This window comes from Prauserella isguenensis, from assembly GCF_014191605.1.
Taxonomy (GTDB): domain Bacteria; phylum Actinomycetota; class Actinomycetes; order Mycobacteriales; family Pseudonocardiaceae; genus Prauserella; species Prauserella isguenensis.
In genome coordinates this window covers 1-104,439 of record NZ_JACHWU010000010.1, presented here as the reverse complement: position 1 = coordinate 104,439, position 104,439 = coordinate 1, and the positions used below count along the sequence as shown (strand labels likewise).

The following is a 104,439-nucleotide window of genomic DNA, read 5'->3' as shown; positions in this document are numbered from 1 at the left end:
AAACTCGCCGTCCGCTACGAAGCCACCCTGCACATCGCCGCCATCAACATCTGGCTCGCCGACCTCACCAAGATCAATTCCTAAACAGCACCTAGCCGCCCGTCGGGCGGCCGCCCCGGAAGCGACGACGGGTCGGTGCCCCCGCGGAGGCGGGCACCGACCCGGGTGGGAAATCGTTCCGTGTCAGGAGTCGAGGTCGACGGACTGGAACGTTTCGTAGTGGTCCGGCGTGTAGTAGAACTCGCCGCCGTCACCGGCGATCACGCGGTCGGAGTAGCCGACGTGGAACAGCTGGTAATAGCCGTCCTCGCAGTCGGGCAGGACGCCCTCGCGGTTCTCGTAGGTCTCGCCGGTCCGGCCGCTTCGGGCCTCCTCGATGGTCGTCCGTGCGTCCGCGGGCAACGACGACAGGCCGACGGTGTCCAGGCCTGCCGCCTCACCGCAGCCGGGCTCCGGTTCCGGTTCCGGGTCGGGAGCCGGCGTGGAACCGTCGCCGAAGAGCTCGCCCGCCCACTCGGGGTGGTCGATGAACGGGTTCCGGTTGTTCTGGAACTGTTCGTAGATGACGTCGTTGCGCGTGCGCTCCACGTCGCTCACCGGGTCGGCGGCGTGCCAGTCGAGCAGCACCGAACTCCGGCCCATCAGCGGCTGTGACCCGTTGTCCACCTGATCGTTGAGCTCGAGGTCGGGGGCACCGCCCTCGCCCTCGTAGCGCACCGCCATGTAGAAGATCATGCGGGCGACGTCGCCCTTGACCTCGTCACGCGGCTCGTACGAGTCGTCGTCGGTGAAGTTGCCGGGTGCACCGTCGACCTCGCTGCCGCCGTTGTCGAAGTCCTTGTTGCCACGGGTGCTGTTGACCTGCACGTCCGTCGGGCGCAGGTGATGCGCGTCGGCGCCCGGGCCGGACGTGCCGAAATCGCCGTGCGACTTGGCCCAGACGTGTTCCCGGTTCCAGTCGCCGCTGCCACCACCGTTGGCGTCCTTGCTCCGTGACTCGCCGCTGTAGAGCAGAACGACGTTGTTCGGGTTGTTCGGGTCTTCGTCGCTCGCCTTGAGGGCGTCCCATATGTCGTCGTACGACAGCTGCGTGCTGTCGCTGATGATGTCGTTGAGCGCACTCTTCAGCTCGTCGCCGGTCAGGCCTTGGGCGGCGTCGTAGTAACCGGCGGGCACGTCCGCCGTCGCCGGAACCGGTGCGAGCATGCCCGCGGTGACGGCGAAAGCCGACAGGGCTCCCACCGCCCATCGGGTGGTACGTGTCCGCATCGCGGGACCTCGATTCTGCAGTCGTCACACAGGGCGACGCTCACTTTCACACGAAAGAGCAAAATGAAATAACCGACGAACGTCTGTGGGTCGATGAACAGGTCGTTACGGGAATGCGATATGCGACCGTCGCTCGGGTTGAATGGGCCGAAAGGTCCGCGCGCGCTGGTCCGTTCAGCGGTAGGTGGCGGCCACGGGAGAGTGTCGCGGGTGGGGGAATTGTCCGTTCCGATCCGGAAGTAGTCGGTGCGAACACTCGGGGGAATTTTCGCCGGCGGGGTTCTTTCATCTCTTTTCCGGGTGTCGCCGGGCGTCCGCGATCTCTATTCTGGCGCGGCCGAAACGGGCGAAAGGGACTCTTTTCGGCGGGTGTTCGGACGAGATGGGAGTCGTCGGATGAAGATGCGGAAGGTGGCGGCCACCGCGGGCGCGGCGGTGGCCGCGCTCGGGTTGTCCGCAGCGGTGCCCGCGCAGGTGGCCGCCGTCGAATCGGCGTCGGTGCAGCAGCAGGCGACGCCGGCGTGGCTGGCCGCGCAGGCGGGCGAGGTGACGCTGAATGTCGATTACCAGGTGCAGGAGACCTCCTACTGGTGCGGGCCTGCCGCGACGCGGATCGCGTTGTCGGCGAAAGGTGTGTACCGGAGTCAGGCCGACCTGGCGGCCGAGCTCGGTACTCACACCGGTGGTACGGACCACATCAGTCAGGTCACGTCCGTGATGAACAACCACGTCGGCGGTTATCGAACCACGGAGATGCCCAACGATCCGCCGACGCAGGCGCAGAAGGGCCGGCTGTGGGACGACGTCGTCACCAATATCAATGCCGGTGACGCGATCGTGGCGAACATCGTGGCGCCTCCGGGGAATCAGCCTCCGGGGTATCCGCCGGACCAGACGATCTATCACTACTTCACCGTGGTCGGCTACGACGACTACAACGGAACCGTGCAGATCGCCGATCCCGCGTCGTTCGGCGGATATCAGATGTACTGGCTCACGTTCGACCAGTTCGCCTCGTTGATTCCGCCGAAGGGCTACAGCGCCTGAGGTCCTGCGCCGGCGTGTGCGCTTTCCGCCTGCGGAGCGCGCACGCCGGCTCCTTCCCGTCGCACGCCGTCACCCCGGGCGAGCGGCGAGGGTTCTCCGGACCGGCGCCACATGATCTATTGTCGAACCACTACCGGAGAATCCACGTGATTTTCCACCTTTTGTATTCCGTCCATTCTTCGGGGTCGTCACCGATTGTTTCCGACGGGTGTCGGTGGGTAGTTCACCCGCTCTTTTTTCGGAATTCGGACTAAGCTGGAACTCGGTTTTCCTTACTTCGCCAGAAGGGTGGACCGAGGTGCCTTCTATCCAGGTGGAAAACCTCTACAAGGTGTTCGGCCGCCGTGCCGACGAGGCGGTTCGCGGCCTGCTGAGCGGGGACGACGGTACGGAGACGGCCGTGCCGGGCACCACCGCGGCCGTCGTGGACGTCTCGTTCGACGTGCGTTCCGGTGAGATCTTCGTCGTGATGGGACTGTCCGGGTCGGGGAAATCGACGTTGCTCCGGATGCTGAACGGAATCCTTCCCGCGACCCACGGCCGGGTTCAGCTGGACGACGTCGAGCTCACGGCGATGTCGGCGCGGCAGATTCGCGACATGCGCAAGCGGCACATGAGTATGGTCTTCCAGCATTTCGCACTGTTTCCGCACCGGAGCGTGCTGCAGAACGCCGCGTACGGGCTGCAGATCCAGGGACTGGGCAAACACGAGCGGCTCGAACGGGCCCGGCAGGCGCTGTCGTTGGTCGGGCTCGACGGTTGGGAGGATCGGCTCCCCGAGCAGCTCTCCGGCGGGATGCAGCAACGGGTGGGGCTCGCGCGGGCACTCGCGGCCGACACCGACGTGCTGCTGATGGACGAGGCGTTCAGCGCTCTCGACCCGCTGATCCGGCGGGAGATGCAGGACCAGCTGCTCTCCCTGCAGCGGCAGTTGGGCAAGACGATCGTGTTCATCACGCACGACCTCAACGAGGCGATGCGGCTGGGTGACCGGATCGCGGTGATGCGGAGCGGCCGGATCGTGCAGATCGGCACGGCCGAGGCGATCCTGACCGAACCCGCCGACGACTACGTTTCCGAGTTCGTCCGGGACGTGGATCGGGCGCGGGTCCTGACGGCACGGTCGGTGATGGACAAGCCGCTGCACACCGTGCCCTCGTCCGCCTCGCCGGACGAGGCGCTGCGAACGATGGACGAGCAGCAGTTGTCGACCGTGGTGGTGGTCGACGAGACAGGGGCGCCGGTGGGCGCCGTGCAGGAGTCCGACGCTCGCGAGGCGGTCCGGCACCGGAGGTCGACCGTGGACGCCGCGCAGCGGCCCGTGTCGCGGGTGCGCGGCGACACCGCCGTCAGCGAACTGTTCACCGCGGCGTCGGGGCCGCTGCCACTGGCCGTGGTCGACGAACACGGAACCCTGATCGGGGTCGTCCATCAAGCGGCGCTGCTCGCGGCGCTGGGCGAAGTGGAACGCGCCCCCGACCGCACTGAAGGGGAGGACCGCTGATGCGCGCCACGGCCGTCGCGGATTGGGAGGTGCCGAGGATTCCCCTCGGCGAGCGGTTCGCCGACCTGGTCCAGTGGTTGCAGGACAACTTCGGGGACTTCTTCACGGCGATCTCCGAGGGGCTCGACTCGGCGGTCACGTCGCTGGCGGAGCTGCTGACCTGGCCGCCGACGTGGGTGATGATCCTCGTCTTCGCACTGCTCGCGCTGTGGCTACGCGGCTGGAAGTTCGGGATCGCCGCGCTGCTCGGGTTCGCGCTGCTGGACGGGTTGGACTCGTACGACAGCGCGATGCAGACGCTCTCGCTCGTGCTGCTGGCCGGGATCGTGGCGGTGGCCATCGCGGTTCCGCTGGGCATACTCGGCGCCCGCAGCGACACGGCGAGCAGGATGATCAAGCCGGTCATGGATTTCCTTCAGACCGTGCCGCAGTTCATCTATCTGATCCCGGCGGTGATCTTCTTCGGGATCGGCGTCGGCCCGGGCATCGTCGCGACGGTGATGTTCGCGCTCGCGCCCGGGGTTCGGCTGACGGAACTGGGCATCCGGCAGGTCGACCGGGAGATGGTCGAAGCGGGGGAGGCGTTCGGCTCGTCCCCCACCCGCATCCTGACGGGAATCCAGATTCCCCTGGCCATGCCGTCGATCATGGCGGGCGTCAACCAGATCATCATGCTGTCGCTGTCGATGGTGGTCATCGCCGGCATGGTCGGCACGCCCGGGCTCGGGGCCGACGTCTTCGAGGCCACGACCCGGCTGCAGCTCGGCGCGGGGTTCGAGTACGGCGTGAGCGTCGTGATCCTCGCCATCTATCTCGACCGCATCACCGCGTCGATGTCCGCGAAATCCGCGGTCAGTCGCGCACGCAGGCTCGCGGGAGCGGCGTGATCACGGGGTGCGGCCCTCGGTGAAAGGAGGACGGAACGGATGAGAAGGCGAACATCACGAACGCTTCCCGCGGTGCTGGCGGCGCTGCTGGTCATGGTCGTCGGTGCCTGTGGAGGCGGTGACGACGAGAGCGGCGGCGGTGGTGGTGAGGGTGGTGGAAACGATCTCACCATCGGCTACATCGCATGGGACGAGAACATCGCGCTGGCCAACCTGTTCAAGGCCGAGCTGGACGAGCGGGGTTACAACGTGAGCCTCCGGCAGCTCGACGTGGCACCGACCTGGCAGGCCGTCGCGCAGGGAGAGGTCGACCTGTTCCAGGATGCGTGGCTGCCCGTCACGCACTCGGACTACTGGGAGCAGTACAAGGACCGGGTCGAGGATCTCGGCGTCTGGTACGACCAGGCCACGTTGGACATCGCCGTGCCCTCGTACGTGCAGAACGTCAACTCGCTCGCCGACCTCAAGCAGCACGCGGGCCAGTTCGACGGCAAGATCACGGGTATCGAACCGGGCGCAGGCGAAACCCGGCTGGTCGAGACCAAGATGATCCCGGACTACGGCCTGGGGTCGGCGATGACGCTGCAGAAGTCGTCGACCACGGCGATGCTGTCCGCGTTGGACAGGGCGATCCAGAACAAGGAACCGATCGTCGTGACGTTGTGGCACCCGCACTGGGCGTACTCCCGCTACGACCTGAAGGACCTCAAGGATCCGAAGGGGTCGATGGGTGAGGCGGAGAAGCTGCACATGATCGGACGGGAGGGGTTCGGGCAGGACTTCCCGGAGCTGACCCGCGTCATCGAGAACTTCTCGCTGACGGAAAAGCAGCTCGAAAGCCTGGAGAACACCATCCAGGAGGCCGGTCAGGGTCAGGAACTGCAGGCGGCCGGGCAGTGGGCGCAGCAGAACCAGCAGCTCATGGACGAGGCGTTCGGTCAGCTCAAGGGTCAGTGACGTCGATCGGTGACGGACCCGAGATGGTGGGCGTGGTGCCGGCGGGCGATGGCCTGCCGGCACGCGTCGGTGCGCTCGGTGCACGGCGGGCACACCGTGACGGCCGCCGCACCGCCCGGCGACCGTGGAACGGCGGCCCGGCGGGTTCGCGATCAGACCGCGAAGACCTGGTCGTCGTCGGCGAACGCTTTGAACTCGAGCGCGTTGCCCGCCGGGTCGCGCAAGAACATCGTCCACTGCTCGCCGGGCAGGCCTTCGAATCGCAGGTACGGCTCGATGACGAACGTCGTGTCCGCGGCGCGCAGGCGGCCTGCGAGCTTGTGGAACTCGTCGACCGTCAGGAGCAGGCCGAAGTGGGGCACCGGCACGTCGTGCCCGTCGACGGGGTTGTGCACGCCGTTCTGGCGACCCGGGGCGAGGTGGGTGACGAACTGGTGGCCGTGGAGGTTCCAGTCGATCCACGTGTCCGAACTGCGGCCCTGTTCGAGCCCCAGCACATCGCCGTAGAAGCGCCGGGCGGCATCGAGGTCGTCGACCGGCATGGCCAGGTGGAAGCGCGGGATGGGGGAATCGAGGACGGTCACGGGTGCCTCCTGGGTCGCGGTCGGCCGTGCTGTCTTGCCTGAATGTTAACATTAGGACAAGAGGAGGTGCGGATGTCCGAGCGGACCGTCACACCGGCCCGCCGACGCGGGCTTGCCGACGAGGTCGCGGACTCGGTGCGCGAGGCGATCTTCGACGGCACGTACTCGCCCGGTGCGCAGCTGCGGGAGGTCGAGCTTTCGCGGGCGCTGGAGGTCAGTCGCGGCCCGGTCCGCGAGGCGCTGCTGCGGCTGGAACGGGAAGGCCTGGTGCGGACGGCCTGGCACCGCGGCGCGTTCGTCGTCGAACTGTCGCCCGCCGACATCGTGGAACTGGACAGCCTGCGCGGCGCACTGGAAGGGCTCGCCGTACGGCTGGTCACCGAGCGGGCCGACGAGCGCGACCTCGCGGAGGTCGACACGGCCGCGGAGGCGATGGGCCGCGCCGGAGACGCCTACGCGATGGTGCGTGCGGACATCGCCTTCCACGACGCCGTGTATCGGGCTGCCGGACACGAGCGGTTGCGCGAGGCGTGGCACGCGATCCGCTCGCAGGTGCACCTGTTCCTGCTGACCCGGGTCGGCCTCGACGCGGACGTCACGCATCTGCCCGCCGAGCACCGCGAACTCGCAGCCGCACTGCGTGCGGGCGATACCGACCGGGCGGCGCACTTGTTCGGAGAACACCGGGCGCACGCGTTCGCCGTGCTGACCGACGGGCACACCGCGACACCGTCCCCGGGACCCGAACAGTGGGAGTCCGAATAGGACGGCGCGCGGTGTGCCCGCCTATGGTGAAACGGTCGGCTACGGCTCGCCGCGGCGCCAGTCGAGGTCGCCGTCGATGCGCTGGCCCGCGATCGTCACGTCGTCGAACGTCAAGTCCTCGACGTTCTCCAGCACCATCGGTGTCTCGGACTCCGCCACGCTGACATCGCGCAGCGTGACGTTCCGCAACGGCACGTCCTCAGGCCCGTGAACCTCCAGCGTCGTCGTGGCGCTGTCGACCGTGAAGTCCTCGAACACCAGGTCGCGATACACCGGTGGGAAGTCCCCGCCGAGCTCACCGGGATAGTCCAACTGGAACCAGATCAGGGTATCGAACTCCTCGACCCGGAAGTCACGCACGCGGATGTGTTCCACCGTGCCGCCGCGATCGAGGTTTCCCTTGAACCGGATGGCCGACGCGCCGGAGCGCAACGTGTTGTCGTCGAAGAACACGTACCGGATGTCGCCGGACATCTCACTGCCCAGCGCGATTCCGTCCTCGCCACCCATGTCGTTGTTCCGGACGACGACCCGCTCGCTCGGCCTGCCGATGTCCCGGCCGTCCTTGTCCCGTCCCGACTTGACCACCACGGCGTCGTCACCGGTGCGGAACGTGTTCTTCTCCACGAGGACGTTCGTGCTCGAGTCGACGTCGACCCCGTCGTTGTTGGCGTTGTGGCTGTCGACCGTCAGATTCCGCACCGTCGCGTGATCGGTGTAGACCAGATGGTTGATCCAGAACGGTGAGTTGGTGACCGTGTAGTCGCTCAGCAGCACGCGTTCGGCGCCGAAGAACTGGATCATGCTCGGCCGCAGGAAGTGTCCCTCCCCGAACCGGCGCTTCTCGAGCGGCTCTCCGTCGAAGCCCATGCGCCGGAGTTTCTGCATGTCCTCGTCCTGCTTGGCGTGCCAGGAAAGGAACTCGCTCGCCTCGTTGCCGTCGATGACGCCCGTGCCGGTGATCGACACGTCGTGCACGTCCTGGGCGTAGATGAGCGGCGAGTAGCCGTACATCTCGGTGCCTTCCCAGCGGGTGTGCACGACGGGCAGATAGTCGGCGGGGTCGGAGCCGAACAGCAGCCGTGCTCCCGCCTCGACATGTAGGTCGATCTTGCTCTCGAGGTGGATCGGCCCCTCGCTGAGCCAGGTGCCCTCGGGAAGGACGACCCGGCCGCCACCGCTTTCGTCGGCGGCGCGTACCGCCGCCATGATCGCGTCGTGGTCGTCCGTCCTCCCGTCGCCGACGGCTCCGTAATCGGTGACCCGGAACCGCTGGTCGGGAATCGCCGGCTCCTCGACCCTGTCGACGATGCGGTCGGCCATGTTCCACAGCGGGTCCTTGCCCGCCGAACCCTGGCTGTCCGGCTCCGGCGCCGCCGTGGCACCGGAGCCGGCCGCCACCCCGGTGCACAGCAGGCCGACCAGTGCCGCGATGAGTGTCTTCTTCCTTCGTGACCGCTGTTTCATGCGTTCTCCTCCGCAGTGAGTCGAAGCGGTGAGCCGGTCAGCTCAGTGGGCCGGCGTCGATGACCTCGTCGTAGTGGCGGTCGTTGATGTCGACGTTGTCCAGGTGGAGGTTGTCGACGTGCTCCAGTTCCATCGGGGTGTCGACGTCGGAGAAGGTCGAGTCGCGGATGGTCACGTCGCTGATGGGCGACTGTTCGTAGCCGCGCAGGTAGAGGCCGAATTCGCCGCCGGTGCTGTGGACGTTCTCGATGCGGATGTCGCGCACGGTCGGTGTGTGCTCGCCGGCGTCGCCCTCCTCGTACTGGAAGTTGATTCGGATGACCTCGCCGCCGATTTGCGGGATGTCGTTGTTGCGGAAGTAGACCTGTTCGACGGTGCCGCCGCGCACGGAGTTCGTCTTGATCCGCAGTGCGCGGTCGAGGTTCTCGCTGTCCATGACGTTGTTCTCGGCGAAGACGTTGTAGACGTCGCCGGACATCTCGCTGCCGATGGTCACGCCGCCGTGTCCGTCGGCCATCGTGTTGTCGTGGATCACGATGTTCTCGCTGGGTACACCGATCCGGCGACCGTCCTCGTTGCGTCCGGACTTGATGGCGATGCAGTCGTCGCCGTTGTCGAAGCTGGAATTCTTGATGACGACGTTCTTGCTGGACTCGGGGTTGACGCCGTCACTGTTGGGCCCGACGGGACTGTCGAGCGTGACATTGTCGACGGTGACGTTCTCCGACAGGACCGGGTGGATCATCCACATCGGAGAGTTGGTGAGTGTGACGTCCTCGACGAGGATGTTCTCGCTCTCGTAGAACTGCACGAAGTTCGGCCGGAGCTTGCTGTCCTCGAACCGGCGCTGCTCGACCGGCACGCCGTCGGCGGCCCACTGGAACAGCTGGTCACGATGCTCGGTCTCGATGACCCCGCCGTCGCCGTTCGACTCTTCCTTCCACGGCCACCAGTGCTCGTCGTCGGCCTGGCCGTCGAGCGTGCCGCCGCCGGTGATGGCTACGTCCTCCGCGTCGTGGGCGTAGATGAAAGGCGAGTAGTTGTACAACTCGATACCTTCCCAGCGGGTTTTGACCGCGGGTAGGTAGTCGGCCGGGTCCTGGCTGAACCGGACGGTGGCAGCGTCGCTGATGTGCAGTTCGATGTTGCTCTCGAGGTGGATCGCGCCGGTGTGGAACTCGCCTGCCGGGACGACGACCTTGCCGCCGCCCTTGTCGGACGCCGCGTCGATGGCTGCGGCGATGGCGTCCGTACTGTCCCGCTCGCCGGTGGGATCGGCGCCGTAGTCGGTGACGTCGTACGGGCGTTGGGGGATGTTGGGAGGGGTGACCTCCTTGCGGATCCGGTCGGCCAGCTCCCAGCCCTGCGGTTCGGACTGACCCGGGGCGTGCTCGGGCGGGTCACCGGCCGCTGCGGGAGTGAAGACGGACACCGCGAGCGCCGCGCCGAACACGGCGGTCAGGGTGCGGGTGAGGACTGTTGACGACATGCGTTCTCCTCGCTGGTACTCGACGGTGAGCACACGTGCTCCCCGGCCGGTCCTGGCCGGGGACGGGTTCCGCGGGACGACGTCGACCCGATCTCTCGCCGATCGGCCTTGTCGGAAACCGGTTTCTGATGGAACAGCAGCCGGATTCCGGTGTCAATGGGAGAAGTCGGGCCGATCGGGCACGGCGTTCCGGCGCGCATGGCTTAGGTCAGCCGGTTCTGTGCTCCCGGGAAGGCGAACCGGGGAGGGTCGGCCAGTACCTCGGAAACACGGGTCGTGCGCTTCCGAGGTGGTTGACGTGGGATAAGGTCGAACATGGCGTCCCGCACCGCTGAAACCGCTTTCCGCATATGGGCCCGGTGTCGTGCGCGGCGGCGCGGGATGTCGACGTCGAGAACGGAGGGGTGGATCCATGGATCCCGTCGAACGTGCGCACTCGGTCACGATCAGGGACGTTGCTCGGGCCGCGCAGGTGTCACCCGCGACCGTGTCGCGGGTGATGAATCGCAGGAGCACGGTCGACGTCGAACTCGCCCGCAGGGTGCAGCAGGCGGCGGCGTCCCTCGGGTACCACCCGAGCGCCGTCGCCCAGGGGTTGGCGCGGGGACGGACCGACCTGGTGTCGATCCTGGTGCCGGACCTCGGCAACCCGATGTTCCAGTCGGTGCTGCGCGGGATCAGTCGCGCCGCCGGGGTGGAGGGCTATCGCGTCCTCGTCACCGACAGCCACGAGATGCCACTGGAGGAACCGTTCCTCGCGCAGGAGACGCGGTTGCGCACCGACGGTCTCGTGCTCTGCTCGCCGCGGTCACACGACCAGGAGTTGCTGGAACTGGCAGGCAAACTCGAACCGTTCGTACTGGTCAACCGGCACGTCGAAGGGTTGCTCGCGCCGACCGTCGCGGTGGACTACGCCGCTGGTATCCGTGCGCTCGTGGCCCACCTCGCCGGGCTCGGCCATCGGCACGTCGCCTACCTGTCCGGCCCCATGGCGAGTGTGTCGAACCAGCAGCGGCTCGACACACTGCACGCGTCGGCCGAAGGCCGGTTCGAGTTGACCGTGCTCGAGTGCGGCTCGATGCACGAGGACGGGTACGAGGCCGCCGACCGGGCTCTCGGCACGGGTGCCACGGCGATCATCGGGTACAACGATCTGGTCGCGCTCGGGGCCCTCGGCAAGTTCCACGCCATCGGTGTGTCCGTTCCGGATCAGGTCAGCGTGGTCGGGTTCGACGACATCGCGTTCGCCCGCTACGCCTCACCGATGCTGACCACCGTCGCCGTGCCGCAGGAGGCGCTCGGCGAGGAGGCCTGGCAGCGCCTGTCGGCCGTGCTCCGCGGCGAGGAGCCGCCCGCCGACGTCTGCTTCACCCCGCGTCTCGAGGTCCGGCAGAGCACGGCCAGAAACCCGCGCTGACCTGCTCGTGGTCTCGGCGAGCGGAGGCGTCGGCCACGGCCGATCCGGCTTCCGGTCTTGACAGCATCGCGGCCCCGGCTAGGGTGAGAAACCGGTTTCTCGTACGGAGTGTTCGTGCGGGCTCCATCAATGCCGATCGGAGTTTCTCGTCCCATGTCAGAGTCCCCATCGAGGTCGTCGGTGCCTGCCCGGGCGTTACGTCTGGGGCTCGTCGCCGTCGACCGGACGACCGATGCGCTGACCCTGCTCGGCCTCGTTGCCATGGTGCTGGTGGTCAGCTGGCAGGTCTTCGCCCGCTTCGTCCTCGGTTTCACCCCGGGCTGGGCTTCCGAACTCGCGCTGCTGCTGCTGTGCTGGCTGGCTTTTCTGGGCATCGCCAAGGGAATCCGCGAGCACAGCCACATCGCGGTCGGGTTCGTCGTCGACCGGCTGCCCCGGCCTGTGCGCAACGTGGCGATCCGGATCGCGCCGGCGCTGATGGTCGCGTTCGGCTGCTATCTCGTCGTGCAGGGCGGCGAGTTCACACGACTGATGATGCACTCGACGCTGCCGGGTACCGGCCTGCCCACGTCCGTGCAGTACGCGGCGATGCCCGTCGCGGGGGTTCTGATCGCCGTCTACAGCGTGCTGCAGCTGTTCGGGCGGATCCCACTCGATCCACCGGATCCGGCGCCGGCGTCGGAGACACCCGGTTCCGGCCGGGCCGGAGAGGGTGATGACCGATGATCGACCCCATCGCGGTTCTGCTGCTGTTCGGTGGGTTCGCCGCCCTGTTGCTGCTGCGGGTGCCGATCGCGTTGTCGCTCGCCGTCTCCTCGATCGCCGCGGCGCTGTGGATCGGTGTTCCGCTGCCGCTGGTCGGACAGAAGATGGTCCAGGCGCTGAACTCGTTCCCACTGCTGGCCATTCCGTTCTTCATCCTCGCCGGTGAAGTGATGGCGGGAGGAGGGGTCGCCCGCAGGTTGATCGATCTGGCCAACATCGTCGTGGGGTGGGTGCGCGGTGGGCTGGCCATGCTCAACGTCGTCGCCAGCACCTTCTTCGGCGGGATCTCCGGCTCCGCGGTCGCCGACACGTCGTCGGTCGGCTCGGTGATGCTGCCGATGATGCGGCAGCAGGGCTACCCGGACACTTACTCCGTGGGCGTCACGGTCTCGAGCGCCACCCAGGGCGTGCTGATCCCGCCGAGTCACAACATGATCATCTTCGCGCTCGCCGCCGGTGGCAGCGTGTCGATCGGCGGCGTGTTCATGGCGGGTGTCGTGCCCGGATTGCTGATCGCGGCCTTGCTGCTCGTGGCCTGTTACGTCACGGCCAGGAAGCAGGGGCACCCCAAGGGCGAGCCGATCCCGGCGCGGGACGTGCCGAAGATCGTCTGGCAGGGCCTGCTCGGTCTGCTCACCCCGGTCATCGTGATCGGCGGCATCCTCAGCGGCGTGTTCACGGCGACCGAGTCGGCGGCGATCGCGTGCCTGTGGGCCGTGCTCATCACGTTCGGCGTGTACCGCGAGGTTCCGCTGCGGGCCGTGGTCGGCATGCTGCGCCGCTCGGTGAAGACGCTCGGCACGGTGTTGTTCCTGATCGCGGCGGCGGGCGCCTACGGACACCTGCTGACCGTGCTGCAACTGCCCGAGGCACTCACCGACGCGCTGCTCGGGCTGTCCGACAACCCGGTCGTGATCCTGTTGCTGTGCAACGTCCTGTTGCTGGCGCTGGGCTCGATCATGGACATGGCGCCGCTGATCCTGATCACCACGCCGATCCTGCTGCCGGTGGTCACGTCGCTCGGTATGGACCCGATGCAGTTCGGCGTGATGCTGATGCTCAACCTGGGCATCGGCCTGATCACCCCGCCCGTCGGAAGTGTGCTGTTCGTCGGTTCCGCGATCGGCGGTATCCGTATCGAACAGGCGGCACGTGGAGTGCTCCCGTTCTACGTGCCGATGGTCGCCTGTTTGCTCCTGGTGACCTTCGTTCCCGCTCTGTCATTGACCCTGCCGCACGCGCTCGGTTTCTGACGGTGATTCCCCGTTCCCCGTGAAAGGAGACATATGCGCAGCGCAGCGCTTCGTCGAATGACCACGGTCGCCCTGGCGGCCACGCTCGGACTCGGTCTGGCCGCATGCGGCGGTGCAGGCGGTGCCCAGGAGTCGGTGACCTGGCGCCTGGCGGAGACCCATCCGGGCGACTATCCGACCACCAAGGCCGACGAATGGTTCGCAGAGGAACTGAAGAAGCGTTCCGACGGCCGGATCACCGTCGACGTGTACCCGGACGCCCAGCTCGGCGAGGAACGGGACGTGCTCGAACAGATGCAGATGGGCTCGGTCGAGCTCAACCGCACCAACGCGAACCTCGTCGGCGAGTTCGTGCCGTCGTGGAAGGCCTTCGGCGTCCCGTACGCCTTCGACAGTGAGGAACACTTCTGGAACTACCTCCAGGGCGACGGTGGGAAGGCCAAGCTCGAGGAGTTGTCGGAGATGGGGGCCGAGGGCCTCGCGTACTACGACTCGGGTGCCCGCTCGCTCTACACGACAGGAAAGCCGGTCGAGAAGCCGGAGGACCTGGCGGGCCGCAACATTCGGGTGCAGCCCGGGTCGATCACGGCCGAGGTGGTCGAGAAGCTCGGCGGATCGGCGACCACGATGGACTTCGGGGAGGTCTACAGCAGTCTCGAGACCGGGGTCATCGACGGGGCGGAGAACAACCTGCCCAGCTATGTGTCCACGCGCCACTACGAGGTCGCGCAGAACCTGACGCTGAACGAGCACCAGCGGGTCCCCGAGGTGCTGATGATCGCGCAGTCGGCGATGGACCAGCTGTCCGAAGAGGACCAGAAGCTCGTGCGTGAGGTGGCCCGTGAGTCCACGGAGGTCCAGCGCGAACTGTGGCGGCAAGAGGTGGCCGATAGTCGCAAGACGCTCGAGGACGCGGGCGTGACGATCACCGAGGTCGACGACAAGCAGGCGTTCAAGGACGCGGTGTCCGATCTGCAGGAGCGTTACGCCGGTCAGTACGGCGACTTCATGGACGCGGTCGAGGCGGCGAAGAAGCAGTAGCGGACGGCTGACGTTTCGCTGCGGAGAATCGATGTTCCCTCCCCGTGCGGGCACGCGCGTCGTGCCCGCACGGGGAGGCAACCAGGTGTGAGGAGTAGGAATGCGGGTCCTCGTGACCGGTGGTTCGGGACGGCTGGGTCGCAATGTGGTCGGCGCGCTCGCGGCGGCGGGCGACGAGGTCGTGTCGGTGGATACGGTGCCGGAGGAGCGCGACGACGACGTCGCGACGTTCCCGGCCGATCTGACCGACGCCGGTGAGTGCTATTCGACGCTGGCGCGCTTCCGGCCGGACGCGGTGGTGCACCTGGCGGCGATCCCGGCCCCCGGGATGCGCAGCGACGTCCGCACGTTCACCACGAACACGTCGTTGGCTTACAACGTCTGCCAGTCCGCGGCCGATCTCGGTGTCGGACACGTGCTCGTGGCGAGCAGTCCGACGGTGATGGGATACGGCAACCCCGCCGGGTGGCAGCCGTCCTACCTTCCCCTGGACGAGGACCATCCGGTGGCGCCGTGGAACGCCTACACCATGTCCAAGGTGGCCACCGAGGACGTCGTGCGGGCCTTCGCACGCCGCGGCGAGGGCCGGTTCCACATCTTCCGGCCCTGTTTCGTCGTCTCGCCAGAGGAGTGGCGCGGCGCGCCGACGCAGGGCGGCGGCACGGTGCGCCAGCGGCTCGAGAACCGGACCAGGGCGGCGGTGTCGCTGTTCAACTACGTCGACGCCCGTGATGCCGCGGAGTTCGTCCGGTTGCTGCTGGCGAAGGCGGAGCACGTGCCGAACGGCGAGACGTTCTTCGTGGCGGCGGCCGATGCACTGGCCGAGAAACCGCTGAGCGAACTCCTCCCCGAATACATGGCCGTGCCGGAGAAGATCGCCGGGCAGCTGGCGGGTACGGCGTCCGCGTTCGACACGAGTAAGGCGCGCAGGCTGCTCGGATGGGCGCCGAGGTACGACTGGCGTACGGAGCTGGTGTGAGCGCCGCCGCGGGGATCGCCGAGCTGCGGTGCGCGAGCATCCGGCTGCCGCTGCCGGGGACGTGGGACGGTGGGGTGAGCTTCCACGACGTCGTCGTGGCCCGGCTGCGGGACGACACCGGCGCCGAGGGCACGGGGTTCAGCTGGACCCCGCGTGTCGGGGCGAGCGCTGTGCGTGCCCTGCTCGAGGACGAGTGCGCCGACTTTCTGCGCGGCGCGGGTACGCATCCGGAGGTCGTTTGGGAGGCGTTGTACGCGCGGCTGCACGAGGCCGGGCCCGGGGGCATCGCCGCGATGGCGCAGGCGGCCGTCGACATCGGACTGTGGGACCTGCGTGCCCGCGCGTCGGGGACCGGCCTCGTCGACCTGCTCGGCAGGCGCAGGAACGTCGTTCCCGCCTACGCCAGTGGCGTGAATCTCGACTACGACCTCGACGAGTTGTGTGCGCAGGTGAGTCGTTGGGTCGAGGCGGGTCACACCGCGGTGAAGATCAAGATCGGGTCCGCCGAGCTGGACCGTGACCTGGAGCGTGTCGCGGCGGTACGCGAGCTGATCGGCCCGCACGCCAAGCTCATGGTCGACGCCAATCAGCGGTGGGACGTGCCGACGGCGTCGCGTGCCATCAACGCGCTGGAACGGTTCGATCCGTACTGGATCGAGGAGCCGCTGCCCGCCGACGACCTCGCGGGACACGTGCGACTGCGGTCGACGACGCGGGTGCCGTTCGCCGTGGGCGAGAACCTGCGGACGGTGCGCCAGTTCCGCGACATGCTGGCGGCGGGCGTGTGCGACATCGCCCAGCCCAACGTGGTCCGTGTCGGCGGCATCACGCCGTTCCTGCGGATCGCCCAACTCGCGGCCGCCCACGACGTGCCGGTGGCACCGCACCTGTTGCCGGAGATGTCGGCACAGCTCGCGCTGTGCGTGCCGGTGGTGTCCATGGTGGAGGCGATCGACAGGGCGTCGCTGCAGGAACTGGGCGGGCTGGCCGAGCCGTCGGGGGTGAGCGTCGACGCGTCCGGAGCCCGCGCCGACACCGGCCCCGGTCACGGACTGGTGTTCGATGTGTGAGGCTCGAGTACGCCCCGGCCGCGCCCCGTTCGACACACCCGGAAGGTGACCCTCCCCGTGCATCCGCGTCTCGCAGGCCACGCAGTGGTCGAACAGCTGCTGGCACACGACGCAGACGTCGCCTTCTGCGTCCCGGGGGAGAGCTACCTGGCCGTGCTCGACGGACTGTACGACGCACGCGACCGCATCGATCTGATCACCGCGCGCCAGGAGGGGGGCGCGGCGATGATGGCCGCCGCGTACGGCAAGCTCACGGGTCGTCCGGGCGTGTGCCTGGTCACCCGCGGCCCGGGTGCCACGAACGCCAGCATCGGCGTGCACACGGCGCATCAGGACGCGAGCCCGATGGTGCTGCTCGTCGGGCAGGTCAGCACCGAACACCTCGGCAGGCGGAGCTTTCAGGAGGTGGATTATCAGCAGATGTTCGGTTCCCTGGCGAAGGACGTCGTCCGGGTCGACCGTGCCGACAGGGTTCCCGAACTGATCGCTCGCGCTTTCCACACCGCCGTGTCGGGAGAACCGGGTCCCGTCGTCGTCGCCCTGCCGGAAGACGTGCTGGGGCACACCACCGACGCGCCGGTGGTCCGGCCCGGCGGGACGGTGCGGCCCGGGGTCGCGAGCAGCGACGTGGAGGCGTTCGTCACCGATCTCGGCCGCGCCGCAAGGCCTCTGGTCGTCGCCGGTGGGACCGGATGGGATCAACCGTCGACTCGTCGGCTGCGGCAGTTCGCGGAGGCGTTCGGTGTGCCCGTGGCCGCGGCGTTCCGGAACCAGGACGTCATGGCCAACACCTCGGACGTCTATGTCGGACCCCTCGGACTCCGCACCACCGACGGACTCTCCGCGGCCGTGAGGGAGGCGGATCTGGTCGCCTTCCTCGGGACTCGGCCCGACGCGGCCAGTATGGACGACCACGGTCTCCTGGCCGTGCCGCAGCCGACCCAGCGCGTGACGCACATCCATCCGGACCCGGACGTGATTCACCACGTGTACCGCGCCGACCACGCGATCGTCGCCGGACCGGCCGAGTTCGTCATGGCGCTTCCCGCATCGCCGCAGGACATTCCTGCGCTGCAGGAGGATTCCGCGCTGCAGGCGGAACGGACCGCGTGGTGCGGGCGCCTCCGCGAGAACTATCTCCGCAGCCTTGCCACTCCGTCCGCCGGAAGTCCGGACTCCCTCGCGTACATGCAGGTCTTCAACGACCGTGCACCCGGCGACACCATCATCTCGACCGGTGCGGGCGCGTACACGAGCTGGCCACAGCGCCACCGCCGGTTCACCGCCTACCCGTCGCAGGCCGGCACCCAGTCCGGTGCCATGGGCTACGGGCTCCCGGCGGCCATCGCGGCCAAGTTGGCGTTCCCGGACCGAACCGTCGTCGCATTCGCAGGGGACGGCTGCATCCTCATGACGGGACAGGAGCTGTCGACGGCCGTGCGGTACGGCCTCGACATCGTCGTTGTCGTCGTCAACAATTCGCGGTACGGCACGATTCGCAACCACCAGGAAGCCGCGTATCCCGGGCGGGTCGTGGGCACGGAGTTGGTGAATCCGGACTTCGTGGCGCTGGCCGGGGCCTTCGGCGCTCACGGTGTCCGCGTGCATACGCCATCCGAGTTCCGGTCTGCCCTGGACGCGTGTCTCGACTCCGGAGGTACGAGCCTGATCGAGATCGTCACCGAGTGATCGCGATGCCGGCCACGTCACCACGGTCCACGAGCCACCGGTCCACGAGGCCGCGGGCGCCGCATGCGGACGGCGCACCCGCCTCGTCTCGAGGCGAAGCGGGTGCGCCGTCGCGGCACGTCGTGTTCGCGGAGCCGGGTGCCCGCACCGCCGGCGTCGTTCGGCTCCTCAGGCCGTTCCGGAGCCGTCTAGAACCATCCCAGCACCACCTCGACACTGACCCAGATCGCCAGTGCAGTGGTCAGGAACAGCACGACGTTCTCGACGACGTTCGCCTTGTGCTCGCCGAGGTGGCTGCGCTTGTTCACGAGAATCAGAAGGCCGACCGCCACGATCGGGACGACGACGGCCTGCAGTCCGGTCACGAAGACCGCCATCTCGACGAACCCGGGCATTCCCGGCACGGACCAGATGATCGGGGAGATCAGGATGAACAGGCTGACCCACTTGAACCACGGGTCGTCCTCGAACTTCCGCCCGAACCTCTCGCGCCGGGCGGGCCGGACGATGTGCAGACAATCGATCACGACCTTGGGGAATCCGTTCGCGAAGCCGATCACGCTGCTGTAGAGGATGCCGAACGCGCCGATGTAGAAGACGAGAGCGCCGAAGTCGCCCAGGTGGAGCGACAGGGCCCTGGAAATGTCCTCCAGGCTGTCGACCGAGATGTTGTTCGGTGCGAGGAGCTCGGCCCCCACCACCCAGACGGCCAGGTTGATGACGATGGCGGCACAGATGCCGAACAGGATGTCGTTACGTTGGGTCTTCTTGTATCCGACGCCCGTCCAGCCCTTGTCCTTGACGAAGTAGGGGTACAGGAAGTTGGCCATGGACCCCGCCACGGCCCCGATCAGCGAGAGGGCGACGGCGAAGACGCCGAACGTGCCGGTGTTCTCGGGGATACTGAATCCGACCGTGGCCTTGACGATCCCGCCCACGTCGGGAACCGAGTAGATCGCCAACCCCAGGAAAGCGATGGTCATCAGGACGAGGAAGAGCTTCAGCAGCTTCTCGATGGTGGTGTAGACATTGCGCCCGATGACGAACAGGCTGACCAGAACCACGACGCACGACCAGAGGAACGGCTGCCCGATGCCGAAGATCCACGTCAGTGCCTCGCCTGCACCGGTGATCATGTAGGCGTTGAGCAGGTGGCCGCTGATCAGGATGGCGATGCCGATGAACCACGGGAAGTACTTGGACACATCTCTGTATCCCTCGACGATCGTCTGTCCTTTGGTGTTCAGGACCTGGTAGCGGCCCATCAGGTTCACGATGACGAACCGAACGACCAAGGACAGGGCGAGCAGCCACATGAGGTTGTAGCCGTAGCTCGATCCGGAAACGGAGGCCGTGACGAGGTCGCCGGCCCCCATCATGCTCAGGACGGCTACGATTCCCGGTCCGAATTTCCGTAGTCGGTCCCGTAAGGTCACTTTCGGATTCTCGACGGCTGCATTGTTGGTTTCGTGGTCCATCACACGGTCCTCTTTGACTGTTTCCGGAGGGGGTTGGGCCGGGTCGCCGTCCCGTTGTCGTGGAACGGAGTTCGGTGGGGAGGGTCGGCGGGTGCCCGCCCCGAACCATGGGGCGGGCACCCGCCGGGGACGGCTAGTGCCGGTCGACGGCGCCGTCGACCCGGCGGAGCAGTCCGTCCGGGTTGCCGTCGGCGATCGGGCGCGGCAACAGGTCTGCCGGCAGGTCCTGGTACGACACGGGGCGCAGGAATCGCTCCACGGCGCGGGTACCGACCGAGGTCGTCCGCGAGTCCGACGTGGCGGGGAACGGGCCGCCGTGCACCATGGCGTGGCCGACCTCGACGCCCGTCGGCCAACCGTTGAACAGCACGCGGCCCGCGACGAGTTCCAGTGAGGGCAGCAGGGCTGCCGCCTCGGACTCGTCACCGGATCCGGTGTGGACGGTCGCGGTCAACTGCCCTTCGAGGGCGTCGGCGACGGCGCGGACCTGGGACGCGTCGCGGCAGCGCACGATGATGCCGCAGGAGCCGAACACCTCCTGCTGCAGCGACTCGTCGGCGACGAAGCGTTCGGCGTCGGTGGCGAGCAGCGCCGGGCGGCAGGTGACCGGCCGGTCCGATTCGGAGCCCCGGGCGAGCACCTCGACGTCGTCGTGGCCGGACATCGTGGTGACTCCCCGGGCGTAGGCGTCGGCGATCCCGGGAGTGAGCATCGTGGCCGGTTCCGATGCGGCGATCGCCGTCGTGGCCGCGTCCACGAATCGCCGTAGGTCCGGACCGTCCACGGCGACGACGATGCCCGGGTTGGTGCAGAACTGGCCCGCGCCGAGGGTGAGTGAACCGACGAACGCGGTGCCGAGTTCCCCTGCCCGGTCGGCGAGTGCGCCCGGCAACAGGAACACGGGGTTCGTGCTGCTCATCTCGGCGTACACCGGGATCGGGCGCGGACGCGCCTGCGCTGCGGCCACGAGCGCGAGGCCACCCTGCCGCGACCCGGTGAATCCCACGGCACGGATGCGCGGATCGGTGACCAGCGCCGTGCCGAGGTCGGGACCGCGGCCGAACAGCAGGGAGAACGTGCCCGCGGGCAATCCCGTCTCGGCGACCGCGTCGCTGACCGCCCGCCCGACGAGTTCCGACGTGCCCGGATGGGCGTCGTGGCCTTTGACGACGACGGGACAGCCCGCCGCGAGTGCCGACGCGGTGTCGCCGCCCGCGACCGAGAAGGCGAGGGGGAAGTTGCTGGCGCCGAACACGGCGACGGGCCCGAGCGGGACGTCCCGCTGACGGATGTCGGCGCGGGGCGGCGTGCGGTCCGGCTGTGCGGGATCGATCCGCGGGATCTCGAGGTTGCCGTCGCGCAGCAGTGTCGCGAACATGCGGAGCTGGCCCGTGGTGCGGCCGCGCTCGCCCGTCAGACGCGCGAGCGGCAGACCGGACTCGGCGTGGGCGCGTTCGACCAGGGCGTCCCCGACGTCCTCGATGTTGTCGGCGATGCGCTCGAGAAACTCGGCACGCTTCGTCACCGGCACCGTCCGGTAGGTGCCGAAGGCGTCCCACGCGGCGGCGCACGCGCGGTCGACGTCGACCGGCCCGCCGTGGGCGAAGGCGGGTTCCAGCCGATCGCCGGTACTTGGATCGACGGCGCGGATCTCCGCGCCGGTGCCGGCGACCGGTTCGCCGGCGATGATCATTCGACCGGTCGGGGTGTTCATGCATTCTCCTCGGGGATACGGGAAATCAGCTCGGCGAGCTGCTTCAGCTCGTCGTCGTCGAGGTCGGTCAGCGGCGCGCGAACCGGTCCGGCCGGACGTCCGATGGCCTTCATGCCCGCTTTCACGATGCTCACCGCGTAACCGGCCTTGCGGTTACGGATGTCGCAGTAGGGCACGACGAACTCGGCGAGGTAGCGGTCGACCGTCGCTCGGTCGTGGGCACGGACGGCGGTGAAGAACCGCTGCGCGAACTCGGGGACGAAGTTGTACATGGCCGACGAATAGGTCGTCACGCCCATCTCCAGATACGGCAGGGCGAACGTCTCGGCCGTGGGAAGGCCGCCGATGTAGGTCAACCGGTCGCCGAGCCGCGTGTGGATGCGCGTCATGCGCTCGATGTCGCCGACCCCGTCCTTGAACCCGACCAGGTTGGGACACGCGTCGGCCAGGCGCGCGACGGCCTCGTCGGTGTAGACCGCATTGGCGCGGCTGTAGATGATCACGCCGAGCGACGTGGCCGCGCAGACGGCCTTGACGTGCTCGACGAGACCGTCCTGCGACGCCTCCGTGAGGTACGGCGGCAGGAGCAGCAGTCCGTCGGCACCCGCGCGCTCGGCGGCGCGTGCCAGCTCGACGGCCGTGGCCGTGCCGTAGCCGGCCGGTGCGATGAGGGGGACGTCGTCGGGCATCTCGGCGACGGCCGCGGTCACGACCGTCGACACCTCGTCGGGGGTCAACGAGAAGAACTCGCCGGTGCCCCCCGCGGCGAAGAGTCCGGCCGCGCCGAAGCCGCTCAACCAGGCGATGTTCTCGCGGTAGGCGGCCTCGTCGAAGCTCAGGTCGTCCCGGAAGTGTGTCACCGGGAAGGACAGGAGCCCGTCCGACAGCTGCCGGGCTGTTTCGTGGGGCGTGAACTGGGACATCGCGTACTTCCTCCAGGGGTGGTCTGGCCCGTGGCGGGGACGCTAGGCTCGTCGAGCAATGCGCGTCCAACTCCGATTTCGCATCTTCTGATTCAGGAAACGCATCGATGTTCACGATCCAGCAGCTAACGGGCTTCGTCGCCGTCGCCGAGGAAGGCCACTTCGGCCGCGCCGCCGAGCGGTTGACCATGACGCAGCCGCCGCTCAGCAGGCAGATCCAGCAGCTGGAGAAGGAACTCGGCGTGAGCCTGATCGATCGCAGTGGCCGGACGGTGCGGCTCACCCCCGCGGGTCGAGCCTTCCTGAGGGACGCCCGCAGGTTGCTGCACGACGCCGCGAACGCCGCGCAGTCCGCCCGGCGCATGACGGCGGGCCGCGCCGGCCTGCTCAACCTGGGCTTCACGGCGACGTCCGGATACGGCGTCTTGGGCACGGTCCTGCGCACCGTGGCCGAACGGCTTCCGCATGTCGAGATCGTGCTGCAGGAACTGGTCACGAGGGATCAGCTGGACCGGATCTCGACCGGCACGCTGGACGCGGGCCTGGTGCGGCCGCCGACGCCGCCCGGGGTGGAGTCCCGCCTGGTGGGAACGGGGGCCCTGGTGGCCGCGCTGCCCGCCGGGCACCCGCTGGCCGACGAGCAGCGGCTGCCGCTCGAGGCGTTCCACGGAGCCGACGTCGTGGGGTACTCGCCGCTCGAGGCGCGCTACTTCTACGACCTCGTCGTGGGTATCTTCGGCGAAGCGGGGGTGCGGCCGACGTACGTGCAGTACGTCTCGCAGGTCCACACCGCGCTGGCGCTGGTCGAGGCAGGACTCGGGATCGCGCTGGTGCCGTCCACGGCGGCGCGGCTGCGGTTCGCCGGGCTCGTGTTCCGGCCTGTGGCGCTCCCGGTCCCGGACCCGGTCGAGCTGCGGGTGGCGTGGCGCGCCGAGAACGACAACCCCGCACTGGCGGCCTTCCTGGAACTCTTCACCGCCGCGGGCGACGGCGTCGAACCGGCGCTCGACCTCGGAGACGGTGCCGCGGCGCGAACGTCCGACTAGGACCCACTATCCGTCGGAGTCGGGTAACGGTGCCCGGCCGGAGGCGTGTGATCCGCCGGCCGGACACCGGGGGAGCGGCCGGCGTCAGCGGACCCCGCGGGTGCGGAAGGCGGCCGCAAGCGCGGCCAGGCTCACGAACGACACCGCGAGCAGGTAGTACCCGGGCGAGATCTGCGAACCGGTGCCCGCGACCAGCGCTGCCGCGATCGTCGGCGTGAAACCGCCGAACACGCCCACGGCCGTGTTGTAGCTGAACGACAGCCCCGTGGCGCGGGCCCGTGCGGGGAAGACGTCGGACATCACCGACGGCAACGCCCCGAAGTAGCAGGCCTTGAGGATGCCGAGGACGGTCATCGCCGTGGCCAGCGTGAGGAACGAGGGCACGTGGGTGACCCAGACGAACAACGGCACGACGCCGCCGCCGATGAGCAACGCCGCAGGAACCATGATCGGAAGGCGGCCGAACCGGTCGGCCAGCAGCCCGACGAACGGCGTGAGGAACGTCAGGATCACACCCGTGATGAGCAGGGCGGTGAACGACAGGGAGTCGTCCAGTCCCAGTTGCTCGATGCCGAAGGTCGGCAGGTACTGGAGGATGAAGTTCAGCGCCGTCGACACGACCAGCGCGCCGCCTGCCATGAGCAGGCCGCCCCAGTGGTCACGGAACACCGCCAGCATGGGGGAGCGTCCACCGTCGTTCGCGTCGTCGTTCGGCGATTCCCGGACGGCGGGGGACTCGTCGACGTGACGGCGGATGTAGTACCCGACCGGGCCGATCAGCAGCCCGAACACGAACGGCACCCGCCAGCCCCAGCTCGTCATCGCCTCGTCCGACAACACGACCGTGAGGCCGGTGGCGAAGCCGGCCGCCATCAGCGTCGCCAGTCCCTGGCTGGCGAACTGGAAACTGCCGAGGAACCCCTTGCGCTGCTCGTTGTGCTCGACCAGGAACGAGGTCGCGGCGCCGAACTCGCCGCCCGCGGCGAAACCCTGGATCAACCGGGCCACCACGACCGCGAGCGGTGCGGCCATCCCGAGCGTGTCGTAGCCGGGCATGATCGCCATCAGGAAGGTGCCCGCGACCATCAGCCAGATCGTCAGGACCAGCGCCTTCTTCCGGCCGTGCCGGTCCGCGTAGGCGCCGAGCACGAGCCCGCCCAGTGGCCGGATCAGGTAGGTCACGCCGAACACGGCGTAGGCCTGCACCAGCTGGGCCCCGGGTGCGCCTTCCGGGAAGAACGTGCTGCCGATGTAGGTCGCCATCAGGGCGTAGACGGCGAGGTCGAACCATTCGAGAGCGTTACCGATGGTGGCGGCGGCGATCGCGCGCCGGGCCGACACCGGCGTGCGGGCGGGCGCCGTGGCCGGGGTCGTCATCGGAGATCCTTCCGTCCGGAGGCCGGCAGCGGGCGGTCGGCCGTCGGGTGGCCGACCGCGTCGAACAGGGCGGCCGCGAGGACGATGCCCTCCCGGGCGATCGGTGCGAGCAGGTGTTCGTCGGGTGCGTGCTGCAGGCACCCGGGGTACGAGTGCGGCAGCCACAGCGCCGGCAGTCCGAGCACGTCGGTGAACACGAAGTTCGGCAGCGAACCGCCGATGTTGGGCAGCACGGCCACGTTCCCGCCGGTGGCCTCCTCGAGCACTGTCCGGGCCCAGCGCGGCCACGGTCCGTCCACATCGGTCCGGCTTGCGGCGAACCGGCCGGTGATACGTACCCCGACCATCGGGTAGCCGTGTTCGGCGAGATGCTCGGTGATGATCCGTTCGGCGCTGTCCACATCGGTGCCTGCGACGTAGCGCAGCTGCAACACCGCGCGGGCGCGCCCGGGGATCGCGTTGACGGGCCGGTCGACGTCGGCGGATCCCAGCGCGAGCACTTCGAGGGTGTTCCAGCCGTACAGCCGTTCGGCGGGAGTCAGGCCGGCTTCGCCCCAGCCGTCGTCGGGCACGGGATCGCCGGGGCCGGTCGCCACCCGCACGCCGGCGAGCGCCTCGCGGATCTCGTCCGGTAGCTCGGGAGGGAGCAGCCCGGGAACGCGGACGCGGCCGTGCCCGTCGACGAGGCTCGACACGGCTCCCGCCAACGTCGTTGCGGGGTTGCGCAGCAGCCCGCCCCAGTTGCCGGAATGGTACGAGTCGGACCGCAGGTCGACGTCGAGTTCGATGCCGAGGGCACCGCGGGAACCGAGGAACAGCGTCGGTGTCGCGGCGTCGAGTCGTGGGCCGTCGGAGGCCAGGAGCAGGTCGGCGGCCAGCAGTTCGCGGTGGGCGGCGGCGAACTCGGCGAAGCCGGGCGAGCCGATCTCCTCGCCGGTCTCGAACAGCATCGTCAGGTTGAAGCCGAGCTCGCCGTGCTCGGCGAGCAACAGCCGCAGCGCGGTGAGGTTGACCAGGTGCTGGCCCTTGTTGTCGGCCGTGCCGCGGCCGTACCACCGGTCGCCCTCGACGGTGAGCCGCCACGGGTCACGCCCGTGACTCCACCGGTCACCCAGTCCTTCGACGACGTCCGCGTGCCCGTAGCACAGCACGGTGGGCAGGTCCGGCGACTCGACGCGGGTGCCCACGAGGAACGGCCCACCGGACGGGTCCGGGTTGGCGTGTTCGGTGACGGTGCACCCCAGATCCGTGAGCGCCGGGGCCAGCACGTCGTCGAGGTATGCTTTGACGGCAACACGGCCGTCGGGTGTTGCGCTTTCCGTCCGGAAGGCGACCATCCTGGCGAGCTCGTCGGAGAAATCGCCGGAATCGACGTAGTACTCGGCTTTTCTGCGAATTTGCTCGGAAAGCACGGAATCACCTCGGCCTGCTCGACGGTGCTTGGTCGAGCAGATTAAGGGACGTCCGGGCCGGTCACCATTGCCGTTTTCGCCATCGACCGTTCTAATATCGGCAACTCGGGCGAAAGGTGATCGCGATGCAGCTACTGCCGACGGGGCTGGCCTACTTCGCGGAGGTCGCCCGCACGGGCTCGGTCACCAGTGCGGCGGACACGTTGCGGGTCGCCCCGTCGGCGATCAGCAGGCAGATCGCGAAACTCGAGGCGGACCTCGGTCTCGCCCTGTTCGACCGCAAGCCGCGTGGGATGGTGCTCACGGACGCCGGAGCGCGGCTGGTGGCGCACGCACGACGTAGCGAGGCCGAATCGGCAGCCCTGGTCGACGAGCTCCGTGCCGGGACGGACCACGAGGCACGGCCCGTCGTCGTGGCGTGCTCGGAGGGGTTCGGCAGACGACTCGTGCCCCGGGCGATGGCCCGGTTCCGCCGCCACCATCCCGACGTGACGTTCGAACTGGACATCGTGGCCCGGCAGGAGGCGACGCGCCGGGTGGTGGAGGGTATCGCCGACATCGCTGTCACCTATGCGATGGGGCCACAGCACCACGTGAGGGTGGAATGCTCGACGGTCACCGACGTCGCCGTGATCGTGCCGGCGGGTCACGAGTTGGCGCGGCGCGACCGCGTCGGGCTCGCCGAGCTGTGCGACCACCCCCTCGCACTGGCGTCGCCCAGCACCAGTCAACGCGAACTGTTCGACCTGGGAGCGGGGATCGAGGGACTGACCGTCACGCCGGTCCTCGTGTGCGACGGACTGGCACCGTTGCACGAGTTCGTGCGCGACGGCGGCGGCGTGGCGCTGGTCGGCGACCTCGGCGACCTCGACAGGGACGCGTTCTCGGACGGCGTGTCCTACGTGCGGTTGGATCATCCGGTGTTCCGCCAGCGCGAAGCGCAGGTGCAGACGATGCCGGGCAGGAGGCTTCCGGCCCCCGCGATGCAGTTCGTCGGTGTCCTGGTGTCGCTGCTGCGTGGTCACCGGGACGACGACCGGACGGCCGAGCCCGCCTGAGTGCACGGTGGGCACGGGGATAAGGAATCGTTCATCTCGTTCCCATGGAGGCCTCATCCGGCGGCCATAGCGTCCTGTGTGGTGAGAACGCGGACACCCGCACCGCGACCGGCACAGGAGGAGCACCGCATCATGACCGTGTCCACGGAGCACGACCGCACGCTCGCGACGCCGATGTGGCCGGAGCCTGCGCCCCTGCCCACGCCGCTGAGACCCGACCGGTTGCGGCGGGCGAAGAAGGCCTACACGACCCGGTCGGTCGCCGCGCGGCTCGACGCGTCGCCGGACGGCTACACCCTGGTCGACGGGCCGGACGTCGTGCCGGCGCCCGGTGACGTGGTGCTGGCTCGGGTCGAGGAGCTCGGCAAGCACACGCGGCTGGAGAGTCCCACCGGGCGCAGACAGGCCCTGTTCGTCGGCGACGAGATCCTCGTCGCGTACGGCCACCGGTATGCACCCGACCAGTTCGAAGCGCTCGTGCCCGGCGACCTGCGGCCTGCGCACCTCGTCGCCGCGGGCGGTATCGCCGCGCGGGCGACGGAGAAGCACCACGACATCGACGAGCCGACGGTGATCCGCCCGCTGGGCCTGCTCGCCGACGCTCGCGGTGTCGTCACCATGCGGCGGCACGCCGGCCGCACCTTGCTGCCGGACCCGGCGGGACCGCCGTTCCGGCCCGCGGGTCCGACGATCATCGGCGTGGTCGGCACGTCGATGAACTCGGGCAAGTCCACCACGGTCGCCTCGATCATCCACGGGTTGTCGCGGTCCGGACTGCGGGTCACGGCGGGGAAGGTGACCGGTACGGGTGCGGGCGGTGATCCGAACGGGTTCACCGACGCCGGGGCGGCGGCCGTACTCGACTTCACCGATTTCGGCTTTCCCACGACGTTCCGGCTCGAGCACGGGCAGGTGCGCGGGATCCTGCTGTCGTTGGTGGCACAGCTGGCGGACCCGGGCACGGATGTGATCGTGCTCGAGATCGCCGACGGCCTCTACCAGGACGAGACGGCGCGTCTGCTGGCAGACCCGCTCTTCACCGACGTGGTGGACCACGTGATCTTCGCCGCGGACGGTGCGGCGGGGGCCGCGGGCGGGGTGGCGCTCCTGCGCGACCGCGGCGTGCCGGTCGCTGCGGTCAGCGGGGTCGTCACGTCCGCGCCCCTTGCGGTGCGGGAGGCGCGATCCGTGCTCGACGTACCTGTGATCGACACGTTCGCGTTCGCCGACCCGGACGTGGCGACGGCCGTCCTGTGACCGGCGCGGACTCACCCGCGGACTCACCCGCGGGCCGCCCGTCGCTGCCGCCGCTGCTCACCGGCGGCAGACGGGTGCTGTTCGGATCGCTCGTCGGGGCCGGACTGGCCCAGGCGGCGCTTGCGGGTGTCACGGCGGTGAGCATGCCGCGCCTGCTGCAGGCGGTGCCGGCCGATCGGTGGTTCTGGCTGGGTGTCCTGCTCCTCGCCGCTCTCTGCATGGGCGGCATCCGCGTGATCGAGTGGGTCGTCGCCGAGAAGCTGAGCCAGGACTACGTACACGAGATTCGGGGTGGCCTGCTCGCCGCGGCCCTCGAAGGGGGACACGGCCCGTCGCTGGGAACCACGATCGCCCGCGCGACCAACGACCTCGCGGCGGTGCGCAACTGGGTCGCGTGGGGAATCGCGCCACTGGCCGGTGCGGTGCCGTTGGTCGCGGGAGTGCTGGCCGTCCTGGCGCTGCTGCATCCCGCACTCGCCGTCGCGGTGGCCGTCCCGCTGGTGCTGCTCGCCGTCGTGTTCGCACTGCTGGCGCGCAGCGCCTACACCCGGGCGCGCAGCGTCAGGAGGGCTCGCGGCCGGTTGGCCGCGCACGTCGGTGACACGGTCGCCGCGGGAACGGGGATCCGTGCGGCGGGCGGGCTGAGTCGGGAACTCGCCAGGCTCACCCGCCGCAGCGCCGCGGTGCGGGCCAGCGCCGTCCGCAGGGCCCACGTCGCCGGTTACCTGCGCGGGACCGCCGTCGGCGCGGCCACGGTCGCCACGCTCGGCGTCGTCGTCGCCGGCGCGTGGACGGGCCTCGAACACGCCCTGGTCGCCACGACGATCACCGTCGTCGGGGTGCTGGCGACGCCGATTCACGACCTCGGCAGGGTCGTCGAGTACCGCCAGTCGTACCTCGCGGCCCGACGTATACTGGCGCCGGCACTCGCGCTACCGCCGCCGTACGGGGGACGGACGCAGCGGCCGGTACGCCCCGAGGAAGGGCCCGCACACGCCGGGGTGCACGTGCACGACCTGTGGGTCGACGGAACCTGTGTCCCCGGCCTCGTGGCCGCGCCCGGTGCGCGCGTGGTGCTCCGCGGTGCGCGCGAGGGGTGGGTCGACGCCGTGGTCGGCCTGCTGGCGGGCAGCGGTGAAGGCGGAGGCGCGCGGGCGCGCGGCTGGATACGGGTGTCCGGGCAGGACCTCGGCGTCCTGGAACCGGCACAGCGGCGGAGGTATGTCGGATTCGCCGCGCGCGGAGTGCCGGTCGAACGCGGGACCATCGCACGGGCGGTGCGTTATCGCCGGCCGGATGCGCGATCACCCGTCGAACCGGAGTTGGCCGCGGTCGGACTCGCGGAGCGAGTCGCAGGGCTGCCGGACGGTGAGCGGACCGTGTTGCGCCGTGGCGGCGAACCGCTCTCGATGCCCGAACGTGCACGGCTGCACCTGGCCCGCGCCCGCTACGAGCGGCCGCCGCTGCTGGTCCTGGACCACGTCGAGGACCAGCTCGGAGCGGGCGGCGCGGCGCTGTTGCGGGACCTGCTGGCCGACTACCCCGGCGTCGTGGTCCTGGCGACCGAGGTGCCGGACGAGCTCGTCGGCGACCACGACGTGTGGGACCTGACGCCGGTGGACAGCGACCGGAACCGGGTGGCGGCGGCTGGATTCGGACCCGGGCCCGCGGGTCGGTGAGCGCTCGGGTGATCGGGGAAGCGGATTATTCGTCGAGGGGCTGCATGAACGACCACAGGCCGCCCTCGGCGTCGCGCACGCCGTACTCGAGCACCCCGTAGGACATTTCCGTCGGCGCGTAGACGACGTCGCCTCCCGCGTCGCGCACCCGCTCGTGGTGGGCCTGGCAGTCGTCGACGGTCACCGCCATGCAGTGGGTCGCGGCGCCGAGGGTCGCCGGGGACGCCAGTCCGAACTCGAGCGCTTCCCTGTGCATCCAGACGACGCCGTCGCCCGCGCGGACCTCGCCGTGCACGACAGTGCCCGAGTCGTCACGTGCCAACGGGCCGGGGACGAAGCCGAACACGTCGACGAGGTGCCGTTGGGCCGCATCGATGTCGCGGTAGACGAGCAGGGTGAGGCGCCGCGTGGCGACGGTCTCGGAGTCGGTGTTCGGCAGGCCGGCCATGACGCCGACGAGTTCCGCGTCGGCGGGGTGATCGCCGCGCATGAGACGGTCCTCGACGGTGCGCACCCGCTCGCGTAGGCGGGACAGCTCGCCGATGCGCCGGTCGAGCGCGCCGAGCTGCCTGCTGGTGATGGTGAGCAGGTCGGCGCCGTCCGGGTCGACGTCGGCGAGGGGAGTGTCGAGTTCTCGCAGTAGCCGGATCCGGTACAGGCGGTCGAGCTGGGCCGCGTCGTACCGTCGTCGGCCCGCGGAGTCGCGCTCGGGCGCCAGCAATCCGAGTTCCTCGTAGTAGCGCAGTGTTCGTTCGGTGAGGCCGGTGCGCTGCGACACCTCGCCGATCGTCATCGTCGTCGTGGTCATACAGGCGACGCTAGAACCTTCCGCCACGTCAGCCGCAAGGCTGCCCAGGGCGGCGCCGGTGACAGCTCAACGACGACGGTCGTCGATTGTGCGCGACTGTTGTGGCACGCGATCATGCCTCGATGGGCCGCGGATCCGAGGACGGACGTTATCCACCGATCGAACCGTACGACTCGGGAATGCTGGAGGTGGGCGACGGCCACTCGCTGTACTGGGAGGTGTCGGGAAACCCCGAAGGCAAACCGGCCGTCGCCCTTCACGGGGGTCCCGGCACAGGGGGCTCCCCGGGAATGCGGAGTCTGTTCGACCCGGAGCGCTACCGCGTCGTGCTGTTCGACCAGCGCAACGCCGGGCGCAGCACTCCGTCGGCGGCCGATCCGGTCGTCGACCTGTCGGCGAACACGACGCAGCACCTCGTTGCCGACCTGGAGGCCCTGCGGACCCACCTGGGAGTCGAACGCTGGTTGGTGTGGGGCGCCTCGTGGGGTGTGACGCTCGCCCTCGCCTATGCGCAGACTCATCCGGACCGGGTGGCCGAGCTGGTGCTCGCGGCGGTGACCGACGGCGATCACCATGACTGGATCACTCGGACCATGGGCCGCATCTTCCCTCGCGAATGGGAACGGTTCCGCGACGGCGTGCCTCTTGACGAGCGCGACGGAGATCTGGCGGCGGCCTACAGCCGACTGCTCCACGATCCCGACCCCGGGGTCCGGGCAGAGGCCGCGCGCCGATGGTGCGAGTGGGAGGACACCCACATGTCGCTGGCCCCCGATGCGGCGCCGTACCTGTCGGTCGCCGATCCGGCGTTCCAGCTGACGTTCGCCCGCATCGTGACCCATTACTGGTCACACGGCAGTTTTCTGGAGGAGGGGCAGCTGTTTCGTGCCGTGGAGTCGCTCCACGGCATTCCCGCCGTGTTGATCCATGGGCGCTACGACGTCAGCGGTCCGCTCGACACGGCGTGGGCGCTGCATCGCGCCTGGCCCGGCAGTGAGCTGGTGGTACTCGACGACACGGGTCACCGCGGCGGGAGTATGAGCGCGGCCATCACTGCGGCTACCGACGGTTTCGCCTAGCGGCGTCAACGACGACGGTCGGAGTGCGCGTAGCGGCCGGCGTGGGCGGTCGCCGGCGCCCGGCCCGATCGGGCACGGGTTCCCGCGAAGAAAGGTGGTGCCCCCGGTGAGACTCGAACTCACACTTGCACGATTTTGAGTCGTGTGCCTCTGCCAATTGGGCTACGGGGGCGTGTGGGTTGCCGACTGTACTCGATACGGCATCACGGGCGGCATCGGGGTTACCACGCTGGGCGGCCGTTGTGGTTTCCGGCGTGTGATCACCTCGCGTGGTGAAGGCCATCGTCACGGCCGGCCCGAGAACCGGTAGCCTGCATCTAGCGGAACCCGCTACGTCTTTATCTGATTGATCGTCCCAGGAGGAGCCCTGTGACCGAAGCGGCCACCGAGGCCAGCGAAGGCGCCGCCACACCCCAGCGCCGCGTGCTGGTCGCGGAGGACGAGGCCTTGATTCGCCTCGACCTCGTCGAGATGCTGCGCGAGGAAGGCTACGAGGTCGTCGGCGAGGCCGGCGACGGCGAGGAAGCCATCAAGCTGGCGACCGAGCTGAAGCCCGACCTCGTGATCCTCGACGTGAAGATGCCGAAGCTCGACGGCATCGAGGCCGCTTCGAAGATCACGGGCGACCGGATCGCCCCGGTGGTGATCCTGACCGCGTTCTCGCAGCGTGACCTCGTCGAACGGGCCCGCGAGGCGGGCACGATGGCCTACCTCGTCAAGCCGTTCGCGAAGCGTGACCTCGTGCCTGCGATCGAGCTGGCCGTCAGCCGGTTCGCCGAGCTGCAGGCGCTCGAATCCGAGGTCGCCGGCCTGACGGACCGCCTCGAGACGCGGAAGGTGATCGACCGCGCCAAGGGCCTGCTCATGAGCCAGCAGGGCCTGAGCGAGCCCGACGCGTTCCGGTGGATCCAGCGCACCGCGATGGACCGGCGTTCGACGATGAAGGCCGTCGCCGAGGCCGTGATCGAGAGCATCGCCGACTGATCTGGACGGGCCGGCCCGCGTCGCCGGCCCCTCCGAACGCACCGAGCCCCGTCACCGCAGCAGGTGACGGGGCTCGTGTCGTCGGGACGGGTGGGTGCGCCCTACGCGCCGGCGCGGTCGGCCGCCTTGTGGAGAGCCTTGCGCGCGGCCTTCGCGACGGGTTTGTCCGGATGGTGCTCGCCGATCGCAGTGAGCACCGTGACGGTGTCCGGGTGGTCCACCCGCCACATCGTGTCCACCGGGCCCGTCGCACCCGCGGGGATGATGTGCTCGATGACCGCGGCGATCACGTCGGGTTCGTGCCTGCCGAGCCTGCCCGCGATCGTGTCGACGGCGAGCCAGGCGAGCTCGGCGTCGCTCAGGTCGGTGTCCTCACCGCGCAGTGCGGCGATCTCGAGCCGCGCATGTGGCTGCAGCCTCGGCGTCTCCAGCACTTCCCGCCACGCCGTCTCGGCGTCGGCGCCCGCGTGGTCACGGATCAGCGTCACGGCGTCCGCGCGGCGCGGAGCATCGCCCTCGGCGGCGGCGGCGGCCAACAGCTCCCGCGCCCCGTCGACCGGAGTGCGCGCGGCGAACCACGCCGGAGCTTCCACCTCGATCTCCCCGTCGAGGCCGTGGGCGAGCACGTCCATCAGGTCGCCGGCCGTCATGTCCCGTGGCGCGGGCAGGAGCGGTACGTCCACACCGGACTCGACGAGCTCGCCCCGCAGCGAAGCCGCGGCCAACGGCGTCAGCCGCGCGACCGTGCCCTCGGCCTCGGCGGCCTCGTGGTCGTCGTCGAGTTCGACGGCACCCAGCTCGGCGAGCCTGCCCAGCAGCACCTCGGCCGGATCACCGTGTTCGGCCGACCAGGCGGCCCACGCGGTCGCGGCGTCCTCGGCGGACAGATCGTCGGTGGCCAGATCCGCCATCATGTCGCTGATGGCGCGCACGGGAAGGCCGACGCGCCACGTGAGGAACAGTGGAACGAACCAGGCGGACGTGCCCGTGAAGTCGAGCGTCTCGTCACCTGCACGGTCGGCGTCGGCGGCCAGGCTCCACGCGAGCAACGTGTTGAGCGCGTGCCCCCACACCGTGAGCACGTCGTCATCGTCGCCGTCGGGCCACTCGTCGAGGGCGGGGCCCACAGCCGGCACGACCACGTCGCCGTCCTCGGGCTCGCCGTCACCGTCCGACTCGTCGGAGTCGGTGTCCTCCGAGTCCTCCGCGTCGTCGAACTCGACGAACCCGAGGTGCGAGGCGAGTTCCGCCACGGTGGGAAGTTCCGATTCGGACACCCCCGCCGTGTCCGCCGCCGCGGCGAGGTCCTGGCCGTCGACCACGGCGGCCGCCAGTGCGCGTGCCCGCGCGAGCAACGGTGAACGTCGGGCGGCCGCGGCGAGTTCGTCCTCGGCGGGCAGGCGGACGGGGCCCAGCCGGTCGGGCAGATTGTAGAGCTTCTTGAGGTCCGGCTCGTTCTCGGCCAACCTCGGCCGGTCGAGGGAGCCGAACAGGGCGGTCTCGGCGTCGTCGAGTTCGCCGAGCAGCTCGGCGTGCCTGTCCTCGTCGATGCGATCGGTGTCGAACGCGAAGTCGAGCAGCAGGTCCACGGCGTTGACGACGTCGTTCGGGTCGTCGTCGGGCCGGGCCTCCGGATACACCTGGAGAAGCAGCCGGGTCATGTCGCCGTCGCCGAGTTCGCCGAGCTCACGCACTCCGCACTCGTCGGCCAGCAGCTGGAGAGCGGTCGTCGCGACCTCGGGGTCGACCTCGAATTCCGGTTCGTCGGCGAGGTGGTCCTCGACGTAGGAGGCCAGTTCGACCGCGGTGAGCCGCACGTCGTCGGAGTTCATCCGGTCAGGCTATCGGCAGGTGGGCCGGTACCCGGAGCCCCGGTGGGCCACGGGTACCGGCGTGGTGACCCGCCGTGGTCAGCCCGCGGGCGGGGCGTCGCGGACCATGCAGGTCAGCCGGGCGGTGCAGCTGCGGCGGCCCGCGTCGTCGGTGATGACCACCTCGGCGGTCACGGCGGAACGGCCCACGTGTACGGGTGTGGCGACCGCGGTGACGGTGCCCGAGGTGACGGCACGGTGGTGGGTGCAGTTCAGGTCGACGCCGACGGCGATGCGGCCCTCGCCCGCGTTGAGCACGGCGACGGTCGAGCCGAGCGCCTCGGCGAGGACGGCGTTGGCGCCGCCGTGGAGCAGGCCGTACGGCTGGAGGTTGCCTTCGACGGGCATGGTGGCCGTCACGCGTTCGGGCGAGAGCTGCCCGAACTCCATGCCGACCTTGGTGTTGAGCTGCTGGGCCGCGATCTCGGGTGTGAGACCCGCCAGCGATTCGCGGAACGCCTGCTCAGAACCGTTGTTGGTCACTCGTTCTCTCCTCGGTCTATGGGACAGGCAGCGCTGTCGGACCCTCACCTTAGACTCGCGGATGTGAGTCCAGACGCGAAGACCGACGACCCGTTGGCAGGCACGGAACCGGTCGCCCACACAGAACCGCTCGCAGGCACGGCACAGCCCGCAGGCGCCGAGCCGTCCGCGTCGTCGGCTGCCCTGTCACCCGCCGCCACCGGCGACGGGACACCGCGGCTGCTGCTGATCGACGGCCACTCCATGGCCTATCGCGCCTTCTACGCGGTGCCCGCGGACCGGTTCCGGACGTCGACGGGTCAGGTGACGAACGCGGTCTTCGGGTTCACGTCGATGCTCATCAACCTGTTGCGCGACGAGGAGCCGACGCACCTGGCGGTCGCGTTCGACGTCTCGCGCCAGACGTTCCGCACGGAGACCTTCGCCGAGTACAAGGCCAACCGCTCGGCCACCCCGGACGACTTCAAGGGCCAGGTCGAGCTGATCAAACAGGTTCTCGGCGCGCTGACGATCCCGGTGCTCGAGAAGCCCGGCTACGAGGCCGACGACCTGATCGCCACGCTCTCGACGCAGGCGACCGGATCCGGTTACGAGGTCCTCATCTGTACGGGCGACCGGGACGCACTGCAGCTGGTCACCGACACGATCACGGTGCTGTACCCGAAGAAGGGCGTGTCCGACCTCGTGCGGTTCGACCCGGACGGCGTGCAGGAGAAGTACGGCCTGTCCGCGGTGCAGTATCCGGATTTCGCGGCGCTGCGCGGCGACCCGTCGGACAACCTGCCCGGGATCCCGGGGGTGGGGGAGAAGACGGCCGCGAAGTGGATCCGCCAGTTCGGCTCCCTGGGAGAACTGGTCGACCGCGTCGACGAGGTGAAGGGCAAGGTCGGCGACGCGCTGCGCTCGCACCTCGACGGCGTGTTGCTCAACCGGCAGCTGACGGAGCTGGTGCGGGACGTGCCGCTCGAGGAGGCGCCCGCGGATCTCGAGGTCAAGGCGTGGGACCGCGACGCGGTGCACCGGTTGTTCGACGAGCTCGAGTTCCGTGTGCTGCGCGACCGCCTGTTCGCGACGTTGTCCAGCGCCGAACCCGAGGCCGAAGAGGGCTTCAGCGTCAGCGGCGGCGCACTCGCCTCGGGCACCGTGGCCGCGTGGCTGGCCGAGCACGCCGCGGCGGGCACGACAACGGGGCTCGCGGTGCGTGTCACGGGCACGTCCGTCGCCGCCGACGCCGCCTCGCTCGCCCTCGCGGCCTCCGACGGCGAGGGCGCGTACCTGGACCTCACGACGCTCGACCCGGACGACGAGGCGGCCCTCGGCGCCTGGCTCGCCGACCCCGATGCGCACAAGACGGGACACGCGCTCAAGGCGCCGCTGCACGGCCTGCTGGCGCGTGGCTGGCGGGTGCGAGGGCTGACGATGGACACCGAGCTGGCCGCGTACCTGGTGCGTCCCGGCCAGCGCACGTTCGAACTCGCCGACCTGGTGCTGCGGTACCTGCAGCGGGAGATGCGGTCAGACTCCTCCGGTGGCGAGGGACAGCTCTCGCTGCTCGACGCGTCCGGCGGTGCCGACTCCGACGACGACGCCGAGCTCGTGCACGACGAGCTGGTGCGCGCGCGGGCGACCGCGGAACTCGCCGATGCGCTGGCCAGCGAGTTGGACGGCATCGGCGGAGCGCGGCTGCTGGCCGAGATCGAGCTGCCGCTGCTGTCGGTGATCACCGAGCTCGAAGCCGCGGGTGTGGCCGTCGACCAGGAGCAGCTGACGACGCTCGAGGCGCACTACGCGAGCCGGGTCAAGGAGGCCACGGACAACGCCTACGGTGTCATCGGCAAGCAGATCAACCTCGGTTCGCCGAAGCAGCTGCAGGTCGTGCTGTTCGACGAGCTCGGCATGCCGAAGACCAAGCGCACCAAGACCGGCTACACGACCGATGCCGACGCGCTGCAGACGCTGTACGAGAAGACCGAGCACCCGTTCCTGCAGCACCTGCTGGAGCATCGCGACGCCGCGCGGCTGCGCAGCACGGTCGAAGGGCTGATCAAGTCGGTCGCACCCGACGGCCGGATCCACACGACCCTGCACCAGACGATCGCCGCGACCGGCCGGTTGTCCTCTGTGGACCCGAATCTGCAGAACATCCCGATCCGCACCGACGAGGGCAGGCGCATTCGCGAGGCGTTCGTCGTGGGAGCCGGATACGACCAGCTGATGACCGCCGACTACAGCCAGATCGAGATGCGCATCATGGCGCACCTGTCCGGTGACGCCGACCTGATCGAGGCGTTCCAGTCCGGCACCGACTTCCACGCCGCCACGGCCGCCGCCGTGTTCGGGGTCGATCCGTCCGACGTGACGAGTCCGCAGCGCGCCAAGATCAAAGCGATGAACTACGGCCTGGCCTACGGCCTGTCCGCCTACGGGCTGTCGCAACAGCTGCGGATCTCCACCGAGGAGGCCCGCGGGCTGATGGACGACTACTTCGCGCGCTTCGGCGGGGTCCGCGACTACCTCCACACCGTCGTAGACGAGGCCGCGAAGTCCGGTTACACGCAGACGATCTTCGGCAGGCGGCGGTACCTGCCTGACCTGACGAGCGAGAACCGGCAGCGGCGCGAGATGGCCGAACGGATGGCTCTCAACGCGCCGATCCAGGGCAGCGCCGCCGACATCATCAAGGTCGCCATGCTCGGCGTGTACGGTGCGCTCGCGTCGTCGGACCTGCGCAGCCGCATGCTGCTGCAGGTGCACGACGAGCTGATCCTCGAGATCGCCGAGGGCGAGCACGCCGAGGTGGAACAGCTCGTGCGCCGCGAGATGGGTGCCGCCTGCGAACTGGCCGTGCCGTTGGAGGTGTCGGTCGGGTTCGGCCGGTCCTGGAACGACGCCGCCCACTGACCACCCGAGGATCTGCCAGTCGCCGGTGCAGGCGGCAGGGGCGCGTCCGACCGGCTGCTCCGCAGGTCTCGCCCGCCCGCCCAGCATGCGTGCGAATCGGAGCGCTGCAGGGACCGTGCGGTGCCGATATCGTGCTCGCATGACGCGCCGCGCGCTGCTCCTCGCCGGAACCGGGATGCTCCGCGGGGTCGCGCGGGAGCTTGCGGTCGACGGCTGGGACGTCGTGCTGCCGAGCAGGCGGTACGCCCCCATTCCGGAAGGCGACCCGGAGCTGCGTGCGGTCCGCTGGACGGCAGGCAACCGCTACACCCCCGTCGGCCCGGGCCGTGCGACGTGGGTGCAGGCGCAGTGGGACGAGCCGGCCGAACTCGCCGGGAAAGCGGGCGAGGTGCTGGCGGGCCCGGCCCATCTACTGGTCGCATGGGTGCACGAGGCGTACCGGGAGGCCGTGCTCGCCGCGGTCGAGCCGTTGCTGTCGAACGCGGCCCCCGTGGTCGAGGTGACCGGCATCCCGGCCCACGGCGACGTCGTCGAACCACCGGACCCGCACTTCCCGCACCGGCCGACCCAGCAGGTGCTCCTCGGGTCCACATCGGACGTCGCGGCGGGCAGGCCGTTGCGGCACGAGGAGATCGAGGAAGGCGTGCTCGAAGCGGTGCGCCGCGCCATCGACGGCAGGCCGACGTCGGTGCACCAGCTGGGGGAGCGCAGGACGGTGCGCAGGCCCTGAGCGGCCTCCCGGCTCGGGCCCCGCGCCTGCTCACTCCGGCTCGGCTCGCGCGGCGAGCAGGGTGAGCACCGCGTCACGCACCTCGGCCCGATCCCGCTCCGGTTCGAACACCAGCCAGTCCAACGCCGACACGAGCAGCGTCCCGAACAGTGCCGTGGCCGCGCTGCGCACCGGCACCCCCGCCGGAAAGCGCCCGCAGGCCGCGACCCGCGCCAGCTGCCGTTCGAGGATCATGAGGATCTCCTCCCGCAGCGGCATGAGCGTCTCCGCCCAGTTGCCCGGCGTCCGCCACAACTCGCTGACGAGGATCTGCGAGAACCCCGGATACCGCTCGATGAACGCCAGCGCGGCGTCGACCAGCCCGGCGAGCCCGGCCGACGCGTCGTCGCCCGCCTCCTCGACCGCCGCCGTCATCCGCTCGGCCAGGTCGCCGACACCGTGCCGCAACAGCGCCTCGACGAGCCCGTCCTTGCTGCCGAAGTTGTAGTACACGGTCCCTTTCGCGACCCCGGCGTCGGCGGCGATGTCGTCGACGGTGACGCCCGCGAGCCCCGTGCCGCGTGCCAGGCGCATCGTCGCCTCGAACAGCCGCCTGCGGGTCGCCTCCGCCCGCGGGGTCACAGCGCCAGCTCCGGCTTGAGATGCCCGACCGTCCACGTGCGTCGTCGGCGGGCCGCCAACGTCGACGCGGTCAGGCCGACCACGAGATAGGCGACCAGGACGCCGACGTCGAGAAGCACTTCGGCCGACGCTCCGCTGTAGAGCAGGTGTCGCAGGCCGTCGATCACGTAACCCATCGGCAGCGCGACGTGCAACGGCTGCAGGGCCTCGGGCAGGGTCTGCCACGGGAACGTGCCGCCCGCACTGACCAGCTGGAGCACCAGCAGCACGAGTGCGAGGAACTTGCCGACCGCGCCGAACAGTGCGTTGAGGGCGTGCACGATCGCCGTGAACGTCAACGACGTGAGGATCGCGAAGCCCAGCGTCGCGGCCGGATTCGCGACGTGGATGCCGACCAGCCACGTGACGGCGGCCAGCAGCACGACGACCTGCGCCGTGCCGAGCAGCGCCGCCGAGAGCCAACCGCCGACGGCGACCCGCAGCGGTGCGGCACCGGCGGTGAGCGCCCGGGTCGACAACGGGCGCAGCAGCAGGAACAGCACGAAGGCGCCGATCCAGGTGGCCAGGCCGATGAAAAACGGGGCCAGCCCGGCGCCGTACGTACCGGCGCTGGCCATGCTCGCGTTGTCGACGGCCACGGGATCGCCGATCGTGCGGGCCGTCCGCTCGCGCGTGTCGTCGTCGGTGTTCGGGATCTGCCGGAGACCCTGGTCGAGGCCGTCCCGAAGATCGGTGGCCCCACCGACGAGCTGCTTCGTACCGTTCAGGGCGTCGGTCTGGCCGTCGTCCAGGCTCGATGCACCCTTCGACAGCTTCGACGCCCCGTCGGAGGCCTGGGCGATGCCGCCGCTCAGCTGCGGTGCGCTGCCCGCCAGCTGCCCGGCACCGTTCGCGACCTGCCGTGCTCCGGTGGCGAGGGTGTTCAGCTGCGACGACGTCTGCTGGATCCGGTTGTCGGCCTCGTCGACGGGGGTGCGAACGTTCCCGAGCACGCCCAGTACGTGCTGGACCTCGTTCTCGTCGAGCCCGCCTTCGCGGAGTCGCTGGCCGAGTCGGTCGTTCACGTTGTTCAGATGGTTCTGCAGATCGGCCGACCCTTGTGCGAGTGCCGACGCCGTGGCGGCGATCTGTTCGTTGCCCGCCGCGACCCGGTTCGCGCCGCTGGCCAGTTTCCGAGTCTGTTCGGGCAGGTCCTCGGTGTTCGAGGTCAGGGTCGCGAGGCCGGAGGAGAGTTGACTGCTGCTCGTGGCGAGCCGCGACGCGCCGTCCGAGAGCTGCTGCTGTCCGTCGCGGAGTTCGCGGGCGCCGCTCGCGAGCTGCCGCGCGCCGTTCGCGGCCTTCTCGGTGCGCTCGTGGATGGTGGAGAACCCGACGAGGAACCGGTCCGCGGCCTGCGTTCCGACCTTCTTCGCGATCGTGTCCCGCACCCGCTCGGCCACCTGATCGGCGATCGTGTGCGACAGGTAGTTGTTGGCGTCGTTGGTGGTCAACGTGATGCCGGCCTGCCGGGGTTCGAAGTCGGCGCTCGAGGTCAGTGCCGTGCTGAAGTCGCGGGGAATCGTGATCGCGAACGCGTAGTCGCCGTCCCGGACACCGTTGTGGGCCTCCTCGTGCGACACCTCGTGCCAGTCGAAGTCGCCGGACCGCTGGAGCTCGTCGGTCACCTCGCGGCCGATTTCGCGGTGCTCGTCGCCGCTGCCGCTGCCCGTGTCGTCGTCGACGATCGCGGCGGGAAGGTGGTCGAGCCTGCCGTACGGGTCGTAATTGGAGTACAGGTACAGCGACGCGTACAGCAGCGGCACCAGCACCAGGGCCGCGACGGCGAGTTTCGGCAGCGTGCCTGCGGTGAGCCTGCGCAGTTCGTTACGGGCGAGGTGGACGGCGTTCACGAGCGGGCCTCCGGCTCAGGGAGTGCGTGGTCGGGGCGGCCGATGCGGACGAGGTCGTCGGGGAGGGCCGCATCGGCGGCGGTGGCGGTCAGGACGACGACGGCGAGCCCCCGCTCGGCGTGTTCACGGGCGAGCCGCAGCCAGCCGCCGGTCTCGCTCGTGTGCCGGTCGGGTCGGTCCAGCACGAGCACCCGCACGCCGTCGCGGGACGCGGCGAGCGCGGTCAGCAGTCGCGTGCGGAGGTCGGCATCGAGCCGTTCGAACCGGGTGTTGGCGTAGGCGGCGGCGTCGTGGTCGGTGAGCCAGCGGGTGATCGCCGCCCGGCCGGCGGGCAGGCCCGCGAGCGCCAGCTCCTCGCCGACGACGACGTGCAGCGGTAGCGCGTCCTCGGGCTCGCTCACCCCGGGAGAGTCGACGACCGCGACCCGGCGTGCCACCGCACGGGGAGCGGTGACCGGATCGTCGGCGGGCCGGTCGGATAGGGCAGCGGGCTTCTCGCCGCCGTCGCCGCCGGCACCGTCGTCGCGGTTGCTGCTGTCGCCGTCACCGTCGTCGCCCTCACCGTCGTCGCCCTCACCGTCGCCGGGTTCGCCGTCGCCGGGTTCGTCGGCCGGACCGTCGCCGGGTGCGAGCCGTGCTGCGCCGTCTTCGTCGTCCTCTTCGGACGGCGGGTCCACCGGGGCGTCGTGGACGGCCACGGTGCCCGTTGCCGGGCGGAGTCGACCGGCTAGGGCAAGCCCGAACGCCGTGATGCCGGTGCCCGGGTCGCCCTTCACGATCACGAACTCGCCGGAGGAGACGGTGAGTGAGGTCTGCGGCACGAGAGGCCCGTGAGGACCCTCGATTCCTACTCGATCGGCGATCAGCTGCATACGTCATCCTTTTGAACTGACTGGTCAGTTCAAATCGTAGGCCGGGTCGAACCGGGGCGCGTCTCGGGGGTTCCGCGGGCGCGACGTGGGCCCGCGCTGTGGCGCTGTGCCGTGCAGCCATCGCGCTTTCGTGCCACCACGCGCTGCCGTGCCGTCGAGGGTGCGGCAGCGGGCGACGACTCAGGAGGTGCGTTCGGTCCGGAAGATCGCGGTGCCCGGGAACAGCTTGCCGCGCAGTGGGCTCCACTGGCCCCAGACGCGGGTGTGTCCCTCCGGCCATTCGGGCTCGACGAGGTCGAGCAGCCGGAACCCGGTCGACGTCAGCGCGCGGACGTAGTCGCCGAGCGTGCGGTGGTACTCGACGTAGGTCGCGGTGCCGGTCTCGTCCTGCTCGACGTACGGAGTGCGGTCGAAGTACGGCTCGACGGCGGTCAGCCCGGTCGGGCCGGGATCGTCGGGGAAGATCCACCGCATCGGGTGCGTCACCGAGAACACCCACGTGCCGCCCGGTCGCAGCACCCGTGCCACCTCGCTGAACACGGTCTCGAGCGACGGGACGAACATCAGCGCGCCGAACGACGAGCACGCGACGTCGAACGTGTCGTCCCGTAGTGGCAGGGCTTCGGCGTTGGCCTGCACCAGGGCCGGGGTCAGGCCGGTGCGGCGCTCGGCGGCACGGGCGTGCCGGAGCATGCCCGCCGACAGGTCGAGCGCGACCGCGGTCGCACCCTGCGCGGCGAGCCACCGGGCGCACGGCGCGGAACCGCAGCCGATCTCGAGCACGTCGGCACCGGCGAGCGTGTCCGGCGGTCCGAGTAGTCGGGCCTGCTGCTCCCGGACACCTTCGGGGCACCAGACGAAATCGGCGTCGCCGAGGAAGTCTCCGTGCTCGTCGAGATACGTGTCGGAGTCGGCGTCCCACCAGGCCAGGCTGGCGCGCTCCGCTTCGGTGGAGCCGACGGTGCGGTAGGCGACACGCGCCGTGCCGAGAGCGCGCTCCGTGTCCGCGTAGCGTGGGTCGCGTGCGGCGGAACCGGCCGCGGAGGGCGTCTCGGACACGCCCGCCATTCTCCTCCGCGAAGCGGTGTGATCACGCGTGCACCCCTGATTGTGCGGGTCACAACCGGCCGCGTACGATGTTTGTTAGCGCAGTGGGTTTCGCGCTTCCTCTCGCCTCCCGAGTTTCGTGCGAGGTCGTGTGGTCGCGCACCTCGAGATGATCCTCGGCGGCCGTTGCGGCGCAGTGGCGCGATTCAGCGTCGGAGACGCCTGGACGAATGCACGGTCATCACCCGGTGACCCGTCCTGCGCTGCCCGACGTCGACGGATCGGCCGTCTCGGGGTCCCGAGAACCGGTCCCGGAGATGCCGGGCTTCGGCAAACTGCAAACCCTTCGACATCTATCCGCTACCGGAGCAACCCACCTAATGACCATCGACACCACCCCCGCCCCGAGCGCCGAGCAGGCCCAGGTCGCCGTCAACGACATCGGGACGGAGGAAGACTTCCTCGCCGCGATCGACAAGACCATCAAGTACTTCAACGATGGTGACATCGTCGAAGGCACGATCGTCAAGGTCGACCGCGACGAAGTGCTTCTCGACATCGGTTACAAGACCGAGGGCGTCATCCCCTCTCGTGAGCTGTCCATCAAGCACGATGTCGACCCGGCCGAGGTTGTCGCCGTCGGTGACGAGGTGGAGGCCCTTGTCCTGCAGAAGGAGGACAAGGAAGGCCGACTGATCCTGTCCAAGAAGCGCGCTCAGTACGAGCGGGCCTGGGGCACGATCGAGGAGCTCAAGGAGAAGGACGAGCCCGTCAAGGGCACCGTCATCGAGGTCGTCAAGGGCGGCCTCATTCTCGACATCGGTCTCCGTGGCTTCCTGCCCGCCTCGCTGGTCGAGATGCGCCGCGTCCGCGACCTGCAGCCGTACGTCGGCCGCGAGCTCGAGGCCAAGATCATCGAGCTGGACAAGAACCGCAACAACGTGGTCCTGTCCCGCCGCGCCTACCTGGAGCAGACCCAGTCCGAGGTCCGCAGCGAGTTCCTCAACGCACTCGCCAAGGGCCAGGTCCGCAAGGGCGTCGTCTCCTCGATCGTCAACTTCGGTGCGTTCGTGGACCTCGGCGGCGTCGACGGCCTGGTGCACGTCTCGGAGCTGTCCTGGAAGCACATCGACCACCCGTCCGAGGTCGTCGAGGTCGGCCAGGAGGTCACGGTCGAGGTGCTCGAGGTGGACATGGACCGCGAGCGCGTGTCCCTGTCGCTGAAGGCCACCCAGGAAGACCCGTGGCGTCAGTTCGCCCGCACCCACGCGATCGGCCAGATCGTGCCGGGCAAGGTCACCAAGCTGGTCCCGTTCGGCGCGTTCGTCCGCGTCGAGGAGGGCATCGAGGGCCTGGTGCACATCTCCGAGCTGGCCGAGCGCCACGTGGAGATCCCGGAGCAGGTCGTGCAGGTCGGCACCGAGGTCATGGTCAAGGTCATCGACATCGACCTCGAGCGTCGCCGCATCTCGCTGTCGCTGAAGCAGGCGAACGAGGGCTTCACCCCCGACGCCGACTTCGACCCGACGCAGTACGGCATGGCGGCCGAGTACGACGACCAGGGCAACTACATCTACCCCGAGGGCTTCGACCCCGACACGCAGGAGTGGCAGGAAGGCTACGAGACTGCGCGTGAGGAGTGGGAGAAGCAGTACGCCGAGGCCCACGCTCGCTACGAGCAGCACATGAAGCAGGTCGCCGAGGCGGCCGCCGCCAACGCCGCCGCGGCGGCCGACGCCGCGACCGGCGTCGAGGGCGGCGACCAGAGCTACACCTCCGGTGGCGGTGCGTCGACGTCGTCGTCCTCCTCCTCTTCGTCGTCGGCTCCCTCCTCGAGCTCGTCGGAGCAGCCCGCCCAGAGCGGCGGCACGCTCGCCAGCGACGAGCAGCTCGCGGCGCTGCGCGAGAAGCTCTCCGGCGGTGCGTGAGTAGCGTGAACGCCCCGCGGGGCGTTTCCCGCACGCGATGAACCCACGGTGGCCCCGGTCCGATCACGGACCGGGGCCACCGTCGTGTGTCAGGGGTGTCGCGCCGCCGTGAACGTGGCAACGAAACGGCCCGCCGCTGCCGTGCGGCGGCGACGGGCCGGGGAACGTGCGTTACGGAGGATGCGTGCCTGGCGCCGGAGCGCGGAACGCTCCGGCGACGGTCAGGCGGCCGCGCGTGCGGGTACGGGTGCCCAGGCGCGTTCGTGCGCGGCGGCGCGGGCGCGGCGGCGGAGCCCGGCCAGGCTGTGCTTGGCGGGCACGAGCAGTGCGGTCAGCCAGTTGCGCCGGTGTTCGTCGAGCGCCTTCGCGACGGCCTGGTGCATGACACAGTGCACCAGGCCCGGTGTTCCCAGGCGATGTTTCCCGGCGTACGAGTTGGCTGGCATCGTTCCTCCGTCTGGGCGATAGCCGTTGTCCGGGAGACTAGGTAATCAACGCCGGACGGTGGTGGAACCGGGCGGCGTGTCACCCGAATTTGCTGGGTAACGGTTTGACCGACGCCGGAGAGTGCGCCGGTCGCGACGGCTGGTTGAATGCGCGCATGCTTCGTGTAGGGCTGACCGGTGGAATCGGTGCGGGAAAGTCGACGGTGGCGGCCAGGCTGGCCGAGCTCGGAGCCACCGTGATCGATGCGGATCGCATCGCCAGAGAGGTCGTCGAACCCGGGACGGACGGTCTGGCCGAGGTGGTCGAGGCGTTCGGCAGCGACGTGCTCACGGCCGACGGCGACCTGGATCGCGCGGCCCTCGCCGCCAAGGCGTTCGCCGACGACGACTCGCGCGCCCGGCTGAACGCGATCACGCACCCGCGGATCGGCAGGCGGACGGTCGCGCTGATGGAACAGGCACCCGCGGAGGCGGTCGTCGTGCACGACGTGCCGTTGCTCGTCGAAGGCGGCATGGGCGCGAACTATCACCTCGTGCTGGTCGTGGACGCCGACGAGGCCCTCCGCGTCCGACGGCTCGGCGAGAGCCGCGGGATGGAGGCCGACGACGCGCGCGCCCGCATCGCCGCGCAGGCCACCCGAGAGCAGCGAGAGGCTGTGGCCGACGTGTGGCTGGACAACAGCGGCACACCCGACCTCGTGCGGGCGCAGGTGGACGCGCTGTGGCACGAGCGGATCGTGCCGTTCGAAGCCAACGTGCGCCTGCGGCGGCCGCGTGCGCCGAAACCACCCGCGCTCGTCGAACCCGACCCGACGTGGCCCGCGCAGGCCGAACGGCTTCTGACGCGGGTACGCGCGGCTGCGGGGGACAAGGCCGTGCGCGCCGACCACATCGGGTCGACCGCCGTGCCCGGCCTGGTCGCCAAGGACACCCTCGACCTGCAGCTCACCGTGCGGTCGCTCGGCGAGGCCGACCTCATCTCCGAGGCGCTGTCGGACGCGGGGTTCGTCCGCGCCGAGGGGCACTGGTTCGACCAGCCGCAGGACGAGGAGACCGCGCCCGCCCGGTGGGACAAGCGGTTCCACTACGGCGCCGACCCGCAGCGCCCGGTGAACCTGCACGTCCGGTCTGCCGAAGGCCCCGCGTGGCGGCTCGCGCTGCTGTTCCGCGACTGGCTCCGGGCCAACCCTGCCGAGACCGGTGTGTACGCCGACATCAAGCAACGGCTCGCCCGTGCGCACGCCGGTGACGCCAGCTCCCTGAACTACTCCGAGGAGAAACAGTCCTGGGTGGACGCCGCGTTCGTCCGCGCCGAGCGCTGGGCCGCCGAGACGGGCTGGGAGGTCTGAACGGCCCACCCGTGCGGACCGCGCACGGACGTGCTCAGTGGTGGCGGCGCCAGGTGAGTGCGATGTCGTGCGTCGCGAGCCACGCGCGCAGGTCGTGCTCGTGGCGGGCGAGTGCGTCGACGGTGCTGTAGGCCGTTTCCAGCGCTCCGGTGGCGTCTCCGCAGGTCACCAGCCCGTCCTGGACCGCCTCCAACAGCTCCCCGGTGTCGATCACGTCGACGCCGCGGTGCTGTCGCAGCACGAGGTCGAGGTACAGGTCGGTGGTGCGCCAGACGTCGGCACCGTCGGTGGTCACGCCGACGACGTCGAGATAGAAGTCCTGGTCCCGTTCGTGTCCGGGGTTGAACCAGAAGTCGCTGATCCGCAGTCCGAGCGCCGGCAACAGCCACGATTCGAGGTACCGGAACTGCCGCCGTCCCGGCGTCGGGCGCGCCATGTACAGGCCGAAGTCCTCGACCCGGTACTCCTCGACGTCGCGGACGACGCCCTTCGGGTCGGTGTTGGTGCCGGCTGCAACGTCGAACGTCTCCCGCTTCGGCGGATGCATGACGGTCATCTTGCTGTGCGGCGGCGAATGCGTCGAGTCGGAAACCCCGCGGGCGTGTGCGCCGCATCCGCGCCTCCCGTTCTCGGCGGTGCGTATGACGACGACCGTGACGGTCGGGGCCGGCGTGACCGCTGAGGTGACCGTGGCGGCGTCGCGGTGAGCAGCCGCGGCCGCCGAGCGGAAGTTGTCGGTGGGCCCGCCTACCCTGGACGGCGTGGCATTCGCGACCGAACACCCCGTGCTGGCGCACTCCGAGTTCCGCCCCGTCTCCGACATCCCTCGCAAGGGTGGGCGGTTCGAGGTCGTCAGCGACTACGAGCCCGCCGGCGACCAGCCCGCCGCGATCGAGGAACTCGACCGCAGGCTGACGGCGGGCGAGAAGGACGTCGTGCTGCTCGGCGCGACCGGTACGGGCAAGTCGGCGACGACGGCATGGCTGGTCGAGCGGGTGCAGCGGCCGACGCTCGTGCTGCAGCCGAACAAGACGCTCGCCGCCCAGATGGCCAACGAGCTGCGGGAACTGTTCCCGAACAACGCGGTCGAGTACTTCGTCAGCTATTACGACTACTACCAGCCCGAGGCGTACGTCCCGCAGACGGACACCTACATCGAGAAGGACTCGTCGATCAACGACGACGTCGAACGGTTGCGCCACTCGGCGACGATGAACCTGCTCTCGCGCCGGGACACGATCGTGGTCGCGAGCGTGTCCTGCATCTACGGTCTCGGCACTCCGCAGTCGTACCTCGACCGGTCGTCGCGACTGGCGGTCGGGGAGGAGGTCGACCGCGACGTGTTCCTGCGGGCGCTGGTCGACGTCCAGTACGCCCGCAACGACCTGGCGTTCGCCCGCGGCACGTTCCGCGTGCGCGGCGACACCGTCGAGATCATCCCCGCCTACGAGGAGCTGGCGATCCGCGTCGAGTTCTTCGGCGACGAGATCGACAGCCTCTACTACCTGCACCCGCTGACCGGCGACATCGTCAGCGAGGTCGACGAGGTGCGGATCTTCCCGGCCACGCACTACGTCGCAGGGCCCGAGCGGATGGAGAAGGCCGTGCACGCGATCGAGGCCGAACTCGAGGAACGTCTGGCCGAACTCGAGAAGCAGAACAAGCTGCTCGAGGCCCAGCGGCTGCGCATGCGCACCAGCTACGACGTCGAGATGATGCGGCAGGTCGGGTTCTGCTCCGGTATCGAGAACTACTCGCGGCACATCGACGCCCGCGCGCCAGGGTCCGCCCCGGCGACGCTGATCGACTACTTTCCCGAGGACTTCCTGCTGGTCATCGACGAGTCGCACCAGACGGTGCCGCAGATCGGTGCGATGTTCGAGGGCGACATGTCCCGTAAGCGCACGCTCGTCGACCACGGCTTCCGCCTGCCGAGCGCGCTCGACAACCGGCCGTTGACCTGGGAGGAGTTCGCCGACCGCATCGGTCAGACCGTGTACCTGTCCGCCACACCCGGCCCGTACGAGATGGGCCAGGCAGGCGGCGAGTTCGTGGAGCAGGTCATCCGCCCGACAGGGCTGGTCGACCCGGAGGTCGTCGTCAAGCCGACCGAGGGGCAGATCGACGACCTGGTGCACGAGATCCGAACCCGCGCCGAGAAGGACGAGCGGACGCTGGTCACCACGCTCACGAAGAAGATGGCCGAGGACCTCACCGACTACCTGCTCGAGCTCGGCATCCGCGTGCGCTACCTGCACTCCGAGGTGGACACGCTGCGCCGCGTCGAGCTGCTCAGGCAGCTGCGGTCCGGCGACTTCGACGTGCTCGTCGGCATCAACCTCCTCCGTGAGGGCCTCGACCTGCCCGAGGTGTCGCTGGTGGCGATCCTCGACGCCGACAAGGAGGGTTTCCTGCGCAGCGGCACCTCCCTCGTGCAGACGATCGGCCGTGCGGCGCGGAACGTGTCCGGCCAGGTGCACATGTACGCCGACACGATCACCGACTCGATGCAGTACGCCATCGACGAGACGAACCGGCGGCGCGAGAAGCAGGTCGCCTACAACACCGAGCGGGGCATCGACCCGCAGCCGCTGCGCAAGAAGATCGCCGACATCCTCGACCGGGTCTACACCGAGGCGGAGGACTCGGAGGACGAGGTCGACGTCGGCGGTTCAGGGCGCAACGCCTCGCGCGGCAAGAAGCCGGAGCAGGGCGACAAGGTGCGTAGCTCCGGTGTGCTCGTCGACCGCGAGCCGAGTTCGATGCCGCGGGCCGAGCTCGCCGACCTCATCCAGCAGATGACCGACCAGATGATGCAGGCCGCGCGCGACCTGCAGTTCGAGCTGGCCGCCCGGTTGCGGGACGAGATCTCCGAGCTCAAGAAGGAGCTGCGCGGAATGGACGCCGCCGGACAGCAGTGACCCTCCCGCGCGATGCAGGACGGTGCGTCAGCCGGCGCCGGCGTCCGGTTCGAGCATGCCGAACAGCGTGCCCTCCGGGTCCCGGCAGTAGGCGAGCCTGCCGAGCTCGGGAACAGTCTGCGCAGGAGCGACCAGCGACCCGCCCGCCTGCTGCACCTCGCGCACCATCAGGTCCAGATCGTCGACCTCCATCGTGAGCGAGCACGTGGGCGCGGCCGCGCCGTTCTCCGGGGGAGGGCCGTCGCGCTGCACGAGGTTGCCGTCGATGCCGGCGCCGCTGCCGGTGATGATGGCCCACGAGGCGTCCGGCGCCCATCTTTCGAAATGCCACTCGAACACGGTCGTGTAGAACGTGATCGCCCGTTCGGGATCGCTCGCGTAGACCTCGAAGTACACGGGACGAGGCATGATGGCCTCCTTGCCGGGAATGGGGGCCGCGCGCGGCGGTGACGATCCTGCTGTCGGAATTGTCGGTCATCCCGGCCCGCATGTCACACCCTGTCGACGGCGGTCACCGTCCCGAGGCTGCGTCGCGTGCGGACCTGCCCCCGGTTACCCGTGCGGCCGGCCCGCACGCAGCCGCGTCCTCAGCTCGTGACGTCCTTCGTCGCGAACCGCCGGGCCGCGAGCAGGCCGAACGCAGTGGCGAACAGTGTCGCCGACAGGGCGCCGGAGGCCATGCGCGTCCATTCGACGTCGGTGGCGATCAGGTCCATCCACGCGAACGAGAAATGCGTCGGCAGGAAGTCCCGCAGGTCGCCGAGCGCGGTGATCTGGTTGAGGATCTGCGAGAGGATCGACGCCAGCACCGCTCCGCCGACGGCACCCAACGGGGCGTCGGTCGACACGCTCAACAACAGTGCCAGCCCCGCGACCCACGCCAGGTGGACGAGCAGGTAGGCGGTTGCGAGGGCGAGCGCGACCAGGCTGTCGGAGAACGGGATCGAATCGCCCGTCGGACTGATCGCCTCGCCCGTGCCGTACCAGATCGTCCCCGCGACGAACGCCGACACGGGCAGCACCACGATCGTCAGCGCCGACAGCAGCCCGGACGTGATCGCCTTCTGCCGCAGCAGGCGGTGCCGCGGCACGGGAATGGCCAGGAGGTACTTCAGGCTCGACCACGAGGACTCGCTGGCGACAGTGTCGCCGAAGTACAGCGCCACGATCATCGGCAGCAGGAACGACCCGGACACGAACAGGGCGACCACGACGAAGTTCGGGGCGCTGGCCGTGGCCAGGTCGATGAACCCGCCCGAGCGCGGATTTGCCTCGGCCTCACCGATCTCGAACGCGGCGACCAGGATGAACGGCAGCAGCACGACGAACGCGAGCAGCAGCTGGGTACGCCGCCTGCTCAGCTGTCGCCGCAGCTCCACACCGAGCCGAAGCGTCCGGCTCGCCCGATAGCCGGTGACGGCGCCGTCGGGCCCGAGCCCCGTGACGTGCTCGGCCCCGGCCGCGTCGGCGAGTTCCTCCAACGCGGCCGGGTCGGTGTGCACGCCGTGCTGATCCACGGCGTGCCGGTGCTCCGGTGCGGCGCCGGATGCGACGTCGCGCTCGGAGTCGCTCATCAGCCTTCACCTTCCCCCACGAGTTGCAGGAACGCGTCCTCGAGCCGGCGGCGCGGTCCGGCCTGCTCCACGGACACGTCCGCCCGGACGAGGGCCGCGACGGCCTCGCTACGGGGCAGTGCGCCGAGGTCGGCGTGTACGAGGCCGTCGGTGATCTCCACGTCGGAAACGCCGTCGAGGCCGCGCAGGATCTCCGCGGCGCGGTCGGCGGCGTCGACCCGGAACGTCGCCTCCCCGCCCGCGGCGATGATGTCGTGGACACCGCCCGAGGCGATCAGCCTGCCGCGGTGCATGACGACGACGTCCGTGCACGTCTGCTCGACCTCGGCCAGCAGGTGGCTGGACACCACGACGGTGCGGCCGGTCGCCGCGTACCGACGCAGTACCTCGCGCATCTGGTGGATCTGGGGCGGGTCGAGCCCGTTGGTGGGTTCGTCGAGCACGAGCAGCTCCGGCAGGCCGAGCATCGCCTGCGCGATGGCCAGCCGCTGCCGCATGCCCTGGCTGTAGGTGCGCACCTTCCGGTGCACCGCGTCGCCGAGTCCCGCGATCTCGAGCGCTTCGTCGAGGTGCGCCTTGTCCGCGGGTCTGCCGGTCGCCTGCCAGAACAGTTCGAGGTTCGCCGCGCCCGAGAGGTGCGGCAGGAACCCGGAGCCTTCGACGAACGAACCGATGCGCGACAGCACCGGCGCTCCGGGCGTCACGCGGTGGCCGAACACGCGGATCTCGCCGTCGGTCGGCGTGATCAGGCCCATGAGCATCCGCAGTGTCGTCGTCTTTCCCGCACCGTTCGGCCCGAGCAGGCCGAGGACCTGACCGGGTCCGACGCGGAACGACAGGTCGCTGACGGCGGTCAGCCCACCGGGATAGGACTTCGTCAGGCCGGAGATCACCATCGGGGTGTCGGCCAGGTCGGGGTCGACCCGGTGCGAGCGCCTGCGGCGGATCCGGCCGACAACGGCCACCAGCACGGCGAGGGCGAGCGCGCCGCCGATGCCCGCGAGCTGGACCACCGGCCACCCGGACGTCGCCGTCGTCCCGGGGACCAGCGGCACCGCCACCTCGGGCGGGCCGGCCAGTGCGACTCGGAATCCGGCGGGTCGGTCGGGGGTGGCGTACGACTGGTCCGTCGTGCCGATCACCAACTGCAGGCGGTGGTCGGTCTCGATCGGCCGGACGATCCCGGGCAGGGTGACGGTCACCTCGGTTGGGGAGCCGTCCGCGGACAACGGAACCCGGATCGGTGCGACGGCGTTCCCGGGCAGTGTGCGTGTGCCGTCGGGGCCGACGTCGTACAGCTTGGCGAACAGCACCGCCTCGGACGGAGCCGAACCGCCGGTCTGAGCGTTGGCGCCGCTCCCGTCGTTGTCGGTGCCACCGGTATCGGCGTTCTCCCCGTTACCGCCGTTACTGCCGTTGCCTCCGTCGCCAGCCGCCGCGGGATCCGCCATCGGCTCCGGGGTGATGGACAGACGCACCGTCGATGCACCGGACACGAGGAGCTGCTCGGTCATGGGGCGCGACGTGAACACGGCGGTCTGGCCGGGCGGGTCGACGGTGAACAGGCCCGACAGCCTCGACGAGCCCGCCACGATGCGGTTGAGCCCGGGGATACCGCTGACCGAGGTGGGCGTGCCCCCGGGCGGACGCACCACGGTCTGTTGCTCGCCGAGGAGGTGCACGGCGCGGCGCCGGACGTCGTCGCCGTTGACGCCGGGGTAGGCGGCTGCTTCGACGTTGCGGACGGACGGGGCGCCGTTGGCCCGGATCGCGCCGGTCACGTCGTACGAGAACGTCGCCGCCGGGTCCTGGCCCTCACCGGTGAGCTGGTGCCAGAGGAAATCGGCCATGACGCCGCGCAGCTGCGGACCCGGTCCGCCGCCGTCGTGGCCCCCCGCGTACCAGGCGACGGACACCTCGCCGCCCGCCTCGGCGATCTGCCGGGCGTTGGCGTCTGCCTGGTCGAGGCCGAACAGCGTGTCGTGTTCGCCCTGTACCAGCAGCGTCGGCACGGTGATGTCGTCGGTGACGGAGGCGGGGGAGACGCGGTGCAGCAGGTCGAGCGTCGACGGTTCGGCGGCCCCGTCGGTCGCGACGTCGACGTAGGCGGCGCAGACATCGGCGCTGAACCGCCCGCACGCATCGGCGTCGGGACGCAGGTTTCCGCCCGAACCGCTCTGCGGCCGGCCCGCGCCGGGCGCCGTACCGGTGTCGCCGGCTTGCCCGCCCGGTGGTTCGGCGAGGTCGTCGTTCTCCTCGTCGTCGCCGGGCTCGACGGCGTCGGGCCCCGGGCCCGTGGCGGTCGACGGGGCGCCCGAACCCGCGGAGAAGAGGGTGCCGATCCACGACCGTTTGAGCACACCCGAGCCGGTGTCCGCGGCGGGGGCGGGGGTCGCGGCGGCGAGTCGGTCGCCCGTGGCGTTGTTCGGCAGCAGGGACTGGCGCAGATCGTTGTACGTGATCGCCGGCGCGATAGCGTCCACCCGCGGGTCCGTTCCGGCGAGCAGCAGCGCCAGCGCGCCGCCGTACGAGGCGCCGGTGACACCGACGCGGGGGTCGCCGTCGTCGTCGGAGACGACCTCGGGCATGCCCGCCAGGTGGTCGAGCAGCCGGGAGGCGTCGGCGACCTCGCGGTCCGGCGCGTTGAGCGAGATCGAACCGGTGCTGTTGCCGAATCCGCGTGCGGACCAAGTCAGTACGACGAACCCACGCTCGGCGAGTTCCCGGGCGTCGCGGGCGACGCTGTTCTTGTCACCTCCGAACCCGTGCGGCAGGAGGACGGCGGGTGCGGGCGTGTTCTCCGGCACGTACACGGTCGTGTCGAGCTGCTCGCGCTCGGCCGACCCCGGCGAGGCCGCGACGTCGATGGTGGCGGCCTGGGTGCTGTACGTGGGTGGTCGTTCGCCGTCACGGAACAGCAGGAGGCCGCCGACGGCGAGGAGTGCGACGACGGCGACCAGTGCCGTCAGGCGTCGGCCGCGGCTGCGGAGAAGACGGGACACGGTGACCACACTATGGGGACGTGGGGCAGGCGGTTCGTCCGGGCATGCCCGGTTTCCGGCGCCGAAGTGATCTTGTGTGATCGATGTTACGCGGGTGGTGACCAAGCGGACGGTTGCCACGTGTGGCGCCGGGGCACACCGGGACGTAAAGATGGAGCGGTTGTGTTCCCCACGGAGGGGAGTATTCCCTCACGGCGACGTCGTCAGCACGGTTGCGTTCCGACGCACCCGGCGTCGCCGGCCCGCAGGTCCAGTCGACGGTGCTCGGGCGGAAGAGACCTCCGGATAGCACCATCCCGCTACCCGGAGGAAATCGTCCATGTCCGTGCCGTTCTGGCTGTGGGCCGCCACCATCGGCGGTCTGATCGTGCTGCTGGCGATCGACCTGGTGATCGTCGACCGCAAACCCCATGAGGTCACCACCGGTGAGGCCGCCCGCTGGGTCGTCTTCTACGTCGCCTGTGCCGTGGCGTTCGGCGCCGGCGTGTGGTTGCTCGCCGGACACGACCTCGGTGTGCAGTTCTTCACCGGCTACATCACCGAGTACTCGCTGTCGGTCGACAACCTGTTCATCTTCATGGTGATCATGGCGTCGTTCAAGGTGCCCGCGATCCACCAGCACCGGGTCCTGCTGATCGGCATCGTGATCGCACTGGCCATGCGCAGCGTGTTCATCGCCATCGGGGCGTGGGCCATCGCGCAGGTCGTGTGGATCTTCTTCCTGTTCGGTGCGTTCCTGATCTTCACCGCGATCAACATGGTGCGGCAGAAGGACGAGGACGAGGAGTACCACGAGAACCTGGTCACCCGCCTCACCAGGAAGGCCTTCCGCGTCACCGATGACTACGAGGGCCACCACTCGATCGTCAGGAAGAACGGCAAGCGGTACCTGACCCCGATGGCGCTCGTGATCGTGGCGATCGGCAGCGCGGACCTGCTGTTCGCGGTCGACTCGATCCCGGCGATCTTCGGGATCACCCAGGAGGCGTTCCTGGTCTTCACGGCCAACGCCTTCGCGCTGATGGGGTTGCGGCAGCTGTACTTCCTGCTGGGTGGTCTGGTCAGCAAGCTCGTGTACCTGTCGCAGGGGCTGGCGATCATCCTCGCGTTCATCGGCGTGAAGCTCGTGCTCCACGCGCTGCACGAGTACCACGTCACGCCGGCGTGGCTGGAGATCAACAACTGGGTGTCCCTCGGCGTCATCGTCGTGGTGCTGACCGTGACGACCGTGGCGAGCCTGGCCAAGGCCAAACGGGATCCGAGCGTGGTCGGCCAGTCCGGCCTGAGCCTGAACGCCACGGCACCGGAGGAGAAGGCCGCCGACCGGACGGTCTCCGACGACGAGCGGTGAGGTACAGGCGCGCGGGACTGCGCACAACGGGTCGTTAGCCCCGCTAATGGTCGGGTAGGGTGCGGGCCGTGCGCCCTACCGATATCGAACTGCAGCAGGTCCCCGGCAGGCCCGCCCTGTCCGACGACCTCCTCCTCGTGTCCGTCACCCGTCCCGACGTCGCGGCGAACGCCTACGTCGGAGGACTGCACCGCGTCGGCCGGGACGGGGCGACGGCATGGACCCACGGCCCCGGCCCGGAGGGCGCAGGTCCGGACCGGCGGCACGACTCGGCTCCCGCGATCTCCCCGGACGGTCGTTGGGTGGCGTTCCTCCGCAGCGACGGGGGCGAGCCCGCGCAGCTGCACGTCATGCCGGCAGCCGGTGGCGAGTCGTGGGTGCTGACCGCGCTGCCGCTCGGAGCCGGGGCGCCCGTGTGGGCCCCGGACTCGCGCCGGATCGCCTTCACCGCGCGGGTGCCGGAACCGGGCCGGTACGGCACCTCCGACGGTGACGTGACACCGGAGGCCGCCGAGGAGGCGCCCCGGCGGATCACCCGGTACGACTATCGCGTCGACAACATCGGATTCCTGCGCGACCGGCCGCAGCGGCTGTTCGTGATCGACGCGCTGGCCGACGAACAGGACCTCGAACCGGAACCGCTGACCGACGAGGCGGCGTCCGTCGCCGATCCGGCCTGGACGCCGGACGGCCGGTCGGTACTCGTCGTCGCCCCGCGGGACTGGGACCGCGTGGAGACGATGCACGCCGACCTCTACACCGTGCCCGTGACAGGCGGGACACCACAACTCGCCGTGCGCACCGGGGGACGGGCGGAGAACCCCGCGGTGGCCGCCGACGGGACGGTGTTCTTCTACGCGGCCGCGTTCGAAGGGTTCGCCCGCGCCGCGACCAACACCGGGCTGTGGGCGGCGCCCCTCGACGGTTCCGCGTCGCCGCGCAGGCTCACCGACGCCGAGTCGGTCGACTGCGTGGCGGCCGCGGGACCGCCCGCCGTCCACGGTGACGACGTGCTCGTGGTCGTCGCCCACCGCGGTGCCGCCGAGTTGCGGCGCGTGCCGCGGGCGGCGTCGGCGGCGTCCCTGTCACAGCTTCCGATCCTGACCGGTGAGCGGGCGGCCGTGCGGTCGTTCACCGTGGCGGGCGACCGGATCGCGGTGGTGCAGGCCGGCCCCGAGGACGCCGGCGAGGTGCTGCTCGCCGATGGTGACGGCGCGTTCACGGTACTGACGTCGCTGTCCGAACGGCTGCGCGAGAGCGGTGTCCTGCCCGCCGAGGAGATCACGGCGACCTCGGCCGACGGCCACCCGGTGCACGGCTGGGTCGTCACTCCCGAGGGCGACGGCCCGCATCCGGTGCTCCTCGTCGTCCACGGTGGACCGTTCGCGGCGTACGAGTGGAGCCTGTTCGACGAGGCCCAGGTGTACGCGGCGGCCGGCTACGCCGTCGTGCTGGCCAACCCGCGGGGTTCGGCGGGCTACGGCGAGTCCCACGGGCGGGCGGTGCTGCACGCGTTGGGCACCGTCGACGCCGACGACGTGCTGGCCTTGCTCGACGCCGCGCTCGAACGGCCCGACACCGACGCCGATCGGGTCGGCGTGATGGGCGGCTCGTACGGCGGGTTCATGACCGGCTGGCTCGCCGCACACCACGGCGAGCGGTTCCGCGCGGCGTGGAGCGAGCGTGCCGTCAACGCGTGGGACTCGTTCGCGGGCAGCTCCGACATCGGCTGGACGTTCACCGACGTCTACGTCGGCGCCGACCCGGACGAACAGCGCAAGCGCAGCCCGCTGACCTACGCCGCCGACATCGGCATCCCCTTCGCGGTGGTGCACTCCGAACAGGACTGGCGCTGCCCACTGGAACAGGCGCAGCGGCTGTTCGTCGCGCTGAAGAAGGCCGGTGCGGAGACCGAGTTCCTGCTGTTCCCCGGTGAAGGGCACGAGCTGACCCGCAGCGGAAAGCCGCGGCATCGCGTCCAGCGGTTCGAGGCCGTGCTCGACTGGTGGGCCCGCCACCTGCCGGTGGACTGAGTTCCCGCCGGCGCATGCGTGCGCGAGCGGACCGAGCCCGGCGGTTCAGATCGTGAAGGCCAGGTTGCGTACGATCCGCGCGCCGAGTTCCGTATCACCGGAGCGGTCCACCTCCGGCAGCCGCTCCTCGGGGTCGACGCGACCCCCGGCGAGCCGTGCGAACAGTCCGGCGTCCAGCCGCAGTGTGGCGGTGGCCGGGCCGGGGAGCTCGGGCACCACGGAAGCCCTGCCGGCCACGGCCACGTGCACGGTGCGCTGCAGCGGTCCGGTGAACTCGAGGGTCACGCCCGCACCGTCCGGGGCGCCCGCCTTCTTGCCTATGACGTAGCCGAGCGATTCGACCAGCTCGTCGAACGACTGCTCGACGCATGGGCCCGCCTGGTGCCCCGGCAGGCCGGTCGCGTCGCGGATGTCCTGCTCGTGCAGCCAGGTGTCGAAGATCCGGATGCGCATGAACCGGCCGTAGGTGCCCTTGCCCACCGGGGTCCACGACGGCGCGTCGAAGTCCGACTGCGTCATCGCGCGCAGCGCGTCACCCCGGCGGGAGACGACGTCACGGAAGCGTTCGAGCATCCGTTCCGGGGCCGACTCCCGCATGGAGCGCACCCAGCGTTCGTTGACCGCGGCGATCTCGTTGCGCACGTGGGCGAGCTCGGTCACGTCGATGTCCGGCGCCGGGGCCGCTTCGCCCAGCAGGGCGGATTCGGTGCCGATCACGTGCGCGACGACGTCCCGCACGGTCCAGCCGGGCAGCGGGCTCGGCTCGTCCCACGCCGCGGCGGGCAGCGATGCCAGCAGCGCGTCGAGCGACTCCCACTGCGCCGCGAGCGCCCGAGTGATCACGTCCTTGTCGAAGCCCGTCGTCGTGTTCACGAGGTGGTCTCCCGTTCGGTTCCGAGTCCGATGATCTGTCCTCTGTCGACGCTCTCCCAATCCCTGCCTCGCAGGTACGGGGCGAGCGCGTCGGCGATGGCTCGTTCGTCGCGCGGGGCCTTGGGGCGCTGCACCTCGTAGACGTGCGGGAACTCCAGCATCCCGGTGACCAGCTCCCAGAGCCGTACCGCGGCGGTCCCGGTGGGCGGGTCGATCAGCACCGGCCCGAACAGGCACTGCCCGTCGGGGAACAGCAGCGTGGGCACCCCGAAACCGCCCGCCTCCAGCACACGCCGGTGGTCGGCCTTGACGTCGTCGTGGGTGGACGGGTCCGCGAGCGCCTCGTCCAGGACCGCGGCGTCGCTGCCGATCTCGGTGAGCAGACGCCGCGCCGTCTCCGGCTCGTGCGGTTTGCCGCCGTCGAGGTGGAGTTCTCGGCCGACCCTCGCGTACCAGGCGTCGAGCAGCGTGGGGTCGCGGCGCCGCAGCAGCGCGCCGATCCGCATCAGCGACCAGCCGTACGACCACGGTCGCTCCCACGGGTGCTTCTTACCCTCGAATCGGTTCACCTCTTCCAGGCTGAAGAAGCGCCAGTTGACGGTCAGTCCGGTGCGGGTGCGGACCTCCCGGATCCAGCGGGAGGTGTGGTAGGCGAACGGGCACATCGGGTCGAAGTGGAAGTCCACCTCGGACGGATGGGGCTGCTCGGACGGTTCGGACGGCTCTGACGGCGCTGTCATGCGGCTCCTTCTCGCAGGTGCACGTCGATGAGGTCGTGCAGCGTGGCGGCGATGTCGGTGGCCGAGAGGCCGCCGACCTTCGCCAGCAGGATCCGCCCCTGGGTGTGGGCGAGCAGGGAGTGGGCCAGCCGGTCCGGGTCGACGCCCTCACGCAGTACGCCCTCGTGCTCGGCCTGGTGGCAGATCGCCGCGAACCCGTGCTCCCAGCGCGCGAACGCCGAGGCCAGATGGTCGCGCACCGTGTCGTCCACCGTGGACAACTCGGCGGCGAGGTTGCCGAACGGGCAGCCGACCACGCGGCCGTACGTGGCCTCGAATCCGGCCTGGATGCCGCCCACGGCGTCGGCGACCCCGTGCAGGCGCTTCGCCGCGGTGTCTCCGGAGGCTGCGGCGAGTCGCTCGAGCAACGCGTCGGCGTGGAGGTCGATGACGGCCTTCGCCAGCTCGGCCTTCGAGGGGAAGAAGTGGTAGAAGCTGCCCTTGCGCACGTCGGCCGCCGCGCACACGTCGTCCACGCTCACCGACCCGTAGCTACCGGAGAGCAGCAGCCGGGCCGACGCGCGCACGATCCGCTCGCGAGTGTCGCCGCTCCGGCCCATGGCGGAGACCGTAGGCTCTCTTGACCGATCGGTCAACTGCCGATCGTGGTGACGCGACCTCGGGGTCGGGGCGGGCCGAACGAGTCGGACGGCTCGCGGACCGCTCAGTCGAGCAGGACGTAGCCGAGTTCACGGCACACCCGGGCCAACGGCACGTCGAGACCCGGGTGGTCGAGCCCGAGCAGGATGTCCGGTGACGCGGGCAGTGCCGATCCCGCGGGAGGATTCCACAGGCACACGGCGGGTTCGCCGCCGTCCATCGACGAGCGATACCACAGCCCGTCCAGGTCCGGCAGCTCCGCGCGGATCGCGCGGGCCCACGCCTGCGTGACCTTCTTCGGGCCGCTGGAGATCTCCTGCGACGCGCCGACCCGGGTGGGCCACAGCCCGGACAGGTCGAGCAGTCGCAACGTGCGGGAGGGCCGGACCACCACGAGGTGGGGACCACGCGTCTTTCGGTCCACTGTGGATGTCGTTTGGAAGACCTCGGCCACGCTGGTGCGTACCGACAGTCCGAAGTAGAGGACGCCGTGTTCGGGCCGGTGGGACGGCGTGTCCCCGGCCGGGTGGGGGTCGAACCGTGCATGGGCGATCGGTCCGGTGTGACGGAACGTGTCCCAACGTTGCGGGTGGTTGCCACGTGCGGCGAAGACGCGCACGAGCCGGGTGGCGGGATGGACCGCGACGATGTCCTCGCCGGGTCGGAGGTGCTGTCGCAGGACCTCGCCCGGCGGGGGCAGGGGTAACCGTGCCATGACGTGCCGACGTGCTCCTCGGTGCGCGGTCGGGGACGGAAGCGGTGGGGGCCGGATGCCGCTCGACGGGTCAGGCGGGCGTTCCGAGCGTAGCGGCCAGTTCGGCCACGCGCGCAGGATCGCCGCCCGCCAGTAGCCAGTCGCGGGGTGTCGTCGGCGTGTCGCGGATCGGGAGGTCGGGCTGCGGCGTCGTCATGAACCCGGCGACCACGAGTGCGGGCTGGTCGTCTGGCACGGCGCGCAGTACGACCTCGAGGCCGGGAACGGCGCCGGCGGCGGTGAACTGCCACGCGGGCAGCCGCCACCCGCCGTGGCCCTTCCAGCCGGTGAGCCGGTGCTGCTTGAGGCGGTGGCGAACACGGCTGTCGTCGACGCCGAGTCGTGTCGCAGCCTCGGTGACCGTCAGCGCGGAGTCGGCGAACACGGCCTGGGTGGCGACGGCGTTCGCACGCGCGTCGGGCTCACCGGATTTTGTGGCCGACAGGTCGAGGCCGACGTCGGTGAGGACGTCGCGTTGCTCGCCCGAGAAGAAGTGTGCCGGGTCCGGGTCGCCGGGGGAGAGGCGCCGGGCGGCCTGCTCGACCAGTGCCAGGAACTCGCCGGCATCCACCTTGAGTCCGGTGCGGGCGAGCACGGTCTCGAGGGCTGTCGTCGTACCGGTCATGCACCCATTTTAACACGGACGTGCGCATTCGTGCGGATTTGCCGGCTGGACTTGATATGCCCTAGTGGTTATATTCCTGGTGTGGCAACTACCTTCGAGGTGCTGGCGGAACCGCGGCGACGGGAGATTTTGGACCTGCTGCGCGGAAGCGAACGCCTGGTCGGCGACCTGGCGACCCGGCTCGACCTGACCCAGCCCGCCGTATCGAAACACCTGCGTGTCCTGCGCGAGGCGGGACTGGTCGCCGTGCGGCAGGACGCTCAGCGCCGCTGGTACCGGCTGCGGCCGGAGCCCCTGGTCGAGGTCGACGCGTGGCTCGCGCCGTACCGCAGGCTGTGGGCCGACAGTCTCGACGCGCTCGAACGCCACCTCGACCGGATGCCGGACGACCCCGAGACCGAGGAGCACACGTGACCGACACCCAACGGCGCACCGGCGACGGTTGGCAGTTGCGGTTCGAACGCCGATACGCGCACCCGCCCGCCAAGGTGTGGCGGGCGCTGACCGAGCCCGAGCACCTCAGCGCGTGGTACCCGTTCCCGATCGAGGAACTCGACCTTCGGGTCGGCGGCATCATCCGCTACCGCGAACCGGACGGCGACCCCACCGACCTCTACGCCGAGATCACCGAGCTGGAACCGCACCGGCGACTCGCCTTCACCGAGTTCGACCGGGAGACCGGCCGGCACCGGCTGCGGCTCACGTTGGAACCGGACGGCGCCGGCTGTGTGCTGACCTTCGAGCACACCTTCGCCGACAATCCGTGGGCCGAGCAGACCTTCACCGGCTGGCAGGGCTGCCTCGACGTGCTGGGAACCACCGTGGCGTGCCTCGACCTCGGCGTGCTCGACGACGTCGACGGTGCGCCGGTGCTGCGCTTCGAACGCAGGCTCGCCCACTCGCCGCAGCGGGTCTGGCGCGCCCTCACCGACCCCGCCGAACTGGCGCGATGGTTTCCGGTGGGCGTCGACGCCGTCCCCGAGACGGGCGCACCGATGCGGTTCGTGACGGGCATGTCCGGCGACTTCGCCGAAGGCCGGGTTCTCGAATGCGATCCGCCGACGGTCTACTCCTTCCGCTGGGCGCGCTCGGTGCTGCGGTTCGAACTCGCGGCCGGCGACGACGGCGGCTGCCTGCTGCGGTTCAGCCACACACTCAGCGGCACCGACACCTCCGGCCACCTGCCGTCAGTGGCGCGGCAGGGGCCCGGCTGGGAACAGTGCCTCGACGCCCTCGCCGCGTTGCTCGACGGAATTGAGCCGCCGCAGCGCGACGGCCAGTGGTTCCTCGCCCGCGCCGAGACCTACGTCGAGGAGTACGGGCTCGCCGACGGCACGGCCACCTTCGACGGCGACGGGGTCGAGGTGCGGTTCGAACGCGACCTCGTGCAGGCTCCCGACGTCGTGTGGTCCGCACTGACCGAGGGGGACCCGCCGATCACGGGAGAGGCGACTCCGGTGCGGTTCACGCACGGACACGTGGGACCGGGCCCGGTGACCCGGGTCGACCCCGGCCGGTACGTCGAGTACGCCGCGGCGGGCGGTGCGGTGCGGTTCGAGCTGCGCGATCAGGAGCCGATCGGCACGAGACTGCTCGTGACCCAGACGTTGCCGGGGTCGGCGGATGTGGCGCGCGCGCTCGCCGCGTGGCACACACACCTGGAACTGCTGTTCGCCGCTCTGCACGGCGACGTGCGCTGTCCGTGGCCGGAGGAGCGGACCGAACAACTGCGCCGTCGGTACGCCGAACGGGACGGACAGCAGGCCACGGCGGGGGAGTAGACCCATCGGGTCCTCCGGTCCCGCGCCGAGCGCAGGGCACGCGGTGGGCCTGCGGGTCGGTCCGCAGGCCCACCGTCCGGTTCGGACCGGTTACGCGCCCGCCTCGCGCAGGAGGATGTCGACGGCCTCGTCGTTGCGTTCGGTCTCCGGGGCGATGTCCTCGTCGTCGGGGTAGAACCCGTCGAGGCCGCCACCGGAGGCCGGGTACATCTCGAACGTGAAGCTCAGGATGCGGTGCTCGCCCCACATCCAGCCGTTGACGTCGCCGTCGGTGACGTAGAGGTCGCTGGACTGCTGGGGCGTGTAGCCGTTGCTGCCGGCCATCTCGCGGCCCACGTCCTGGAAGCGCCGGGCCTGTTCCCGGGTCATGTCCTCGGTGACCTCGTCGGTGGTGTGCCCGAACGGCCACAGCACCAGCTCACCGTAGGTGTGGAAGTCGATGTGCCCCTTGAGCTGCTGCCGGCCGTCGACGACGCGGGAGTCCACGAAGTCCCGTACCGCCGCCGTCTCCGGTGCGGAGAACCCCGCCTCGCCGCGGTAGGTCTCGGAGGCCGGGTCGCCGCTGGATCCGTCGCAGCAGCCCCACTTGTATCCCCAATTCCGGTTCAGGTCGGTGCCCTGGCCCTGCCGGTTCTTCCGCCAGCCCTGGTACTGGCCGCCCTCGATGTCGTGTTCGGAGCCGTCCGGGTTGACCGTCGGGATCACGTAGATCTCGCGGCTGTCGACGAAGTCGGTGACGGTCTGGTCGGTGCCGTAGCCGTCGGTGAAACGCTCGACGATACGCAGGCACATCTCCGTGGTCAGGTGTTCGCGCGCGTGCTGGTTGCAGGTGAACAGGACCTCGGGCTCGTCGGAGTCCTGTGCAGCGTCCGCGCTGATCTTCATGAGCGGGATGGTGCGGCCCTCGTGGCTGCTGCCGACGTCCGAGAGTTGTGTGATGTCCGGGTGGTCGGCCGCCGCGTTCTCGAGCAGCGTGGTCAGTTCGGAGTAGGTGTGGAACCCCTCGTCGCCCGCGGGGAACTCGTCCGCGGCGGCCCGTTTCTCCGAGGGATCGGGGTTGCGGTCGGCGAGCATGGCGTCGAAATCGCCGATCGCGGTGAGGTCGACTCCATCGCCGCGCAACTGGGCGGTCTGGGCCGCATCGGCGACGACGGTGAGCGTGCCGCCGCGGGAGCCGAGGACGTCGACGCCCGACCGGGAGATCGCGCCGCGGTCGGCCCTGTCGGGGGTGATCTCGTAGACGCCGCGTTCGGGAGTCGCGGCGTTCTCGCTGGTCGTGGGGCCCTGCGCGCCCGCGGGTGCCGCGGTGGCGAGCAGTAACAACAGTCCGGTGGTCACGCTGAGTGTCCGACGTGTGATCCGCATGTGATCAGGCTGATCGCGGGGTCGAGGAGCGGCAACCGACGGAAGTCGGACTCCGTTCCCACGCGCCGTCCACACGCGCCGGTTGACTTCGAGCGCGCTGGAGGTTGCACGCTGGTCGCACCCACACAGCACATCGGACACACGGGACACCGGACAGGAGCGTCGATGACGGAGACGGTCGGACGGGAAACATTCGAGAGCGCCTACGCGGAGGGGACCGCGGGCTGGGTGATCGGCGAGCCCCAGCCCGCGATCCTGACTCTGGAGCGGACGGGCCGGATCACGGGCCGGGTACTCGACGCCGGTTGCGGCGCCGGGGAGCACACCATCCACCTCGCCGCGCGCGGTTACGACGTGCTCGGCATCGACTTCTCGGACGCGGCCGTGGAGCTCGCCCGTCGCACCGCTGCCGAACGCGGCGTGCAGGCCGCGTTCGACGTCGCCGACGCGGTGACGCTCGGCGACGGCACGACGGGCGGGGACCTCGGTGCCGCGTTCGACACCGTCGTCGACAGCGCCCTGTTCCACGTTTTCGGGGCCGAGGACCGACGTCGCTACGCGGAGGCGCTGCACCGGGTCACGCGCCGGGGCTCGACGGTGCATGTCCTCGCGCTCGCCGAGACCGAGGAGCCCGGTTTCGGTCCGAGGATCAGCGACGCGGCGATCCGGGAGGCGTTCGCCGACGGCTGGACGATCGAGGAACTGGAGAGTTCGCGCTACCGGGCGGTCGCCCACGCACAGGAACACGCGGACGCACTCGGCGTCCGGCCGGGCGCTCCGGTGGACCTGCCCGCGTGGCTGGCACGCATCCGCCGGGAGTGATGCCTCGCCGCGGCAGGCGGGAGCCCCGCACGCTCCGGCCACTCGCACGGTCCGGCCACCCGCACACCCACCGGCCACCCGCACCCACCGGCCACCCGCACCCACCGGCCACCCGCACGAACAACGCACCCGCACCGCCGGACGATCCGGTTTCCCATGAGAGGCAGAGCGATGACCGACACCGTGGCGCAGCGCACCTTCGACGAGTCCTACACCGGGGGCGGCGCGCCCTGGGTGATCGACGAGCCGCAACCCGCGGTCGTGGCACTGGAACGGGACGGCAGGATCGGTGGCAGGGTGCTCGACGCCGGGTGCGGAACCGGCGAGCACACCCTGCTGCTCGCGGGCCGTGGCTACGACGTACTGGGCGTCGACTTCGCGCCGCACGCCGTGGAGCGGGCGGCCGAACTGGCCCGCTCGCGCGGAGTCGACGCGCATTTCCGCGTCGCCGACGCGTTCGACCTGGACCGGGAACTCGGCGGGGCCCACGGTGATCCCGGCACGCCGTTCGACACGATCCTCGACAGCGCGCTGTTCCACGTCTTCGAAGCCGGGGATCAGCGGCGGTACGCCGACGTGCTGTCCCGGATCATCCGGCCCGGCGGCGTAGTGCACGTGCTGGCTCTCGCCGACCGTGGAGAGCCCGGTTTCGGGCCGCGGATCGGTGACGCGGCGATCCGCGAGGCCTTCGCCGACGGCTGGACGGTCGAGGAGCTGAGCTCGACCCGCTACCGCGCGGTCGCCCGGGGAGCCGATGCCGAGGCGCTCGGTGTCGCGCCCGGCACCGTCGTCGATCAGCCCGCGTGGCTGGCGCGAATGCGACGCGACTGAGACGCGACCGAGCTGCGGCGAAAGCCCGCGGCCGCGGCCTGAACGGAAGGGGTGCGCACCGGCGACGGTGTGCACCCCTTCGTCGTCACCGGGTGCAACGCCGGTGTCGCCGGAACAGTCCATTGACTCACGAATGGGTGACGCCTAAGTTCTGACCTGTATTTCGAACGACGTCCGAAATCTCGAACACACATCGGGGTGTGCAGTGAAGATCACCGGAATCAGTACGCACGTCGTCGGGACTCCGTGGCGGAACCTGACCTATGTGCTCGTCCACACCGATGACGGCCTGACGGGTGTCGGCGAGACGCGCATGCTGGGCCACACCGAGGCGTTGCTCGGTTATCTGCGTGAGGCCGAGCTCAACCACATCGCCGGATCCGACCCCTTCGCGGTCGAGGACCTGGTGCGCCGGATGAAGTACGGCGACTTCGGCAGGGCGGGCGAGATCGTGATGTCGGGCATCGCCTGCGTCGAGATGGCGTGCTGGGACATCAAGGGCAAGGCGCTCGGCGTCCCGGTGTGGCAGCTGCTCGGTGGCAAGGTCACCGACCGTGTGAAGGCCTACGCCAACGGCTGGTACACCACCGAACGGACGCCCGAGGCGTACCACGCCGCGGCACGCATCGTCGTCGAACGCGGGTACCGCGCCCTGAAGATCGACCCGTTCGGCACCGGCTGTCTCGAACTCGACCACGACGCGACCAATTACGCCGTCTCCCTCATCGAAGCCGTGCGCGACGCGATCGGCGACGAGTGCGAACTCATGCTCGAGATGCACGGCCGGTTCAGTCCCGCGACCGCGATACGGCTGGCCAGGGAGCTCGCGCCGTACAAGCCCGCGTGGATCGAGGAACCCGTTCCGCCGGAGAACCTGAAGGCGCTGGAGAAGGTGGCGGGCAAGGTCGACGCGCCGATCGCCACCGGGGAGCGTATCCACGACCGCATCGAGTTCCGCGAACTGTTCGACTCGCAGGCCGTCGACATCCTGCAGCCGGACGTCGGCCATCTCGGCGGCATCGCGGAGACCCGCAAACTGGCGGCCACGGCGGAGACGCACTACATGCTCGTCGCGCCGCACAACGTCGGCGGATCGGTGTTGACGGCCGCGTCGTTGCAGCTCGCCGGCTGCACACCGAACTTCAAGATCCTCGAACACTTCAACGACTTCGCCGACGCGGAGATCAAACACGTCGTCACGGGCGCGCCGCAGGTCGTGGACGGGTACTTCCGGTTGCCGGAGGAGCCGGGGCTCGGCGTCGAACTCGACACCGACGCCGCCGCCGAGTTCCCGCAGCAGCGCGCGCATTTCGACCTGTGGGCCGAAGGTTGGGAGAAGCGCGACCCGACGGGCTCCGCGTGACCGCCGTCGTCGTCGACGAGCCGGGCGACTTCCGGCTGGCGGACCTCGCCCCGCGGGCACCCGGCAGGGGCGAGGCGCTGGTCCGGGTGCACGCGTGCGGGCTGTGCGGCAGCGACCGGGAGCTGTTCCGAGGCACCCGGCCCGCCGAGTACGTGCGGTACCCGGTCACCCCGGGCCACGAGTGGTCGGGCGTGGTCGAGACCGCAGGGGAGGGCGTCGACCCCGCACTGGTGGGCCGCAAGGTCGTCGGCGAGGGCTTCCGCAACTGCCAGACCTGTGACCGCTGCCGTGACGGCGATCCGACGCTCTGCACGGCCGGCTACGACGAAACGGGCTTCACGCAACCGGGAGCCATGGCCGACACACTCACGCTTCCCGCGCGGCTGCTGCACCCGTTGCCCGACGACGCCGACCTCGAGGCCGCCGCGTTGCTGGAACCGGCGGCGTGCAGCGCGGCGGCGGTGCTCGCCGCCGGGGCGACCGTCGGCGACCGGGTCGCGGTGGTCGGTGACGGGGCACTGGGCCTGACGGCGCTGCAACTGCTCGCGGCGGCCTCGCCCGCGGAGCTGTTGCTGATCGGAGGCGGGCCGGAGCGTGCGGGGCTGGCGGCCGAACTGGGTGCGGATTCCTTCCGTGACAAGGACTCCGTCGGTACCGGCGGCGATCCGGCCGCGCCGCTGGCGGGCCGGTTCGACGTGGTGGTCGAGACCGCCGGAGCCCCGACGTCCGCGCACACGGCCGCCGCGCTCCTCCGCCGCGGCGGCAGGCTCGTGCTCACCGGCATCCCGCCGGAAGGCGCGACCGGGCTCGACCCGACCGACCTGGTGGTCCGGCGGCTCGACGTGCGCACCGTGTTCGGCGCACCGCCGCGCGCCTGGTCGCACGCCGTCCGCGCGTTCGGCGTCGGCCTGCTCCGCACGGCACCGCTGGTCACCCATCGCAGGCCACTGGAGGAGTTCGCCGAGGCGATCGAACTCGTCGGCTCCGGAGATCCGGCGGTCGGCAAGGTCCTGCTGATTCCCTCCACACCCGCCGACACCGAAGGAGTCCCATGACAGCACCGGATCGATCCCCACAGCCGCGACGGCCGGGTGCGGCAGCGCTCGAGCTGGTCGGGATGGGAGCGCCGGAACCCGACCCGGCCGAGGCGTCGCCGCACGCCTTCCCCGGGGGAGGGACATGGCGCACCGAGGTCCCGTCGGTGGAGGGACCCGAGGCGCTCGCCACCGTGCTGAAGGAGGCGACGCGGCTGGACGTGCCGCTCCACCGCATCAGCCAGGGCAGCGGCGTGTGGATGCTGACCGACACCGAGATCACCGAGATGGTGGAGGCCTGCGCCGAGCGGGACGTCGAACTGTGCCTGTTCACCGGTCCCCGCGGCACGTGGGACATCGGGGCCGCCACCCGCACCCCCTCGGGTGGTGGCGGGCTGCGGGCCCGCGGCCACGCGTCGGTGGCGGGCTGCGTCGAGGACGCGCTGCGGGCCACCGAGCTCGGCGTGCGCTGTCTGCTCGTCGCCGACGAAGGGGTGCTGTGGACACTGCACCGGCTGCGTGAGGCCGGCGCGCTGCCCGCGGACACGATGTTCAAGGTCTCGGCGCTCGTCGGGCCGGTCAACCCGGCCGCGTACGCCGTGTGGGAGGGACTCGGCGCGGACTCGGTGAACATTCCGTCGGACCTCGGGCTCGAGCAGTTGACGGAGATCCGGCGTGTCTCGAGGGCGCCGATGGATCTGTACCTCGAGGCGCCCGACGATCTCGGCGGGTACGTGCGCATGTACGACGCGGCCGAGTTCATCCGGCGCGGCGCACCGCTGTATCTGAAGTTCGGCCTCAGCAAGGCACCCGGTATCTACCCCTACGGGGCACATCTGCGCGACCTGACTCTCGACACCGCCCGGGAGCGGGTGCGGCGCGGCCGCCTCGCGCTCGACCTGCTCGCCCGCCATGGGGCCGACGGCGACATGGCGCCGATCGGTTCGCGCGCTCCGGGCGCGCTGCGGCGGTTTCCGACACCGGAAAGGAGTTGACCATGCGCAACCGCATGGGGCGCGGCGCTCGCAGCGTGGCGAGAGCCGTGACCGCCGCCTTGGCCGCCGTCGCACTCGCCGCAACCGTGGCAGCCTGCGGGCAGGAGGCCCGCGGCGGCAGCCGCTACCAACCGGAGGGCGGCAAGGGGTCGACCGTCGGCCTGGCCATGCCGACCAAGTCGTCCGAACGCTGGATCGCCGACGGCCGCAACATGGCCGAGGAGTTCCGCAAGGCCGGATACCGGACCGATCTGCAGTACGGCGACGACAAGGTGGAGAACCAGATCGCCCAGATCGAGAACATGATCACCAAGGGTCACGAGCTGCTGGTCGTGGCGGCCGTCGACGGCTCGGCGCTGACGAACGTGCTGCGGCGCGCCGAGGACGCCGGTACCAAGGTGATCGCCTACGACCGCCTCCTCATGGGCACCGAGCACGTGGACGGGTACGCCTCGTTCGACAACGAGCGGGTCGGCCGGCTGCAGGGGCAGTACATCGCGGACGCGCTGAAACTCGAGGACCGTCCGAACGAGACGTTCACGATCGAGCTGTTCGCCGGTTCGCCGGACGACAACAACACCCGCTACTTCTGGAACGGCGCCATGAGCGTGCTGCGACCGTACCTGGAGAGCGGGCAGCTCGAGGCCCGCAGCAACCAGACCCGGATGAACCAGGCCACGACGTTGCGCTGGGACGGTGGTACCGCCCAGAAGCGCATGGACGACCTGCTCAGCCGCCACTACGGCACCACCGAGCTCGACGCGGTGCTCTCGCCCTACGACGGCATCTCCATCGGTGTCATCTCGGCACTCAAGAGCGCAGGATACGGCGGCACGGATCAGCCGTTTCCCGTGGTCACCGGGCAGGACGCCGAACTCGCGTCGATCAAGTCGATCGTGGCGGGCCAGCAGACCCAGACCGTGTTCAAAGACACCCGCGAACTCGCCGACCAGGCGGTGCGGATGGGCGATGCGCTGCTGACCGGCAAGAAACCGGAGTTCAACAACACGACCGACTACGACAACGGCGCGAAGGTCGTGCCGGCCTACCTGCTCGACCCCGTCAGCGTCGACGAGTCGAACGTGCAGCTGCTCGTCGACGAGGGCTACTACAAGGCGGGGCAGATCGAATGACCGCGACCGGTAGCGACGAGACCACCGGCGACGTCAGCGGCCGCAGCGAGACCGCCCCGGTGCTGGAGATGCGGGGCATCACCAAGACGTTCCCCGGTGTCACGGCTCTGGCCGGGGTCGACCTGGCCGTGCGGCCGCGGGAGATCCACGCCGTGTGCGGCGAGAACGGTGCGGGCAAGTCCACGCTGATGAAGGTGCTCAGCGGCGTCCATCCGCACGGCAGCTACGACGGGGAGATCGAGTTCCGGGGCGGGCCCGTCGCGTTCCGCGGCATCGCCGAGAGCGAGCGCCGTGGCATCGTCATCATCCATCAGGAACTGGCGCTCGTACCGGAGTTGTCGATCGCCGAGAACATCTTCCTCGGCAACGAACGGTCGACCCGCGGCATCATCAACTGGGGTGGCACGCTGCATGCCGCGGCGCGGTTGCTGGGCCGGGTGGGGCTGCCCGACAACCCGCGTACGCGCGTGGCAGAACTGGGCGTCGGCAAACAACAGCTCGTCGAGATCGCGAAGGCGCTCTCGAAAGACGTCGAACTCCTCATCCTCGACGAGCCGACGGCGGCGCTCAACGACGAGGACAGCCGGAACCTGCTTCAGCTGATCCTGGACCTGCGGGAGCAGGGCATCGCGTGCATCGTCATCTCGCACAAGCTGGAGGAGATCCGGCGCATCGCCGACTCGGTGACGATCCTGCGTGACGGGCGCAGCGTCGAGACGTTGCCGGTGCGGGACACGCCGGACGCCGAACCGGAGCTGTCGGAGGAACGCATCATCCGCGGCATGGTCGGACGCGACCTCGGCAGCCGGTTTCCGGAACGCCGCCCGTACCGGGGCGACGGTGCGGGGGAGGTCGGCTTCGAGGTGTCCGGGTGGACCGTCCGCCATCCCACGGAGCCGCGGATGGTCGTCGACGACGTGTCGCTGACCGTGCATCGCGGCGAGATCGTCGGCATCGCCGGGCTGATGGGGGCGGGCCGGACCGAACTGGCCATGAACGTGTTCGGTCGCAGCTACGGGGTCTACGAGAGCGGAAGCGTTGCGGTGCACGGAAACCCGGTACGCACCCGGTCCGTTCCCGAGGCGATCTCCCACGGCATCGCCTACGTCACCGAGGACCGCAAGACGTTCGGGCTGAACCTCATCGACACGGTGCACCGCAACATCTCGCTCACCTCGTTGCCGGGGATGACCCGTCGAGGCGCCGTCGACGAGCACAGGGAACAGCAGGTGGCCGAGCGGTACCGCGAGTCGATGAACATCAAGACCCCCACGGTGTTCGAACCGGTCGAGCGGCTCAGCGGCGGCAACCAGCAGAAAGTCGTGCTGAGCAAGTGGATTCACGCCGGACCCGACGTGCTCATCCTCGACGAACCGACCCGCGGCATAGACGTCGGCTCGAAGTTCGAGATCTACACCGTGATCGCACGGCTGGCCGCCGAGGGCAAGGCCGTGTTGTTCATCTCGTCCGAACTCCCGGAACTGCTGGGCATGTGCGATCGGATCTACACGATGTCGGCGGGGCGGCTGACCGGTGAGGTCGGCCGCGAGGACGCCACGCAGGAATCTCTCATGCGGTACATGACCATGGATACCGAACCGAAGGTCCGCACATGACCACGACACAAGACCGGACACCCGACGCGCCGGCTCCGGATCACCTTCCCGGACAACAGCCCACGGGCGCGATCCTGCTCGATCTCGCGCGGAACAACGTGCGCCAGTACGGCATGCTGATCGCGCTGGCGCTGATCGTCCTGCTGTTCCAGATCTGGACCGACGGGACGTTGTTGCTCCCCAGCAACGTCTCCAACCTGGTGCAGCAGAACAGTTACATCCTGATCCTGGCCGTCGGCATGATGATGGTGATCGTCGCCGGGCACATCGACCTGTCCGTCGGCTCCCTGGTCGCCTTCGTCGGCGCGATAGCCGCCGTGATGATGGTCGACTACAACCTGCCGTGGGTCGTGGCGCTGGTGCTGTCGCTCGTCGTCGGCGCCGTGGCGGGTGCATGGCAGGGATTCTGGATCGCCTACGTCGGCATTCCGTCGTTCATCGTCACGCTGGCGGGCATGCTGCTGTTCCGCGGTGCGACCCAGATCGTCCTCGAAGGACAGTCGGTGGCCCCGTTTCCACAGGGGTTCCAGCAGATCGCACAGGGCTTCATCCCGGAGATGGGCCCGTACACCCAGTACCACAACCCCACGCTCGTGCTGGGTCTGCTGGCGGTCGTGGCGTTGCTCGTGCAGCAGATCCGGGATCGGAGGCGGCAGGCGGCCCACGACCTCACGGTGCTGCCCCTGACCCTGTTCGTGGCGAAATGTGCCGCGATGGCGGCCGCGGTCGTGGTCATCACGCTCACCCTGGCCAGCTACCACGGCGTTCCCGTCGTGCTGCTGATCCTGTGCGGCCTGGTGCTCCTGCTGGGGTACGTGATGCGCAACGCCGTCATCGGCAGGCACATCTACGCGCTCGGCGGAAACCGGGAGGCCGCCAAGCTCTCCGGTGTCCGCGACAAGCGTGTGACGTTCCTGGTGTTCGTCAACATGGGCGCGCTGGCGGCACTCGCGGGCTGTGTGTACGCCGCGCGGCTCAACGCGGCCACCCCGCAGGCCGGTCTCATGTTCGAGCTCGAGGCGATCGCGGCGGCGTTCATCGGCGGTGCGTCGATGCGCGGCGGTGTCGGCACCGTCGTGGGCGCGGTGATCGGTGGTCTGGTGCTGGGCGTGCTGAACAACGGCATGTCCCTGGTCGGGATCGGTACCGACGTCCAGCAGGTGATCAAGGGCCTGGTGTTGCTGGCGGCCGTCGGCTTCGACGTGTGGAACAAGCGCAGGGCGACGACGACCTGAGCGCGAGCGGACCGGCTCAGCCCGCGAACGCGGGCTCAGCCAGCCCCGCACCGGCGTCCGGCACCACGAACACCGAGCCAGCCTCGGGCAGGGGCCGCTCCTGGTCTACCCGCGCGGTCGTGACGTACAGATCGGACAGTGCCGGCCCCGCGAACGCACACGCCGTCGGGTGGCTCACCGGAAGCGGAACGGTCCGGTCGAGCCGCCCGTCGGGCGTGTACCTCCGTACGGCCCCGCCCGACCACAATGCGACCCACACGCACCCATCGGCGTCCACGCAGAGTCCGTCGGGAAAGCCCGCGCCCGCTTCGACGACGGCGAGCGGTCTGCGGCGGGACACGGAGAGGTCGTCGGCGACGTCGAACACGTCGATCCGCCGCGTGGGGGTGTCGACGTAGTACATCGCCCGCCCGTCGGGGCTCCAGCCGGTGCCGTTGCTCACCGTCACGTCCGCGAGCACGGTCGCCGACGAGCCGTCCGCGGCGAACCGGCTCAGCGTGCCGCCGCCGGGCGCCTCGTCGTAGCGCATCGTGCCCGCCCACAGCGCGCCGTCCGGAGCGACGGCCGCGTCGTTGCCGCGCCGTCCCGCCACGGGGTCGTGGTGCAGCCACCGGAACGCGCCCGCGGAGTCGTAGAGCCCGATGCCGTCGCGGAGGTTCACCACCAGTCCGCGCCCGCCCGCACGCGGTTTGGCCGCGCCGACGTGCTGTCCCGTCTCGAGCGCACTCCTCGCGCCGGTGGCCGGCTCGTAGGTGTGCACGCGAGAGGAGAGGATGTCGACCCAGACGAGTCGGTGCGCCTCGGGGTCCCACGTGGGCCCCTCGCCGAGCAGGGCCGCCGCGGCGACCGCGACCTCCGGCCTGCTCACGGCGTGCCCCGGTGTCCGAGGCGGGCCGACAGGTCGGCGGCGCCTTTCACCGCGAGCCGTTCGAGCTCGGGGGTGCGCTGCTCGTCCCAGCGGACGGTGGGCACGGAGATGCTCAGCGCGGCGACGACCGTCCCGGCGGAATCCCGGACGGGCGCGGCCACGCAATGCACGTCCGGATTGGATTCGCGGTCCTCGACGGCGATGCCGCGCGTGCGCATCTCGGCGAGGTGCTCGCGCAGCACGGTCGGGGAGGTGATGCTGTGCTCGGTCATCGCGGTCAACGGCGTGTCGGGCGGGATGCGCTCGTCGAGGACGTCGCGGGGGAGCATGGCCAACAGCATCTTGCCGACGGCCGTGCAGTGGGCGGGCAGCCTGCGACCCGCCGCGGACACCATGCGCACGGCGTGGGTGCTGTCGACTTTGGCGATGTAGATGACGTCCGCGTCCTCGAGGATCGCCACGTGCACCGTCTCGTCGCAGGTCCGGGCGATCTCGGCGGCGACCTGCCTGCCCTCGGCCGCGAGGTCGAGCTGCTCGGAGTAGCGGCTGCCCAGCTGGTAGGTCCGCACGCCGAGCCGGTAGCCGCCCGAGCGGTCGGGGGCCGGAACGAGGTAGCCGCGCGCGGTCAGGGTGCTCACCAGCTCGTGCACGGTGGTGCGCGGCAACCCGAGCCGTCGGGTCATCTCGGGCGGCGACAGCACGGCGTCGCCGCCGAGGAACAGCTCGAGCACGTCCAGTGCCCTCGCGACGGCCGGCACCTGGCGTCCCATGACTACCCCTGTGTTCGGTATGGCGGACGTCTATCGAAATACCGAACACAGGGTACGCCGTGGAGAGACGACGGACCAGGGAAACGCGGCCCGCGGTGCGGGTCCGGCCGGGTGCGGCGGACTCCCGTCACCCCGACAGCGTCACCCCGGCGAGCCTGGAGCAGCGGCGACCCCGCGGGGTCACCAACCGCGCTCGCGCCACTCCGGCAGCTGCGGTCGCTCGGCGCCGAGGGTCGAGTCGTCGCCGTGGCCGGGGTAGAACCAGGTCTCGTCCGGTAGCTCGCCGAACACCCGGGACTCGACGTCGTCGAGCAGCGACCGGAAATCCTCCGCGGAGTTCGTCTTGCCCACGCCGCCCGGGAACAGCGAGTCACCGGTGAACAGGTGAGGACGGCCCGCCGGGTCGCGGTACAGCAGCGCGATCGACCCCGGGGTGTGCCCGCGCAGGTGGATGACCTCGAGTGTGACGTCGCCGACCGACAGCGTGTCGCCGTGCTCCACCAGGTGATCCGGCGGTACGGGCAGCGGATCAGCGTCGGCCGGGTGCGCCGCGGTGTAGGCGCCGTTCGCGCCCGCCACCGCACCGAGCGCCTGCCAGTGGTCGCCGTGCTGATGCGTGGTGACGATCGTGCGCAGTGTCGGCCGGTCCTCGGCGTGGCCGATGAGGTCCGAGATGCGCTCCGGGTCGTTGGCCGCGTCGATCAGCAGCGCCTCGTTGGTCGCTCGGCACACCAACAGGTACGCGTTGTTGTCCATGGGGCCGACGGACAGCTTCGTGATGGTCAGCGCCTCGAGCGTGCGGCGGGCGGCGTCCCCGCCCGGCTCGACGTGACCGGTGTAGGACTCGACGACGTTCACGTTGCACACCGTATTACGTGCCCGCGCTCGGCGGCGACCGGCGTCGTCGCTACAGTGCCTGGTCCGGACCAGGTCGCACCGAACGGGCGGGCGGCGGAGTCGGAGGGGGAGCGACGTGACGGCAGCGGCGGGCCGGCCTGCCCCCACGAACAGGCGGATGAGCTGGGACGTCATTCGGGTCGTCGCGATCACGTTCGTCGTCGCGGGCCACGTCACGGGTGGGGCCGCGCTGATCCCGGACATCGAGCCGTACCCGGTGTCCCTGCGGGTCCCGTTCGGCACCTTCACGCTGCTGGTGCTGTCGGGCTACTTCATGGGGCCGACCCTGCGCAAGCTGCGCCCCGGGCGCTGGCTGCACTCGCGGTTGGCGCGGGTCCTGCCCGCCTACCTGGTCGCGATGCTGGTCACGTTCCTCGTGCTGCGGATCGTGGCGCCGGTGTTCAACGGCGAGGAGGAAGGCCCGTGGTATCTGCCGGGCGCCGGTGACCTGGTGCGGAACCTGCTGTTGGTGCACGAGTGGACCGGGAACATGCACCGCCGGATCGACGCGTCCTACTGGACGCTCCCGGTGCAGGTCGCGGCGTTCTGCGGGGTGGCGCTGCTGTGCTGGTACTGGCGCCGCAGGTGGCGTCACCGGCTGCAGCCCGCGGTCGTGGTGTGGGGTGTGATCGGCGTCTCGGCCGCCTCGCCGGTGCTGAGCGGTGTCGCGCAGGTCGTGCCGACGGCGACCGGCCTGTACTTCGCGCACCTGTTCGCGGCGGGCGCGGCGATCTGGCTCTGGTCGCAGCGCCGGCTCGCCGGGCCGAACCTCGCGGCCGTGCTGGCGGCCGTCCTGGGTATGCAACTGTTCCGGTCGAGCGAGCCGCAATGGCTGATCGTGGCCTGCCTCGGCGCAATGCTGGGACTGATGTGCCTGGCGGCGCGCGGCCCGGACTGGGACCGCGTGCTGGGGCTGCTGCGCAGGCCGATCTCCTGGCTGGCCGGCATCAGCTTCGGCATCTACCTCGTGCATCAGAAGCTCGGGTACGTCGTCGCGCGGGTGCTCACCGGGATGGAGATCGAGCCGTGGTGGCTGCGGATGGCCCTCGTGCTCACCGCGATCGTGCTGGCGGCGTGGGCGCTGACGGTGCTCGTGGAGCGTCCGCTGTACCGGCTGTTGGGCCCGTCGGCGCAGCCCGCGCCCGCCGCCGGGGTGCGGCCCGCCGATATCGCCGATATCGCCGATGTCGCCGATGTCACCGATGCCACCGAGGTCACCGGAACGGGCGACAGGAGCCGGGATTCCGCAGGTGACGGTGCGCACGATGCACCCGACGACACGCCTGGTGACGGGGTGGTGCGCACCCGCGGCTGAGGGCGGCCGGTGACGGCGCCGCCGATTCTGTCGGGGGTGCGACCTAGCATGGAGGACGCCGGGGCCCGCCTTCTGCCCGCCCCGCGTGCCCGACCTCGCGTCACGCGGGCCCGGTCGTCGCCGGGGCCTGCACCGCCATGCACCAGTGAAGGGACCATCGCCGGTGGCTGACAGTCTTGTAATCCGCGGCGCCCGCGAGCACAACCTGCGCGGGATCGACATCGACCTGCCGCGCGACAGCCTCATCGTGTTCACGGGACTGTCCGGATCGGGCAAGTCGAGCCTGGCGTTCGACACGATCTTCGCGGAGGGGCAGCGGCGCTACGTCGAATCGCTGTCGGCCTATGCACGGCAGTTCCTCGGCCAGATGGACAAACCCGACGTCGACTTCATCGAAGGGCTCTCGCCCGCGGTGTCGATCGACCAGAAGTCCACGTCGCGGAACCCGCGCTCGACGGTCGGCACGATCACCGAGGTCTACGACTACCTGCGGCTGCTGTACGCCCGTGCGGGCAAGGCGCACTGCCCGCAGTGCGGGGAGGCGATCAGCAAGCAGACCCCGCAGCAGATCGTCGATCAGGTGCTGGACATGGAGGCCGAGGTGCGCTTCCAGGTCCTCGCGCCGGTGGTGCGCGGCCGTAAGGGCGAGTACGTCGATCTGTTCTCCAACCTGCAGCAGCAGGGCTACGCGCGGGCGCGCGTGGACGGCACCGTGTACTCGCTGACCGAGCCGCCGAAGCTGAAGAAGCAGGAGAAGCACGACATTGGCGTCGTCGTCGACCGGCTCAAGGTCAAGCCGAGCGCCAAACAGCGGCTCACCGACTCGGTGGAGACCGCCCTGCGCCTGGCCGACGGGCTCGTCGAGCTCGAGTTCGTCGACCTGCCCGAGGACGATCCCCACCGCATCCGCGGCTTCTCCGAGAACCTCGCCTGCCCGAACGGCCACGCCCTCACCGTCGAGGACCTCGAACCGCGGTCGTTCTCGTTCAACTCGCCCTACGGCGCCTGCCCCGACTGCACGGGCATCGGTGTCCGCAAGGAGGTCGACCCGGAGCTCATCGTCCCGGACGAGGACCTCCCGCTCGAGGACGGCGCCATCCAGCCGTGGAGCGGCGGGCAGAGCGCGGACTACTTCGAGCGGCTGCTGACGTCGCTGTCGGAGGCGATGGGCTTCCGCATGGACGCGCCGTGGCGCAAGCTGCCCGCGAAGGTGCAGAAGGCCGTGCTCTACGGCGTGGACGAACAGGTCCACGTGCAGTACCGCAACCGGTACGGCAGGCGGCGCAGCTACTACGCGAACTTCGAAGGCGTCATCCCGTTCCTCGAGCGGCGGCACGAGCAGACCGAGTCCGAGCACACGCGGGAACGGTACGAGGGCTACATGCGCGAGGTGCCCTGCCCGTCGTGTCAGGGCACGCGCCTGAAGCCGGAGATCCTCGCCGTCACGCTGGAGCACTCCGAGCACGGCGAGCGTTCGATCGCCGATGTCTGCGCCCTGTCGGTGTCCGAGGCCTCGGAGTTCCTCGACGGGCTCGTGCTCGGCGAGCGGCAGGCGATGATCGCGGGGGCAGTGCTCAAGGAGATCCAGGCCCGGCTGCACTTCCTGCTCGACGTCGGCCTCGACTACCTCTCGCTCGACCGCGGTGCCGGCACCCTCTCCGGCGGCGAGGCCCAGCGCATCCGGCTGGCCACGCAGATCGGCTCCGGTCTCGTCGGCGTGCTGTACGTGCTCGACGAACCGTCGATCGGCCTGCACCAGCGCGACAACCAGCGGCTGATCGACACGCTCAGCAGGCTGCGCGACCTCGGCAACACGCTCATCGTCGTGGAACACGACGAGGACACCATCAAATCCAGCGACTGGGTCGTCGACATCGGCCCGGGCGCGGGTGAACACGGCGGCAGGGTCGTGCACAGCGGGCCGTACTCGAAGCTGGTGAAGAGCAAGAAGTCGATCACCGGCGACTACCTGGCGGGCCGCAAGGAGATCCCGGTGCCGGAGATCCGCAGGCCGGTGAACAAGAAGCGCCAGCTGACGGTCGTCGGCGCGCGGGAGCACAACCTGCGCGGCATCGACGTCTCCTTCCCGCTCGGCACGATGATCTCCGTGACCGGGGTGTCCGGTTCCGGCAAGTCCACGCTCGTCAACGAGATCCTCGCGACGGTGCTGGCGAACAAGCTCAACAACGCCCGCCAGGTGCCTGGAAGGCACACCCGCGTCAACGGAGTGGGCAACGTCGACAAGCTCGTGCGCGTCGACCAGTCGCCGATCGGCCGCACCCCGCGCTCCAACCCGGCGACCTACACCGGCGTGTGGGACCGGCTGCGCAAACTGTTCGCCGAGACGACCGAGGCGAAGGTGCGCGGTTACCAGGCGGGCCGGTTCTCGTTCAACGTCAAGGGCGGACGCTGCGAGGCGTGCGCGGGCGACGGCACACTGAAGATCGAGATGAACTTCCTGCCGGACGTCTACGTCCCGTGCGAGGTGTGCAAGGGCGCCCGGTACAACCGCGAGACCCTCGAGGTGCATTACAAGGGCAAGACGGTCGCCGAGGTCCTCGACATGCCGATCGAGGAGGCCGCCGAGTTCTTCGAACCCATCAAGCCCATCCACCGGTACCTGTCGACCCTGGTCGACGTCGGACTCGGCTACGTGCGGCTCGGCCAGCCCGCGCCCACGCTCTCCGGCGGCGAGGCCCAGCGCGTCAAACTCGCCAGCGAGCTGCAGAAACGGTCTACCGGGCAGACCGTCTACATCCTCGACGAGCCTACGACGGGCCTGCATTTCGAGGACATCCGCAGGCTGCTCGACGTCGTGCAGGGCCTGGTCGACAAGGGCAACACGGTGATCGTCATCGAGCACAACCTCGACGTCATCAAGACCTCGGACTGGGTCATCGACATGGGCCCCGAGGGCGGCAGCGGCGGCGGCACCCTCGTCGCCGAGGGCACGCCCGAGGACGTCGCCGCCAACCCGGACAGCTACACCGGCCGGTTCCTCAAGCCGTACCTCGACCGCTGACGGCCTACCCCGTGCCGGCGGCGCCGTGGCCTGTCCGGCATGTCACGCCGACTCGCCTGTCCGGGCGGGTCGCACGGACCACCGCGGCCGTTCCACCGGCACCCGACTCGACCGGGCACTCCGACTCGACCGGGGAAGCGAACTCGACCGGGGGAGCGGGCGCGAGCCCGACACCGGTTTCGATGGGGATACTGGCGACGTGCCGCTGAACCGTTATCAGTTTCGTACCACCTGGCTGGTGCCGTCGTCGTCGGGAGCCGTCTTCGCGGCCCTCGTCGACCTCGCAGGCTATCCGGTCTGGTGGCCGGACGTCCGGTCCGTGACCAAAGTGGACGACGACACCGCCGAGCTGGTCTGCCGTGCCACACTGCCGATGGCGTTGCGGTTGCGTATGACCCGCGTCGAGGAGAACGAACCCGCGGGGCGGGTCGCCGTGGCGTTGTCCGGTGATCTCGAAGGCACTCTGACCGGGCGGCTCGCCGCGGGCGGCAGGGGCACGCTGCTCGAGATTCGCCAACAGGTGGTGGCGCGGAAGCCGGTGCTGCGGGCCCTCTCTCCCGTGGCACATCCGGTGTTCCGGCTCAACCACGCCCTGATGATGCGTCGCGGCCTGCGTGGGCTGCGCTCCCACCTCTCGGCCACCTCGACCTGAGCCCGGCACACCGGCGGCCCCGCGCGCCGGGGTGGGTGCACGCGGGGCCGTCGTTGCCGGCAGCGGATCAGACCGTCGCAGGCTGCCTGTCCTGCGGGTCGGTCGCGGGACTTTCGCCCCGGTCCCCACCAGTCCGATCGCCGGAGTCGTCCGTATCCGAGGAGTCGCGGTCGTCGACCAGCGTCGACTCGTTGAACGGAGCCTGCTTCGCCAGCACCCTGTGCAGCTGCTCGCGGTCGAGACCCTTCGTCACCGATCCGATGAGGACGGTGGCCACCGCGTTGCCCGCGAAGTTCGTCAGGGCGCGGGCCTCCGACATGAAGCGGTCGATGCCGAGGATGAACCCGACGCCGTCGACCAGCTCGGGCCGGTGGGACTGCAGGCCGCCCGCGAGGGTCGCGATGCCTGCGCCGGACACGCCCGCCGCCCCCTTCGACGCGATGATCATGAACACCAGCAACGAGATCTGCTCGCCGATGGACAGCGGACTGCCCTGCGCCGTGGCGATGAACAGGGTCGCCATCGTCAGGTAGATCGCCGTGCCATCCAGGTTGAACGAGTACCCCGTCGGCACCGTGATGCCGACGACCGGCTTCGACACGCCGAGGTGCTCCATCTTCGCGATGAGCCGCGGCAGCGCCGATTCCGACGACGACGTCGACACGATCAGCAGGAACTCGCGTCCCAGGTAGCCGAGCAGCTTGAAGATGTTCACCCGGGCGCCGAGCCAGAGCACGGTGCCGAGCACGACGAAGATGAACAGCAGACAGGTCACATAGAACCCGATCATGATCACGGCCAGACTGCGCAGCGCCTCCCAGCCGGTTTCACCGACCACCGCCGCGATCGCACCGAACGCGCCCACCGGAGCGACCCACATGATCATGGCGAGGACGCGGAACACGAGCCGCTGGATGTGCTCGATACCCCGCAACACCGGCTTGCCCGCGTCGCCCATCTTCTGGAGCGCGAAGCCGACCAGCAGCGCGACGAGCAGTGTCTGCAGCACGGAGCCGTCGGTGAACGCCGACACCATCGACTCGGGGATGATCCCGAGCAGGAAGTCGACGGTGCCCTCACCGCCCTCCGACGCCTGGCTCTGGACCTCGGACACCGCGTTCGGGTCGAGCCGCATGCCCTCGCCGGGGTGCAGGATGTTGCCGACGACCAGGCCGATGCCGAGTGCGAAGGTCGACATCACCAGGAAGTAGCCGATCGCGAGCACGCCGACCTTGCCGACGCTCGCGGCCTTCGCGACCGAGCCGATGCCCAGCACGATGGTGCAGAAGATGATCGGACTGATCATCATTTTGATCAGGTCGACGAACCCACTGCCGAGCGGTTTCAGATTCGTTGCGACGTCGGGAAATGCGAAACCGACGACGACGCCGAGCGCGACGGCGACGATCACGAAGATGTACAGGTAGTGCATCTTGTCGCGGCGTTTCGGCGCCTGCTCGGTGGCCTCGGGCTCCGTCGTGGACGATTCGGGCAACGTTGCCTCCTCACGGATTCTCGCCTGCGATGACGTCGTGGCGGGCGCGCTGCGACGAGCGCGAACACGGTCGAGACGCCACGGAGATCACCGCTGGATTCGCCGAGTGACTATCGGCGCCGCGGAGAACGAAGTCCACCTTGTGTTCATTTCGTTCGTGGGCGCCTGGTCTCATGGGAGCCGTGCGTGTTCGATCCGCTGCGCGGCAGGGAAAATGGAGTCTGGCGCGGCAGCTCCTCGTGTTGCAGCTGGTCGTGGTGGCCGTTCTGGTCGCGGTCGGCGCGGTCCTGGCGTACGTCGACGCGTCGCAGGCCACGGAGGACGCCGCGACCGAGGAGGTCGTGTCCGTCGCGGCGACGTTGGCCGACTCCCCGGATGTGCCTGCGGCCGTGGCCGGTCCGCACCCGAGCCGGACGCTGCAGCCGTTCGCCGAGCAGGTGCGGGCGGACACCGGGGTGGACTTCATCACGATCATGGCGCCCGATCGGACCCGGTTCACGCACCCGGATCCGCGACGCATCGGCGAACCGTTCATCGGCACGGTCGGCCCGGCACTGCAGGGTAGGCTGTTCACCGAGACCTACGCAGGCACGCTCGGTCCGTCGGTGCGCGCGGTCGCCCCGGTCCGTGACGCCCACGGCAGGGTCGTGGCGCTCGCGGCGGTCGGCATCACGGTGGAGGCCCTCACGGAACAGCTCACGCGCCGCCTCGCCGTCGTCGCGGGCGTGGCGGGTGGCGTGCTGCTGATCGGCGGCGCCGGTAGCTACCTGGTCAGCAGGCGGCTCGCGCGGCAGACCCGCGGCGTCGCGCCCGCGGAGCTGTCGTCGATGTTCGAGTACTACGAAGCGATCCTGCGGTCGGTACGGGAAGGCCTGGTGCTGGTCGACCGTGACGGCGACGTGGTGCTCTGCAACGACGCGGCCCGCGACCTGCTCGGCCTGTCCGTCGACCCCGCGGGCTCGGCCGTGGCCGACCTCGACCTCGCCGCCGACCTCGCGCGCACGCTGACCTCCCGCGAGCCCGCCACCGACGAACTGCACGTCACCGACACACGGGTGCTGCTCGTGAACACGGCGCCCGTGCACTCGCGGGACCGGGCGATGGGCAACGTCGTGACGCTCCGCGACCACACCGACCTGCAGCAGCTCACCGGCGAGCTCGACACGGTGCGGGGTTTCGCCGAGTCGCTGCGCTCGCAGGCACACGAATCGGCCAACCGGCTGCACGCGGTGGTGTCGCTCGTCGAACTCGGCCGCACGGACCAGGCCGTGGAGCTGGCGACCGCCGAACTGGAGACCGCGCAGCAGCTGACCGACCGGGTGGTCGGCGCGGTCGCCGAACCGGTGCTGGCTGCGCTGCTGCTGGGCAAGTCGAGCGAGGCCGCCGAACGCGGCGTCGAGCTCACGCTGAGCCCGGACAGTTCGATGGACGACACACCACCGGCCGTGCCCGCGAGGGACCTCATCACGATTCTCGGCAATCTGATCGACAACGCCGTCGACGCGGCGGTCGACAACGCGGGTGAGCGGGCACCCCGGGTGGCCGTCACCGTGCTCGACGGCGAGGCGGAGCTGCTCCTGCGCGTCGCCGACAGCGGGGCGGGCCTGGCGCCGGACGCGGTGCCGGACGTCTTCCGCAGGGGCTGGTCGACCAAACCGGGCGGCACCACCGGCGACCGCGGACTGGGCCTTGCGCTCGTGGGTCAGACCGTGCGCCGCCACGGCGGTTCGGTCGACGTCGGGGAGGACGCCGGAGCCGTGTTCACCGTGCGACTGCCGAGGAGATCGCCTCCGGCCCGTCACGGCCCGGAGGGCCCGTCCGCGACTCGCGGCCGGGGAACTCCGGGCCGGGACGGAGACGCGGGCTGAAGCGGTCTCGGTAGGCTGCGCGGCAGGATGATTGCGGTGCTGGTGGTGGAGGACGATCCGGTCGCGGCCGAGGCGCACCGTGCGTACGTCGAACGGGTCGCCGGGTTCACCGTCGCCGGCGTCGTCCACTCGGGTACCGAGACGGTGCGGTTCTGTCGCGCCCATCCCGTCGATCTCGTCCTGCTGGACTTCTACCTGCCCGACACCCATGGGCTCGCCGTCTGCCGGACGTTGCGGGCGGAGGGCAACACCGTCGACGTCATCGCCGTCACGTCGGCCCGCGATCTGGGCGTCGTGCGCGCCGCCGTGTCCGCGGGCGTCGTGCAGTACCTGCTGAAGCCGTTCACGTTCGCGGCGCTGCGGGACAAACTCGACAGCTACGCCCGGTTCCGTGACGCCGCCCGCCCGGGCGAGGTCGACGGCCAGGCCGAGGTCGACCGGATGCTCGCCACGTTGCGCACCACGGAGCACGTCGCGCTGCCGAAGGGCATGAGCGGGGAGACGCTCGACGCGATCTCCGCCGTACTCGCCGACGCTGCTCGCGAGCGCCCCTCCGGCGAGGGTGACGAGGGCGAGGGCCTGTCGGCGGCCGCAGTGGCGGATGCCGTCGGCGTGGCCCGCGTGACCGCGCGCCGCTACCTGGAGTACCTGGCCGACAACGGTCTGGCCCGCCGCAAGCCGCACTACGGCGGGGTAGGCAGGCCCGAGGTGCGCTACACGGCGACGTCGCGGAAGGCCTGACGGCGGGCCGGGTCGCCGTCGGTGTCGGCCAGGCGGGCCGCGAACGCGCGACACCACGCCCACAGCCGTTCCGCGTCGACGTCGATCAGTGCCGCGAGCTCCTCGGCCGTGGGCCGCCACCGGGACGGGTCGGCGAGAAACACCCAGTCGATCGCGTCGGACGCTGGATCGGCGAGGCCGGGGCGTGGGTCGATGGCGACGAGCCCCCGCGGGCCTGCTGCCAGAACGTTCCCGGGGTGCAGGTCGCCGTGGGTGAGTACGACCCGGGGCGAGCTCGCCGCGAGTTCGCGGGCGAGTGCCCGTCCGCGGTCGAGTGCCTCCACCCGGTCGGCATCGCCTGCCGCACGACTCCGCCACAGGTCGAACAGCAGCTCCGTGCGCTCGGCCTGCGGACGGAACCCGAAGGCCCCGGTGTCGTCGGTGTCGGGGCTGCCGGTGCCGGGAGAGCCGGGGTCGGGAGCGCCGGGCTCGCCCTGCGCGGGTGTCCGTTCGTGGAGCGCGCGGATCAGCGCGGCCACGTCCCGGAGTGCGGGCGCGGCCGCGACGTCGGCAAGGGTCGTCTCGGACGGCATCGCCTCGAGCAGCAGTGCGCCGCCGGCCTCGGCCCACACCACAGGAACCCTGCCCGAGGGTCGCCAGAGGCGGAGTGCGGCCGCCTCCGCGTCAGCGATGTCCGGGGCGGGCGTCAGCTTCAGGATCGCCGGGCCTTCCGGGGCGCGGCACCGGACGACGAGAGACGTGTTGCCGCTGCCCACCGGTTCTCCGACCAGCAGTTGCCAGCGCTCGGTCAGTGTGGCCAGCTACTCGGGCAGTCCCGCCCACCACGTGTCGGCGGCGGCCCCGAACCGGGCGCGGAGCCGGTCCCGGGCCGCCGTGCAACGGGTCGAGGACAGGTCCACGGTGACGCGGTCGAGTGCGGGTGGTCGCGGTGTGGGTGGTCGCGGCGCGGGTGGTCAGTGCACCGGGCCGGTGTACTTCTCGCCGGGTCCCTGTCCGGGGGCGTCGGGCACCGCGGAGGCCTCGCGGAACGCCTTCTGCAGTGACTGCAGTCCGTCCCGCAGGGGAGCGGCGTGCACGCCGAGGTATTCCGCCGAGGCGGTGATCAGGCCCGCCAGCGCGGTGATGAGCCTGCGGGCCTCGTCCAGGTCACGCCGCGGGCTGGTCTCCGGGTCCTCGTCCGCGAGGCCGAGCCGCTCGGCCGCCGCCGACAGCAGCATCACGGCGGCGCGGCTGATGACCTCGACGCTGGGGATCTCCTCGAGCTCGCGCACGGCGTCGATCGGGTCCGTCGGGTCCGTGGCGTCCGCGGAGCCGGCCGCGGCGGCCACGGGATTATCGCCGGTTTCGGGTGTGTTGAAAGAGTCGTCGGCCACGTCTGGTACCCTTCCATGTGCGACCAGCTCCCGAGTGATCGGGGGCCGCAAGTGGAGCCCCGCTCCCACCCGAGTCGCCGCCATGCGAAAGGCGGCCGGGTCCGGTCCCGCGGGTGTTCACCGTCCGGTGCATACCCGTGGAACGCCCCGCAGCTACGCGGTAGCACTGCAACACAGTGACACTGCAACCACTGCGAGGCCGTGATCGGATTGATGGGCCCCGCACCGAGGTACTCAGCGTACCGGTGACCGGGGCCCGTGGTATGTGGGCACTGTGGGCACCAGGGTCGAACGAGAACCAGCGACACTTGGACCAAGGAGGCCCCATCAGCTCCGAGACGCGCATCAATGAGCGCATCCGCGTCCCCGAGGTTCGCCTCGTGGGACCGAACGGCGAGCAGGTCGGCATCGTCCGCATCGAGGACGCCCTGCGGCTCGCCGAAGAGGCCGATCTCGACCTCGTCGAGGTGGCACCGCAGGCGCGGCCGCCGGTAGCCCGGCTCATGGACTACGGAAAGTTCAAGTACGAGTCCGCGCAGAAGGCCCGCGAGTCGCGCCGCAACCAGCAGATGACTGTCATCAAGGAACAGAAGCTGCGGCCGAAGATCGACCCGCACGACTACGAGACGAAGAAGGGGCACGTGTCCCGCTTCCTCGCTCAGGGCAACAAGGTCAAGGTCACGATCATGTTCCGCGGTCGCGAGCAGTCCCGCCCGGAGCTGGGATTCCGTCTGCTGGAGAGGCTGGCCGAGGACGTGTCGGATCTCGCCTTCATCGAGTCGAAGCCGAAGCAGGACGGCCGCAACATGATCATGGTGCTGGCCCCGCACAAGAAGACGAAGACCAAGTCGAAGGCGACGAAGGAAGCCGAGGGCGCCGAGTCCTGACCGGCCCCGATCACGGCAGCTCGCCCGGGAGCGATACGGACCCTTCCGGGCGGCCACGTGTGCAGCACGCCGCGAGTCGGCGTGCTGCCGTTCGAAAGAGGGAAGAATGCCGAAGAACAAGACGCACAAGGGGACGGCCAAGCGCGTCCGCGTGACGGGTAAGGGCAAGCTCCGTCGTCAGCGTGTCGGCCGCCGGCACCTGATGGAGCACAAGCCCACCAAGCTCACCCGTCGCCTGGAGGGCACGACCGACGTCGCCGCGTCCGACGTGCCCCGCGTCAAGCGGCTCCTCGGTCGCTGACCTTCCGCACCCGCCGTAACCACCGGGGCGCCGGGCGCCCCCCGAACGACAGGATGGATCCGTGGCACGCGTCAAGCGGGCGGTCAACGCCCAGAAGAAGCGTCGCGCAACTCTCGACATGGCCAGCGGCTACCGCGGCCAGCGTTCGCGGCTGTACCGCAAGGCCAAGGAGCAGACGCTCCACTCGTTCCAGTACTCGTACCGGGACCGCCGTGCCCGCAAGGGTGACTTCCGCCAGCTGTGGATCACCCGGATCAACGCGGCCGCCCGCCAGAACGGCATCACCTACAACCGGCTCATCCAGGGCCTGAAGGCTGCCGGTGTCGAGGTGGACCGCAAGATCCTGGCCGAGCTCGCGGTGAACGACGCCGAGGCATTCGCCTCGCTGGCCGAGGTGGCCAAGCAGAACGTCAACACCGACGAGAAGAAGTCGGCCTGACCGCGCACACGACACGACCCGGGGCTGTCACCGTGTTCACACACAAGACGCCCCGGGTCGTTGCTGCTCGGCGCCTGACCACGAAGTCGGGCCGCGACGACGCCGGGCGCTTCCTCGCCGAGGGCGCCCAGGCGGTGCGCGAGGCCCTGCGCTTCGGGCGGGTGCACGAGCTGTTCGTCACCGAGGCCGCCGCGGAACGGCACGCCGACCTCCTCGCGGAGGCGCCGCGGGTCTCCTACATCGACCGCAGGGCCGCGGAACTGCTGTCGGAAACGGTCTCGCCCCAGGGGCTGGTCGCGGTGTGCGACACGGTGACGGTCCCTGTCGACGAGGCGCTCGCCGGGCAGCCCCGCCTGGTCGCGGTGCTGTGCGGCGTCGCCGACCCCGGCAACGCGGGCACGGTGCTGCGCGTGGCCGACGCGGCCGGCGCGGACGCGGTCGTCTTCGCGGGCGACACGGTCGACGTGCACAACGGCAAGTGCGTCCGTGCCTCGACCGGCAGCCTGTTCCACCTGCAGGTCGCCAGGGAGCGGGACCCGGCGGCCGTGCTCGACGCCTGCCGTCGCGGGGGTCTGCGCACGATCGCGACCGACGGCCACGCCGACCAGGACCTGACCGGCGTTCCGCTCGACGGCCCGATCGCGTGGCTGTTCGGCAACGAGGCCCACGGCCTGCCCGCGGAGGTGGCCGGCGCCGCGGACGAGACCGTGCGGGTCCCCATTCCCGGTCACGCCGAGAGCCTGAACCTCGCGACCGCCGCCGCGGTGTGCCTGTATGCCCGGGTGCTTCGCGGGGGGTGAACCGTCGCGGGCGCGAGTGTGCGCCCGCACGGAGGGTGACCGGGACCAGGGCGGGGCCGGTCATTAGAATCCGATTAAGCGTCGGCCGACGCCGCGGGACATGTTCCGTGTCCTGACGATTTCACCAGCTCACGCGCCGAGGAGACATGTCGGAAGCCAGCGACAAGCAGTCCGCCAGCGGGGGAGACGCACTCGCGCCCGAAACGTTGCAGGCAGCGGTGACCGCGGCCGAGCAGGCCTTCGCCGCGGCGGCAGACCTCGACGAGCTGGCGGCGGTCAAGCCCGCCCACCTCGGTGACCAGGCGCCCGTGCCGCAGGCGCGCCGCGCGATCGGTGCGCTGCCCAAGGAGGAGAAGTCCGACGCGGGCAAGCGCGTCAACGAGGCGCGACAGGCCGTGCAGGCCGCCTACGACGAGCGCCTCGCCGTCCTCAAGACCGAACGGGACGAGAAAGTCCTCGCCGAGGAGGCCGTCGACGTCACGCTCCCGTGGGACCGGGTGCCGCGCGGCGCCCGGCACCCGGTGACGACGATCGCCGAGCGCATTTCCGACGTCTTCGTCGGCATGGGTTACGAGATCGCCGAGGGCCCCGAACTCGAGGCGGAGTGGTTCAACTTCGACGCGCTGAACTTCGGCAAGGACCACCCCGCGCGGCAGATGGCCGACACGTTCTACGCGGGCGCCGAGGACTCCAACCTCGTGCTGCGCACCCACACCTCGCCGGTGCAGGCCCGCACGCTGCTGCACCGCGACCTGCCCGTGTACATCGTCTGCCCGGGCCGGACGTTCCGCACCGACGAGCTCGACTCCACCCACACCCCGGTGTTCCACCAGGTCGAAGGCCTCGCCGTCGACAAGGGCCTGACGATGGCCAACCTGCGCGGCACGCTCGACGCGTTCGCCAAGGCGATCTTCGGTGAGGAGTCCGGCACGCGGTTCCGACCGCACTTCTTCCCGTTCACCGAGCCGTCCGCCGAGGTGGACGTGTGGTTCCCGGAGAAGAAGGGCGGCGCCGGCTGGGTCGAATGGGGCGGCTGCGGCATGGTCAACCCCAACGTGCTGCGCGCCTGCGGCGTCGACCCCGAGGTCTACTCCGGCTTCGCGTTCGGCATGGGTCTCGAGCGGACGCTGATGTTCCGCAACGGCATCCCCGACATGCGGGACATGGTGGAAGGCGACATCCGGTTCACCGTGCCGTTCGGGACGGAGGCCTGATGGCCGTCCCCGGCGCCCGGCACCGCACCGCGGTCGGCGCCCGTTCCCACCACCGTTCCGGTAATCCTGCGGTCCGGACCCCGATGCGTCCGCACCGCGGCAGCAAGGAGGCGTAGTGCGAGTCCCCGTCAGCTGGCTGACCGAACACCTCGAGCTCGGCGACGACGTCACGGCCGACACGCTCGTCGAGGCGTTCGTCAACCTCGGCGTCGAGGTCGAATCGGTCGAGCGGGTCGGCGAGGTCGCCGGGCCGCTTGTGGTGGGCAGGGTCGCCGAGATCGAGGAACTCACCGAGTTCAAGAAGCCGATCCGCTACTGCCGGGTCGAGATCGGTGAGCCCGATTCCGCCGACGACACCGACGGCGAGGCCTACGACGAGGCCACGCGACCCGCCGACGCCGACGACGAGGCGGGCGACAACGAGGCGGGCGACGACGACGAGGTGGCCGGCGGCCTGCCGAAGCCGCGCACGAACGGCATCGTCTGCGGCGCCCGCAACTTCGCCGAGGGCGACCTGGTCGTCGTCGCACTGCCGGGTGCGACGCTGCCCGGCGACTTCACGATCGCCGAGCGCAAGACCTACGGTCGCATCAGCCAGGGCATGATCTGCTCGGCCAAGGAGCTGGGCATCGGCGACGATCACTCCGGCATCCTGGTGCTGCCTCCGGGCACCGCGTCGCCGGGCGACGACGCGCGCGAGATCCTCGACCTCGACGACACCGTCCTCGAGCTCACGCCCACGCCGGATCGTGGCTACGCGCTGTCGGTGCGCGGGCTGGCGCGGGAACTGTCGTGTGCGCTGGACGTGCCGTTCGGCGACCCGGCGCGGCTCGACGTGCCCGAACCGGAAGGTGAGGCCTGGCCGGTGCGGGTCGAGGACCCGGAGGGGTGCCCACGGTTCGTGCTGCGCCGGGTGACCGGTCTGGACGCGGGCGCGCCGACGCCGTGGTGGATCCGCCGCAGGCTGCTGCTGGCCGGGATGCGCCCCATCTCGCTGGCCGTCGACGTGACGAACTACGTCATGCTCGAACTCGGCCACCCGCTGCACGCGTTCGACACCGGTTCACTCAAGGGCGATCTGGTGGTGCGCAGGGCCGAGGAAGGCGAGAAGCTGACGACGCTCGACGACGCAGAGCGCGCTCTCGACCCGGACGACGTGGTGATCGCCGACGACACCGGCGTCATCTCCCTCGCGGGCACGATGGGCGGCGCCACCACGGAGATCGGCACCGAGAGCACCGATGTGCTCCTGGAGGCGGCGCACTGGGATCCTGCGGCGATCAGCCGCACCGCGCGCAGGCACCGGCTGTTCTCGGAGGCGGCCAAGCGGTTCGAGCGGTTCACCGATCCGCAGCTGTGCGAGGCCGCCCTCGAGCGGGCCGCGAAGCTCTTGCGCCGGCACGGTGACGGCAGCATCCAGCCGGGCCGCACCGTGGTCGGTGAGGCCGAGCCCGCGCCCGCGGTCACGATGCCGATCAACTTGCCGGACCGCGTGGCGGGGGTGCGCTACGAGCGCGGCGTCACGGTCGGGAGGCTGACGCAGATCGGCTGCAAGGTCGCGGTCGACACGGCCGACGACGGCACCACGCTGGTGCACGCCGTGCCGCCGAGCTGGCGCAGTGACCTGATCCAGCCCGCCGACCTGGTCGAAGAGGTGCTGCGGCTCGAGGGGTACGACAGCATCCCCTCGGAGCTGCCGCCCGCCCCCGCGGGCCGCGGACTGACCGAGGCGCAGCGACGCGAGCGTGCCGTGTCCCGGGCGCTGGCCGAGGCCGGTTACGTCGAGGCGCTGCCGTTCCCGTTCGTGTCGGCCTCGGTGTGGGACGACTTCGCGCTGCCTGCCGACGACGTGCGGCGCCGCACCGTCGAGGTGCAGAACCCGCTGGAGTCGGACAAGAACCGGTTGACGACGACGCTGCTGCCGGGGTTGCTGGACGCGGTGCAGCGCAACATCTCGCGGGGCACCCGGGACGTGTCGCTGTTCCACATCGGACAGGTGGTGCTGGCCGGCGACGGACAGGTCGCCGCGCCGGACCCCGGCGTCGAGGGGCGCCCTGCCGACGACGAGCTCGCCGCGCTGGAGGCCGCCGTGCCCGATCAGCCGCGGCACGTCGCCGTGGTGCTCGCCGGGCAGCGGTTGCGCGACGGCTGGTGGGGCAAGGGCGAGACGGCTGGCTGGGCGGACGCGATCCAGGCGGCCCGGCTCGTCGCGGCGGCGGCGAAGACCGAGTTGGAGGTCGAGGCCGCCGACGCGTTGCCGTGGCACCCCGGCCGCTGTGCGCGGCTGATCGCCGACGGCGAGACCGTGGGGTACGCGGGGGAGCTGCACCCGAAGGTGCTGGAGGCACTGGAGCTGCCGAAACGCACCGTCGCGATGGAGCTGAACCTCGACGGGCTGCCGCTTCGCGAGGTACGCCCGGCCCCGTCGATCTCGGCCTTCCCTCCGGTGCTGCTCGACGTGGCGCTGGTCGTCGACGCGGATGTGCCGTCGGCGCAGGTCGCCGCGGCGCTGCGGGACGGAGGCGGCGAGCTGCTCGAGGACGTGGCGCTGTTCGACCTCTACACGGGTGAGCAGGTCGGCGAGGGCAAGCGGTCGCTGGCCTACAAGCTGCGGTTCCGGGCTGAAGACCGGACGTTGACGGCCGAGGAGGCCAACGGGGCACGCGACGCCGCGGTCGCCGCGGTGACCGAACGCTTCGGGGCGACCCTCCGAAGCTGAGCCGCGCCGGTGAGTACGGCCCGCGAGGGCCACCGCTCATCCGATGGCGTGGTGCTGCCCGCCCCGTCTGTATTGGTCTTGCACCGTCATGCATAATCATTCGTATGACGGTGAAGGTTGCGGTGGCCGGTGCCACCGGATACGCCGGGGGTGAGCTGCTGCGGCTGTTGCTCGCGCACCCGGACGTCGAGATCGGGGCGCTGACGGCGGCCAGTAGCGCGGGTACCCCGCTGGGGGCGCTGCAACCGCAGCTGGCGCCCCTGGCCGACCGCGTGGTCGCCGAGACCTCGGCGGAGACCCTCGGCGGGCACGACGTCGTGTTCCTCGCGCTGCCGCACGGCCACTCCGGCGCGATCGCGGAACAGCTCGGCCCGGACGTGCTGGTCGTGGACATGGGGGCCGACCACCGGCTGACCGCTGCCGCGGACTGGCAGCACTGGTACGGGGGCGACCACGCCGGCGCCTGGCCGTACGGCCTGCCCGAGCTGCCCGGCGCCCGCGATCGGCTGCGCGCCACGACGCGCGTGGCCGTGCCGGGCTGCTTCCCCACGGGCGGCTCGCTCGCGCTGGCCCCCGCCGTGGCTTCCGATCTCGTGGCGCCGGACGTGACGATCGTGTCGGTGACCGGCACGTCGGGTGCGGGCAAGAGCCTGAAGCCGCATTTGCTCGGCGCGGAGGTCATGGGCAACGTCAGCGCGTACGGCGTGGCCGGGGCCCACCGGCACACCCCGGAGTTCGTGCAGAACCTGAGCGCCGCCGCGGGCCGGCAGGTCACCGTGTCGTTCACGCCGGTGCTGGCCCCGATGCCGCGAGGGATCCTCACCACGGCGAGTGCACCGTTGACCGGCGACGCGGACGCCGTGCGAGGCGTGTACGAGGCGGCCTACGCCGACGAGCCGTTCGTGCGGGTGCTGCCCGAAGGCCAGTGGCCGACGACGGCGGCCACGGTCGGTTCGAACACGGTGCAGCTGCAGGTGTCGGTCGACGAACAGGCGGGCCGGCTGGTCGTCGTGGCCGCGATCGACAACCTGACGAAGGGCACCGCGGGCGGCGCGGTGCAGTCGATGAACATCGCGCTCGGACTCGACGAGACGACCGGGCTGCCGACGACGGGGGTTGCGCCATGACGATCACCACTCCGCAGGGGTTCCGGGCCTCCGGGGTGACCGCCGGCCTGAAGGCGAGCGGGAAACCGGACGTGGCGCTCGTCGTCAACGACGGCCCCTCCGACGTCGCGGCCTGCGTGTACACGGCCAACCGGTGCAAAGCGAATCCGGTGCTGTGGAGCGAGCAGGTCACCGCCGACGGCAGGGCGAAGGCGGTGGTGCTGAACTCCGGCGGCGCGAACTGCTACACCGGCCCCGAAGGGTTCCAGACGACGCACGCCAGCGCCGAGCTGGTCGCGCAGCGGCTGGGAACGGGCGCGGTGGACGTCGTCGTGTGCTCCACCGGGCTGATCGGTGAGCAGTTGGAACGTGACACGCTCACCGCCGGTATCGACCGTGCTGCGGACACGCTGTCGGCCGACGGCGGGGCCGCGGCGGCCGAGGCGATCATGACCACGGACACGCGGCCCAAGGAGGCGCTGCGTTCCGGCGACGGCTGGTCGATCGGCGGCATGGCGAAGGGCGCGGGCATGCTCGCGCCGGCACTGGCCACGATGCTGGTGGTGATCACGACGGACGCGCAGGTCGACTCCGCGACGGCGGACCGGGCGCTGCGGGCGGCGACGCGCGTGACGTTCGACCGCCTCGACTCGGACGGCTGTATGTCCACGAATGACACCGTGCTGGTGATGGCGAGCGGCGCCTCGGGGGTGACGCCCGACGAGGCGAAGTTCACGGCTCGGCTGACCGAGGTGTGCCACGACCTGGCGCAGCAGCTGCTCACCGACGCCGAAGGAGCCGACCACGACATCGCGATCGAGGTGGTGAACGCGGCGTCCGAGGACGACGCGGTCGAGGTCGGCCGGTCGATCGCCCGCAGCAATCTGTTCAAAACCGCGGTGTACGGCAAGGACCCGAACTGGGGCCGCATCCTCGCGTCGGTCGGTACGACCGGCGCGGCGTTCGAGCCGGGGGAACTGGACGTCGCGATGAACGGCGTGTGGATCTGCCGCGGGGGCGAGCCGGGGGAGCCGCGTGAACTGGTCGACCTCGGCGAGCGCGCGGTGAGCGTGACCGTCGACCTCAAGGCCGGCACCGAGACGGCCACGATCTGGACCAACGACCTGACGCACGCGTACGTGCACGAGAACTCGGCGTATTCGACATGAGTGATCCGGAATCCCTGGTCCCCGCCGACGAACGCCTGGCCACGGCGTCGGAGAAGGCGGGCGTGCTGATCGAGGCACTGCCGTGGCTGCAGCGGTTCCACGGCGCCACGGTGGTCGTGAAGTACGGCGGCAACGCGATGGTGGACGAGGAGCTCAAGCGTGCGTTCGCCGAAGACATGGTGTTCCTGCGGCTGGCGGGCGTGCACCCGGTGGTGGTGCACGGCGGCGGTCCGCAGATCAACGCGATGCTGGACCGACTCGGCATCGAGGGCGAGTTCAAAGGCGGCCTGCGCGTCACGACACCGGAGACGATGGACGTGGTGCGGATGGTGCTGGTCGGCCAGGTCAGCAGGGAGCTCGTCGGCCTGATCAACGCCCACGGCCCGTACGCGGTCGGCATCTCGGGCGAGGACGCGCGGCTGTTCACGGCCGAACGGAAACAGGCCACGGTGGACGGCGAGAGTGTCGACATCGGACTGGTCGGCGAGGTCGCCGGGGTGAACCCGGCGGCGGTGCAGGACATCGTCAACGCCGGGCGGATCCCGGTCGTCTCGACCGTCGCTCCCGACGCCGACGGCGTGGTGCACAACGTGAACGCCGACACCGCGGCCGGTGCGCTCGCGGGGGCGCTCGGGGCGGAGAAGCTCGTCGTGCTGACCGACGTCGAAGGCCTGTACGCGAACTGGCCCGACCGGTCGTCATTGATCGACAAACTCGCAGTCAGCAGGCTCGAGGCGATGCTGCCGGAGCTGGCCAGCGGGATGATCCCGAAGATGGAGGCGTGCGTGCGCGCCATCCGCGGTGGCGTGAGCAGCGGTCACGTGATCGACGGCCGGATCCCGCACTCGGTGCTGCTCGAGGTGTTCACGAAACGCGGCATCGGCACGATGGTGTTGCCCGACGGCTCGCAGGAGGCCCTCTGATGTCCAATCAGGACGACCAGCGGCGGTGGCAGGCCGCGATGATGAACAACTACGGCACGCCGCAGCTGTCGCTCACGCGCGGTGAGGGTGCCGTGGTGTGGGACGCCGACGGGAACCGCTACCTGGACTTTCTCACCGGCATCGCGGTGAACGCGCTCGGCCACGCCCACCCGGCGGTGACCGAGGCGGTGACGCGCCAGGCCGCCACGATCGGCCACACGTCGAACCTCTACATCAACGAACCCGCGCTGACCCTCGCCGAACGACTGCTCGAACTGTCCGGCGTGGCCGACGGCAAGGCGTTGTTCTGCAACTCGGGAGCCGAGGCGAACGAGACGGCACTCAAACTCACGCGGCGCACCGGCCGGACCAAGGTGATCGCGACCGACGGCGGGTTCCACGGCCGCACGATGGGTGCGCTCGCGCTCACCGGTCAGCCGGGCAAGCGCGAACCGTTCGAACCGCTCGTGCCGGGCGTCGAGCACATCCCGTACGGCGACGTCGCCGCCCTCGAGGCCGCGATCGACGACGACACCGCGGCGTTCGTGGTCGAGCCGCTGCAGGGCGAGAACGGCGTCGTCGTGCCGCCCGAGGGTTACCTGCGGGCCGCGAGGGAGCTCACGAGCGCCCACGGCGCGCTGCTCGTCGTCGACGAGGTGCAGACCGGTATCGGCAGGCTCGGCAGTTGGTTCGGTTTCCAGCAGGAGGGCATCACGCCGGACATCGTGACGCTGGCGAAGGGGCTCGGTGGCGGGCTGCCGCTCGGTGCGTGCCTGGCGTTCGGCGACGCGGCGGCCCTGTTCGAACCGGGCCAGCACGGGACGACGTTCGGCGGCAACCCGGTGTGCTGCGCCGCCGGGCTGGCCGTGCTGGACACGATCGCCGCCGACGGGCTGCTCGAGCACGTGCAGACGGTCGGCAAGGATCTCGCCGCCGGGATCGAAGCGCTCGGCCACCCGCTCGTCGCGGGCGTCCGCGGCCGCGGCGTCCTGCTCGGCGTGCGGCTGACCGAGGCGGTGGCGGCCAAGGCCGCCACCGCCGCGCAGCGAGCGGGCCTCCTCATCAACCCCATCCCGCCGGACGTGATCCGGCTCGCGCCGCCACTGATCCTGTCGCAGGACCAGGCCGGTGAGCTCGTGTCGGCGCTGCCGGCCGTGCTGACCGCGGCGCTCGAGGCAAAGGACTGACATGCCACGCCATTTCCTCCGTGACGACGATCTGACCCCGGACGAGCAGTCCGAGATCCTCGACCTGGCCGACGACCTGAAAGAGCGGCCGTACGGCGACCAGCTCGCGGGTCCGCAGTCCGTCGCCGTGATCTTCGAGAAGAACTCCACGCGTACGCGGTTCTCCTTCGAGGTGGGCATCTCGCAGCTCGGCGGGCATCCGGTCGTCGTCGACGGGCGCAGCATGCAGTTGGGGCGGGAGGAGACGATCGAGGACACCGCACGGGTCCTGTCCCGGTACGTCGACGCCGTCGTGTGGCGCACGTTCGCCCAGGCCCGCATCGACAAGCTCGCGTCGGTGGCGACGGTGCCGGTGGTGAACGCGTTGACCGACGAGTTCCACCCGTGCCAGATCCTGGCCGACCTCCAGACCGTGCGGGAACGGAAGGGTGCCCTGGCGGGACTGACGCTGACCTACCTCGGCGACGCGGGCAACAACATGGCGCACTCGCTGCTGCTCGGCGGCGTCACCGCGGGGATGCACGTGCGCGTCGCGGCGCCGGAGGGATTCCGTCCGTTGCCGTGGGTGCTCGACGCCGTGCACCGCCGCGCCGCCGAGACGGGCGGCAGTGCCGCGGTGCTGACCGATCCGCACGCCGCCGTGGACGGCGCCGACGTCGTGACGACGGACTCGTGGACGTCGATGGGACAGGAGAACGACGGCAAGGACCGCGTCGCCCCGTTCCGGCCGTACCAGGTCAACGACGAGCTCCTCGGCCGCACCGGCAAGGACACGATCGTGCTCCACGACCTGCCCGCCCACCGCGGCTGGGAGATCACCGACGAGGTGATCGACGGCCCGGCGAGCGCGGTGTGGGACGAGGCTGAGAACCGGCTCCATGCGCAGAAGGCGCTGCTGACGTGGTTGATGGGCCAGAAGGAGTCCGCATGAGCCACGACGGCGGAGTTCGCGGAGCCCGGCTCATGAAGGCCGACCGGGTTGGCCCCCTGCCGTGGCACGCTTGTGCACCCCAGCAGGGGACGGCGTTCCGCAGGGGACGACGATGAGCCTGTCCCGAGTGGCGCGGCAGGCCAGGATCACCGAGCTGGTGTCCAGTATGGCGATCCGCAGCCAGACCGAGTTGGCGAAACTGCTGGCGGCCGAGGGCGTGGAGGTCACGCAGGCTACGTTGTCGCGGGACCTCGACGAACTGGGCGCCGTGAAGCTCCGCGGTGCGGACTCCGGCGCGCCGGTGTACGTGATCCCGGAGGACGGCAGCCCGGTCAAGGGCGTGCAGGGTGGCACGTCCCGGCTGTCGCGCTTGCTCGGCGAACTGCTCGTGTCTGCGGAGGGCTCGGCCAACCTGACGGTGGTGCGCACTCCGCCCGGCGCGGCGCAGTTCCTGGCCAGTGCGATCGACAGGGCGGCGCTGGGCGAGGTGCTCGGCACCATCGCCGGTGACGACACCGTGATGGTGATCGCGCGCGAACCCGGCGGCGGCCCCGCGCTGGCCCGCCTGCTGACCGAACTGGCCGACGGCCACTCCACCGACTCCGACTGACCCCACAGCGAAGGAAACGAAATTGAGCAAGGTACTCATGTCCCTGCCGAACGGGGAGCGCGTCGGCATCGCGTTCTCCGGTGGCCTCGACACGTCGGTGGCCGCGGCGTGGATGCGTGACAAGGGCGCGGTGCCGTGCACGTACACGGCCGACATCGGGCAGTACGACGAGGACGACATCGCCGGTCTGCCGGACAGGGCGAAGGAGTACGGCGCGGAGATCGCCCGCATCGTGGACTGCAAGCGGCAGCTCGTCGACGAGGGTCTGGCCGCACTGGCCTGCGGCGCGTTCCATCTGCGTTCCGGCGGCCGCGCCTACTTCAACACCACGCCCCTCGGCCGGGCGGTCACCGGCACGATGCTGGTGCGCGCGATGCAGGCCGACGGTGTCGACATCTGGGGCGACGGGTCGACGTTCAAGGGCAACGACATCGAGCGGTTCTACCGCTACGGGCTGCTGGCCAACCCGGAGCTGCGCATCTACAAGCCGTGGCTGGATCCGGACTTCGTGCGCGAGCTCGGCGGCCGCCAGGAGATGAGCGAGTGGCTGACCGAGCACGGTCTGCCCTACCGCGACCCGGCGGAGAAGGCCTACTCGACCGACGCCAACATCTGGGGCGCCACGCACGAGGCGAAGACCCTGGAGCATCTCGACGTGTCGCTGGAGACCGTCGACCCGATCATGGGCGTGAAGTTCTGGGATCCCTCGGTGGAGATCCCGGCCGAGGACGTCACGGTGCGGTTCGAGGCCGGCCGTCCGGTGGCGATCAACGGCCGCACGTTCGACGACCCGGTGGCACTCGTGGTCGAGGCCAACGCCATCGGAGGTCGGCACGGCCTGGGCATGTCGGACCAGATCGAGAACCGGATCATCGAGGCCAAGTCCCGTGGCATCTACGAGGCGCCCGGTATGGCGTTGTTGTGGATCACCTACGAGCGGCTGCTCAACGCGATCCACAACGAGGACACGGTCGAGAACTACCACACCGAGGGCCGCAAGCTCGGCAGGTTGCTCTACGAGGGCCGCTGGCTCGACCCGCAGGCGCTGATGCAGCGCGAGGCCATCCAGCGGTGGATCGCCTCCCTGGTCACGGGTGAGGTGACGCTGCGACTGCGCCGTGGTGAGGACTACACGATCCTCGCCACGGAGGGCACCAACTTCTCGTACCACCCGGAGCGGCTGTCGATGGAGCGCGTCGAGGGCGCCGCGTTCGGCCCGACCGACCGCATCGGCCAGCTGACGATGCGCAACCTCGACATCGCCGACTCGCGGCACAAGCTGGAGTTCTACGCGCAGCAGCCGCTCGACCAGGGTCAGGTGCTGGTCGAGAACGGCACGCTGTTCGGCGAACTGCCCACCGGCGGTGCCGACCGCATCACCGACAATCCCGAGGTGTCGGGCGAGACGCCCACGCCGCTCGACGAGGCAGCCATGGAGTACGGGACCGACTGATGAACGACAACGTCAAGCTCTGGGGCGGGCGGTTCGCGAGCGGGCCCGCCGACGCGATGGCGGCACTGTCGGCGTCGACGCACTTCGACTGGGTGCTGGCGCCGTACGACATCGCCGGCTCGCGGGCGCACGCCCGGGTGCTGCACCGCGCCGGGCTGCTCTCGTCGAGCGAGCTGGAGAGCATGCTCGCGGCACTGGACACGCTCGCCGAGGACGTCGCGTCGGGCGCGTTCACGCCGACGATCGCCGACGAGGACGTGCACACGGCCCTCGAACGCGGCCTGCTCGAACGAGCGGGTGCCGAGCTGGGCGGGAAGCTGCGCGCGGGCCGGTCCCGCAACGACCAGGTGGCCACCCAGTTCCGGATGTGGCTGCGGGACGCGGCCCGGCGGGTCGTGACCGGCACGCTCGACGTCGTCGACGCGCTCGTCGCGCAGGCGCACCGGCACCCCGACGCCGTGCTTCCCGGCCGGACGCATCTGCAGCACGCCCAGCCGGTCCTGCTCGCACACCACCTGCTGGCACACGCCCAGGCGCTGCTGCGGGACGTGACCCGGCTCCGGGACTGGGACGCGCGCACCGCCGAGTCGCCCTACGGGTCCGGCGCGCTCGCCGGGTCGTCACTGGGCCTCGACCCGGAGGCCGTCGCCGCCGAACTCGGCTTCGACGGCAGCGTCGACAACTCCATCGACGGCACCGCGTCCCGGGACTTCGCCGCGGAGTTCGCGTTCGCCGTCGCGATGCTCGGGGTGAACCTGTCGCGGATCGCCGAGGAGGTCATCCTCTGGAACACCGCCGAGTTCGGCTACGTCACGCTCGACGACGCGTGGGCCACCGGCAGTTCGATCATGCCGCAGAAGAAGAACCCGGACGTCGCCGAACTCACCCGTGGCAAGTCGGGCAAGCTCATCGGCAACCTGTCGGGCCTGCTGGCGACGCTCAAGGCGCAGCCGCTCGCGTACAACCGCGATCTGCAGGAGGACAAGGAACCCGTCTTCGACTCGGTGGCGCACCTCGAGCTGCTCCTGCCCGCGCTCGCGGGCATGCTCGGCACACTGACGTTCCACACCGACCGGATGGCCGCGCTGGCTCCCGCAGGGTTCACGCTCGCCACCGACGTCGCCGAGTGGCTCGTGCGCAAGGGCGTGCCGTTCCGCGCTGCCCACGAGGCCGCCGGCGAGTGCGTCCGCGTCGCCGAGGGGCGCGGGGTCGGACTCGACGACCTCACCGACGACGAGTTGTCGGCGATCCACGCGGAGCTGACCGCGGACGTGCGGGAGGTGCTGGTCGTCGAGGGTTCGGTGGCCTCACGCGACGCCAAGGGCGGCACCGCACCCCCGCGCGTGGCCGAACAACGGGACCGGCTCGTCGAGCGCGCCTCCGCACACCGGGCGTGGGCGGCCACGGCCGCGCGGGCCGACCGACGGCCGTGACGACGACGCTATCCTCCCCGACATGATCGACGACGCAACGCGGGTGGTGAGCCGCGACGACCTCGCCGTCGATCCGGTCGCCCTGGCGCCGTGGCTGCTGGGCTGCGTGCTCGAATCGCGCAGCGACGAGGGCACGGTGCGGGTGCGGCTCGCCGAGGTCGAGGCCTACCGCGGTCTCGACGACCCGGCGTCGCACTGCTACCGCGGCCGGACACCCCGCAACGACGTGATGTGGGGCCCGGCCGGGTATCTGTACGTCTACTTCGTCTACGGCATGCACTTCTGCGCCAACGTCGTGGGGCTCACCGACGGCAAACCGGGCGCGGTGCTCGTGCGTGCGGGCGAGGTGATCGAGGGGCGGGAGCTGGCGCGGTCGCGGCGGCCGACCGCCCGGGGCAACGGCGCCGTCGCGAAGGGACCCGCGGTCCTGACCTCTCTGCTGGGGCTGGACTCGGCGCACAACGGCCTCGACCTCACCGACGCGACGTCGCCGGTGCGCCTGTTGCAGGGCGAGGGTGTGGCCGCGGAACGCATCCGCACGGGCCCGCGGGTCGGCGTGGCGGCGGCCCAGGACGTGCCGTGGCGGTTCTGGATCGACGGCTCGCCCGCGGTGAGCACGTACCGGCGGGGTGGCCGCGCCCGCCGCTGAACGCCCCGCCGGTGTGACCCCCGCGAGACGTCGCGATCCCTCCGGAGTGCGCCCGCGACCGCCCGGGGACAATGGGCCGCGTGAGTGAGCACATTCTTGACGAGCTGACCTGGCGGGGACTGGTCACCCAGTCCACTGATCTCGACGCGTTGCGCCGCGACCTCGACGCGGGACCCGTGGCGGCCTACATCGGTTTCGATCCCACCGCGCCGAGCCTGCACGCCGGCCATCTCGTCCAGATGCTGGTACTGCGGCGCCTGCAGAACGCGGGCCACCGCCCGGTCCTGCTCGCGGGCGGCGGCACCGGACTGATCGGCGATCCCCGGGACGTCGGCGAGCGGACGCTGAACTCCGAGGACACCGTGCGCGAATGGGCGGAGCGACTGCGCGGCCAGTTGGCCAGGTTCGTCGACTTCGATCACGCGGACGTGCCTCCGATCGAGGTCAACAACCTCGACTGGCTCGGTGCCATGAACGTGCCGACCTTCCTGCGCGACGTCGGCAAGCACTTCTCGATCAACACGATGCTCGCGCGCGAGACGGTCAAACGCAGGCTCGACGGCGAGGGCATCTCCTACACCGAGTTCAGCTACATGCTCCTGCAGGCGACCGATTACCGGGAGTTGTTCGAGCGGTACGGCGTCACGCTCCAGATCGGCGGGTCGGACCAGTGGGGCAACATCGTCGCGGGCGTCGACCTGGTGCGGAGGGTCCACGGGGCGCAGGTGCACGCGCTGACGACCCCGCTGGTCACCGACGCCGACGGCCGCAAGCTCGGCAAGTCCACGGGTGGCGGCAACGTGTGGCTCGATCCGGAGCTGACCTCGCCGTACGCCTGGTACCAGTACTTCCTCAACCTGCCCGACGCGAGCGTCGTCGAGTACCTGAAGCTGCTCACGTTCCTCGATCGCGACGAGATCGCCGAACTCGAGACCGCCACGGCCGAACGGCCCGCCGCGCGGGCGGGGCAGCGACGGCTGGCCCAGGAGCTGACGGATCTCGTGCACGGCCCGGAGCAGACGGCCCAGGTCGTCGCCGCGAGTCAGGCCCTGTTCGGCAGGGGCGAGCTGGCCGGGCTCGACGAGGCGACGTTGCGCGCCGCCCTCGCGGAAGTGCCCGTGGGCGAGGTGACGTTGGCCGACGAGCCGACGGTCGTGGACGTGCTCGTGGCCACCGGGCTGGTGGACAGCAAGGGCGCCGCGCGCCGCACCGTCAAGGAGGGCGGGGCGTACGTGAACAACACGAAGATCACCGACGAGACGTGGGGGCCGTCGGCCTCGGACGCGCTGCACGGGCGGTGGCTCGTCGTGCGCCGCGGCAAGCGCAACCTGGCCGGAGTGCGCCTGCTGGCGTGATCTGCCCGCTGACCAGGGGTTTCGCCGTAAGGGGACCCCCCTGTTTCAGAGGGTTTCGCGGACGTGTAATCTTCTTCTTGTCGCCAGGGAGACCGGGCAGACGGAAGCCGAAAGGCCGAAGTCGGAAGCCCCGGGTTACCAGGCGAGGGGACATGAACCAAGCTCCCACGGACGTGGTAGAGTGGGTGTTCCCAGTCGGAGCGATCAGCTCATAACAAGCCGGTAGGTTTGATGCGAAGCTGACCGCGCTCTGACGACAAAAACCAACTGCGTGTTGTTTGAGAACTCAACAGTGTGTTTGTGAGCTTTGTTTTGTTGCTTTGTGCCCCTTTTTTTTGGGGTTTGTGAGCTAGCGCGTGGCCATGGCTGACGGTTGTTGGTTGTGGTTGTGTGTTTTTTGCTTGGTTTGAATTTTTCAATGCATTGTTGGAGAGTTTGAT

Annotated in this window: 90 protein-coding genes, 1 tRNA gene and 2 pseudogenes; 57 read left to right on the top strand and 36 right to left on the bottom strand. The window is 70.2% G+C overall.

Annotated elements, in window-relative coordinates; all coding sequences use genetic code 11:
- Positions 1-183: 183 nt before the first annotated feature.
- Together FHS23_RS23470 and FHS23_RS22445 are read right to left on the bottom strand one after the other, a co-directional pair.
- Positions 184-432, bottom strand: a pseudogene (locus FHS23_RS23470) (ribonuclease domain-containing protein); the annotation flags it as partial.
- A gap of 60 nt (positions 433-492) precedes the next feature.
- Positions 493-1,269: pseudogene (locus tag FHS23_RS22445) on the bottom strand (endonuclease I family protein); the annotation flags it as partial.
- 402 nt (positions 1,270-1,671) lie between these two features.
- Between FHS23_RS22445 and FHS23_RS22440 the strand changes: the two are divergent.
- The 4 genes from FHS23_RS22440 to FHS23_RS22425 all read left to right on the top strand — a co-directional run bounded on the left by FHS23_RS22440 (position 1,672) and on the right by FHS23_RS22425 (position 5,664).
- Complete coding sequence (locus FHS23_RS22440; RefSeq protein WP_425501165.1) at positions 1,672-2,316, top strand: C39 family peptidase; 645 nt, start codon at positions 1,672-1,674, stop codon at positions 2,314-2,316.
- Positions 2,317-2,614: 298 nt separating this feature from the next.
- On the top strand, positions 2,615-3,820 hold the full coding sequence (locus FHS23_RS22435; RefSeq protein ID WP_183659372.1) for a betaine/proline/choline family ABC transporter ATP-binding protein: 1,206 nt from the start codon (positions 2,615-2,617) through the stop codon (positions 3,818-3,820).
- Positions 3,820-4,707, top strand: coding sequence for an ABC transporter permease (locus tag FHS23_RS22430; protein WP_183659370.1), 888 nt, complete (start codon positions 3,820-3,822; stop codon positions 4,705-4,707). Before FHS23_RS22435 ends, FHS23_RS22430 begins: the two co-directional genes overlap by 1 nt.
- A 39-nt stretch (positions 4,708-4,746) precedes the next feature.
- The gene (locus FHS23_RS22425; RefSeq protein ID WP_183659368.1) at positions 4,747-5,664 is read left to right on the top strand and encodes a glycine betaine ABC transporter substrate-binding protein; all 918 of its coding nucleotides are present in this window, start codon (positions 4,747-4,749) and stop codon (positions 5,662-5,664) included.
- 152 nt (positions 5,665-5,816) lie between these two features.
- Here the strand turns inward: FHS23_RS22425 and FHS23_RS22420 are convergent, their stop codons facing one another.
- Entirely contained in the window at positions 5,817-6,248 is a 432-nt protein-coding gene (locus FHS23_RS22420; protein WP_183659366.1) for a VOC family protein, read from the bottom strand.
- A 72-nt stretch (positions 6,249-6,320) separates the two neighbouring features.
- Between FHS23_RS22420 and FHS23_RS22415 the strand changes: the two genes are divergently transcribed.
- Positions 6,321-7,013: a GntR family transcriptional regulator gene (locus FHS23_RS22415; protein WP_183659363.1), complete on the top strand. Its 693-nt coding sequence runs from the start codon at positions 6,321-6,323 to the stop codon at positions 7,011-7,013.
- A gap of 39 nt (positions 7,014-7,052) precedes the next feature.
- Here the strand turns inward: FHS23_RS22415 and FHS23_RS22410 are convergent, their stop codons facing one another.
- Both FHS23_RS22410 and FHS23_RS22405 read right to left on the bottom strand, forming a co-directional pair.
- Entirely contained in the window at positions 7,053-8,480 is a 1,428-nt protein-coding gene (locus FHS23_RS22410; protein ID WP_246382609.1) for a glycoside hydrolase family 28 protein, read from the bottom strand.
- A gap of 37 nt (positions 8,481-8,517) precedes the next feature.
- Complete coding sequence (locus tag FHS23_RS22405) at positions 8,518-9,969, bottom strand: glycoside hydrolase family 28 protein (protein ID WP_183659361.1); 1,452 nt, start codon at positions 9,967-9,969, stop codon at positions 8,518-8,520.
- Between the two features lie 412 nt (positions 9,970-10,381).
- On the opposite strand from FHS23_RS22405, the gene FHS23_RS22400 reads away from it, so the two are divergent.
- The 7 genes from FHS23_RS22400 to FHS23_RS22370 all read left to right on the top strand — a co-directional run bounded on the left by FHS23_RS22400 (position 10,382) and on the right by FHS23_RS22370 (position 18,183).
- Entirely contained in the window at positions 10,382-11,386 is a 1,005-nt protein-coding gene (locus tag FHS23_RS22400) for a LacI family DNA-binding transcriptional regulator (RefSeq protein ID WP_183659359.1), read from the top strand.
- Positions 11,387-11,566: 180 nt separating this feature from the next.
- On the top strand, positions 11,567-12,112 hold the full coding sequence (locus FHS23_RS22395) for a TRAP transporter small permease (RefSeq protein WP_343054193.1): 546 nt from the start codon (positions 11,567-11,569) through the stop codon (positions 12,110-12,112).
- Complete coding sequence (locus tag FHS23_RS22390) at positions 12,109-13,404, top strand: TRAP transporter large permease (RefSeq protein ID WP_183659354.1); 1,296 nt, start codon at positions 12,109-12,111, stop codon at positions 13,402-13,404. The genes FHS23_RS22395 and FHS23_RS22390 overlap by 4 nt, the downstream gene beginning before the upstream one ends.
- A 57-nt stretch (positions 13,405-13,461) precedes the next feature.
- A complete protein-coding gene (locus FHS23_RS22385; protein WP_246382608.1) occupies positions 13,462-14,445 on the top strand; it encodes a TRAP transporter substrate-binding protein in 984 nt (327 codons plus the stop codon).
- Positions 14,446-14,545: 100 nt separating this feature from the next.
- On the top strand, positions 14,546-15,424 hold the full coding sequence (locus tag FHS23_RS22380; RefSeq protein ID WP_183659350.1) for an NAD-dependent epimerase/dehydratase family protein: 879 nt from the start codon (positions 14,546-14,548) through the stop codon (positions 15,422-15,424).
- Positions 15,421-16,494, top strand: coding sequence for a mandelate racemase/muconate lactonizing enzyme family protein (locus tag FHS23_RS22375; RefSeq protein WP_343054190.1), 1,074 nt, complete (start codon positions 15,421-15,423; stop codon positions 16,492-16,494). The genes FHS23_RS22380 and FHS23_RS22375 overlap by 4 nt, the downstream gene beginning before the upstream one ends.
- 57 nt (positions 16,495-16,551) lie before the next feature.
- Complete coding sequence (locus FHS23_RS22370) at positions 16,552-18,183, top strand: thiamine pyrophosphate-dependent enzyme (RefSeq protein WP_183659345.1); 1,632 nt, start codon at positions 16,552-16,554, stop codon at positions 18,181-18,183.
- A gap of 188 nt (positions 18,184-18,371) precedes the next feature.
- On the opposite strand, the gene FHS23_RS22365 is transcribed toward FHS23_RS22370, so the two are convergent.
- From FHS23_RS22365 to kdgD, 3 genes are all read right to left on the bottom strand, one after another.
- Positions 18,372-19,661 carry an Nramp family divalent metal transporter gene (locus tag FHS23_RS22365; RefSeq protein WP_183659343.1) on the bottom strand — a complete coding sequence of 430 codons (1,290 nt, stop codon included), beginning with the start codon at positions 19,659-19,661 and terminating at the stop codon, positions 18,372-18,374.
- 133 nt (positions 19,662-19,794) lie between these two features.
- On the bottom strand, positions 19,795-21,375 hold the full coding sequence (locus FHS23_RS22360) for an aldehyde dehydrogenase (NADP(+)) (RefSeq protein WP_183659341.1): 1,581 nt from the start codon (positions 21,373-21,375) through the stop codon (positions 19,795-19,797).
- Positions 21,372-22,298 carry a 5-dehydro-4-deoxyglucarate dehydratase gene (gene kdgD / locus FHS23_RS22355; protein WP_183659339.1) on the bottom strand — a complete coding sequence of 309 codons (927 nt, stop codon included), beginning with the start codon at positions 22,296-22,298 and terminating at the stop codon, positions 21,372-21,374. Before kdgD ends, FHS23_RS22360 begins: the two co-directional genes overlap by 4 nt.
- A gap of 107 nt (positions 22,299-22,405) precedes the next feature.
- Between kdgD and FHS23_RS22350 the strand changes: the two genes are divergently transcribed.
- Positions 22,406-23,344, top strand: a complete 939-nt coding sequence (locus FHS23_RS22350; RefSeq protein WP_183659337.1) for a LysR family transcriptional regulator — start codon at positions 22,406-22,408, stop codon at positions 23,342-23,344.
- Positions 23,345-23,428: 84 nt separating this feature from the next.
- Here the strand turns inward: FHS23_RS22350 and FHS23_RS22345 are convergent, their stop codons facing one another.
- Positions 23,429-24,721, bottom strand: a complete 1,293-nt coding sequence (locus tag FHS23_RS22345) for an MFS transporter (RefSeq protein WP_183659335.1) — start codon at positions 24,719-24,721, stop codon at positions 23,429-23,431.
- Positions 24,718-26,133 carry a M20/M25/M40 family metallo-hydrolase gene (locus FHS23_RS22340; RefSeq protein ID WP_183659333.1) on the bottom strand — a complete coding sequence of 472 codons (1,416 nt, stop codon included), beginning with the start codon at positions 26,131-26,133 and terminating at the stop codon, positions 24,718-24,720. The genes FHS23_RS22345 and FHS23_RS22340 overlap by 4 nt, the downstream gene beginning before the upstream one ends.
- Positions 26,134-26,258: 125 nt before the next feature.
- On the opposite strand from FHS23_RS22340, the gene FHS23_RS22335 reads away from it, so the two are divergent.
- The 3 genes from FHS23_RS22335 (at position 26,259) to FHS23_RS22325 (ending at position 30,127) form a co-directional block, all read left to right on the top strand.
- Complete coding sequence (locus FHS23_RS22335) at positions 26,259-27,191, top strand: LysR family transcriptional regulator (protein ID WP_183659331.1); 933 nt, start codon at positions 26,259-26,261, stop codon at positions 27,189-27,191.
- 132 nt (positions 27,192-27,323) lie between these two features.
- Complete coding sequence (locus FHS23_RS22330; RefSeq protein ID WP_221219972.1) at positions 27,324-28,448, top strand: P-loop NTPase family protein; 1,125 nt, start codon at positions 27,324-27,326, stop codon at positions 28,446-28,448.
- Positions 28,445-30,127 carry an ABC transporter transmembrane domain-containing protein gene (locus FHS23_RS22325; protein ID WP_183659329.1) on the top strand — a complete coding sequence of 561 codons (1,683 nt, stop codon included), beginning with the start codon at positions 28,445-28,447 and terminating at the stop codon, positions 30,125-30,127. Before FHS23_RS22330 ends, FHS23_RS22325 begins: the two co-directional genes overlap by 4 nt.
- A 25-nt stretch (positions 30,128-30,152) precedes the next feature.
- Here the strand turns inward: FHS23_RS22325 and FHS23_RS22320 are convergent, their stop codons facing one another.
- The gene (locus FHS23_RS22320) at positions 30,153-30,935 is read right to left on the bottom strand and encodes a MerR family transcriptional regulator (protein WP_183659327.1); all 783 of its coding nucleotides are present in this window, start codon (positions 30,933-30,935) and stop codon (positions 30,153-30,155) included.
- A 122-nt stretch (positions 30,936-31,057) separates the two neighbouring features.
- On the opposite strand from FHS23_RS22320, the gene pip reads away from it, so the two are divergent.
- Complete coding sequence (gene pip, locus FHS23_RS22315; RefSeq protein ID WP_183659325.1) at positions 31,058-32,014, top strand: prolyl aminopeptidase; 957 nt, start codon at positions 31,058-31,060, stop codon at positions 32,012-32,014.
- Between the two features lie 95 nt (positions 32,015-32,109).
- Here pip and FHS23_RS22310 read toward each other — a convergent pair.
- Positions 32,110-32,186, bottom strand: a tRNA-Leu gene (locus FHS23_RS22310).
- A 197-nt stretch (positions 32,187-32,383) separates the two neighbouring features.
- Here FHS23_RS22310 and FHS23_RS22305 point away from each other — a divergent pair.
- A complete protein-coding gene (locus FHS23_RS22305; RefSeq protein ID WP_183659322.1) occupies positions 32,384-32,998 on the top strand; it encodes a response regulator in 615 nt (204 codons plus the stop codon).
- Between the two features lie 101 nt (positions 32,999-33,099).
- Here the strand turns inward: FHS23_RS22305 and FHS23_RS22300 are convergent, their stop codons facing one another.
- Positions 33,100-34,830: a hypothetical protein gene (locus FHS23_RS22300; RefSeq protein WP_183659320.1), complete on the bottom strand. Its 1,731-nt coding sequence runs from the start codon at positions 34,828-34,830 to the stop codon at positions 33,100-33,102.
- Positions 34,831-34,908: 78 nt separating this feature from the next.
- On the bottom strand, positions 34,909-35,352 hold the full coding sequence (locus FHS23_RS22295; protein ID WP_183659318.1) for a hotdog fold thioesterase: 444 nt from the start codon (positions 35,350-35,352) through the stop codon (positions 34,909-34,911).
- A gap of 183 nt (positions 35,353-35,535) precedes the next feature.
- Between FHS23_RS22295 and polA the strand changes: the two genes are divergently transcribed.
- Together polA and FHS23_RS22285 are read left to right on the top strand one after the other, a co-directional pair.
- Positions 35,536-38,253, top strand: coding sequence for a DNA polymerase I (gene polA, locus FHS23_RS22290; RefSeq protein WP_246382632.1), 2,718 nt, complete (start codon positions 35,536-35,538; stop codon positions 38,251-38,253).
- A gap of 139 nt (positions 38,254-38,392) precedes the next feature.
- Positions 38,393-38,983, top strand: a complete 591-nt coding sequence (locus FHS23_RS22285) for a Rossmann-fold NAD(P)-binding domain-containing protein (RefSeq protein WP_246382606.1) — start codon at positions 38,393-38,395, stop codon at positions 38,981-38,983.
- Between the two features lie 30 nt (positions 38,984-39,013).
- Here the strand turns inward: FHS23_RS22285 and FHS23_RS22280 are convergent, their stop codons facing one another.
- The 4 genes from FHS23_RS22280 to FHS23_RS22265 all read right to left on the bottom strand — a co-directional run bounded on the left by FHS23_RS22280 (position 39,014) and on the right by FHS23_RS22265 (position 43,433).
- Entirely contained in the window at positions 39,014-39,604 is a 591-nt protein-coding gene (locus tag FHS23_RS22280) for a TetR family transcriptional regulator (protein WP_183659314.1), read from the bottom strand.
- Positions 39,601-41,493 (bottom strand): YhgE/Pip family protein, encoded by a 1,893-nt coding sequence (locus FHS23_RS22275; protein ID WP_183659312.1) that lies wholly within the window; start codon positions 41,491-41,493, stop codon positions 39,601-39,603. Before FHS23_RS22275 ends, FHS23_RS22280 begins: the two co-directional genes overlap by 4 nt.
- On the bottom strand, positions 41,490-42,365 hold the full coding sequence (locus FHS23_RS23465) for an ATP-binding cassette domain-containing protein (protein WP_246382604.1): 876 nt from the start codon (positions 42,363-42,365) through the stop codon (positions 41,490-41,492). Before FHS23_RS23465 ends, FHS23_RS22275 begins: the two co-directional genes overlap by 4 nt.
- A gap of 180 nt (positions 42,366-42,545) precedes the next feature.
- A complete protein-coding gene (locus tag FHS23_RS22265; protein WP_183659310.1) occupies positions 42,546-43,433 on the bottom strand; it encodes a class I SAM-dependent methyltransferase in 888 nt (295 codons plus the stop codon).
- Between the two features lie 359 nt (positions 43,434-43,792).
- Here FHS23_RS22265 and rpsA point away from each other — a divergent pair, with 359 nt between their 5' ends.
- Positions 43,793-45,340: a 30S ribosomal protein S1 gene (gene rpsA / locus FHS23_RS22260; RefSeq protein WP_183659308.1), complete on the top strand. Its 1,548-nt coding sequence runs from the start codon at positions 43,793-43,795 to the stop codon at positions 45,338-45,340.
- A gap of 221 nt (positions 45,341-45,561) precedes the next feature.
- On the opposite strand, the gene FHS23_RS22255 is transcribed toward rpsA, so the two are convergent.
- On the bottom strand, positions 45,562-45,786 hold the full coding sequence (locus tag FHS23_RS22255) for a hypothetical protein (protein ID WP_183659306.1): 225 nt from the start codon (positions 45,784-45,786) through the stop codon (positions 45,562-45,564).
- 155 nt (positions 45,787-45,941) lie between these two features.
- Between FHS23_RS22255 and coaE the strand changes: the two genes are divergently transcribed.
- Complete coding sequence (gene coaE, locus FHS23_RS22250) at positions 45,942-47,135, top strand: dephospho-CoA kinase (protein WP_183659304.1); 1,194 nt, start codon at positions 45,942-45,944, stop codon at positions 47,133-47,135.
- 34 nt (positions 47,136-47,169) lie between these two features.
- Here the strand turns inward: coaE and FHS23_RS22245 are convergent, their stop codons facing one another.
- Complete coding sequence (locus FHS23_RS22245) at positions 47,170-47,691, bottom strand: ribonuclease FAU-1 family protein (RefSeq protein ID WP_183659302.1); 522 nt, start codon at positions 47,689-47,691, stop codon at positions 47,170-47,172.
- On the opposite strand from FHS23_RS22245, the gene FHS23_RS22240 reads away from it, so the two are divergent.
- Both FHS23_RS22240 and uvrB read left to right on the top strand, forming a co-directional pair.
- Positions 47,681-47,842, top strand: coding sequence for a hypothetical protein (locus FHS23_RS22240; protein WP_183659395.1), 162 nt, complete (start codon positions 47,681-47,683; stop codon positions 47,840-47,842). The genes FHS23_RS22245 and FHS23_RS22240 overlap by 11 nt on opposite strands.
- Before the next feature lie 54 nt (positions 47,843-47,896).
- On the top strand, positions 47,897-50,056 hold the full coding sequence (uvrB, locus tag FHS23_RS22235; RefSeq protein WP_183659300.1) for an excinuclease ABC subunit UvrB: 2,160 nt from the start codon (positions 47,897-47,899) through the stop codon (positions 50,054-50,056).
- A gap of 27 nt (positions 50,057-50,083) precedes the next feature.
- Here the strand turns inward: uvrB and FHS23_RS22230 are convergent, their stop codons facing one another.
- The 3 genes from FHS23_RS22230 to FHS23_RS22220 form a co-directional block, all read right to left on the bottom strand.
- Positions 50,084-50,464 carry a VOC family protein gene (locus tag FHS23_RS22230; RefSeq protein ID WP_183659298.1) on the bottom strand — a complete coding sequence of 127 codons (381 nt, stop codon included), beginning with the start codon at positions 50,462-50,464 and terminating at the stop codon, positions 50,084-50,086.
- Between the two features lie 179 nt (positions 50,465-50,643).
- On the bottom strand, positions 50,644-51,630 hold the full coding sequence (locus FHS23_RS22225) for an ABC transporter permease (RefSeq protein WP_183659296.1): 987 nt from the start codon (positions 51,628-51,630) through the stop codon (positions 50,644-50,646).
- Positions 51,630-54,632 carry an alpha/beta fold hydrolase gene (locus FHS23_RS22220; RefSeq protein WP_183659294.1) on the bottom strand — a complete coding sequence of 1,001 codons (3,003 nt, stop codon included), beginning with the start codon at positions 54,630-54,632 and terminating at the stop codon, positions 51,630-51,632. Before FHS23_RS22220 ends, FHS23_RS22225 begins: the two co-directional genes overlap by 1 nt.
- A 319-nt stretch (positions 54,633-54,951) precedes the next feature.
- Between FHS23_RS22220 and FHS23_RS22215 the strand changes: the two genes are divergently transcribed.
- The gene (locus FHS23_RS22215; RefSeq protein WP_183659292.1) at positions 54,952-55,983 is read left to right on the top strand and encodes a TerC family protein; all 1,032 of its coding nucleotides are present in this window, start codon (positions 54,952-54,954) and stop codon (positions 55,981-55,983) included.
- Positions 55,984-56,051: 68 nt separating this feature from the next.
- The gene (locus FHS23_RS22210) at positions 56,052-58,016 is read left to right on the top strand and encodes an alpha/beta fold hydrolase (RefSeq protein ID WP_183659290.1); all 1,965 of its coding nucleotides are present in this window, start codon (positions 56,052-56,054) and stop codon (positions 58,014-58,016) included.
- Between the two features lie 45 nt (positions 58,017-58,061).
- Here FHS23_RS22210 and FHS23_RS22205 read toward each other — a convergent pair whose 3' ends face one another.
- The 5 genes from FHS23_RS22205 to FHS23_RS22185 form a co-directional block, all read right to left on the bottom strand.
- Positions 58,062-58,889 carry a maleylpyruvate isomerase family mycothiol-dependent enzyme gene (locus FHS23_RS22205; protein WP_183659288.1) on the bottom strand — a complete coding sequence of 276 codons (828 nt, stop codon included), beginning with the start codon at positions 58,887-58,889 and terminating at the stop codon, positions 58,062-58,064.
- Entirely contained in the window at positions 58,886-59,629 is a 744-nt protein-coding gene (locus tag FHS23_RS22200; protein WP_183659286.1) for a mycothiol-dependent nitroreductase Rv2466c family protein, read from the bottom strand. The genes FHS23_RS22205 and FHS23_RS22200 overlap by 4 nt, the downstream gene beginning before the upstream one ends.
- Entirely contained in the window at positions 59,626-60,228 is a 603-nt protein-coding gene (locus FHS23_RS22195; protein WP_183659284.1) for a TetR/AcrR family transcriptional regulator, read from the bottom strand. Before FHS23_RS22195 ends, FHS23_RS22200 begins: the two co-directional genes overlap by 4 nt.
- Before the next feature lie 104 nt (positions 60,229-60,332).
- Positions 60,333-60,983, bottom strand: a complete 651-nt coding sequence (locus tag FHS23_RS22190; RefSeq protein WP_183659282.1) for an RES family NAD+ phosphorylase — start codon at positions 60,981-60,983, stop codon at positions 60,333-60,335.
- A gap of 70 nt (positions 60,984-61,053) precedes the next feature.
- On the bottom strand, positions 61,054-61,647 hold the full coding sequence (locus tag FHS23_RS22185) for a MerR family transcriptional regulator (protein WP_183659280.1): 594 nt from the start codon (positions 61,645-61,647) through the stop codon (positions 61,054-61,056).
- An 81-nt stretch (positions 61,648-61,728) separates the two neighbouring features.
- Between FHS23_RS22185 and FHS23_RS22180 the strand changes: the two genes are divergently transcribed.
- A complete protein-coding gene (locus tag FHS23_RS22180; protein WP_183659278.1) occupies positions 61,729-62,061 on the top strand; it encodes a metalloregulator ArsR/SmtB family transcription factor in 333 nt (110 codons plus the stop codon).
- On the top strand, positions 62,058-63,428 hold the full coding sequence (locus FHS23_RS22170; protein ID WP_221219970.1) for an SRPBCC domain-containing protein: 1,371 nt from the start codon (positions 62,058-62,060) through the stop codon (positions 63,426-63,428). Before FHS23_RS22180 ends, FHS23_RS22170 begins: the two co-directional genes overlap by 4 nt.
- 90 nt (positions 63,429-63,518) lie before the next feature.
- Here FHS23_RS22170 and FHS23_RS22165 read toward each other — a convergent pair whose 3' ends face one another.
- Entirely contained in the window at positions 63,519-64,793 is a 1,275-nt protein-coding gene (locus FHS23_RS22165; protein ID WP_183659276.1) for a M14 family metallopeptidase, read from the bottom strand.
- A 165-nt stretch (positions 64,794-64,958) separates the two neighbouring features.
- On the opposite strand from FHS23_RS22165, the gene FHS23_RS22160 reads away from it, so the two are divergent.
- The 8 genes from FHS23_RS22160 to mmsB all read left to right on the top strand — a co-directional run bounded on the left by FHS23_RS22160 (position 64,959) and on the right by mmsB (position 73,822).
- The gene (locus FHS23_RS22160; protein ID WP_183659274.1) at positions 64,959-65,615 is read left to right on the top strand and encodes a class I SAM-dependent methyltransferase; all 657 of its coding nucleotides are present in this window, start codon (positions 64,959-64,961) and stop codon (positions 65,613-65,615) included.
- A 171-nt stretch (positions 65,616-65,786) separates the two neighbouring features.
- Positions 65,787-66,446: a class I SAM-dependent methyltransferase gene (locus FHS23_RS22155; RefSeq protein ID WP_183659272.1), complete on the top strand. Its 660-nt coding sequence runs from the start codon at positions 65,787-65,789 to the stop codon at positions 66,444-66,446.
- A gap of 205 nt (positions 66,447-66,651) precedes the next feature.
- Complete coding sequence (locus FHS23_RS22150) at positions 66,652-67,809, top strand: enolase C-terminal domain-like protein (RefSeq protein ID WP_183659270.1); 1,158 nt, start codon at positions 66,652-66,654, stop codon at positions 67,807-67,809.
- On the top strand, positions 67,806-68,864 hold the full coding sequence (locus FHS23_RS22145; RefSeq protein WP_183659268.1) for an alcohol dehydrogenase catalytic domain-containing protein: 1,059 nt from the start codon (positions 67,806-67,808) through the stop codon (positions 68,862-68,864). The genes FHS23_RS22150 and FHS23_RS22145 overlap by 4 nt, the downstream gene beginning before the upstream one ends.
- Positions 68,861-69,838, top strand: a complete 978-nt coding sequence (locus FHS23_RS22140; protein ID WP_183659266.1) for a hypothetical protein — start codon at positions 68,861-68,863, stop codon at positions 69,836-69,838. The genes FHS23_RS22145 and FHS23_RS22140 overlap by 4 nt, the downstream gene beginning before the upstream one ends.
- A gap of 2 nt (positions 69,839-69,840) precedes the next feature.
- Positions 69,841-70,971: a multiple monosaccharide ABC transporter substrate-binding protein gene (gene chvE, locus FHS23_RS22135; protein ID WP_246382602.1), complete on the top strand. Its 1,131-nt coding sequence runs from the start codon at positions 69,841-69,843 to the stop codon at positions 70,969-70,971.
- Positions 70,972-71,039: 68 nt separating this feature from the next.
- Complete coding sequence (locus FHS23_RS22130) at positions 71,040-72,587, top strand: sugar ABC transporter ATP-binding protein (RefSeq protein WP_246382624.1); 1,548 nt, start codon at positions 71,040-71,042, stop codon at positions 72,585-72,587.
- Entirely contained in the window at positions 72,584-73,822 is a 1,239-nt protein-coding gene (mmsB, locus tag FHS23_RS22125; RefSeq protein WP_183659262.1) for a multiple monosaccharide ABC transporter permease, read from the top strand. Before FHS23_RS22130 ends, mmsB begins: the two co-directional genes overlap by 4 nt.
- Before the next feature lie 16 nt (positions 73,823-73,838).
- Here the strand turns inward: mmsB and FHS23_RS22120 are convergent, their stop codons facing one another.
- The 3 genes from FHS23_RS22120 to FHS23_RS22110 form a co-directional block, all read right to left on the bottom strand.
- Complete coding sequence (locus FHS23_RS22120) at positions 73,839-74,690, bottom strand: SMP-30/gluconolactonase/LRE family protein (protein WP_183659260.1); 852 nt, start codon at positions 74,688-74,690, stop codon at positions 73,839-73,841.
- Entirely contained in the window at positions 74,687-75,460 is a 774-nt protein-coding gene (locus FHS23_RS22115) for an IclR family transcriptional regulator (RefSeq protein ID WP_183659258.1), read from the bottom strand. The genes FHS23_RS22120 and FHS23_RS22115 overlap by 4 nt, the downstream gene beginning before the upstream one ends.
- Before the next feature lie 180 nt (positions 75,461-75,640).
- The gene (locus FHS23_RS22110; protein WP_183659256.1) at positions 75,641-76,318 is read right to left on the bottom strand and encodes an MBL fold metallo-hydrolase; all 678 of its coding nucleotides are present in this window, start codon (positions 76,316-76,318) and stop codon (positions 75,641-75,643) included.
- A 157-nt stretch (positions 76,319-76,475) separates the two neighbouring features.
- Here FHS23_RS22110 and FHS23_RS22105 point away from each other — a divergent pair, with 157 nt between their 5' ends.
- The 3 genes from FHS23_RS22105 to FHS23_RS22095 all read left to right on the top strand — a co-directional run bounded on the left by FHS23_RS22105 (position 76,476) and on the right by FHS23_RS22095 (position 81,346).
- Positions 76,476-77,672, top strand: coding sequence for an acyltransferase family protein (locus FHS23_RS22105; protein WP_183659253.1), 1,197 nt, complete (start codon positions 76,476-76,478; stop codon positions 77,670-77,672).
- A 163-nt stretch (positions 77,673-77,835) separates the two neighbouring features.
- Positions 77,836-80,694, top strand: a complete 2,859-nt coding sequence (gene uvrA, locus FHS23_RS22100) for an excinuclease ABC subunit UvrA (RefSeq protein ID WP_183659250.1) — start codon at positions 77,836-77,838, stop codon at positions 80,692-80,694.
- Between the two features lie 199 nt (positions 80,695-80,893).
- Entirely contained in the window at positions 80,894-81,346 is a 453-nt protein-coding gene (locus tag FHS23_RS22095) for an SRPBCC family protein (RefSeq protein WP_183659248.1), read from the top strand.
- Positions 81,347-81,413: 67 nt separating this feature from the next.
- On the opposite strand, the gene FHS23_RS22090 is transcribed toward FHS23_RS22095, so the two are convergent.
- Entirely contained in the window at positions 81,414-82,778 is a 1,365-nt protein-coding gene (locus FHS23_RS22090; protein WP_183659381.1) for a cation:dicarboxylate symporter family transporter, read from the bottom strand.
- A gap of 236 nt (positions 82,779-83,014) precedes the next feature.
- On the opposite strand from FHS23_RS22090, the gene FHS23_RS22085 reads away from it, so the two are divergent.
- Positions 83,015-84,709: a sensor histidine kinase gene (locus FHS23_RS22085; RefSeq protein ID WP_183659245.1), complete on the top strand. Its 1,695-nt coding sequence runs from the start codon at positions 83,015-83,017 to the stop codon at positions 84,707-84,709.
- Between the two features lie 27 nt (positions 84,710-84,736).
- Positions 84,737-85,450, top strand: a complete 714-nt coding sequence (locus FHS23_RS22080; protein WP_183659243.1) for a response regulator — start codon at positions 84,737-84,739, stop codon at positions 85,448-85,450.
- Here the strand turns inward: FHS23_RS22080 and FHS23_RS22075 are convergent.
- Both FHS23_RS22075 and FHS23_RS22070 read right to left on the bottom strand, forming a co-directional pair.
- A complete protein-coding gene (locus tag FHS23_RS22075; protein ID WP_183659241.1) occupies positions 85,423-86,205 on the bottom strand; it encodes an aminoglycoside phosphotransferase family protein in 783 nt (260 codons plus the stop codon). The genes FHS23_RS22080 and FHS23_RS22075 overlap by 28 nt on opposite strands.
- Positions 86,206-86,403: 198 nt before the next feature.
- Positions 86,404-86,778, bottom strand: a complete 375-nt coding sequence (locus FHS23_RS22070) for a DUF1844 domain-containing protein (protein WP_343054194.1) — start codon at positions 86,776-86,778, stop codon at positions 86,404-86,406.
- Positions 86,779-87,086: 308 nt separating this feature from the next.
- Here FHS23_RS22070 and infC point away from each other — a divergent pair, with 308 nt between their 5' ends.
- The 16 genes from infC (at position 87,087) to tyrS (ending at position 103,999) form a co-directional block, all read left to right on the top strand.
- Positions 87,087-87,710, top strand: coding sequence for a translation initiation factor IF-3 (gene infC / locus FHS23_RS22065; RefSeq protein WP_183659378.1), 624 nt, complete (start codon positions 87,087-87,089; stop codon positions 87,708-87,710).
- 106 nt (positions 87,711-87,816) lie between these two features.
- On the top strand, positions 87,817-88,011 hold the full coding sequence (rpmI, locus tag FHS23_RS22060) for a 50S ribosomal protein L35 (protein ID WP_183659239.1): 195 nt from the start codon (positions 87,817-87,819) through the stop codon (positions 88,009-88,011).
- Between the two features lie 61 nt (positions 88,012-88,072).
- The gene (gene rplT, locus FHS23_RS22055) at positions 88,073-88,450 is read left to right on the top strand and encodes a 50S ribosomal protein L20 (RefSeq protein WP_183659238.1); all 378 of its coding nucleotides are present in this window, start codon (positions 88,073-88,075) and stop codon (positions 88,448-88,450) included.
- Positions 88,451-88,482: 32 nt separating this feature from the next.
- A complete protein-coding gene (locus FHS23_RS22050) occupies positions 88,483-89,250 on the top strand; it encodes a TrmH family RNA methyltransferase (protein ID WP_183659236.1) in 768 nt (255 codons plus the stop codon).
- A 146-nt stretch (positions 89,251-89,396) separates the two neighbouring features.
- Positions 89,397-90,464: a phenylalanine--tRNA ligase subunit alpha gene (gene pheS / locus FHS23_RS22045; protein ID WP_183659234.1), complete on the top strand. Its 1,068-nt coding sequence runs from the start codon at positions 89,397-89,399 to the stop codon at positions 90,462-90,464.
- A 115-nt stretch (positions 90,465-90,579) separates the two neighbouring features.
- Positions 90,580-93,183 (top strand): phenylalanine--tRNA ligase subunit beta, encoded by a 2,604-nt coding sequence (gene pheT, locus FHS23_RS22040; protein ID WP_183659232.1) that lies wholly within the window; start codon positions 90,580-90,582, stop codon positions 93,181-93,183.
- A 104-nt stretch (positions 93,184-93,287) separates the two neighbouring features.
- Complete coding sequence (gene argC, locus FHS23_RS22035; RefSeq protein WP_183659230.1) at positions 93,288-94,310, top strand: N-acetyl-gamma-glutamyl-phosphate reductase; 1,023 nt, start codon at positions 93,288-93,290, stop codon at positions 94,308-94,310.
- Positions 94,307-95,458, top strand: a complete 1,152-nt coding sequence (argJ, locus tag FHS23_RS22030) for a bifunctional glutamate N-acetyltransferase/amino-acid acetyltransferase ArgJ (RefSeq protein ID WP_183659228.1) — start codon at positions 94,307-94,309, stop codon at positions 95,456-95,458. Before argC ends, argJ begins: the two co-directional genes overlap by 4 nt.
- A complete protein-coding gene (argB, locus tag FHS23_RS22025; protein ID WP_183659226.1) occupies positions 95,455-96,381 on the top strand; it encodes an acetylglutamate kinase in 927 nt (308 codons plus the stop codon). Before argJ ends, argB begins: the two co-directional genes overlap by 4 nt.
- Complete coding sequence (locus FHS23_RS22020; protein WP_183659224.1) at positions 96,381-97,568, top strand: acetylornithine transaminase; 1,188 nt, start codon at positions 96,381-96,383, stop codon at positions 97,566-97,568. The genes argB and FHS23_RS22020 overlap by 1 nt, the downstream gene beginning before the upstream one ends.
- A 1-nt stretch (position 97,569) precedes the next feature.
- Positions 97,570-98,499 (top strand): ornithine carbamoyltransferase, encoded by a 930-nt coding sequence (gene argF / locus FHS23_RS22015; protein ID WP_183659222.1) that lies wholly within the window; start codon positions 97,570-97,572, stop codon positions 98,497-98,499.
- A 112-nt stretch (positions 98,500-98,611) separates the two neighbouring features.
- Positions 98,612-99,109 carry an arginine repressor gene (locus FHS23_RS22010; RefSeq protein ID WP_183659220.1) on the top strand — a complete coding sequence of 166 codons (498 nt, stop codon included), beginning with the start codon at positions 98,612-98,614 and terminating at the stop codon, positions 99,107-99,109.
- A gap of 22 nt (positions 99,110-99,131) precedes the next feature.
- Positions 99,132-100,562, top strand: coding sequence for an argininosuccinate synthase (gene argG, locus FHS23_RS22005; RefSeq protein ID WP_183659218.1), 1,431 nt, complete (start codon positions 99,132-99,134; stop codon positions 100,560-100,562).
- On the top strand, positions 100,562-101,995 hold the full coding sequence (gene argH, locus FHS23_RS22000) for an argininosuccinate lyase (protein ID WP_183659215.1): 1,434 nt from the start codon (positions 100,562-100,564) through the stop codon (positions 101,993-101,995). Before argG ends, argH begins: the two co-directional genes overlap by 1 nt.
- 22 nt (positions 101,996-102,017) lie before the next feature.
- Positions 102,018-102,644 carry a DNA-3-methyladenine glycosylase gene (locus FHS23_RS21995; RefSeq protein ID WP_183659213.1) on the top strand — a complete coding sequence of 209 codons (627 nt, stop codon included), beginning with the start codon at positions 102,018-102,020 and terminating at the stop codon, positions 102,642-102,644.
- A gap of 80 nt (positions 102,645-102,724) precedes the next feature.
- On the top strand, positions 102,725-103,999 hold the full coding sequence (gene tyrS, locus FHS23_RS21990; protein WP_183659211.1) for a tyrosine--tRNA ligase: 1,275 nt from the start codon (positions 102,725-102,727) through the stop codon (positions 103,997-103,999).
- A gap of 209 nt (positions 104,000-104,208) precedes the next feature.
- Here the strand turns inward: tyrS and FHS23_RS22995 are convergent.
- Positions 104,209-104,439, bottom strand: a 231-nt coding sequence (locus FHS23_RS22995; RefSeq protein ID WP_221219965.1) for a hypothetical protein, incomplete at its 5' end; no start/stop codon positions are given.

Excerpts from the sequence above, each read along its gene's own strand:
- pip (WP_183659325.1), top strand. The coding sequence starts at position 31,058 with ATGGGCCGCGGATCCGAGGACGGACGTTATCCACCGATCGAACCGTAC.
- argH (WP_183659215.1), top strand. The coding sequence starts at position 100,562 with ATGAACGACAACGTCAAGCTCTGGGGCGGGCGGTTCGCGAGCGGGCCC.
- FHS23_RS22080 (WP_183659243.1), top strand. The coding sequence starts at position 84,737 with ATGATTGCGGTGCTGGTGGTGGAGGACGATCCGGTCGCGGCCGAGGCG.
- argJ (WP_183659228.1), top strand. The coding sequence starts at position 94,307 with ATGACGATCACCACTCCGCAGGGGTTCCGGGCCTCCGGGGTGACCGCC.
- FHS23_RS22185 (WP_183659280.1), bottom strand. The coding sequence starts at position 61,647 with ATGACCGGTACGACGACAGCCCTCGAGACCGTGCTCGCCCGCACCGGA.
- FHS23_RS22225 (WP_183659296.1), bottom strand. The coding sequence starts at position 51,630 with ATGAGCGACTCCGAGCGCGACGTCGCATCCGGCGCCGCACCGGAGCAC.
- rpsA (WP_183659308.1), top strand. The coding sequence starts at position 43,793 with ATGACCATCGACACCACCCCCGCCCCGAGCGCCGAGCAGGCCCAGGTC.
- argC (WP_183659230.1), top strand. The coding sequence starts at position 93,288 with ATGACGGTGAAGGTTGCGGTGGCCGGTGCCACCGGATACGCCGGGGGT.
- FHS23_RS22385 (WP_246382608.1), top strand. The coding sequence starts at position 13,462 with ATGACCACGGTCGCCCTGGCGGCCACGCTCGGACTCGGTCTGGCCGCA.
- FHS23_RS22140 (WP_183659266.1), top strand. The coding sequence starts at position 68,861 with ATGACAGCACCGGATCGATCCCCACAGCCGCGACGGCCGGGTGCGGCA.
- pheS (WP_183659234.1), top strand. The coding sequence starts at position 89,397 with ATGTCGGAAGCCAGCGACAAGCAGTCCGCCAGCGGGGGAGACGCACTC.
- FHS23_RS22415 (WP_183659363.1), top strand. The coding sequence starts at position 6,321 with ATGTCCGAGCGGACCGTCACACCGGCCCGCCGACGCGGGCTTGCCGAC.
- FHS23_RS22160 (WP_183659274.1), top strand. The coding sequence starts at position 64,959 with ATGACGGAGACGGTCGGACGGGAAACATTCGAGAGCGCCTACGCGGAG.
- rpmI (WP_183659239.1), top strand. The coding sequence starts at position 87,817 with ATGCCGAAGAACAAGACGCACAAGGGGACGGCCAAGCGCGTCCGCGTG.
- FHS23_RS22440 (WP_425501165.1), top strand. The coding sequence starts at position 1,672 with ATGCGGAAGGTGGCGGCCACCGCGGGCGCGGCGGTGGCCGCGCTCGGG.
- FHS23_RS22155 (WP_183659272.1), top strand. The coding sequence starts at position 65,787 with ATGACCGACACCGTGGCGCAGCGCACCTTCGACGAGTCCTACACCGGG.
- FHS23_RS22365 (WP_183659343.1), bottom strand. The coding sequence starts at position 19,661 with ATGGACCACGAAACCAACAATGCAGCCGTCGAGAATCCGAAAGTGACC.
- FHS23_RS21995 (WP_183659213.1), top strand. The coding sequence starts at position 102,018 with ATGATCGACGACGCAACGCGGGTGGTGAGCCGCGACGACCTCGCCGTC.
- argB (WP_183659226.1), top strand. The coding sequence starts at position 95,455 with ATGAGTGATCCGGAATCCCTGGTCCCCGCCGACGAACGCCTGGCCACG.
- FHS23_RS22425 (WP_183659368.1), top strand. The coding sequence starts at position 4,747 with ATGAGAAGGCGAACATCACGAACGCTTCCCGCGGTGCTGGCGGCGCTG.
- kdgD (WP_183659339.1), bottom strand. The coding sequence starts at position 22,298 with ATGTCCCAGTTCACGCCCCACGAAACAGCCCGGCAGCTGTCGGACGGG.
- FHS23_RS22405 (WP_183659361.1), bottom strand. The coding sequence starts at position 9,969 with ATGTCGTCAACAGTCCTCACCCGCACCCTGACCGCCGTGTTCGGCGCG.
- FHS23_RS22350 (WP_183659337.1), top strand. The coding sequence starts at position 22,406 with ATGTTCACGATCCAGCAGCTAACGGGCTTCGTCGCCGTCGCCGAGGAA.
- mmsB (WP_183659262.1), top strand. The coding sequence starts at position 72,584 with ATGACCACGACACAAGACCGGACACCCGACGCGCCGGCTCCGGATCAC.
- FHS23_RS22345 (WP_183659335.1), bottom strand. The coding sequence starts at position 24,721 with ATGACGACCCCGGCCACGGCGCCCGCCCGCACGCCGGTGTCGGCCCGG.
- FHS23_RS22430 (WP_183659370.1), top strand. The coding sequence starts at position 3,820 with ATGCGCGCCACGGCCGTCGCGGATTGGGAGGTGCCGAGGATTCCCCTC.
- FHS23_RS22010 (WP_183659220.1), top strand. The coding sequence starts at position 98,612 with ATGAGCCTGTCCCGAGTGGCGCGGCAGGCCAGGATCACCGAGCTGGTG.
- FHS23_RS22400 (WP_183659359.1), top strand. The coding sequence starts at position 10,382 with ATGGATCCCGTCGAACGTGCGCACTCGGTCACGATCAGGGACGTTGCT.
- FHS23_RS22085 (WP_183659245.1), top strand. The coding sequence starts at position 83,015 with ATGGGAGCCGTGCGTGTTCGATCCGCTGCGCGGCAGGGAAAATGGAGT.
- argF (WP_183659222.1), top strand. The coding sequence starts at position 97,570 with ATGCCACGCCATTTCCTCCGTGACGACGATCTGACCCCGGACGAGCAG.
- FHS23_RS22215 (WP_183659292.1), top strand. The coding sequence starts at position 54,952 with ATGTCCGTGCCGTTCTGGCTGTGGGCCGCCACCATCGGCGGTCTGATC.
- FHS23_RS22360 (WP_183659341.1), bottom strand. The coding sequence starts at position 21,375 with ATGAACACCCCGACCGGTCGAATGATCATCGCCGGCGAACCGGTCGCC.
- FHS23_RS22090 (WP_183659381.1), bottom strand. The coding sequence starts at position 82,778 with ATGCACTACCTGTACATCTTCGTGATCGTCGCCGTCGCGCTCGGCGTC.
- FHS23_RS22380 (WP_183659350.1), top strand. The coding sequence starts at position 14,546 with ATGCGGGTCCTCGTGACCGGTGGTTCGGGACGGCTGGGTCGCAATGTG.
- FHS23_RS22265 (WP_183659310.1), bottom strand. The coding sequence starts at position 43,433 with ATGGCGGGCGTGTCCGAGACGCCCTCCGCGGCCGGTTCCGCCGCACGC.
- FHS23_RS22300 (WP_183659320.1), bottom strand. The coding sequence starts at position 34,830 with ATGAACTCCGACGACGTGCGGCTCACCGCGGTCGAACTGGCCTCCTAC.
- FHS23_RS22230 (WP_183659298.1), bottom strand. The coding sequence starts at position 50,464 with ATGCCTCGTCCCGTGTACTTCGAGGTCTACGCGAGCGATCCCGAACGG.
- FHS23_RS22115 (WP_183659258.1), bottom strand. The coding sequence starts at position 75,460 with ATGGGACGCCAGGTGCCGGCCGTCGCGAGGGCACTGGACGTGCTCGAG.
- chvE (WP_246382602.1), top strand. The coding sequence starts at position 69,841 with ATGCGCAACCGCATGGGGCGCGGCGCTCGCAGCGTGGCGAGAGCCGTG.
- FHS23_RS22255 (WP_183659306.1), bottom strand. The coding sequence starts at position 45,786 with ATGCCAGCCAACTCGTACGCCGGGAAACATCGCCTGGGAACACCGGGC.
- infC (WP_183659378.1), top strand. The coding sequence starts at position 87,087 with ATGTGGGCACTGTGGGCACCAGGGTCGAACGAGAACCAGCGACACTTG.
- FHS23_RS22285 (WP_246382606.1), top strand. The coding sequence starts at position 38,393 with ATGACGCGCCGCGCGCTGCTCCTCGCCGGAACCGGGATGCTCCGCGGG.
- FHS23_RS22245 (WP_183659302.1), bottom strand. The coding sequence starts at position 47,691 with ATGACCGTCATGCATCCGCCGAAGCGGGAGACGTTCGACGTTGCAGCC.
- FHS23_RS22165 (WP_183659276.1), bottom strand. The coding sequence starts at position 64,793 with ATGCGGATCACACGTCGGACACTCAGCGTGACCACCGGACTGTTGTTA.
- FHS23_RS22335 (WP_183659331.1), top strand. The coding sequence starts at position 26,259 with ATGCAGCTACTGCCGACGGGGCTGGCCTACTTCGCGGAGGTCGCCCGC.
- FHS23_RS22020 (WP_183659224.1), top strand. The coding sequence starts at position 96,381 with ATGTCCAATCAGGACGACCAGCGGCGGTGGCAGGCCGCGATGATGAAC.
- FHS23_RS22190 (WP_183659282.1), bottom strand. The coding sequence starts at position 60,983 with ATGGCACGGTTACCCCTGCCCCCGCCGGGCGAGGTCCTGCGACAGCAC.
- FHS23_RS22390 (WP_183659354.1), top strand. The coding sequence starts at position 12,109 with ATGATCGACCCCATCGCGGTTCTGCTGCTGTTCGGTGGGTTCGCCGCC.
- FHS23_RS22130 (WP_246382624.1), top strand. The coding sequence starts at position 71,040 with ATGCGGGGCATCACCAAGACGTTCCCCGGTGTCACGGCTCTGGCCGGG.
- FHS23_RS22410 (WP_246382609.1), bottom strand. The coding sequence starts at position 8,480 with ATGAAACAGCGGTCACGAAGGAAGAAGACACTCATCGCGGCACTGGTC.
- FHS23_RS22200 (WP_183659286.1), bottom strand. The coding sequence starts at position 59,629 with ATGACAGCGCCGTCAGAGCCGTCCGAACCGTCCGAGCAGCCCCATCCG.
- FHS23_RS22330 (WP_221219972.1), top strand. The coding sequence starts at position 27,324 with ATGACCGTGTCCACGGAGCACGACCGCACGCTCGCGACGCCGATGTGG.
- FHS23_RS22195 (WP_183659284.1), bottom strand. The coding sequence starts at position 60,228 with ATGGGCCGGAGCGGCGACACTCGCGAGCGGATCGTGCGCGCGTCGGCC.
- FHS23_RS22320 (WP_183659327.1), bottom strand. The coding sequence starts at position 30,935 with ATGACCACGACGACGATGACGATCGGCGAGGTGTCGCAGCGCACCGGC.
- FHS23_RS22240 (WP_183659395.1), top strand. The coding sequence starts at position 47,681 with ATGACGGTCATCTTGCTGTGCGGCGGCGAATGCGTCGAGTCGGAAACC.
- FHS23_RS22105 (WP_183659253.1), top strand. The coding sequence starts at position 76,476 with ATGAGCTGGGACGTCATTCGGGTCGTCGCGATCACGTTCGTCGTCGCG.
- FHS23_RS23465 (WP_246382604.1), bottom strand. The coding sequence starts at position 42,365 with ATGCAGCTGATCGCCGATCGAGTAGGAATCGAGGGTCCTCACGGGCCT.
- coaE (WP_183659304.1), top strand. The coding sequence starts at position 45,942 with ATGCTTCGTGTAGGGCTGACCGGTGGAATCGGTGCGGGAAAGTCGACG.